Origin of the sequence: Rhodoferax fermentans (assembly GCF_002017865.1) — a bacterium.
Classification (GTDB): Bacteria; Pseudomonadota; Gammaproteobacteria; order Burkholderiales; family Burkholderiaceae_C; genus Rhodoferax; species Rhodoferax fermentans.
The window spans coordinates 3887272-4002614 of the sequence record NZ_MTJN01000002.1; the positions used below are offsets into that span (position 1 = coordinate 3887272).

106 protein-coding genes, 3 tRNA genes and 1 pseudogene (2 of these 110 only partly in view) are annotated in these 115343 nt (G+C 61.5%); 62 read left to right on the forward strand and 48 right to left on the reverse strand.

Going from position 1 to position 115343, the window contains the following annotated elements:
• A protein-coding gene (locus RF819_RS18045; RefSeq protein ID WP_078366247.1) for a phosphomannomutase/phosphoglucomutase crosses the window boundary here: on the reverse strand, positions 1-142 show its start. It extends 1241 nt beyond the left edge of the window; 142 of the gene's 1383 nt are visible here — the first part of the coding sequence; it begins with the start codon at positions 140-142; its stop codon lies off the left edge, out of view.
• Between the two features lie 133 nt (positions 143-275).
• Here RF819_RS18045 and RF819_RS18050 point away from each other — a divergent pair, with 133 nt between their 5' ends.
• The 12 genes from RF819_RS18050 to RF819_RS18105 all read left to right on the forward strand — a co-directional run bounded on the left by RF819_RS18050 (position 276) and on the right by RF819_RS18105 (position 10705).
• On the forward strand, positions 276-1823 hold the full coding sequence (locus tag RF819_RS18050; RefSeq protein WP_078366248.1) for a DNA-3-methyladenine glycosylase 2 family protein: 1548 nt from the start codon (positions 276-278) through the stop codon (positions 1821-1823).
• 44 nt (positions 1824-1867) lie between these two features.
• Positions 1868-2362 carry a methylated-DNA--[protein]-cysteine S-methyltransferase gene (locus tag RF819_RS18055; protein ID WP_078366249.1) on the forward strand — a complete coding sequence of 165 codons (495 nt, stop codon included), beginning with the start codon at positions 1868-1870 and terminating at the stop codon, positions 2360-2362.
• Positions 2359-3258: a DMT family transporter gene (locus RF819_RS18060; RefSeq protein ID WP_420853891.1), complete on the forward strand. Its 900-nt coding sequence runs from the start codon at positions 2359-2361 to the stop codon at positions 3256-3258. Before RF819_RS18055 ends, RF819_RS18060 begins: the two co-directional genes overlap by 4 nt.
• A 279-nt stretch (positions 3259-3537) precedes the next feature.
• Positions 3538-4158: a hypothetical protein gene (locus RF819_RS18065; protein ID WP_078366250.1), complete on the forward strand. Its 621-nt coding sequence runs from the start codon at positions 3538-3540 to the stop codon at positions 4156-4158.
• A 60-nt stretch (positions 4159-4218) separates the two neighbouring features.
• Positions 4219-4383, forward strand: coding sequence for a DUF1328 domain-containing protein (locus tag RF819_RS18070; RefSeq protein ID WP_078366251.1), 165 nt, complete (start codon positions 4219-4221; stop codon positions 4381-4383).
• 36 nt (positions 4384-4419) lie between these two features.
• Positions 4420-4800: a hypothetical protein gene (locus tag RF819_RS18075; protein WP_143541757.1), complete on the forward strand. Its 381-nt coding sequence runs from the start codon at positions 4420-4422 to the stop codon at positions 4798-4800.
• A 23-nt stretch (positions 4801-4823) separates the two neighbouring features.
• A complete protein-coding gene (locus RF819_RS18080) occupies positions 4824-5201 on the forward strand; it encodes a phage holin family protein (protein ID WP_078366253.1) in 378 nt (125 codons plus the stop codon).
• Positions 5198-5644, forward strand: coding sequence for a hypothetical protein (locus tag RF819_RS18085; RefSeq protein ID WP_078366254.1), 447 nt, complete (start codon positions 5198-5200; stop codon positions 5642-5644). The genes RF819_RS18080 and RF819_RS18085 overlap by 4 nt, the downstream gene beginning before the upstream one ends.
• A gap of 7 nt (positions 5645-5651) precedes the next feature.
• Positions 5652-6734 (forward strand): AI-2E family transporter, encoded by a 1083-nt coding sequence (locus tag RF819_RS18090; RefSeq protein ID WP_078366255.1) that lies wholly within the window; start codon positions 5652-5654, stop codon positions 6732-6734.
• A 71-nt stretch (positions 6735-6805) separates the two neighbouring features.
• Entirely contained in the window at positions 6806-7705 is a 900-nt protein-coding gene (locus RF819_RS18095) for a DnaJ C-terminal domain-containing protein (RefSeq protein WP_078366256.1), read from the forward strand.
• Positions 7702-8046: a chaperone modulator CbpM gene (locus tag RF819_RS18100; RefSeq protein WP_078366257.1), complete on the forward strand. Its 345-nt coding sequence runs from the start codon at positions 7702-7704 to the stop codon at positions 8044-8046. Before RF819_RS18095 ends, RF819_RS18100 begins: the two co-directional genes overlap by 4 nt.
• A 10-nt stretch (positions 8047-8056) precedes the next feature.
• On the forward strand, positions 8057-10705 hold the full coding sequence (locus tag RF819_RS18105) for a cation-translocating P-type ATPase (RefSeq protein ID WP_078366258.1): 2649 nt from the start codon (positions 8057-8059) through the stop codon (positions 10703-10705).
• A gap of 12 nt (positions 10706-10717) precedes the next feature.
• Here RF819_RS18105 and RF819_RS18110 read toward each other — a convergent pair whose 3' ends face one another.
• Positions 10718-11212, reverse strand: coding sequence for a GNAT family N-acetyltransferase (locus RF819_RS18110; protein ID WP_158081311.1), 495 nt, complete (start codon positions 11210-11212; stop codon positions 10718-10720).
• Positions 11213-11643: 431 nt separating this feature from the next.
• Positions 11644-12033 carry a RidA family protein gene (locus RF819_RS18115; protein ID WP_078366260.1) on the reverse strand — a complete coding sequence of 130 codons (390 nt, stop codon included), beginning with the start codon at positions 12031-12033 and terminating at the stop codon, positions 11644-11646.
• Positions 12034-12149: 116 nt separating this feature from the next.
• On the opposite strand from RF819_RS18115, the gene RF819_RS18120 reads away from it, so the two are divergent.
• From RF819_RS18120 to RF819_RS18170, 11 genes are all read left to right on the forward strand, one after another.
• Positions 12150-13745 (forward strand): ABC transporter substrate-binding protein, encoded by a 1596-nt coding sequence (locus RF819_RS18120; RefSeq protein ID WP_078366261.1) that lies wholly within the window; start codon positions 12150-12152, stop codon positions 13743-13745.
• 131 nt (positions 13746-13876) lie between these two features.
• Entirely contained in the window at positions 13877-14827 is a 951-nt protein-coding gene (locus tag RF819_RS18125; RefSeq protein ID WP_078366262.1) for an ABC transporter permease, read from the forward strand.
• On the forward strand, positions 14824-15687 hold the full coding sequence (locus tag RF819_RS18130) for an ABC transporter permease (protein ID WP_078366263.1): 864 nt from the start codon (positions 14824-14826) through the stop codon (positions 15685-15687). Before RF819_RS18125 ends, RF819_RS18130 begins: the two co-directional genes overlap by 4 nt.
• Positions 15684-16745: an ABC transporter ATP-binding protein gene (locus RF819_RS18135; RefSeq protein WP_078366264.1), complete on the forward strand. Its 1062-nt coding sequence runs from the start codon at positions 15684-15686 to the stop codon at positions 16743-16745. The genes RF819_RS18130 and RF819_RS18135 overlap by 4 nt, the downstream gene beginning before the upstream one ends.
• Positions 16742-17758, forward strand: coding sequence for an ABC transporter ATP-binding protein (locus tag RF819_RS18140; protein ID WP_078366265.1), 1017 nt, complete (start codon positions 16742-16744; stop codon positions 17756-17758). Before RF819_RS18135 ends, RF819_RS18140 begins: the two co-directional genes overlap by 4 nt.
• Positions 17755-19026, forward strand: a complete 1272-nt coding sequence (locus RF819_RS18145) for an amino acid deaminase (protein ID WP_078366266.1) — start codon at positions 17755-17757, stop codon at positions 19024-19026. The genes RF819_RS18140 and RF819_RS18145 overlap by 4 nt, the downstream gene beginning before the upstream one ends.
• Before the next feature lie 7 nt (positions 19027-19033).
• On the forward strand, positions 19034-19975 hold the full coding sequence (locus RF819_RS18150; protein ID WP_143541758.1) for a MurR/RpiR family transcriptional regulator: 942 nt from the start codon (positions 19034-19036) through the stop codon (positions 19973-19975).
• 1 nt (position 19976) lies between these two features.
• Positions 19977-21449 carry an N-acyl-D-amino-acid deacylase family protein gene (locus RF819_RS18155; protein ID WP_078366268.1) on the forward strand — a complete coding sequence of 491 codons (1473 nt, stop codon included), beginning with the start codon at positions 19977-19979 and terminating at the stop codon, positions 21447-21449.
• A gap of 206 nt (positions 21450-21655) precedes the next feature.
• On the forward strand, positions 21656-22969 hold the full coding sequence (nhaD, locus tag RF819_RS18160; protein WP_078366269.1) for a sodium:proton antiporter NhaD: 1314 nt from the start codon (positions 21656-21658) through the stop codon (positions 22967-22969).
• A 163-nt stretch (positions 22970-23132) separates the two neighbouring features.
• Positions 23133-24170: a sodium:calcium antiporter gene (locus tag RF819_RS18165; protein ID WP_078366270.1), complete on the forward strand. Its 1038-nt coding sequence runs from the start codon at positions 23133-23135 to the stop codon at positions 24168-24170.
• 240 nt (positions 24171-24410) lie between these two features.
• Complete coding sequence (locus RF819_RS18170; RefSeq protein ID WP_200224514.1) at positions 24411-25286, forward strand: DMT family transporter; 876 nt, start codon at positions 24411-24413, stop codon at positions 25284-25286.
• An 89-nt stretch (positions 25287-25375) separates the two neighbouring features.
• Here RF819_RS18170 and RF819_RS18175 read toward each other — a convergent pair whose 3' ends face one another.
• Genes RF819_RS18175 through RF819_RS18185 form a run of 3 tightly spaced genes read right to left on the reverse strand, consistent with a single transcriptional unit; the run spans position 25376 to position 31035 of the window.
• Entirely contained in the window at positions 25376-26857 is a 1482-nt protein-coding gene (locus RF819_RS18175; RefSeq protein WP_078366272.1) for a TolC family protein, read from the reverse strand.
• 8 nt (positions 26858-26865) lie between these two features.
• A complete protein-coding gene (locus RF819_RS18180) occupies positions 26866-29919 on the reverse strand; it encodes an efflux RND transporter permease subunit (protein WP_078366273.1) in 3054 nt (1017 codons plus the stop codon).
• 9 nt (positions 29920-29928) lie between these two features.
• Positions 29929-31035 (reverse strand): efflux RND transporter periplasmic adaptor subunit, encoded by a 1107-nt coding sequence (locus RF819_RS18185; protein WP_158081312.1) that lies wholly within the window; start codon positions 31033-31035, stop codon positions 29929-29931.
• Positions 31036-31296: 261 nt separating this feature from the next.
• Between RF819_RS18185 and RF819_RS18190 the strand changes: the two genes are divergently transcribed.
• The 6 genes from RF819_RS18190 to RF819_RS18215 all read left to right on the forward strand — a co-directional run bounded on the left by RF819_RS18190 (position 31297) and on the right by RF819_RS18215 (position 36332).
• Positions 31297-32355, forward strand: a complete 1059-nt coding sequence (locus tag RF819_RS18190) for an AraC family transcriptional regulator (protein ID WP_143541759.1) — start codon at positions 31297-31299, stop codon at positions 32353-32355.
• Positions 32356-32452: 97 nt separating this feature from the next.
• On the forward strand, positions 32453-34018 hold the full coding sequence (locus RF819_RS18195; RefSeq protein WP_078366276.1) for a methyl-accepting chemotaxis protein: 1566 nt from the start codon (positions 32453-32455) through the stop codon (positions 34016-34018).
• A 115-nt stretch (positions 34019-34133) separates the two neighbouring features.
• Entirely contained in the window at positions 34134-34625 is a 492-nt protein-coding gene (locus RF819_RS18200; protein ID WP_078367046.1) for a GNAT family N-acetyltransferase, read from the forward strand.
• The gene (locus RF819_RS18205) at positions 34594-35244 is read left to right on the forward strand and encodes a GNAT family N-acetyltransferase (protein WP_242473332.1); all 651 of its coding nucleotides are present in this window, start codon (positions 34594-34596) and stop codon (positions 35242-35244) included. Before RF819_RS18200 ends, RF819_RS18205 begins: the two co-directional genes overlap by 32 nt.
• A 160-nt stretch (positions 35245-35404) precedes the next feature.
• Positions 35405-35794, forward strand: coding sequence for a VOC family protein (locus RF819_RS18210; protein WP_078366278.1), 390 nt, complete (start codon positions 35405-35407; stop codon positions 35792-35794).
• Between the two features lie 103 nt (positions 35795-35897).
• The gene (locus RF819_RS18215; RefSeq protein ID WP_078366279.1) at positions 35898-36332 is read left to right on the forward strand and encodes a GNAT family N-acetyltransferase; all 435 of its coding nucleotides are present in this window, start codon (positions 35898-35900) and stop codon (positions 36330-36332) included.
• A 170-nt stretch (positions 36333-36502) separates the two neighbouring features.
• On the opposite strand, the gene RF819_RS18220 is transcribed toward RF819_RS18215, so the two are convergent.
• The gene (locus tag RF819_RS18220) at positions 36503-36931 is read right to left on the reverse strand and encodes a DUF2383 domain-containing protein (protein ID WP_078366280.1); all 429 of its coding nucleotides are present in this window, start codon (positions 36929-36931) and stop codon (positions 36503-36505) included.
• A 227-nt stretch (positions 36932-37158) separates the two neighbouring features.
• Here RF819_RS18220 and RF819_RS18225 point away from each other — a divergent pair, with 227 nt between their 5' ends.
• The 7 genes from RF819_RS18225 (at position 37159) to RF819_RS18255 (ending at position 44275) form a co-directional block, all read left to right on the forward strand.
• Positions 37159-38154 (forward strand): diacylglycerol/lipid kinase family protein, encoded by a 996-nt coding sequence (locus RF819_RS18225; protein WP_078366281.1) that lies wholly within the window; start codon positions 37159-37161, stop codon positions 38152-38154.
• Positions 38151-38969, forward strand: a complete 819-nt coding sequence (locus RF819_RS18230) for a metallophosphoesterase family protein (protein WP_078366282.1) — start codon at positions 38151-38153, stop codon at positions 38967-38969. Before RF819_RS18225 ends, RF819_RS18230 begins: the two co-directional genes overlap by 4 nt.
• Positions 38959-39753: a phosphatase PAP2 family protein gene (locus RF819_RS18235; RefSeq protein WP_078366283.1), complete on the forward strand. Its 795-nt coding sequence runs from the start codon at positions 38959-38961 to the stop codon at positions 39751-39753. Before RF819_RS18230 ends, RF819_RS18235 begins: the two co-directional genes overlap by 11 nt.
• Before the next feature lie 398 nt (positions 39754-40151).
• Complete coding sequence (locus RF819_RS18240; RefSeq protein ID WP_078366284.1) at positions 40152-40673, forward strand: chemotaxis protein CheW; 522 nt, start codon at positions 40152-40154, stop codon at positions 40671-40673.
• Positions 40674-40700: 27 nt separating this feature from the next.
• Positions 40701-42266 (forward strand): methyl-accepting chemotaxis protein, encoded by a 1566-nt coding sequence (locus tag RF819_RS18245; RefSeq protein ID WP_143541760.1) that lies wholly within the window; start codon positions 40701-40703, stop codon positions 42264-42266.
• Between the two features lie 315 nt (positions 42267-42581).
• A complete protein-coding gene (gene trhO / locus RF819_RS18250) occupies positions 42582-43586 on the forward strand; it encodes an oxygen-dependent tRNA uridine(34) hydroxylase TrhO (RefSeq protein ID WP_078366285.1) in 1005 nt (334 codons plus the stop codon).
• Positions 43586-44275 carry a glutathione S-transferase gene (locus RF819_RS18255; RefSeq protein ID WP_078366286.1) on the forward strand — a complete coding sequence of 230 codons (690 nt, stop codon included), beginning with the start codon at positions 43586-43588 and terminating at the stop codon, positions 44273-44275. Before trhO ends, RF819_RS18255 begins: the two co-directional genes overlap by 1 nt.
• A gap of 287 nt (positions 44276-44562) precedes the next feature.
• Here RF819_RS18255 and RF819_RS18260 read toward each other — a convergent pair whose 3' ends face one another.
• From RF819_RS18260 to RF819_RS18280, 5 genes are all read right to left on the reverse strand, one after another.
• The gene (locus RF819_RS18260) at positions 44563-45798 is read right to left on the reverse strand and encodes an L-lactate MFS transporter (protein ID WP_078366287.1); all 1236 of its coding nucleotides are present in this window, start codon (positions 45796-45798) and stop codon (positions 44563-44565) included.
• On the reverse strand, positions 45795-46262 hold the full coding sequence (locus tag RF819_RS18265; protein WP_078366288.1) for a CBS domain-containing protein: 468 nt from the start codon (positions 46260-46262) through the stop codon (positions 45795-45797). Before RF819_RS18265 ends, RF819_RS18260 begins: the two co-directional genes overlap by 4 nt.
• 10 nt (positions 46263-46272) lie before the next feature.
• Entirely contained in the window at positions 46273-47076 is an 804-nt protein-coding gene (gene pflA, locus RF819_RS18270; protein WP_200224421.1) for a pyruvate formate-lyase-activating protein, read from the reverse strand.
• A 12-nt stretch (positions 47077-47088) separates the two neighbouring features.
• A complete protein-coding gene (gene pflB, locus RF819_RS18275) occupies positions 47089-49332 on the reverse strand; it encodes a formate C-acetyltransferase (RefSeq protein ID WP_143541761.1) in 2244 nt (747 codons plus the stop codon).
• 414 nt (positions 49333-49746) lie between these two features.
• Entirely contained in the window at positions 49747-50271 is a 525-nt protein-coding gene (locus RF819_RS18280) for a hypothetical protein (RefSeq protein ID WP_078366290.1), read from the reverse strand.
• Positions 50272-50592: 321 nt separating this feature from the next.
• Here RF819_RS18280 and RF819_RS18285 point away from each other — a divergent pair, with 321 nt between their 5' ends.
• The 4 genes from RF819_RS18285 to cls all read left to right on the forward strand — a co-directional run bounded on the left by RF819_RS18285 (position 50593) and on the right by cls (position 61266).
• The gene (locus tag RF819_RS18285; RefSeq protein WP_078366291.1) at positions 50593-50835 is read left to right on the forward strand and encodes a hypothetical protein; all 243 of its coding nucleotides are present in this window, start codon (positions 50593-50595) and stop codon (positions 50833-50835) included.
• Between the two features lie 9 nt (positions 50836-50844).
• Positions 50845-59217, forward strand: coding sequence for a glycoside hydrolase family 94 protein (locus RF819_RS18290; RefSeq protein WP_143541762.1), 8373 nt, complete (start codon positions 50845-50847; stop codon positions 59215-59217).
• Positions 59218-59352: 135 nt separating this feature from the next.
• A complete protein-coding gene (locus RF819_RS18295) occupies positions 59353-59661 on the forward strand; it encodes a BON domain-containing protein (RefSeq protein ID WP_078367050.1) in 309 nt (102 codons plus the stop codon).
• Positions 59662-59865: 204 nt separating this feature from the next.
• Positions 59866-61266, forward strand: coding sequence for a cardiolipin synthase (gene cls, locus RF819_RS18300; protein ID WP_078367051.1), 1401 nt, complete (start codon positions 59866-59868; stop codon positions 61264-61266).
• Between the two features lie 64 nt (positions 61267-61330).
• Here the strand turns inward: cls and RF819_RS18305 are convergent, their stop codons facing one another.
• The 3 genes from RF819_RS18305 to RF819_RS18315 form a co-directional block, all read right to left on the reverse strand.
• Positions 61331-61759: a VOC family protein gene (locus tag RF819_RS18305; RefSeq protein ID WP_078366292.1), complete on the reverse strand. Its 429-nt coding sequence runs from the start codon at positions 61757-61759 to the stop codon at positions 61331-61333.
• A 62-nt stretch (positions 61760-61821) separates the two neighbouring features.
• Complete coding sequence (locus tag RF819_RS18310; RefSeq protein WP_078366293.1) at positions 61822-62334, reverse strand: GNAT family N-acetyltransferase; 513 nt, start codon at positions 62332-62334, stop codon at positions 61822-61824.
• A gap of 150 nt (positions 62335-62484) precedes the next feature.
• Entirely contained in the window at positions 62485-62703 is a 219-nt protein-coding gene (locus RF819_RS18315) for a hypothetical protein (protein ID WP_078366294.1), read from the reverse strand.
• Positions 62704-62856: 153 nt separating this feature from the next.
• Here RF819_RS18315 and RF819_RS18320 point away from each other — a divergent pair, with 153 nt between their 5' ends.
• Positions 62857-63435 carry a BON domain-containing protein gene (locus RF819_RS18320; protein WP_078366295.1) on the forward strand — a complete coding sequence of 193 codons (579 nt, stop codon included), beginning with the start codon at positions 62857-62859 and terminating at the stop codon, positions 63433-63435.
• Positions 63436-63446: 11 nt separating this feature from the next.
• On the forward strand, positions 63447-63920 hold the full coding sequence (locus RF819_RS18325; RefSeq protein ID WP_078366296.1) for an outer membrane lipoprotein: 474 nt from the start codon (positions 63447-63449) through the stop codon (positions 63918-63920).
• On the opposite strand, the gene RF819_RS18330 is transcribed toward RF819_RS18325, so the two are convergent.
• The 5 genes from RF819_RS18330 to RF819_RS18350 all read right to left on the reverse strand — a co-directional run bounded on the left by RF819_RS18330 (position 63914) and on the right by RF819_RS18350 (position 70082).
• A complete protein-coding gene (locus RF819_RS18330) occupies positions 63914-64636 on the reverse strand; it encodes a Crp/Fnr family transcriptional regulator (protein WP_078367052.1) in 723 nt (240 codons plus the stop codon). The two genes, RF819_RS18325 and RF819_RS18330, sit on opposite strands and share 7 nt — an antisense overlap.
• 29 nt (positions 64637-64665) lie before the next feature.
• Positions 64666-65484, reverse strand: a complete 819-nt coding sequence (locus tag RF819_RS18335; RefSeq protein WP_078367053.1) for a response regulator — start codon at positions 65482-65484, stop codon at positions 64666-64668.
• Between the two features lie 94 nt (positions 65485-65578).
• Positions 65579-66187, reverse strand: coding sequence for a chemotaxis protein CheB (locus RF819_RS18340; RefSeq protein WP_078366297.1), 609 nt, complete (start codon positions 66185-66187; stop codon positions 65579-65581).
• Positions 66184-67548 (reverse strand): PAS domain-containing sensor histidine kinase, encoded by a 1365-nt coding sequence (locus RF819_RS21930; RefSeq protein ID WP_078366298.1) that lies wholly within the window; start codon positions 67546-67548, stop codon positions 66184-66186. Before RF819_RS21930 ends, RF819_RS18340 begins: the two co-directional genes overlap by 4 nt.
• 74 nt (positions 67549-67622) lie before the next feature.
• A complete protein-coding gene (locus RF819_RS18350; RefSeq protein WP_338109577.1) occupies positions 67623-70082 on the reverse strand; it encodes a hybrid sensor histidine kinase/response regulator in 2460 nt (819 codons plus the stop codon).
• A 96-nt stretch (positions 70083-70178) separates the two neighbouring features.
• Between RF819_RS18350 and RF819_RS18355 the strand changes: the two genes are divergently transcribed.
• From RF819_RS18355 to RF819_RS18370, 4 genes are all read left to right on the forward strand, one after another.
• Positions 70179-73223, forward strand: coding sequence for a chemotaxis protein CheB (locus tag RF819_RS18355; RefSeq protein WP_078366299.1), 3045 nt, complete (start codon positions 70179-70181; stop codon positions 73221-73223).
• Between the two features lie 19 nt (positions 73224-73242).
• Positions 73243-75576 (forward strand): putative bifunctional diguanylate cyclase/phosphodiesterase, encoded by a 2334-nt coding sequence (locus tag RF819_RS18360; protein WP_078366300.1) that lies wholly within the window; start codon positions 73243-73245, stop codon positions 75574-75576.
• A 171-nt stretch (positions 75577-75747) separates the two neighbouring features.
• On the forward strand, positions 75748-75966 hold the full coding sequence (locus RF819_RS18365) for a glycine zipper 2TM domain-containing protein (protein WP_078366301.1): 219 nt from the start codon (positions 75748-75750) through the stop codon (positions 75964-75966).
• A gap of 6 nt (positions 75967-75972) precedes the next feature.
• Complete coding sequence (locus RF819_RS18370; protein ID WP_078366302.1) at positions 75973-76875, forward strand: hypothetical protein; 903 nt, start codon at positions 75973-75975, stop codon at positions 76873-76875.
• A 35-nt stretch (positions 76876-76910) separates the two neighbouring features.
• Here RF819_RS18370 and RF819_RS18375 read toward each other — a convergent pair whose 3' ends face one another.
• Positions 76911-77195 carry a sll1863 family stress response protein gene (locus RF819_RS18375; RefSeq protein WP_078366303.1) on the reverse strand — a complete coding sequence of 95 codons (285 nt, stop codon included), beginning with the start codon at positions 77193-77195 and terminating at the stop codon, positions 76911-76913.
• Between the two features lie 222 nt (positions 77196-77417).
• Between RF819_RS18375 and RF819_RS18380 the strand changes: the two genes are divergently transcribed.
• Together RF819_RS18380 and RF819_RS18385 are read left to right on the forward strand one after the other, a co-directional pair.
• A complete protein-coding gene (locus RF819_RS18380) occupies positions 77418-77627 on the forward strand; it encodes a CsbD family protein (RefSeq protein ID WP_078366304.1) in 210 nt (69 codons plus the stop codon).
• Between the two features lie 44 nt (positions 77628-77671).
• On the forward strand, positions 77672-78088 hold the full coding sequence (locus RF819_RS18385) for a PRC-barrel domain-containing protein (RefSeq protein ID WP_078366305.1): 417 nt from the start codon (positions 77672-77674) through the stop codon (positions 78086-78088).
• Between the two features lie 120 nt (positions 78089-78208).
• On the opposite strand, the gene RF819_RS18390 is transcribed toward RF819_RS18385, so the two are convergent.
• Together RF819_RS18390 and RF819_RS18395 are read right to left on the reverse strand one after the other, a co-directional pair.
• Complete coding sequence (locus RF819_RS18390; protein ID WP_078366306.1) at positions 78209-79546, reverse strand: PQQ-dependent sugar dehydrogenase; 1338 nt, start codon at positions 79544-79546, stop codon at positions 78209-78211.
• 137 nt (positions 79547-79683) lie between these two features.
• Positions 79684-81126, reverse strand: a pseudogene (locus RF819_RS18395) (class II fumarate hydratase).
• Positions 81127-81322: 196 nt separating this feature from the next.
• Here RF819_RS18395 and RF819_RS18400 point away from each other — a divergent pair.
• The 3 genes from RF819_RS18400 (at position 81323) to RF819_RS18410 (ending at position 83649) form a co-directional block, all read left to right on the forward strand.
• On the forward strand, positions 81323-81874 hold the full coding sequence (locus tag RF819_RS18400) for an NADPH-dependent FMN reductase (protein WP_078366307.1): 552 nt from the start codon (positions 81323-81325) through the stop codon (positions 81872-81874).
• A gap of 26 nt (positions 81875-81900) precedes the next feature.
• Positions 81901-82152: a DUF2789 family protein gene (locus tag RF819_RS18405; protein ID WP_078366308.1), complete on the forward strand. Its 252-nt coding sequence runs from the start codon at positions 81901-81903 to the stop codon at positions 82150-82152.
• A 156-nt stretch (positions 82153-82308) separates the two neighbouring features.
• Positions 82309-83649 carry a methyl-accepting chemotaxis protein gene (locus RF819_RS18410; RefSeq protein ID WP_078366309.1) on the forward strand — a complete coding sequence of 447 codons (1341 nt, stop codon included), beginning with the start codon at positions 82309-82311 and terminating at the stop codon, positions 83647-83649.
• Positions 83650-83770: 121 nt separating this feature from the next.
• On the opposite strand, the gene RF819_RS18415 is transcribed toward RF819_RS18410, so the two are convergent.
• The 12 genes from RF819_RS18415 to folC all read right to left on the reverse strand — a co-directional run bounded on the left by RF819_RS18415 (position 83771) and on the right by folC (position 93396).
• Positions 83771-84682 carry an OmpA family protein gene (locus tag RF819_RS18415; RefSeq protein ID WP_078366310.1) on the reverse strand — a complete coding sequence of 304 codons (912 nt, stop codon included), beginning with the start codon at positions 84680-84682 and terminating at the stop codon, positions 83771-83773.
• Between the two features lie 35 nt (positions 84683-84717).
• A complete protein-coding gene (locus RF819_RS18420) occupies positions 84718-85092 on the reverse strand; it encodes a DUF4398 domain-containing protein (protein WP_078366311.1) in 375 nt (124 codons plus the stop codon).
• Between the two features lie 217 nt (positions 85093-85309).
• Complete coding sequence (locus tag RF819_RS18425; protein WP_244899932.1) at positions 85310-85960, reverse strand: DUF3047 domain-containing protein; 651 nt, start codon at positions 85958-85960, stop codon at positions 85310-85312.
• Between the two features lie 211 nt (positions 85961-86171).
• Positions 86172-86248: transfer RNA gene (locus tag RF819_RS18430), tRNA-Asp, on the reverse strand.
• 89 nt (positions 86249-86337) lie between these two features.
• Positions 86338-86413: transfer RNA gene (locus RF819_RS18435), tRNA-Glu, on the reverse strand.
• A gap of 37 nt (positions 86414-86450) precedes the next feature.
• Positions 86451-86526: transfer RNA gene (locus tag RF819_RS18440), tRNA-Ala, on the reverse strand.
• A 65-nt stretch (positions 86527-86591) separates the two neighbouring features.
• Positions 86592-87989 carry a glutamate--tRNA ligase gene (gltX, locus tag RF819_RS18445; protein ID WP_078366312.1) on the reverse strand — a complete coding sequence of 466 codons (1398 nt, stop codon included), beginning with the start codon at positions 87987-87989 and terminating at the stop codon, positions 86592-86594.
• A 1-nt stretch (position 87990) separates the two neighbouring features.
• Entirely contained in the window at positions 87991-89199 is a 1209-nt protein-coding gene (locus tag RF819_RS18450) for an O-succinylhomoserine sulfhydrylase (protein ID WP_078366313.1), read from the reverse strand.
• A gap of 2 nt (positions 89200-89201) precedes the next feature.
• Positions 89202-90701: an amidophosphoribosyltransferase gene (purF, locus tag RF819_RS18455; protein ID WP_078366314.1), complete on the reverse strand. Its 1500-nt coding sequence runs from the start codon at positions 90699-90701 to the stop codon at positions 89202-89204.
• 27 nt (positions 90702-90728) lie between these two features.
• Positions 90729-91217 (reverse strand): CvpA family protein, encoded by a 489-nt coding sequence (locus RF819_RS18460; protein ID WP_078367056.1) that lies wholly within the window; start codon positions 91215-91217, stop codon positions 90729-90731.
• Positions 91218-91229: 12 nt separating this feature from the next.
• Positions 91230-92060, reverse strand: coding sequence for an SPOR domain-containing protein (locus tag RF819_RS18465; RefSeq protein WP_078366315.1), 831 nt, complete (start codon positions 92058-92060; stop codon positions 91230-91232).
• 19 nt (positions 92061-92079) lie between these two features.
• Positions 92080-93396, reverse strand: a complete 1317-nt coding sequence (folC, locus tag RF819_RS18470) for a bifunctional tetrahydrofolate synthase/dihydrofolate synthase (RefSeq protein ID WP_078366316.1) — start codon at positions 93394-93396, stop codon at positions 92080-92082.
• A 59-nt stretch (positions 93397-93455) separates the two neighbouring features.
• Here folC and RF819_RS18475 point away from each other — a divergent pair, with 59 nt between their 5' ends.
• The 3 genes from RF819_RS18475 (at position 93456) to argG (ending at position 96079) form a co-directional block, all read left to right on the forward strand.
• A complete protein-coding gene (locus RF819_RS18475; protein ID WP_078367057.1) occupies positions 93456-93839 on the forward strand; it encodes an ArsC family reductase in 384 nt (127 codons plus the stop codon).
• Positions 93840-94242: 403 nt separating this feature from the next.
• Positions 94243-94569, forward strand: coding sequence for a pyrimidine/purine nucleoside phosphorylase (ppnP, locus tag RF819_RS18480; protein ID WP_078366317.1), 327 nt, complete (start codon positions 94243-94245; stop codon positions 94567-94569).
• A 178-nt stretch (positions 94570-94747) separates the two neighbouring features.
• Positions 94748-96079, forward strand: coding sequence for an argininosuccinate synthase (gene argG / locus RF819_RS18485; RefSeq protein ID WP_078366318.1), 1332 nt, complete (start codon positions 94748-94750; stop codon positions 96077-96079).
• 71 nt (positions 96080-96150) lie between these two features.
• On the opposite strand, the gene RF819_RS18490 is transcribed toward argG, so the two are convergent.
• Positions 96151-97083: a BRO-N domain-containing protein gene (locus RF819_RS18490; RefSeq protein ID WP_078367058.1), complete on the reverse strand. Its 933-nt coding sequence runs from the start codon at positions 97081-97083 to the stop codon at positions 96151-96153.
• Positions 97084-97154: 71 nt separating this feature from the next.
• Positions 97155-97367: a DUF1016 N-terminal domain-containing protein gene (locus RF819_RS18495; protein WP_242473260.1), complete on the reverse strand. Its 213-nt coding sequence runs from the start codon at positions 97365-97367 to the stop codon at positions 97155-97157.
• Between the two features lie 56 nt (positions 97368-97423).
• Here RF819_RS18495 and RF819_RS21935 point away from each other — a divergent pair, with 56 nt between their 5' ends.
• Positions 97424-97546, forward strand: a complete 123-nt coding sequence (locus RF819_RS21935; protein WP_274610624.1) for a hypothetical protein — start codon at positions 97424-97426, stop codon at positions 97544-97546.
• Between the two features lie 94 nt (positions 97547-97640).
• Here the strand turns inward: RF819_RS21935 and RF819_RS18500 are convergent, their stop codons facing one another.
• The 7 genes from RF819_RS18500 to murB form a co-directional block, all read right to left on the reverse strand.
• On the reverse strand, positions 97641-98507 hold the full coding sequence (locus tag RF819_RS18500) for a type ISP restriction/modification enzyme (RefSeq protein WP_158081313.1): 867 nt from the start codon (positions 98505-98507) through the stop codon (positions 97641-97643).
• A 121-nt stretch (positions 98508-98628) separates the two neighbouring features.
• Complete coding sequence (locus RF819_RS18505; RefSeq protein WP_078366726.1) at positions 98629-99597, reverse strand: IS5 family transposase; 969 nt, start codon at positions 99595-99597, stop codon at positions 98629-98631.
• A 60-nt stretch (positions 99598-99657) separates the two neighbouring features.
• The gene (locus tag RF819_RS18510) at positions 99658-102186 is read right to left on the reverse strand and encodes a type ISP restriction/modification enzyme (RefSeq protein WP_200224396.1); all 2529 of its coding nucleotides are present in this window, start codon (positions 102184-102186) and stop codon (positions 99658-99660) included.
• Positions 102187-102202: 16 nt separating this feature from the next.
• Positions 102203-103156 (reverse strand): nuclease-related domain-containing protein, encoded by a 954-nt coding sequence (locus RF819_RS18515; protein WP_078366320.1) that lies wholly within the window; start codon positions 103154-103156, stop codon positions 102203-102205.
• 124 nt (positions 103157-103280) lie between these two features.
• A complete protein-coding gene (locus tag RF819_RS18520) occupies positions 103281-104306 on the reverse strand; it encodes a virulence RhuM family protein (RefSeq protein ID WP_078366321.1) in 1026 nt (341 codons plus the stop codon).
• A 321-nt stretch (positions 104307-104627) separates the two neighbouring features.
• Positions 104628-105590 (reverse strand): complex I NDUFA9 subunit family protein, encoded by a 963-nt coding sequence (locus RF819_RS18525; RefSeq protein ID WP_078366322.1) that lies wholly within the window; start codon positions 105588-105590, stop codon positions 104628-104630.
• 162 nt (positions 105591-105752) lie between these two features.
• Entirely contained in the window at positions 105753-106826 is a 1074-nt protein-coding gene (murB, locus tag RF819_RS18530) for a UDP-N-acetylmuramate dehydrogenase (protein WP_078366323.1), read from the reverse strand.
• 37 nt (positions 106827-106863) lie between these two features.
• On the opposite strand from murB, the gene RF819_RS18535 reads away from it, so the two are divergent.
• The 4 genes from RF819_RS18535 to RF819_RS18550 are packed head-to-tail and all read left to right on the forward strand — an operon-like array spanning position 106864 to position 109536.
• Positions 106864-107349: a YajQ family cyclic di-GMP-binding protein gene (locus RF819_RS18535; protein ID WP_078366324.1), complete on the forward strand. Its 486-nt coding sequence runs from the start codon at positions 106864-106866 to the stop codon at positions 107347-107349.
• Positions 107349-108011, forward strand: coding sequence for a TIGR02281 family clan AA aspartic protease (locus RF819_RS18540; RefSeq protein WP_143541764.1), 663 nt, complete (start codon positions 107349-107351; stop codon positions 108009-108011). The genes RF819_RS18535 and RF819_RS18540 overlap by 1 nt, the downstream gene beginning before the upstream one ends.
• A 2-nt stretch (positions 108012-108013) precedes the next feature.
• Positions 108014-108970 carry an HD-GYP domain-containing protein gene (locus tag RF819_RS18545; protein WP_242473212.1) on the forward strand — a complete coding sequence of 319 codons (957 nt, stop codon included), beginning with the start codon at positions 108014-108016 and terminating at the stop codon, positions 108968-108970.
• A gap of 56 nt (positions 108971-109026) precedes the next feature.
• Positions 109027-109536 (forward strand): HugZ family pyridoxamine 5'-phosphate oxidase, encoded by a 510-nt coding sequence (locus tag RF819_RS18550; RefSeq protein WP_078366325.1) that lies wholly within the window; start codon positions 109027-109029, stop codon positions 109534-109536.
• Here RF819_RS18550 and RF819_RS18555 read toward each other — a convergent pair.
• The 4 genes from RF819_RS18555 to RF819_RS18570 all read right to left on the reverse strand — a co-directional run bounded on the left by RF819_RS18555 (position 109533) and on the right by RF819_RS18570 (position 112640).
• Positions 109533-110249 carry an amidotransferase gene (locus RF819_RS18555; RefSeq protein ID WP_078366326.1) on the reverse strand — a complete coding sequence of 239 codons (717 nt, stop codon included), beginning with the start codon at positions 110247-110249 and terminating at the stop codon, positions 109533-109535. The genes RF819_RS18550 and RF819_RS18555 overlap by 4 nt on opposite strands.
• A gap of 2 nt (positions 110250-110251) precedes the next feature.
• Positions 110252-110968, reverse strand: coding sequence for a glycerol-3-phosphate 1-O-acyltransferase PlsY (plsY, locus tag RF819_RS18560; RefSeq protein ID WP_078366327.1), 717 nt, complete (start codon positions 110966-110968; stop codon positions 110252-110254).
• 91 nt (positions 110969-111059) lie between these two features.
• Positions 111060-111560, reverse strand: coding sequence for an aminoacyl-tRNA deacylase (locus tag RF819_RS18565; protein WP_078366328.1), 501 nt, complete (start codon positions 111558-111560; stop codon positions 111060-111062).
• A gap of 18 nt (positions 111561-111578) precedes the next feature.
• Positions 111579-112640: an aldo/keto reductase gene (locus RF819_RS18570; RefSeq protein ID WP_078366329.1), complete on the reverse strand. Its 1062-nt coding sequence runs from the start codon at positions 112638-112640 to the stop codon at positions 111579-111581.
• A gap of 117 nt (positions 112641-112757) precedes the next feature.
• Between RF819_RS18570 and RF819_RS18575 the strand changes: the two genes are divergently transcribed.
• From RF819_RS18575 to RF819_RS18580, 3 genes are all read left to right on the forward strand, one after another.
• Complete coding sequence (locus tag RF819_RS18575; RefSeq protein WP_078366330.1) at positions 112758-113654, forward strand: alpha/beta fold hydrolase; 897 nt, start codon at positions 112758-112760, stop codon at positions 113652-113654.
• Positions 113655-113713: 59 nt separating this feature from the next.
• A protein-coding gene (gene prfB, locus RF819_RS21150; protein ID WP_143541765.1) for a peptide chain release factor 2 occupies positions 113714-114818 on the forward strand; the annotation gives its coding sequence in 2 pieces (ribosomal slippage) (positions 113714-113794 and positions 113796-114818; 1104 coding nt in all).
• Between the two features lie 11 nt (positions 114819-114829).
• Positions 114830-115343, forward strand: partial view of an HAD family hydrolase gene (locus RF819_RS18580; protein ID WP_143541766.1) — the 5' portion only. Its footprint extends 200 nt past the window's final position; only the first 514 of its 714 coding nucleotides appear in the window; it begins with the start codon at positions 114830-114832; the stop codon falls past the right edge of the window.

The following is a 115343-nucleotide window of genomic DNA, read 5'->3' on the forward strand; positions in this document are numbered from 1 at the left end:
CGACCGCGACCACTTTTTGCCCCTCACGCAAGGCCACGGTGCCAAAGGCCCGGCCCAGGGCTTCGGCCATGGCCTCATTCACGGTGCTGGGCACCACACCACGGATGTCATAGGCTTTGAAAATCGTAGGAGATAACTGCATGAAGGTCCCTTGCTGGTTGGAGAAGTTCCGTTTTTGCGCTGGGCATTGTAGGCCGCCAACCAAGTCAGGGAGATGTCCGAAAACGGCCAGAACTGGCAGCACACAAGGCGCTGCGGCACCTATCATCCAACGCATGTTCCTGCAACCCACCACCGCCTACGACGATGCCTGTTACCTGGCCCTGAAAGCCCGGGACGCGCGGTTCGACGGCAATTTTTTCACCGGTGTCACCTCCACCGGTATTTATTGCCGACCGGTGTGTCGGGTGCGCACCCCCAAGCGTGACAACTGCCGTTTTTTCCCACACGCAGCGCTGGCGGAGCAAGCCGGGTTTCGCCCCTGCCTGCGTTGTCGCCCCGAATTGGCGCCCGCTGGCGGGGGAGCCCAGGTCTGGTCGATGCAGGACGCCTCCAGCATCCTGGCGCAGCAGGCCGCCCGGCTGATGGACGCCGCGCCTGGCAGCCCGAGCCAGGCTCTGGGTGTGGCCACACTGGCGCAGCGTCTGGGCATCAGCGACCGGCATTTGCGGCGCATTTTTGAGGCGCAGTTTGGTGTCTCGCCGCTGCAATACCTGCAAACCCGGCGCCTGTTGTGCGCCAAACAGCTGCTGACCGACACCCGACTACCTGCCACGCAGGTGGCGCAGATCAGCGGGTTTGCCAGCGTGCGGCGGTTTAACGCGGTGTTTGCCGAACACTATGGCCTGAACCCAACCCAGCTGCGGCGCAGCGGACCACCCAGCAGCGCCGCAGGCCAGAGCGGCATCCATCTCAAACTGGCCTACCGCCCGCCCTATGACGTGGCGGCCATGCTGCAGTTTTTGGCCAGACGCCAAGTCCAAGGCACCGAGCTGGTGAGCCTGGCACCCAAAAGCCCCGGTATCGCCAAAACCCTGTCCATCCACAACGGTTCACAGCGCACCACCGGCTGGGTGGTGGCGCAGTTTGATGACACCCGCTGCCGTGTCGACCTGACGGTGAGTGACTCTCTGGCTGAGGTGTTGCCCCAGGTGATGGCAAAGGTACGCGCCCTGCTCGACCTGGACGCTGACCCGAGCGCCATCAACCAGGTGTTGCACACCCATTTTCCGAACAGTGACGGCCTGCGTCTGCCCGGCGCATTCGACGGTTTTGAGCTGGCGGTGCGTGCGGTGCTGGGACAACAAATCACCGTGGCCGCGGCGCGCACCCTGTGCCAGCGGCTGGTGGTCCGCTTTGGTGAGACGATCCAGACACCGGTGGCCGGCCTGGACCGGCTGTTCCCGAGTGCCGAGACACTGGCCACAGCCAGCGGCGAGGTGCTGGGCCAACTCGGCATCGTGAAGCAACGCCAGAACGCCATCCTGGCCCTGGCACATGCGGTGGCCAGCGGCGCGCTGCAGTTGCAGCCCGGCGCCGACCCCGACCAGACCCGCGCGGTGTTACAAACCCTGCCGGGTATTGGTGACTGGACGGCGCAATACATCTGCATGCGCGCCCTGCACTGGCCCGATGCGTTTCCAGCGGGTGATGTGGCCTTGCACAACGCGCTGGGTGTGCGCCAGCAGCCCAACCCGGCGCAAGCCGCGTTGGCCGCTGCCACCGCCTGGCAACCGTGGCGCAGTTACGCGGTGATCCGCGCCTGGGCCAATCTGCCGCCGCCCACCAGTTCCGAGGAATCTCGCCCCATCACTATGACTTAAATAGCTAAAAGCCCTTTTGATACAAGGGCTAGAGGCCAAAACACATGAAACTCCCAAAACACACCCAAGTCACCCAGTTCACCAGCCCACTGGGCCAGATGCTGCTGGCGGCTTGCAACAAGCAGCTGGTCGGCATCTGGTTTGAGGGCCAGGCGCATCTGCCTGACCTGTCGGCTTGCGCCCCCGATGCCGGGCAGCCGGTGTTGCACCAGGCCAAGCTGCAGTTGCAGGACTACTTTGCCGGGCAGCGCCAACAGTTTGATTTACCTTTGAACCTGACCACCGGCACCGCGTTCCAGCAGGCCGTGTGGCAGGCGCTGCTGGATATCCCGTTCGGTGCCACCTGCAGTTACGGCCAGCTGGCCAGCCGCATTGGCCAACCCAGCGCGGTGCGTGCCGTGGGTGCGGCCGTGGGGCGCAACCCCTTGACTATCATCGTGCCCTGTCACCGGGTGATTGGCGCCAAGGGCAGCTTGACCGGCTACGCAGGTGGCCTGGACCGAAAAACCGCTCTGCTGCAACTTGAAGGTGTCCTGTGATTTCCCCCTCCTCCAAACAGCCCTGGCTGATCGAATTTGTCCTGCTGGGTGCCATCTGGGGTGCCTCGTTTTTGTTCATGCGCCTGGGCGCCGCCGAGTTTGGTGCGCTGCCCACGGCAGGCCTGCGGGTAGGGATTGCTGCCCTGTTTTTGCTACCGCTGTTGCTGGCACGTGGCCAGGGGGCGGCGTTGGGCCAGCACTGGAAGAAGATCTTCTTTCTGGGGCTGATCAATTCCGGCATCCCGTTTGCCTGTTACGCCTATGCGCTGATGAGCATCACCACCGGTTTGTCGGCGCTGCTCAACGCCACGGTGCCGCTGTTTGGCGCGCTGGTCGCCTGGGTCTGGTTGCGTGACCGGCCACACCGTCTGAAAATTCTGGGTCTGCTGATCGGGTTTGTGGGTGTGGCCATGCTGGCCTGGGGCAAAGCCAGCTTCAAGCCCGATGCCTCGGGCCTGTCCAGTGGCTGGGCGGTGGTGGCCTGTCTGGTGGCGTGTCTGTGTTACGGCATCGCCGCCAGTTTCACCAAACGTTACCTGGCCGGGGTGCCGTCGCTGGCGGTGGCCACTGGCAGCCAAATCGGCGCCACGCTGGGTCTGGCGCTGCCTGCGCTGTGGCTCTGGCCGACAGCGACGCCCAGCATGACGGCCTGGCTGGCGCTGTTGGCAGTGGGTGTGTTGTGCACCGGTGTGGCCTATGTGCTGTTTTTCCGGTTGATTGAAAAAGTGGGCGCGGCCAGCACGCTGACGGTGACCTTCCTGATCCCGGTGTTTGCGCTGATCTACGGCCTGGTGTTTCTGGGTGAGTTGGTCACACCCTGGATGCTGATCTGTGGCACGGCGATTTTGTGCGGCACCGCGTTGTCGCTGGACTTGTTCAAGCTGCGCCGGCATTAAAGCGCCACCTCAGAACTGACACAAAGCCATCTCGGCTCTTAGTGCGGCCCAATGTGCATTGGATTCCGCTCGGGCTGAGCCTGCCGACGGCCTTCGACAGGTCACGCAAACAGTTCATGCTCCAGCGGTTTTGTGCGCATGCGGCACGGCGCTGCCAGCGGATTTGCTCAGGTTTTCCACCTGTGTGCGCGAGCGAACAGACGTCTTGCTGGCCACCCCTTAACGTCAGGACTTCGGAGCGTTTGCTGCTCGCGAAAGTCTTAACTTTAAGGAATCAACATGAAGAACCCTCTCAATCTGCTCAGTGGTGTTGCTATGGCGACCTGTTTGCTGTTTGGCAGCAGTGCCATGGCGCAAACCATGTCTTCCAGCGATTTCAGCGCTGCCAAAACCCGCATCAAGGCCGACTACAAGGTCGACAAAAAAGCCTGTGACTCCCAGGCAGACAACGCCAAGGACGTCTGTGTCGCCGAAGCCAAAGGCAAAGAAGCTGTGGCCCTGGCCGAGCTGGACAACAGCTACAAACCGACCGCCAAAACCCACAACAAAGTCAGCATCGCCAAAGCCGAAGCTGCTTATGACGTGGCCAAAGAAAAATGTGATGACCTGGCTGGCAACCCCAAGGATGTCTGTGTGAAAGAAGCCAAGGCCGCGCTGACCGCCGCCAAAGCCGATGCCAAGGTGCAAATGAAGACCTCGGCCGCCAACACCACAGCCAAAGAAAAAACCACCGAAGCCAAAGCCCAGGCCAGCAGCGAGAACAAGGAAGTTCGCGCCGACGCAGCAGCCGACAAACGTGCAGCCCAGCTGAAGGTGGCTGAAGAAAAGTGTGATGCCCTGGCATCCACCGCCAAAGACAACTGTCTGAAAGACGCCAAAGTCACTTTTGGCAAGTTGTAAGCCCAATGGGCCGGCTTGCTGCCGGTCTGTTTCACCCCTTCACCTAACCGGAGACTCACCATGCTGCATTACGCCGTTGTATTTTTTGTCATCGCTCTGATTGCGGCCCTGTTCGGCTTTGGCGGCATCGCCGCTGGCGCTGTGGGCATTGCCAAGATTTTGTTTTTTGTTTTTATTGTGCTGGCCGTTGTCAGCTTCCTGTTCGGTGCGCTCAAAGGACGCTAGTCCACACCCCTCTTTAACCCATTTCAAGGAACCACCATGTCCATGACACCTACCACTGAAAAAACTGGCAACCTGATTGACCAGGCCTCCCAGTCTGCAGACCACGCCATCCGCGCCAGCCAGCAAGCGGCCAACCAAGCCGTTGACAGCGCTGGCAACGCATTACAAGGCTTGCGTCAACAGGCCACACCGGTGCTCGAGCGCGCCAGCGAACAGGTCAGCGCGATGGCCCACCGTGGCCTGGAGTCCGTGCGTGAAACCACCCACCAATTGCGTGTCAAGGCCGAACACGCCTCGGACAGCACCGTGGGCTACATCCGCCAGGAACCGGTCAAAGCGGTGCTGATTGCCGCTGCCACCGGCGCTGCACTGATGGCGCTGGTGAGCCTGGTGGCCCGCTCACGCGACCGCCATTAAACATCGCTGAGGCTCGGCTGCTGATGCACCCTTTATTGGCCCTCTTGGCCACCCGACCACAACTGCTGGTAGACCATGCGCAGGCTTACGCTGCGCTGTTTTCCGAGGAGTTGGGCCTGGCCCGCGCCACCTGGCAGCGCCAGCTGTTGTTGTACGCGGCGGCCTTGTGTGCCCTGGGTGTGGCAGCGGTGCTGGCAGGGGTGGCCACCATGCTGTGGTTTGCCACAGCGGCACCAGCACAGGCCTTGTGGGTGTTGCTGGCCGTGCCTGCCGTGCCACTGCTGGTCGCGGTGGTTTGTCTGCTGCTGGCACGCCAGCCAGCACCATCCGCCGCCTTTGCCAGCCTAGGCCGCCAGATCAACGAAGACATGGCGATGTTGCGCGAAGCAGGTGAGCCATGAGCCAGGACGTCAGCCCCTGCGAACGGCTTGCCGCCTCGCGTGAACGTTTGCGCCAGGCCATGCAACAGCCCCCCCGCACCGGTGTCGGCACCGGCAGCAACCCGGAGGGCCTGCTGGGTGGCCTGCTGGGCCATTTGCAAACCGGCCCGGGCTTGGGGCTGGTGGTGGATGTGTTGCAAGCCTGGTGGCAAAAACAACCGATGCGCATGGCCTTGCTGCTGGGCTCTGAAACCTCCAAGATGCTGTTGCAGCCGGTCGCCCAACGCCACCCCTACACGCTGGTGCTGGCCGCTGCGGCGCTGGGTGGCCTGACGGTGGTGCTGCGGCCCTGGCGCTGGATCTCCACCCCCGCCCTGCTTGCGGGTTTGATGCCACAGATCCTGTCCGAAGTCATGAAACACCTTGGCCCCAAGCCGCCAGCCAGCGGCACCGCCCCCAAATAACTGGTCCATGCTCCCAGAACCCACACCACACCTGCGTCGCGACAGCAAGCGCGCCCTGAACGTCCTGCTGTTGCTGGTCTCAGCGGCGCTGATCGTCATCCTGCTGCCCTTTTACGGCGCCCTCATGTGGGGGGTGATCATTGCACTGCTGTTCTCGCCGCTGTTTGCCTGGCTGATGCCCCGCGTGGGTCAACGGCCCAGCCTAGCCGCGCTGCTGACCCTGCTGGTGGTGTTGGTGATTGTGGTGCTGCCGCTGGGACTGATTGCCGCGTCCTTGGTGCAAGAGGCTGCGCTGCTGTACAGCCAGTTGCAAAGTGGTGAACTCAACCCGGCGCTGTACTTTCGCGGTGTGTTCAACAGTTTGCCTGACTGGATCACCAGCGTGCTGGATCGCTTCGGGCTGGTCAGCTTCAACACCCTGCAGCGCCGCCTCACCGCCGCGCTGACGCAGGGCGCACAGGTCATCGCCACGCAGACATTCAGCATCGGGCAAAACACCTTTGAGTTTGTGGCCAGTGTGTTCATCACCCTGTATCTGGCGTATTTCCTGATCCGCGACGGCCAAAGTGTGAGTCAGGCACTGCGCCGCGCCTTGCCACTGACCCCAGAACACAAAACGGTGCTGCTCGACACCTTCACCACCGTGGTGCGCGCCACCGTCAAAGGCAACCTGCTGGTGGCGGCCATCCAGGGGGCGCTGGGCGGCCTGGGGTTCTGGGCGTTAGGTGTCAGTGGCGCGGTGTTGTGGGCGGTGTTGATGGCCTTTTTGTCATTGTTGCCGTCGGTGGGTGCGGCCCTGGTCTGGGCGCCGGTGGCGGTGTATTTTTTGCTGGTGGGTGAGCTCGGCAAAAGTGTGGCGCTGCTGGCCTATGGCATGCTGGTGATCGGCCTGGTCGACAACCTGCTGCGCCCGATTCTGGTGGGCAAAGACACCCGCTTGCCCGACTATGTGGTGATGATCACCACGCTCGGCGGCATGGCGGTGTTTGGCATCAACGGCTTTGTGCTTGGGCCGGTGATTGCCGCGATGGCCATGGCGGTGTGGCAGATCCACATCAGCAACCAGAACGGCATACCGCCAGCGGCCTGAGCCCCCGAGCCTGACGGCTGGTGAAGTACCAGGTGCTTGTTGTCGGACCTTCCCAGGAACAGAATCACACCATGAAATACAAAGACTATTACGAGACGCTGGGGGTGCCGCGCGACGCCGATCTGGACCAGATCAAAAAGGCCTACCGCAAGCTGGCGCGCACCCACCACCCCGACATGTCCAAGGCGCCAGATGCCGAGGCCCGCTTCAAGGAAGCCGCCGAAGCCTACGCCACCCTCAAAGATCCGACCAAACGCGCCGCCTATGACGAGCTGGGCCACCCGCAGCCGGGCGCCGAGTTTTCACCACCGCCGCAATGGCAGCAAGACTTCTCAACCGGCGGGCAATCGTTTGAAGACATCGATCTAGCCGACCTGCTGGCGGCGATGGGGCGGGGGCGCGGTGCACGTGCGGCCATGCCGGTGAAAGGCCGCGACCTGGAAACCGGCATCACTATCACCCTGGCCGACGCGCGCCAGGGCAGCACCGTCAAACTCACGCTGCAAGACGGCACAGGTGAACGTGTGCTGGAGGTCACCGTACCACCCGGCGCGCGGCAGGACCAAAAACTGCGCCTGCGTGGCAAAGGCGGCAAGGGCCAAAACGGCGGACCCGATGGTGACATCTACCTGCACATCAGCCTGGCACCGCACCCGATCTTCCGGCCCGACGGGCTGGACCTGTACTTTGACCTGGCGCTGACCCCTTGGGAGGCCGCTTTGGGCGCCGGGGTGGAGGTGCCCACGCTCGATGGCCCGGTGCTGCTGACCATTCCGGCGGGCACCCGTTCGGGGCGCAAGCTGCGCCTGCGCGGGCGCGGGTTGCTGGCGGGCCAAAGTGACATTTACGCCCTGGTCCACATCGATGTGCCAGCCACCCTGAGTGAGGCAGAACGGGCGCTGTATCAGGAGCTGGCGCGTGTATCCACCTTCAACCCGCGCGTTGTCGCAACCAAGGAAAACCCACTATGAGCCACGAACAGAGCCTGTTATGGAGCTGGACCGACAGCCAGGACACCGTCAGCTTGCGTGAGTTGAGCCATTGCTGCGGTTTGACCGAAGACGAACTCGATGACCTGGTGGCCTACCGTGCGCTGAAGCCGGTCAGCCCGGCAACACCCGAGCGTGTCTTCAGTGCCCAATGGGTGATGCCGCTGCGCAACGCGGCCAGGTTACGCGTGGACTACGACCTGGACATGTTCACCGTGGCGATATTGCTGGACAAACTGACACGCATTGAAATGTTGCAGCGCCAGGTGCAATCGCTGCAGGCTCGGCTGCCGGCCCACCTGCAGTCGGACCTGGGTGCTTGACAGACTCCCTATGTCCAACCCGGCCCCATGGCACCAGCGCGAAACCCAAGAACTCCTGACTGAACAGGCGGTAGACCCGAGCCAGGGTCTGAGCCAGGACGAAGTCAGCCGTCGGTTAGAACGCTTTGGCGCGAATGCGCTGCAGAGCCAAACGCGCCGTGGCCCCTGGCGTTTGCTGCTGGCCCAGTTCAGCGACTTCATGGTGCTGGTGCTGCTGGTGGCCGCCGTGATCTCAGGCTTGATTGGCGATCTGGTGGACACCATCGCGATTCTGGTGATTGTGTTGCTCAACGCGGTGATTGGTTTTGTGCAAAGCTGGCGCGCCGACCGCGCCATGGCGGCGTTGCAAGTACTGGCCACCGCCCAGGCCCAAGTGCTGCGTGACGGCCAGTTGCAAACCGTGCCCTCACCCGCTCTGGTGCCCGGTGACATTGTGCTGCTGGAAGCGGGCAACCAGGTGCCGGCCGACATGCGCCTGATCGACATCGCACAACTGCAGGTGGACGAATCGGCACTCACTGGTGAATCCGTCACCGTGGCCAAACAAACCCATGTGCTGCCAAGCAACAGCAGCAAGGCGCTGGGTGACCAGCTCAACATGGTGTTCAAAGGCACCACCGTCAGCCTGGGGCGGGCGCGTGGGCTGGTGCTGGCCACCGGCATGGCCACCGAGCTCGGCAAAGTGGCGAAGTTGCTCGACCAGGACGACCGCAGCACCCCGCTGCAAAACCGGCTTGCAGCCTTTGGCAAGCGTCTAGCCCTGGTGGTGATTGGGATATGTGTCATTATTTTTGTAGCAGGTGTGTGGCGCGGTGAAGCCCCGCTGCTGATGGCCCTGACCGCCATCAGCCTGGCGGTGGCTGCCATTCCTGAAGCCTTGCCCGCCGTGGTCACGGTGCTGCTGGCGCTGGGGGCCAAACGCATGGTGGCGGTACATGCACTGGTGCGGCGGCTGCCGTCGGTGGAAACCTTGGGCTCGGTCACCACCATCTGCTCCGACAAAACCGGCACGCTGACCCAAAACAAGATGTTTGCCGAACAGCTCTGGGTCCAGGGCGCCGCATGGTTACCTGGCGCGCCTGACCCGACGCCGGAGGTTCTGGAAGCCTTGCGCGCCGCCGCCCTGTGTAACGACGCCCGCCACAACCCGAACGACAACAGCGCCGAAGCCTGGCAAGGCGACCCGACCGAAACCGCCTTGGTGCTGGTGGCACACGGCGCGGGTTTGGACAAAACACAGCTGGAGACCGAGCTGCCACGGGTACAGGAGTTACCGTTTGACTCTGACCGCAAACGCATGACCACGCTGCACCGCAGCGGCGAGCGTTTTGTCGGCTATACCAAAGGCGCGCCGGAGTCTGTGCTGGCCTGTTGTGACGCGCAGTGGGCCACAGACGGCGCCCAGCCGCTGGACAGCCAAGCGGTGATTCACCAGGCCAACACCCTGGCGGCACAAGGCCTGCGTGTGCTGGCCCTGGCGCGGCGCGATTTTGCAAGCCTGCCCGAGGGTGAAACCTTGGCAGGGGTTGAGAGCCAGCTGCAGTTTCTCGGACTGATTGCCCTGATTGACCCGCCCCGGGAAGAGGCCGCCGCCGCCGTGCGCGACTGCATCAGTGCAGGCATCACACCGGTGATGATCACCGGCGACCACCCGGCCACCGCACGGGCGATTGCCCAGCGGCTGGGCATCGTGACTGACGATCAGGCCGAGGTGTTGACCGGGCAAGATCTGGCCGACCTGGACGACGCAGCGCTCCTGGCCCGTGTGGCCAAGGTGCGGGTCTACGCCCGGGTCGACCCGGCGCAAAAAATCCGCATTGTGCAAGCGCTACAAGCCAGCGGCGAAATCGTGTCCATGACCGGCGACGGCGTCAACGACGCCCCGGCCCTGAAACGCGCCGACATTGGTGTGGCCATGGGTTTAGGCGGCACCGACGTGGCACGTGAAGCGTCCAGCATGGTGCTGCTGGACGACAACTTTGCAACCATCGTGGCGGCGGTGCGTGAGGGGCGGCGCATTTTTGACAACATCCGCAAGTTCATCCGTTATGCCATGACCGGCAACTCGGGCGAAATCTGGACCTTATTCCTGGCCCCGCTGCTGTTGCTGCCGATCCCGCTGCAGCCGATCCACATCCTGTGGGTCAATCTGGTGACCGACGGCCTGCCGGGTCTGGCACTGGCGACCGAACCGGCTGAGCGTGGTGTCATGCAGCGCCCACCCCGCGCACCAGACGAGAGCCTGTTTGCCAACGGCATGTGGCAACACATCCTGGGTGTCGGGCTGCTGATTGCTGCCTTGTGCCTGGGTGTGCAGTACTGGGCGCTATCGACAGGCCATGCCCACTGGCAAACCATGGTGTTTACCGTGCTGACCCTGTCACAAATGGTGCATGTGATGGCCATCCGCTCCGAGCGCGACGCGTTGTGGACACAAGGCCTGGGCAGCAACAAACCTTTACTGGGTGCGGTGTTGCTGACCTTCTTGCTGCAAATGGCGACGATTTATGTGCCGGTGCTCAACCCGATCTTCAAAACCCAGCCCCTGAGCCTGATGGAGCTGGGCATCTGCCTGGGCGCGGCAGCGGTGGTGGGGATAGTTGTGGAGCTGGAGAAAGCCTGGCGCAGGCGGTCGGCCAGGCGCCATGCCATAGCCTGAGGATGCGCCTGTTCAGACCGGCCCACGCAGCGGCTGTGTTCTCAAGGGGCGGTTGGACCGCTGGAGCGCCAGCGCCATGTCCACCCGATGCATGCCGGGGCCCCAGCCGTCCGGGAAAAATCCGTTGATGACCGCGCCAAACTTGGTGAAGAACGGCGCTGACTTGTGGCTCGCCGCAATCTCCACCAGCTCCAGCCCGAGCGAGACAGCGAGCCGGATCACGCGGGCCATCACCACCGAACCAATGCCCAGGTCTTGAGATGAGGGATGGATCAGGAGCCAGCTCAGGCTGCGGCGCAGACGCTCATGGCCAGTCAGTCCAAACGCACCCACCACCTGGCCCTGGACCAGGCACAGCTCGTAACAAGCCGAGCTGGTATCGAGAAAACTTGCATAGTCAGGACGTTCAACCGGTGCAAAAAAGTCCGGGCAGTTGGCGTCAAACAGACCGAGGCAGGTCTCCCGCTCATTGCGCGAATAGGGCCGGAAGTGAACTTGGATGTCCATAACTTGGTTGATGAAGTCGGGGGCAGGCCAACAGGCATCGGCCTGGGCATCCTGCAAACAATCTGCTTGCCGCCATGAGGTACTGGCTGGCATCGGCAGCCAGCCCATTCTCAGCGGCGCGGCCCGATTTGGGTATCCCCCGTTTGGGGGAGGTGTTGCAAAAATGCGCTTGTGTCTATCCGCCTTCGCGCCTGCCGTGAAGTTACTTCTTTGATAGCTACCCGCCCTTATCCTATAAGGGCTGGAGGCCAATTTGCCACATCGTTGTTTGGCCACAATCGGCCAGACGGACCGTCCCCGTTGACAAACCCCAATGCTTGAACAGCGCCACGTCGCGGTCCAACGCCGGAACTCAATGTGGGGTGGTGTTCACCCCACTGGCGCTGCTCAGACACGCCCTACGCCGCGCCAACGTATGCGGCCGTGGTGGCTCAGCCGCGCGGTTTGTACGCGGTCACATCCATCTCCACCTTGGCGTCAATCATCAGACGCGACTCCACGGTGGAACGCGCCGGGCGGTGTTCACCAAAACACTCCATGTAAACGCGGTTGAAACTGCCAAAGTCGCGGGCATCTGCCAGCCAGACGCTGACCTTGGCCACATCGGCCAGTGTGCAGTCTGCCAGCGTCAGGGCTTGCGTTAACCGCTGAAACACCTGGCGTGTCTGAGCCTCAATACCGCCCACCACCACCTCACCCTTGTCGTCGGTGGGGACCTGTCCAGAGACAAAAACGAAGTCGCCGGCGCGGGTGGCTGGCGACAGGGGACGCGCCTGACGGTCTGAAGCAATGGGAGACTGACCAAGGGTTTCTACTGTCATAAAAAAGACTCCTTCAGGTAAATAATTTACACAAGAACATTCTAAAAGCCAATAAGAAGGGCAAAACTGGCATCGAATGTGCTTATCAGTGTAACCCTATTACTTCGAGGTGCAAAATGCAAACTTCTGGAACCAATCTGGTGCAAAGACTCTCAGGCACAACCCGTCGACGCACCGTCCTGAGGGCCGCTGCGATGGTCACGGCGTGTTGCCTGGGCAGCAGTATCGGCTGGGCACAATCGGTGCCAGCGCCCAAAGGTGGTGCAGCCAATCTGGCCATGGTGGGGGAGCCCCAGGGGCTGGATCCGATGGTCAGTACAGCCGACCTGGTGGGCACCATCATGCAGCACGTGTATGAACCACTTTATACCTTCGATGCCAACTGGAACATTGCGCCCATGCTGGCAGAGGGCATGCCGAGCGTTTCCAAGGATGGACTGACCTACACCATCACTCTGCGCAAAGGGGTCAAACTGCACAACGATCGCGAGCTGAACTCTGACGACGTGGTCGCCTCGTTGCAGCGCTGGATGGAGCTCTCGCCCCGAGGCAAAGCGGTTGGCAAAGAAGTGGCATCACTCACAGCCAAGGGCCCCCTGAGTGTGGAGCTCAAACTCAAGACGCCTTACGCCCCGCTGCTGGCGCAGCTCGCACTGCCCAGCGGCATGGCGGCGATCATGGCCAAGGAAAGTATTGCGCCGCAGCTCAAGGAGTTCGTCGGCACCGGACCCTACAAATTCAAGGAGCGCCGCCCGGACCAGTTCACCGTGCTGGTGCGTTTTGATGCCTATACAAGCCGAAAAGAGGCTGCAAGTGGTTACGCTGGCAAGCGTGAGGCCTTGCTCGATGAGCTGCGTTTTGTGCCCGTACCCAGTGCCAACACACGCGTGGAAGGCGCCTTGTCGGGTCAGTTCCATTACGCCGACCTGCTGCCGGTGGAAGCCATCGGACGCATTGAGAAAGGTGCGCCCAATGTGGTGCCTATCGTCACCAAGAACTTCGGCTTCCCGTACATTGTGTTCAACACCAAAGAAGGTGTGCTGGCCACGCAGCCACTGCGCCGCGCGGTACAGACTGCGGTGGGCACCGGCGAGCTGATGGCCGCCGGTTTTGGCGACAACCGCTTCTTCCTGGTGGAGCCCAACTTCTTTCCCAAGGGCACACCGTATTACTCGGCTGCTGGCACCAACCTGTACAACGAGCGCAACCCTCAGTCCGCCAAGGAACAGGCCACCAAGGCCAGCTACAACGGTCAGCCAATCCGCATCATGGCCAGCCGACAGTACGAGTTCCACTACAACATGGCGCTGGTGATGTCTGAGCAGCTCAAAAAGGCTGGTTTCAAGACCGACCTGCAGGTTGTGGACTGGGCCACACTGGTGCAGCGCCGCAACGACGCCAAGCTGTGGGATGTGTACTTCACACACTCCGGCCTGTTCCCTGAGCCCATGCTCTCGCCTCCACAACTGGGTGATGGTGCACCAGGCTGGTGGGACTCTGCCGACAAGAAGGCCGCACTCTCTGCCTTCAACCAGGAAACCAACCCTGCCAAACGCGGCGCCCTGTGGGGCAAGGTGCAGCAAGTGGTGTACGACGAGGTGCCCTTTATTGAGGTCGGCAAGTTCAACGGCCTGTCGGCGCGTTCGGCCAAGCTGCAGGGTTACACCCCCGCCATCTGGCCCTTCTTCTGGAATACCGGCCTGAAGAACTAGATCACCCTCGAAGCGCCTGCGGCGCTTCCCCCTCAAGGGGGCGCCACCAGTGGCCCGGCAAAGCCGGTTCCACGGTGGCACTGGCCTAGGGTGGAGGTGTTGCTGCTGACGGGATTTTCGGAAAGACAAACATGATGCGATTCCTGTTGAGGCGCCTGGGTGGCGCGGTGGTGGTGCTGGCCCTGGTGGCCGTGCTGGTGTTCTGCCTCACGCGGCTGGCCTCGGGTGACCCGGTAGCCCTGCTGCTGGGCGACCAGGCCACCACCGCCGACATTGCCCAGGCACGCACCCAATACGGGCTGGACAAGCCGCTGCCGGTGCAGTTTGCACTGTGGATCGGTGAGCTGATGCAGGGCAACCTGGGGCAATCACTGTTCCTTCAACGGCCGGTGGCTCAGGCCCTGCTGGAGCGGGCTGAGCCCACACTGTTCCTGGCCCTGTTTGCGGTGAGTATTGCCGCGCTGGTGGGCATACCGAGCGGCATGGCAGCGGCCATCTGGCGTGGCAGCGCCGCCGACCAGGCCGTGAGCGGCGTGGCGATGCTGGGTGCCAGTGTGCCCAGCTTCTGGCTGGGCCTGATCCTGATCCAGCTCTTTGCGGTCAAGCTGGGTTGGTTCCCAGCCTCGGGTTATGGCGACCCCAGCGCCGGTCTGGGTGATCGGCTGCAGCACCTGCTGCTGCCCGCATTGGTGCTGGGTCTGCTCAATTCGGCGCTCATCATCCGTTTCACGCGGGCGTCCATGCTCGACATTCTGGGGGAGGACTACGTGCGCACCGCACGCGCCAAGGGCCTGCCCGAGGGCACCATCATGGTCAAACATGTGCTGCGCAACGCGTTGGTGCCAATCGTCACCGTCCTGGGGCTGACGATGGCACTCATGATTGGCGGCACAGTGGTGACCGAGACCGTTTTCAACCTGCCTGGTGTCGGCAACCTGGTGGTGCGGGCCGTGCTGCGGCGCGACTACCCTGTGATCCAGGGCACGCTGTTGGTGATCGCGGCCATCTACGTGTTCATCAACCTGGCCATCGACTTCCTCTACACGCTGGTGGACCCGCGCATTCGCCTGGAGACCCAATGAACTCGTCATCGTCTTTCTTGCACCGCCTGTTGGCTGTGCTACGCCGCCTGTTTGCCCGCAAGGTGGTGCTGGCATCGGCCGTCACGCTCGCGCTGGTGGTGGGTATTGCCGCCGTGTACCCCTGGGTATCAGACGCCGACCCCAATGCCCTGTCAATCAGCGAGCGATTGCACGCGCCCTCAGCCACCCACTGGGCGGGCACCGACGAGCTGGGCCGCGATGTGATGCTGCGCATCGTGCACGGTGCCCGTTACTCGCTGCTCATCGGCATCGTCACCGCGACCGGTGCGGTGCTGCTGGGTACGCTACTGGGCATGTTTGCCGGTTTCTTCCGGCGGCTTGATGCGCCGTTGATGCGCGTGGTGGACGCCATGATGTCCTTCCCCGACATCCTGCTGGGCATTGCGCTGGTGTCGATTCTGGGGGTCTCGCTGTGGAACGTGATGCTGGCGCTGGTCATTGTCTACACGCCGCGTGTGGCCCGCGTGGTGCGCGCCACCACCCTGGTGCTGCGCGAGCTGCTGTTTGTCGATGCCGCCCGCGCTCTGGGTGTACGTACCCCGAAGATTTTGCTCAAACACATCCTGCCCAACCTGATGTCGCCGATTCTGGTGCAGGTCACCTTCATCTTTGCCTACGCCATCTTGGCGGAGGCTGGGCTGTCCTTTCTGGGTGTGGGTGTACCGCCTGACATCCCGACCTGGGGCACCATGATTGCAGGCAGTCTGGACTATGCCGACAAGGCGTTCTGGACCATTTTTTCACCGGGTGTGGCCATTGTGCTCACCGTCCTGTCACTGCAAATGCTGGGCGATGGTGCGCGCGACTTGCTCGACCCCAAACTGAAGAAAACCGTATGACTTCCGAAGCCTCAACCACCACACCGCCATGCGACACCACCCCGGGCGCAGCGCGCCTGGAGGTCGGCGGCCTGTCCACCTCGTTTGCCACCGATGCGGGCCGCATCCAGAGCGTGGCCGATGTGTCCTTTGCCATCCATCCCGGCGAAACGCTGGCCCTGGTGGGTGAATCTGGCTCGGGCAAATCTGTCACCAGCCTCACACTGATGGGACTGCATGCGCGCACCTCGCAGGCCCAGGTCACCGGTCAGGCCTGGTTTGTTCGGCGCGACGGTCGCCGGGTTGACCTGCTGGCGATGCCGGAAGCCGAGAAACGCGCCCTGCGCGGCAATGAACTGGCCATGATCTTCCAGGAACCCATGACCAGCCTGAACCCGGTGCTCACTGTCGGTGAACAGATTGCCGAATCGGCCCGCCTGCACCTGAAGATGGACCGCAGCACCGCCCATGCCCACGCGCGACGCATGCTGGAGCTGGTAGAGATCCCGGCGGCTGCACAGCGTGTCAACGAGTACCCACACCAGCTCTCGGGCGGCATGCGCCAGCGTGTGATGATTGCACTGGCCATGGCCTGCAACCCGACGTTGCTGATTGCCGACGAACCCACCACCGCGCTCGACGTGACCATCCAGGCCCAAATCCTGGCGCTGATGGGGCGGCTCCAGAAGGAAACCGGCATGAGCATGCTGTTTGTCACCCACAACCTCGGTGTAGTGGCACAGTACGCCGACGCGGTGGCCGTGATGTACGCGGGCCGTATTGTTGAATCAGCCCGCGTGCATGACCTGTTTGCTCGCCCTGAACATCCCTACACACGCGGCCTGCTGGCCTGCCTGCCCGGTGTGGCAAGGCGCCAGCAAGGCGCCATCGGCGCGGGACGGCGCAAGTTGGTGGCCATTGCCGGGCAAGTGTCCAGCCCGATGGCACCCCCACCCGGCTGCGCGTTTTCGCCGCGATGTGCAAGCACACAGCCCGCCTGCGACAGCGCCATGCCGAGGCTGGAGGCCATCGGAGCACGTCGCATGCTGCGTTGCATCCAGCGCGAGGTGACAGCATGAGCAATGTGTTGCAAACCACACCGCATGCCCCAGCGGCCGAATCCCCCTTGCTGGATATCCAGCACCTGCGCAAGTACTTTGGCGGCAGCAGCCACCCGGTGCGCGCCGTGGATGACGTGAGTTTCACCATCCGCCAGGGCGAGACCCTCGGCCTGGTAGGTGAGTCGGGGTCGGGCAAAAGCACCATTGGCCGACTGTTGACAAGACTGGTGGACCCCACGGAGGGTCAAATGCTGTACCACGGCGCGGGCGCCCGACAAGATCTGGCGGCACTGTCGCAGGCGCAGTACCGACCGTTGCGTTCCAAAATCCAGATCATTTTCCAGGACCCGTACGCCAGCCTGAACCCACGCATGCGCATTCGCGAGGTGCTGGCCGAGGCATTGGACACACACGGCCTGGCCAAGGGCAAAGCGCGCCTGCCACGCATCCACGAGCTGCTGCAGCAGGTGGGCTTGCGACCCGAACACGCAGAACGCTTTCCACACGAGTTTTCGGGTGGACAGCGCCAACGCATCGGCATTGCCCGCGCACTGGCGGTGGAGCCAACATTCATCGTGGCAGACGAGCCTTTGTCAGCGCTGGATGTTTCGATCCAGGCCCAGGTCGTGAACTTGCTGGGCGAACTCAAAGAGCAATTGGGCCTCACGCTGCTGTTCATCTCACACGACCTGGATGTGGTGGAGTATTTGTGTGACCGCGTGGTGGTGCTGTATCTGGGCCGGGTGATGGAGATTGCGCCGACCGAGGCGCTCTACGCCCGCCCCCAGCATCCCTACACGCGTGCCCTGCTGGCGGCGGCGCCCATTCCCGACCCGGCGCAACGACGCAGCATTGCTTTGCTGCAAGGTGATCTGCCGAGCCCTTCCAACCCACCTTCGGGCTGTGTGTTCCGCACCCGCTGCCCGATGGCCGAAGAACGCTGTGCCAGCGCCGACATGCAACTGCGCGAGGTAAAGCCCGACCACTTTCATGCCTGCTGGAAAACAGCTCTAACACCTCTCTCACCATGACCAACGATCTCGCTCTGGACCCGCACTGCAAAAGTTACCCATTGACAGCCACACCTTGCCTAACCTCCGAGTTGGGCAGCAAAGGCTGGAACGTACTGGCGGATGATCTGCCCTACCCGCTGGCGGTGATCCGCAACACGGCGCTGACACACAACCTGGCCTGGATGCAGGACTACGCCAACCGCAAAGGCGTGATGCTGGCACCCCACGGTAAAACCACCATGTCGCCTGAACTGTTTGCCAGACAGTTGCAGGCCGGCGCCTGGGGCCTGACCTTTGCCACGGTGTACCAGCTCTCGGTAGGAGTAGGCGCCGGTGCACGCCGCGCCATCATTGCCAACCAAGTGGTGTGTGACGCCGACCTGGATGGGCTGCAGACCCTGCTGCAGCGCCACCCTGACCTGCGCGTGTGGTTCCTGGTGGACTCCATCGCGCAACTGCGTTGTATTGAAGACTGGGCAGCACGGCGTGCCAGTACGCAGTGCTTTGACACGCTGCTGGAGATTGGTGTGCCCGGCCAGCGGACTGGCTGCCGAACACTGGATGAGGCCATGGCGCTGGCGCAGGCGATGTCCCGTTCACCCGCCGTGCAGCTGGGTGGCATCGAATGTTACGAAGGCGGCGTGGCCCGCTGCGACAGTGCGCACGATGCCCAAGAGGTCACGGCGCTGCTGCGCCGTGTGACCGAGGCCGCCCGCCAGTGTGACCAGCAGAGACTTTTTGTCGGCGCCGACATCCTGATCACCGCCGGTGGTTCGGCCGTGTTCGACCTGGTGGTGCCCCTGTTGCGCACACAAGGGCTGTCCAAGCCAGTTCAGGGCATCTTGCGTTCAGGCTGCTACATCACACATGACCATGGCAACTACATGCGTTTTCTCAAGCATGTGGAACAACGCGAAGGACTCGATGCCTCGCTGCGCCCTGCCCTGGAAGTCTGGACCATGGTCCAGTCGGTGCCGGAGCCAGGATTGGCCCTGCTCACCGGCGGTCGACGCGACTTGTCTTACGACCTGGAAATGCCGGTACCAGTGCGGTGGGCGCGCCGTGCCGAGCGCACCGCGACCCATACGCCCGCAGGCTGGACGATCAGTGCACTCAATGACCACCACGCCTACCTGCGTTATGACCCGGCCAGCGCAGCCCCGGCAGTCGGCGACCGAGTGGCCCTGGGCATCTCCCATCCCTGCACCACGTTTGACAAATGGCGCTGGCTGCCGCTGGTTGACGACAATGAATCAGTCATTGAAGGCCTTCGCACCCATTTTTGAATTCACCATGTCTACCCCATTCTCAACCAGCTTGCTGCAACAACTGCGCGAGCGCCAACCTGACCTGCCAGAAGCACAACGCAACGTGGTACGCCTGATACTGGATAACCCGCGCACCGCCGTTGTGGCAACAGTAGAGCAACTGGCTCAGCAGGCGGGCGTGTCCATGCCCACCATCGTGCGCACCTGCCGCAGCTTTGGCCACGACTCTGTGCGGGGATTTATGGTCGCGCTGGCCCAGGACCTGGCTGTGACCGGGTCCCACCTGCACCGCAGCGTACAGGCCGACGACAGCGCCCGAGATGTCGCCAGCAAAATCGTCCACGCTGCGGTGTCATCCCTCACCGAACTGGGTCGTGCCATCAACACCGATCTGCTGGACCAGGTGGCAGATCGGCTGGCGCAGGCGCGCCGCATCGACTGCTATTCGGTTGGGGCCGCCTCCACGTTCATGGCCAACGAATTGCAAAGCCGTCTCTTTCGCCTGGGCCGCACGGCCAACGCCATCTTCGATGCACACCAACAACTGGTATCGGCCAGCACGCTCGGGCCAGACGGTGTGGCTTTTGTCATCTCGCATGTCGGCCGTATGCCCTACACCGTGGAAGCAGCACGTTTCGCCCGCACGCAGGGTGCCACCGTGGTCGCACTGACCCAGCCCGGGACACCCTTGGCCGAAGCAGCCGATCTGGTACTTGCGGTCTCTGTTCCCCAGGATGCAGTAATGCGTGTGGGCACAGAGGCCTATCTGGCGCATCTGGTCGTGATTGAGATCCTGATGGTTCGCCTGGCCCAGAGGCTCGGCCCGTTGGTCACGCGCGATCTGCAACAGTTCAAACAGTTGTTACACAAACATGGCTTTGACAGCGCCGAATACGCTGGTGCTGTTGGCAGCGTAACGGGCAATCCGCAAGGGGCTGCCTCGTGCGACCCAGCGACCAGGGAATGACATGGCACACGCAACACTTCTGAAAAACGGACTCATTGTGGACGGCTCGCTGGGGCCAGGCTGGGTCGGTGACCTGCTGATGGCCGGTGAACGCATCGTGGCACTGGCCGCGCCAGGGCAAATTACCCCGGCAACACTGGTTGCAATCGACCACCTCACCGAGGTTGACTGCACCGACCGCGTGATCGCACCCGGCTTCATCGACGTCCACACCCACGACGACGCCGCTGTACTGGACGCCCCCGCCATGTTGCCCAAGCTGTCACAAGGCATCACCACGGTGATTGTTGGCAACTGCGGCATCTCGCTGGCGCCGGTGGTGACACACACGCCTGCAGCTCCGCTGTCCCTGCTCGGCAATCGGCAGTTCTGCCACGCCAGCATGGCGCATTACGCCCAAGCGGTGGACGCTGCACGACCTGCCGTGAATGTGGCCGCGCTGATCGGTCATACCGCTCTGCGCATGCGCCACATGGCCGACTTGAGTCGTGCCGCCACGGCCGAGGAACGGGTCGCCATGGCCGCAGCCATGCAGGAAGCCATGGATGCGGGGGCACTCGGGCTGTCATCGGGCATCTTCTACAGCGAGGCCTATGCCGCCGACCAGGAGGAACTGGTGGCGGTGGCCACGGTGGCCGCGCGCAACGGTGGCGTGTATGCAACCCACATCCGCGACGAGTTGGCGGGCATCCTGCCAGCGCTCCAGGAGGCGGCACTCACAGCACGGCAGTCGGGCCTGCCCTTGGTCTTGTCACACCACAAATGCGCCGGCCCGGCCAACTGGGGCCGAACGCGCGAAACCCTGCCCTTGATCGACAGCCTGGCCCGCAACCAGGAAATCGGCATGGACGTGTACCCCTATACCGCGGGCTCCACGGTGCTGCGCGAGGATCTGGTGGACGGTGTCATCGACATTCTGATCACCAACAGCCAACCGCACCCGGAGATGGGCGGCCGTTACCTGGCCGATATCGCAAAACAATGGTGCGTGACGCAGCAAGAGGCCGCACTGCGACTCAAACCGGGCGGAGCCTGCTATTTCCAGATGCGTGAAGATGACGTGGCGCGTGTGATTGCACACCCCCTGTCCATGATCGGTTCAGACGGCCTACCCCATGACGAACGCCCGCACCCACGCTTATGGGGTGCCTTCCCGAGGGTGCTGGCCAGCTACTGGCGTGACAAGGGTGTATTGCGGCTCGAAGAGGCCGTGCACAAAATGACCGGCCTGTCGGCCCAGCGTTTCCGCTTGGGCGGACGAGGCCTGCTGCAGGCAGGTCACTATGCCGACGTGGTGGTCTTTGATCCGGTTCAGGTGCGGGACATGGCCACGTTCGAGCAACCCCAGCAGTTCAGCGAAGGCATCGAGCAGGTCTGGGTAAATGGTAGTTCCAGCTACACCAAGGCCGGGCGGGCCAGCGGCCTGCGCGCTGGACGCTTTGTGCATCGCGGCAGCCAGCCCGCTGCACGTTGAGCGCAACCTCCTGGCGACGGGTCGTGGCCCCGCCGCCAGGGAAGGTGCAATGCAAACTTGGTATGCGTGAGAGCAAGAACACCTCTCAAATGTTTGCTTTTGTGCGATCAAGTGCATATAGAATGCACCCCGGGTGTTTGCATTGCGTGTTGTGATGTAGCAGGTTTTTAGCGCTGGTCGGGCCGCCACGCGGAGCAACTTCGACCATGTCTCTTGTACCCCAAACCGTCGCCCTGGTGGCCCCGGCTCTGATTGCCGTTTTTGTGGTGGCCTACGCGGCCATTGCACTGGAACACCCTCTCAAAATCAACAAATCGGGCTCAGCCCTGGTCGGCGCCGGCCTGATGTGGACGCTGTATGCCCTGTCGATGGGTGACCACCATCTGGTGGGTGAACAGCTCAGTGAGTCGCTCATGAGCACGGCACAGATCGTGTTCTTTCTGATGGGGGCGATGACGATTGTGGAGGTGGTGGACGCCCACAACGGTTTTGAAGTGATCACCTCGCGCATCAAGACCGCCAAACTGTCCACCTTGATGTGGCTGGTGGGTTTTGTCACATTCTTTCTGAGCGCCATTCTTGACAACCTGACCACCACCATCGTGATGATTTCACTGATGCGCAAGCTGCTGGCCAAACGGGAAGACCGCCTGTTTTTCGCCGGCATCATCGTGATTGCGGCCAACTCTGGCGGCGCCTGGTCACCGATTGGTGACGTGACCACCACCATGCTGTGGATTGGCGGGCAGATCACCAGCCTGGCGATCATCCAGGGGGTATTGCTGCCCTCCTTGGTGAGCCTGCTGGTGCCACTGGCGATCGTCTCTTACGTGCTGCGTGGCCGCGCTGCAGTCGCACCGGCCAAGGTGGCTTCGGCGGCCGGCTTACACACCACACAGTTTGAACGCAACCTGATGTTTTTCCTGGGCCTGGGTATTCTGGTGGCGGTACCGGCGTTCAAGACACTCACCCATTTGCCACCGTTCCTGGGCATCTTGTTTGGCCTGGGGCTGTTGTGGGTGGTGGGTGACATCGTGCATCGCCGCAAGGAAGATGACGCCAAACACCATTTCACGCTGGTCCATGCCCTGAGCAAGATCGACATGGGCTCGCTGGTGTTTTTCATCGGCATTTTGCTGGCGGTGGCCACACTGGAACACACCCATGTGTTGACCTCGCTGGCTCAGTGGCTGGGCCAGGCCGTGGGGCGCCAGGACATCATTGTGATGATCATCGGCCTGGCCAGCGCCATTGTTGACAACGTGCCGCTGGTGGCCGCGTCCATGGGCATGTACAGCCTGGAGCAGTTCCCGCAGGACCACTTCTTCTGGGAGTTCCTGGCCTACTGCGCTGGCACCGGTGGCTCGATCCTGATCATTGGCTCAGCCGCTGGTGTCGCCGCCATGGGGCTAGAAAAGATCCAGTTTTTCTGGTATCTCAAGAAAATCGGTGCTCTGGCTCTGGTGGGTTATCTGGCCGGCGCCGGGGTCTATCTGTTGCAGTACCAACTGATGCATTGAGGCCAAAGGCATCGCTTGGCGGGTGCCACGCCCGCTGAGCTTGGGTCGTGTGCGGCCTGCAGCACAGACAAGGAGCTGGTGCACGGCCAACATATGTCATGACAACATCCCGAGCATCCATCACAAACAGGCGTGACGCAGTCGACTACGGGGCCAATCTGTGATGATGAGTCCGGTGAGCGTGATCTGGTTTCAGTTTGCGCTATGCGCCATTCTGATCGGTGTGGCAGGCTACCAACTGTCGCTCTACGGTGATGTCATCGCCCGACGCACAGGCATGTCTGGCAGTTGGGTGGGGTTGGCCTTGTTGGCGACCGTCACATCCCTGCCTGAACTGGCGACGGGCATCAGCAGCGTGACCGTGGCCAACGCACCCAACCTGGCAGTGGGAGACGCCTTGGGCAGCTGTGTGGTCAACCTGGTGTTTCTGGTGGTGATCGACACACTGTTTCGCAAAGAACCCCTCTGGCCTCGTGCCGGGCAAGGTCATGTGCTGGCCGCAGCCTTTGGTGTGCTGATGCTGGGTTTTACCCTGGTCAGCCTGTTGATGAGCCAGGTGACACCACCTCAAGCGTCTGTGCTCAGCTCAGTTCTCACCCCTTTGGGCTTTGGTTTGACCACGCTGGTGTTGCTCGGTCTGTACCTGGTGGCGATGCGCACCGTGTTTGCCTATGAGCGAGACCATGCGGTTCCAAAGACGGCCACTCTGGACGACCAACTGCCAACACTGCGCACGGCCTTGATACGCTTTGCCATCGCTGCCTTCGTGGTGGCCGGCGCGGGGGTGTGGTTGCCGTTTGTGGCCACCGACCTGGCCAACGTCATGGCCTGGAACAAGTCCTTTGTTGGCAGCTTGTTTGTTGCCCTGGCCACCTCTTTGCCGGAGCTGGCGGTGACCCTGTCTGCCCTGCGCCTCGGGGCGCTGGACATGGCGATTGGCAACTTGCTGGGCAGCAACTTGTTTAATGTGCTCATCATCGCGGTGGATGATCTGTTTTACCGCCCCGGTGTCTTGCTTGCCAATGTGTCCCCCGTGCATGCTGTCACCGCCGCCTCGGCCATCACCATGACCGGATTGGCCCTGGTGGGGCTGTTTTTCAAACCCGGAGGACGCGTGTTGCGCGCCATGAGCTGGATCAGCCTGGGCCTGGTGTGTATGTATTTGCTCAACACCTACGTGCTGTTCCTGTTTGGCGAGTAGGCCAGCAACCTCATAGGTAACATCACCTGCATGCGCGCAACAAGTTGCACCTGGTTGATGAAGTCCAAGGCAAAAAGGGCGTGCTAAAAACCAAGTCGCCGACACCAAATAGCGGTACGGGCCGCGCCAGGACAATCCGGCAACGGCAGGCCAACGCGCCTGACCTAAACTTGGCCAACGCCATGAATGGCTCACAGCTGAGCTGTTCAGCGCGAAAAGAGGTTTGTTGTGAATGTGGTGATGTATCTGGTTTGCTTGCTGGCTTGGGGTTTGAACTTCATTGCCATCAAGATTCAGGGCCAGAACGTCCCGCTGGAACAGTCTCTGCTGTACCGCTTGGCCTTCACCGCGATGGTTTTCATCGCACTGGTCACTTTCCTGAAACCGGGCGGCAAACCCGGGCGCAAGGACTGGAGTTATCTGGCGGCTTTTGGTGTGCTGAACCTGTCGATGAGTTACCTGCTGCTGTACTACGCCACCACCTGGATTTCGGCGGCGCTGGTCACGCTGGTGTTTTCGCTCAAAACCATCGGCACACCGCTGGCCTTGCGGCTATTCCTGAAACAGGACTTGCATCCCACGGTGCTGGTTGGCGGGCTGATCGGTGTCTGCGGTGTGGGCCTGGTGTTGTACCCCATGCTGGGGCAGACGATGACTGGCGCGGCATGGACTGGTCTCGGTTTTGCCGTGTTGGGGATGTTGCTGACCTCGGTCGGGGATGCCTGCTCGGCACGCAATGCACGCGTTGGCATCCACCCATTGCGCGCGAACGCCATCGGCTTTTGCGTGGCCACGGTGTTATTGGCGGTGCTGTGTGCCTTTCAGGGACAGCGTTGGCAATTCGACATGTCGGCACGCTACGTGGGTGCCCTGCTCTACCTGACGTTGGTGGCATCCTGCCTTGCCTGGTTGTTCTACCTCAAGCTGGTGGAGCGCATCGGCGCTGCCGCCAGCAGCTACATGGTGGCGCTGTTTCCAGCGGTGGGTGGCATTGGGTCGGTGGTCATTGGTGAATCGGAACCGACCCTTTATCTGGTTGTAGGTTGCCTGGTCAGTTGTATCGGGGCGACCATCGCCTTGGGCGGAGGTCACCTTCTCGCTTATGCGCGGCGGTAAATGACGAGAGATGTTTAACCCGAGAGAGATACCCTCTCGGGTCGTCTACACAGCTGCCGACTTTGACGGCCAACGTGGTCAACAAGCGCTCATGGCATGGCCGATGCATCTGGCTGCCAGGCACCAAGTGCCAGCTGTACTTGGGCAAAACTCTCTATCGCAGTCGCCTGCGCGGTCAAATTATTGCGCTGGGCACGCAGCTGCTGCACCTGATGGTCCAGCGCCAAAGTGCTGGGCTCCAGCCCGGAGCGGACTCGCACGCCGGTGTATTGGGCCGTGGCGCGGGCGGCTTGCTCGGCTTGTTGTGCGCGTTGCAGCAGCTGCTGGGCTGCGACCCAGCCTCGCAAGGCAGACTCACTGTCCTCCAGCGCTTTAAGCACGGTTTGCTCCAGGCCGTGCCAAGCGCGTTCGCTGCCTGCCTGCGCCGCGTTGGCCTGGGCTTGGATACGACCCATGTCGAGCCAGTCCCACTGCAGTACCGGCCCGGCGGCATACCGCAATGCGTTGGCACTGGACAAATCGCCTGCCAATGCGTTGGCGCCCACACCCAGGCTGAGGCTCAAGCGTGGCAGGTGCGCGCGCTCTGCCAACACCACGTTCCCCAGGCTGGCGCGCAACAAGGCATCGGCCCGGGCCACATCGGGTCGATTGGCCAACAGGTCATTGGGCTGCAACAAGCCCGTCGAACTGGGCACCAAGGGCAACTCCGCCGCTGCGATCAGCGTCTGCCAAGCGGCATCCGTCTGGGTGGGTGCGCGCCCTGTGAGGGTGGCCAATGCGGCCACGCTGACATGCACCAAGGCCTGGGCTTGGGCCTGCTGCGCCCGCACCTGGGCCAGTTCTGCCGCCACGGCCAGGGCTTCACGTCGATCCGCCAGACCGGCTTGCACACGCGCCTGCATTAGTGTCTGGCGCGGCTCCAAAGCCGCCTGCTCCTCGCCCAGTTGCAGGAGTTCCTGTTGGTGCAGGCGCAAGCGCACATACTGACGCACTACTTCGGCCTGCAGCAGCGCGGTGACCGCATGGGCCTCGGCACGTGCCGCATCTGCCTGGCGTTCGGCCTCCGCCGTGGCGGTGCCGATGCGGCCAAACAGGTCCACTTCCCACGACACCATCTGCCCCACCGTGGCCAGAGACTGCTCGGGCGGATGTGGCAAACCCTGCAGATAGGGGTCGACCTCTGCGGTGGATAGCTGCACACGCTGAACCTGGGCACTCAAACTGCCTTGCGGTAGGCTGGCCCGGTCGGCCAGACCGGCTAAAGCGCGCGCTTCCTTGACCGCAGCCAAGGCCGCCTGGCGCTCATGGTTTTGAGCCATGGCCTGCGCCATCAGCGTGTTCAGATGCGCGTCGCCCAAGTCTTGCCACCAGTTGCGCGCAGGTGTGCCCAGTCGCAACCCTGCAGCGGCGGCAGCTGGTGTCAGTTGCTGGGTGACACCGATTTGTTGAGAAACTGCAGGCAGTTGGCTGGCAGGCGCCACACTGGCACAACCGCTGATCAGGACGGACAAAGCGGTCAAGCCAAGCCCGGCGAAGGCGGGCAAATGAAACCCGTATGAGTAATGCAACATGGTTTTTCTCACGATACGTTGGCTGGCACGCGGTAAACGATGGCATACAGGGCGGGGATCAGGCCCAGTGTGATCAGCGTCCCCAGCGCCAGACCACCCATCATCACCACCGCCAAGCTGGTCCAGATCACACCACCGAACAAACCCAGTGGCAGCAAGCCCAAAATACACACCAAGCTGGTCATGACAATCGGACGCAGGCGTTTGGCAGCGGCTTCTTCGATGGCACGTGCGCCAGGCAAGCCGCTGCGCCGGGCTTCTTCAATCGCATCAAGCAACAACACCCCGTTGTTCACGATGATGCCAGCCAGGGCCAGCAAACCGAGCGTTCCCACAAAGGTCAGTGTGATGCCCGTGATGCTCAGCGCCAGCGCAGCACCAATACACACAAAGGGAATACTGGCCATGATGATCAAGCTCTTGCGCACGCTGTCAAACTGCAAGATGAACAGCAAGAACATCGCCACCACACAAACTGGCAACAGCGCCATGATGGTGGCGTTGGCATCGGCGTTTTCCTCAATCTCACCGGCCAAGGCCACCTCCACCCGGCCACTGGCACGGATGTCGTCCAGAACAGGCTTGAGCCGATCAACGATGCCTTGCGCGGTGAGTTGCGGGTGTCGGGCGCTCACGGTGACGGCGCGCTGTTGGTTGTAGCGCTCAACCACGGCCGGCTGGGTCACCAGCTTCAACTGAGCTACTTGGCCCAGCGGCACATGGCCACTGCCATCGGATGTCTGGACAGGCAATGCCGTCAGCTGTTCGATACGGGTACGTAGCTCCCCCGGACCGCGCAAGAGCACCGGCAACACGGTGTCACCGTCCCGATACTGCGCCACCGCCGAGCCGTCAAGCAGCATCTGCAAGCTGCTGGCAATGTCGGCCGTGCTGACATGGGCGGCCAATGCCTTGGCCTGGTCGACATGCACATCCAGCTGGCGAATATCGTGATCAGCATCGGTCTTGGCGTCCTCAATGCCGGGAATGAGCTGCAGCGCAGCCAACAGCTTGTCTGCTGCAGCGCGGTGGCTGGTGCCGTCCACACTGGTCAGGCGCATGACTGCCAGCCCAGCGTCAGAAGACCCCATCGAAAATCGTTTGGGCTCAAAATGCACATCGGGAAAACGGGCACTCAGGCCGCTTCGCAGCCGCGTTATCGCCGCCGCATGGGTGGCATTGGGATCCAGCGTGAGCACCGCATAAGCGCGGTGTGCCGCCGGCGTCGGTGGATTGAGCGCCAGGATAAAACGCGGGCCGCCATCCCCCATGTACAACGCATGGCTGATGACCTCTGGAAAGGCTTGTCTGTCACTCAGCGCCAGGCTGATCGCCTGGGCTGTCTCCAGGGTCTTGTTGCGGCTGGCATCAGGCGACAACTCGATCGCCAGTTGCAGCTGCTTGCGCGCGGATGCAGGCATCAGCTCGGAAGGAATGTGGCTGAAGAGCCAGAGCGACAGCCCCAGCAGCACAAGCATGCTGCCGACATACATCGCCTTGTGTTTCAGCACCCAACGCACCCGGCCACGGTACCAACCCGTCAGGGTTTCGACCGTCTGCGCAGTGCGGCTGAGCTTGACATGCTGGTGTGCAAACCGTTTGCACACCAGCGGCGTGACCGTCATGGCCAACAACAGCGACAACAGCAAGGACATCGACAGCACAACGCCCAGACTGCGCAGGTATTCGCCAATCTCGGTCTGGCTCAACACCAGCGGCATGAAGGTCAGGCTGATCGCCAGCGACGACACCAGCAACGGCACAAACATGCTGCGCCCGGCAGCCGCAGCGGCAGATTCAGCGGATTCGCCCAATCCGAGGCGGCGTTCCATGTCCTCTGCCACCACGATGGCGTTGTCCACAAACAGCCCCAAGGCAATGATGATCGCGCCAATCGAAATGATGTGCAGGTCAACGCCCAACAGGCGCATGAGCCCCAGCACACCCAGCACTGTGGTCGGAACAATTGCCCCCACGATCAGGCCGGTGCGCAAGCCCAAAAACACCACCACCACGGCCATCACGATCACGGTGGTTTCCATGAACACGTGCCCCACCTGGTCCAGTTGTTGGGTGACGATGTGGGCCTGATCGGTGATGGGCACAAACGACATGCCTGCGGGCAGTCCGGTCTCCAGGCTGTGGATCGTGTCACGCAAGGTCTGGGCAAAACTGACGACATTGAGCCCGGCATCCATCGACACGGCGATCACCACGGCCGGGGAGCTGTTGACGAAAGCGCCCGTTAATGGCGGGTCCATCGCCACCCGCTCGACTTTGGCGAGCTGGTGGAGCGGGATGGCACCGCCGCCAGGCAGAGGGATCGGGGTGCTGCGCAGGTCGTCCAGGTTGGAAGCATCCCCCGTGACATTGAGCGCGATGTCGGTCCCCGCCACGTCCATGGAGCCCGCAGGTGCAAACACATTGCGCCGCGCCACCGCCTGGGCAATCACACCTGGGCTGATGCCACGCGCGCCCAGCGCAGGCACGTCCAGCAGAATCTGCACCTGTTCGTCACGTACACCATGCAGCGAGACCCGCTCCACACCGTTGACGCGTTGCAACGCATCGCGCACGTATCGGGCATGTTCACGCAGCTCGCCTGCGCTGTAGCCCGGGCCAGTCAAGCCCATGGTCAAAACAGCCACACTGCCGTACTCGTCATCCACCAAGGGGCCGACGGTACCTGCGGGCAGCGTCGGGCGCAGGTCATTCATGCGAGAGCGTAGCTTTTGCCAGACCGAGGTCATCTCTCTGCCGGGCACCGTCGGGAACAATTCCACATAGGTGAACGCAAGACCAGGGCGCACCGTGGTTCTGACGCGTTTGACCTCAGACAAATGCTGGATGCTTTCTTCTGTAGGACGGGCAATGAGCTGCTCCATGCGCTCGACCGACGCCCCCGGCATCAAGCTCAAGACGGTGGCAGTTCGGATGGTGATTTGCGGCTCTTCGGTGGACGGGAAGTCCAGCGCCAGCCATAGGCCAGAGAGCACCAGCGCCAGGGCCGCAAGCAGGGTAAAGCGAGGACGGCGCAAGGCCGCCGCAGTCAGACTGAACATGGGCGGCTCCTAGGGCTTGGCCATCACGGGCTGAATCTTCATGCCCGCACGCAAGGCCAGCGCTCCCGCAACCACCACGCGGTCCCCCGGACGCAGGCTGTTTGACTCCTGCACATCCAGCCAATCACCTTGGATCTGCCCCAGTTTCAAGCTGAGCTTCTCGAGGGTTTGCCCGTCTTTGGCCAGCCGCAACGCGGTGCCGGTGTCGCCCCCCTGATCTGGCACCACGGCACGCAGGGGAATCTGCAAAACGGCCGACGCTTTACCCGGGTCGCTGATGTTCACAGAAACAGACCATGTAGAGCCGACCTGCGCATCATCAGGCACCGCCAGCCAGACCTGACGTACACCACCAGCGTCCAGTCGCTCGGCGCTGTGCAGGACCCGGCTTTGCAACGTGCCAGCCAGACCCTGCAGCTGAACCGTCTGCCCAGGTTTGAGACGCAGCTTGCCAGGAACATGGATCACCAGCTCGCGCCCTCTGCCATCAACCGCCATGACCGGTGCTCCCGGTCCTGCGGCTTGGCCACGCTCCAAATTTCGTAGCGCAACCACCCCATCAATCGGGGACCGCAGCTGGGTTTTATCCAATGCCCATGCCGCTTGTTCGCGCTGGGCTTGGGCTGCCTTGACCGCCGCCTGGGCACTGGCCAACTCGAGTTGGACGGCCCCCCATTCTGTGGAGCTGGCGGCATCTTGCTGATGTGCCGGGCGCATGCGCTCGACGCGCTGATACGCTTCTGCCGCTAGGGCTTGAGCCCGCTGCAACTCAGCGCTGGCCGCCGCCAACTGCGCTTGCTGCGGCTTGTTGTCCAGACTGGCCAACAGTTGCCCTTGGCGCACCGAATCACCCACTTGCACCGCCACGTCTGACACCAGGCCAGTCACACCAAATGACAGGTCGGCGCGGCGGGTGGCCCGCACATCACCCACGTAAGTTTGCGAGGCCTCGCTGGCACTGCGAACGGTCGCCACATACGCGGGGCGAGATACATCGGCGCCTGCAGTCGGCTCGTTTGGGGAACAGGCGGCCAAGGCTGCGGCCAAGGTCAATGCACCTGCAGCCCATGCTGCATGGCGCTCAACCCGTCGGGGGTTAAAAATGTGTGTGCTCAAAATGTGGTCCTGTCTGATCGGAGTACTACAGCCCATGGGCTGCAGCTGTCAGCCAGGCACTGTAGGTGCAAGCCTGCACTTTCATGGGGACAAAATCGGACAGATCTGGCACACTTCCGGCCGACTCGACTCAAGCCTGCTTAACTTGGGGTGCACACGGAATGCAATCGACATCATCGAGGGGCTATTTCAGTCAATACCATGGCTTATCTCCTCCATTCCGGCAGCATCGCAGCACGGCATCTCAGCTCTTTGGCAAGCATGAAACATCTCACTGAACGCAAACGTGTGGCGCCACCCGTCGTGTCACTGGCGTCCCTGGCACTGGCCAATATCGTCCCCTTTTCGGCACGCTCTCTGCTCGGTCTGGTCGAGGATCGAGGCCGCTCACCGGAGCGGCTGTGTCGTGGCCTAGGCTTTACCTACAAAGACCTTCAAAACCGGGAGATGTTGTTGTCCCACCTGCAGGTACGTCACCTGATCCTGCGCGCACAAAAGCTGCTCGATGAGCCCGCGCTGGGCTTGGCCAGCGGTGCCCGCCAAACACCGGTGTCCTGGGGTTTGCCTGGTTTGGCCATGTTGACTTGCGAGACCTTTGGGGAAGCCATCAGTTATGGACTGAGCCGGCAGATCGAGGCTGGCGCGATGATGCGGCACATCTTTGAGAGCCGTGCGAACGAAATGTATTTGGAGCTGGTGCCTCGCGTCTTTGATCTTGAGATTGAACCCTACCTGATTGAAGAGTCCTTTGCCGCTGCGCTGACGGTCAGCCGCTATCTGGTTGGCAGTGCGTTCAAGCCGGTGCGTGTGGAGCTGGCTTTTGATGGCCAAAAACACAAAGAGCTCTATGCACGCTTTTTCCGTTGTCCGGTGCGTTTCAACGCGGGCTACAACCGCATGACCATGGCGCCGCATTGGCTGGGTGTTCGGCTGCCCGGCTACGACCGCATCACCTGCGGCCTGATCCGCGAGCAGCTCAACTCCTTGCTCAAGCAGCCGCTGGGGCGTCACGATCTGGTGGAGTCCTTGTCCAACCGCATCCGCTTTGACATCGAAGATCGCCCAAGCCAGAGCGACCTGTCACGCCAGATGAACCTCAGCGAGCGCACCTTGCGCCGTCGTCTGGACAAACAGTCGGTCGGTTTTCGCAACTTGCGTGACGCCGCCCTGTTCGAACGTGCCCGCGACCTTTTGCAGAACTCGTCAAGCACCATCACCGAGGTCGCGCAGGCGGTCGGTTATTCGGACGCCCGTGCTTTCCGACGCGCTTTCAAGCGCTGGTCTGGTGAACTGCCAACGGCTTTTCGCGCCAGGTGTTGACGCCAAACCGTTTGCCCGCACAATAGCCGCGGTTTCCTCCCTTGCCACGGCGACTGCAAACGACTGGTCTGTTCTTCCCATCCTCAGGAGTCGGTTTATGAACATGGTGTCTTCGGCGAAAATTGGTGTGCGTCTGGCGCTGGGTTTTGCCCTGGTGTTGGCCCTGGTGGTGGTGATCACCGCCTTCAGTGTGGTTCAGCTCAACCGCCTGGCCCAGGCCAGCCAGGACATGATGCAGGAACCGCTGGCCAAAGAACGCTACATCTCGGACTGGAGCCGCAACATCAACGTGGCGGTGATCCGCACCACCGCAGTGGCCAAAAGCAGCGACGCCAGCCTGGTGCCTTTTTTTGCAGCCAATGCAGCCGAAATCACCAAAAGCACCAGTGAACTGCTGAAGAAGATCGAGCCACTGATCAACTCCCCGGAAGAAAAAGCCCTGTTCGCCAAAATCTCCGAGGTGCGCAAACTCTACTTGACCAGCCGCGACCAGGTCACCAAACTCAAAACGGACGGACAGGTCGAGGAAGCCTACAGCATCCTTGAGAAGGATTACCTGCCCGCCGCCGACGGTTACATGAAGCTGGTCGGTGAGTTTCTCGCGGTGCAACGCAAAAATCTGGACACCCGCGCTCAAGAGATGGCCGACATCGAGCGCAGCAGCCGCAACCTGCTGTTGGCTCTGGCGGTGAGTGCCCTGGCTTTGGGTGCACTGTGTGCCTGGCTGCTCACCGTGGGCATCACCGGGCCGCTGAAAAACTCGCTGGCGGTTGCCACCCGGGTGGCCGAGGGGGACCTGAGCGCCGACATCCAGGTGGTGGGCCAGGACGAAACAGCGCAGTTGCTGCAAGCCCTGTCCACCATGAAGAACCAGTTGGCGGGCATTGTGAGCCATGTGCGCCAAGGCTCCCAAGGTGTGTCGGTGGCCAGCGCCGAAATTGCCCAGGGCAACAACAACCTGAGTGAACGCACCGAACAACAAGCCAGCGCGCTCGAAGAAACCGCCGCATCGATGGAGGAACTCAGTGCCACGGTGCGACAAAACGCCGACAACGCCCGCCAGGCCAACCAGCTGGCGCAAAGTGCCAGCACGGTGGCGATCCAGGGCGGTGAGGTGGTCAACCAGGTGGTGGCCACCATGAAGGGCATCAATGACAGCTCGCGCAAGATTGCCGACATCATCGGTGTGATCGACGGCATTGCCTTCCAAACCAATATCCTGGCCCTGAACGCTGCGGTGGAAGCCGCGCGTGCTGGTGAACAGGGTCGCGGTTTTGCGGTGGTGGCCAGTGAGGTGCGCAGCCTGGCCGGGCGTTCCGCAGATGCGGCCAAGGAAATCAAAAGTCTGATCACCGACAGTGTGCAGCGTGTCGAGCAAGGCACCGCGCTGGTGGACCAGGCCGGTGTCACCATGGCCGAGGTGGTCAGCTCGATCCGGCGCGTGAACGACATCATGGGTGAGATCAGCGCCGCCAGCACCGAACAAAGCCAGGGCGTCGCCCAAATCAGCGAAGCCGTGACCCACATGGACCAAGCCACCCAGCAAAACGCCGCACTGGTGGAAGAAATGGCTGCCGCCGCCAGCAGCCTCAAATCTCAGGCGCAGGAGCTGGTGGAGGTGGTGTCGGTTTTTAAACTCTCGGCCAACTCCCAGATGGGCTGAGCTGAGCAATCGCGACGCCGTACGCTATTCCATGTGTAGCTATACCCCCTTTATTCATAAGGGCTAGAGGTATATTTCTTCATCATCCTGATTGACCTGGCAGGACCACACATCGATGGACATGCACCTCTACCCGGGTTATCTGCCTGGCACCATCGGCAGAATCGCCCAATTACACGCCTCGTTTTATGCCGAACACAGTGGGTTTGGCGTGGCGTTTGAGGCCAAGGTGGCCTCTGAACTGGCCGAGTTCTGCGTCAATATGGATCCCACCCGCGATGGGATGTGGCTGGCCGTGGCATCCGGTGAGATCCTGGGCTCCATCGTCATTGACGGTGCCAACGCCGAAGACAAAGGGGCACATCTGCGCTGGTTCATCGTCTCAGACAAGCTGCGCGGCTCAGGCGCGGGCAAGCAGCTGCTGAGCGCCGCCATGGATTTCTGTCGCAGCAAGTCATACCGCAAGGTGTACCTCTGGACGTTTGACCAACTCCACGCGGCGCGGCATCTTTACGAAAAGTACGGATTTGAACTGGCCAAGGAGCAGGTAGGCCATCAGTGGGGCAAGGAAGTGAATGAGCAACTGTTTATCAAAAGTGATGTCTGATGGCGTGGATGGCCTGATCACCGCAGGCTTATTCATCCTTCGCCCTTATGTTGAGGCTGACGCCTCCAGCATGAGCGCCGGTGTACGCGAATCCATGGAAACGCTGGGCCGTTGGATGCCATGGGCAAAACCTGATTTCAGCGATGACGATGCACGTTGCTGGTTCGCAGAGTGCAGCCGCGCTCGAGCCCTGGGTGAGGCACATGAGTTTGGCATCTTTTCCAAAGATGGCAGGTTCATCGGGGGCTGCGGCTTAAACCAGTTCTCCCAACGCGATAAGTTTTGCAACCTAGGATATTGGGTCAGGCAGTCCGAGCAGGGAAAAGGAGCCGCAACCGCCGCAACATTAGCCCTTCGGCGGCTGGCGTTTGAGTCTCTGGGCTTGGCTCGCCTGGAGATCGTTGTTGCGCAGGGCAATGAACCGAGCATCGCCGTCGCACGCAAGGCCGGTGCGGTGTACGAGTGTCTGGCACACAACAGGCTGCAGGTTCAGGGCCAGGCTACAGCTGCCCATATCTTCTCGTTCATTGCAGACACTGGCGCCGAATCTGTGAATGCATCTAGCAACACGCCTCTTGGGACGTCCGGCGTTGCGATGACCATAACTTCGCCACCGTAGGTGAGTTGATGACAATGAAGTCTCTGTGCATCAAAAGCCTGACTTCTCCATCCCAACACGTCACGAACGATCACTAACCATCGAACGGCACAGACAATCCCTGTGATTCACCAAGCGTCGCACAAGACTTTGCCAACCACCACCTCCCGCACATTCCATCATGCACATCGATCACATTGCCTTGTGGACCAACAACCTTGAACGCTGCAAGCAGTTTTACGTGTCTTACTTTGGCGCCACGGCGGGCAGCGGTTACACCAACCCGAACAAGGGTTTTGCATCTTGCTTTTTGAGCTTCTCCAGCGGTGCGCGGATCGAAGTGATGAGCACCAGCACGCTGCATCCGGTCGCCATCGAGCCAGGCGCCCAGCGCATGGGCTTGACACACTTTGCTATCTCGCTCGGTTCAGAGCAGCTGGTGGATGCGCTGACCCAGCGCCTGAAAAACGATGGCTACCCGGTGCTGGATGGCCCGCGCCGAACCGGCGACGGCTACTACGAAAGTGTGGTGCTGGACCCAGACGGCAACCGCATCGAGATCACGGCCTGAGTGGAGCCGCTGCACGGTGGAAACAAGCGACTGAACTGACTGCTGGCCACGGTAGGACGGTTGTGGCCGCCACAGACAAACCATCCCCCCACTGGTAGACGACATGACATACACACTCACCATCACCGATGTGGCAGACGAGAACATTCGACAAGCCATTCTGGCGCCACTGCGTGCTTACAACGACAGCCAGGCTGGCCCAAGCCAAGGCCGACCACTCGTCATCCAGGTGATAGACCCGATGGGTGCCACCCTGGGCGGCCTGTGGGGCTACACGGGGTATGGCTGGCTTTTCACCCAACTGCTGGTGGTTCCAGAAAGCTTGCGCGGCCAGGGCGTCGGCACCCAAGTCATGCAGCTTGCAGAAACCGAGGCCATCACGCGGGCTTGCCACAGCGCCTGGCTCGACACCTTCGAGTTCCAGGCGCGCGGCTTTTATGAACGTTTGGGTTACAGCTGTTTTGCCGAACTGCCCAACTACCCGGTGGGCTTCTCGCGCTTCTTCATGAAAAAGGGGCTCACTGCGCAGCCCACATGATCTTTGGCGCATGGTCAACCCAAGCGCTGTTGCCACCCTGGCTAGCCACAGAAACTACCATAAATATAGCTACCAGCCCTTTTATATCAAGGGCTAGAGGCCAAAATTGCTTGTAGTCGCGCCGCCACCAGGCCCGCTCTGGGCCGGTGGGCATTCAGCTTGGCAAGGCTTCAGTTTTTGGGCAAACGGGCAATTTCGGTGGTGATGGCGTCCATCTGTGCCCTGAGCATTTGCGCCACAGCGGCGTTGGCGGCCACCTGTTCGTTCTGGAGCGCCTTGCCGTATTCGTTGCGCAGTGCCTCCTCACCATCACGCACTGCTGGCAGCACATCGCGGTCCAGATCGGTCAGCCAGTCCCGCAATATCACCACCACTTTATTCACCGTGCCCTGGATGGAAGAATCGTCCTGGACCGACTCGCGCAACAGTTTGAGTTCAGCCACATGCTCGGCTGCATGCTTCTCGTGCATCGCGATGAGCCGAGCGAGCACCGTCTGGATTTCGGGCTCGGCCCGCGCCGACATCTCCCGGTAACCTTTTAAAACGTCGTTGGTGGCGGTGTGAACATCATGCAGTGCGTCGGTCATTCGTTGGCTCATGGTGGCTCCTGTGTGTAAAAGTGATTGCTTCCGTGTCTTGCCGCATGTGGTGCAACAAGCGGAAATGTCAGTGTCACGGCCCCAGGCAGGGAGGTCTGTTCGATGACGTACACAGGCCTGGACAGGCCAGATACATTGCCAAAATCAGTAGGGGTGCTTCAGCGCAGCCACCGACTTGCCAGCGCCGATCAGGCACACTGCGATGCCTACTCAGACCCTATCGCGCCATGCCCATCCCAGAATGCCCGCCCTTGCCTGTTCCCGACATAGATCCTGCGGCGGCGTTGCTGTTTGTCATCAACGCCGCTTCAGGCCGCCATGACGCGGATGTCACCCGCCAAGTCATTGAGACAGCGCTGCTGGCCGCCGGAAGAACCGGTGAGCTGTTGTTTGCCCCGCCCGATGACCTAGTTCGTGTCGCCCAGCGGGCCGCCCGGATGGCCACCGAGCGGCGCACGGCGGTGATTGCCGTGGGCGGTGATGGCACGATCAACACGGTGGCGCAGGCCGCACACGCCCAGGGCTGTGCTTTGGGGGTGATGCCGCAAGGTACTTTCAATTACTTCGCGAGGACACACGCTATCCCCACCGATCCTGCGGCGGCAGCGCAGGCTTTGCTGCGCGGCGCTCCCGTGGCGATACAGGTGGGCTTGATCAATGACCGGGTTTTCCTGGTCAACGCCAGCGTTGGCCTGTACCCCCAACTTCTGGAGGACCGAGAGGCTTACAAGGCCCGCTTTGGCCGCAGTCGGCTGGTGGCCTTCGGCGCCGGTCTGGTGACCTTGTTGGGTCGGCACCGCCAACTTCGGCTGCGCATTGAACTCGGCGCCAACGCGCGTGAGATCACCACCCCCACCCTGTTTGTTGGCAACAACCGGCTGCAGCTGGAACAAGTTGGTTTGTCGCAGGCAAGTGCACTGGACGAGGGCTGTATTGCGGCGGTGATGCTGCGCCCCATTGGTGCACTGGCCATGCTGGGGCTGATATGGCGTGGGGCCATGGGCACGCTCGGTGAGGCTGACACGGTGGAGAGTTTCAAATTCCAACGCATGCGCGTCAAACCCAGGCGGGCATGGGGGCGCCGCACGGTGAAAGTGGCGTTCGACGGCGAGGTGAGCCGCATGTCCATGCCGCTGCAGTTCCAGGTGTCGCCCCAACCGCTGTACCTGCTCAAGTCGAGAGCCGAACCGGCGGTCTCTGATGCCGAACAGGGTCACACATGAGTGTTCTGCTGCAGATCTCCGACGCCCATTTCGGCACCGAGCAGGCCTCTGTCGTTGAAGCGCTGGTGGCTTTGTCGCAGCAACAACGGCCCGATGTGCTGGTGCTCTCGGGCGACATCACCCAGCGTGCCCGTGCTAGCGAGTTCCACGCGGCACGCGCCTTGGTCAATCGGCTTGGCAAACCGGTGTTGGCCATTCCGGGCAACCACGATATCCCGCTGTTCAACCTGGGCTCGCGTCTGCTGCACCCCTACGCCCGTCACTGTGAGGCTTTCGGCGACGAGCTTGAGCCGGTGCACACCTCGCCGGAGTTGCTGGTGCTGTGTATCAACACAACACGCTGGTATCGGCACAAAAACGGGGAGGTCTCGCCCGCGCAGATAGAACGGGTGAGCAAGCGGTTGGCCAGTGCCGAACCAGGGCAGTTGCGTGTGGTGGTGGTGCATCACCCGGTGGCTGTGCTGCGCGCCGTTGATGTGCAAAACCTGCTGCGGGGCCACGCCGCCGCACTGCAACTCTGGGCCGCCGCTGGCGCTGACCTGGTTTTGGGGGGACACATCCATCTGCCGTACGTGATCGCCCTGCCCGACCTGGCGCGGCCCATGTGGGCGGTGCAGGCGGGCACCGCGGTGTCGTCACGGGTGCGCGACGGCGTGCCAAATTCTGTCAACCTGCTGCGCTGGGGCAGCGACGCACCTGCGGGGCGCTGCCTGATCGAACGCTGGGACTACACCGCTGCCAGCCAAGCCTTCGTTCGCACCGCCGTCACCGACGTTCAACCGGCACGCACCGGTACACCAGCCGATGTGGACTGACACCGAGTGGCTCGCACAAGCCGCGTTCTGGGCGGGCCAACACGCGCTGCCGCTCAGCCTGGTGCTGCTGACGCTGTTGCTGGCAAGCACCTGGGCGGGCTGGAGGCTGCTGTGGCCAGGCGCCCGGCTGGGCGGGCCAAGGGCACAAAAGACCCTGCTCACGGCACTTGGCATCACCACCCTCTTGCTGGGAGCGGGTGTTTTCACAATGCTGGCCAGAGCACTGCTGATGGGCCCAGAACTGGGCCGGGTCGACCAGCTGTTCACCGACACATTGCTCGCCCATGTGCCGCCGTCGGCACTGCCGGTGTTTGCCCTGCTGACCCACTTGGCCGACACGGCCGTGCTCACCGGCCTGGGGGTCGGTGTGGCCGTGGCGCTGGTCAGCTGGCGGCAACCCGGGCTGGCCCTCGCTTGGGTGGCTGCGGTGGGCGGCAACAGTTTGCTCAACGTCAGCCTCAAACAGGTGTTTGCCCGCACCCGGCCGCTGGATGCCGACGGGCTGGCGCTGGCACCAGGATTCAGCTTCCCCAGCGGACACAGCTCCGGCGCGGTGGTCGCCTATGGCATGTTGGCTTATCTGGCGCTCCGGTTACTGCCAGCCAGGTGGCATCTGCCAGCGCTGTTGACCGCCGTAGGCATCGCTTTTTCGGTCTGTGTCAGCCGCCTGTTTTTGCGCGTGCATTTTGCAAGTGACGTTATCGCGGGTTGGATGTCGGGCACCGTATGGCTTGCGCTGTGCATCATGGGTGTGGAGCTGCTGCGTCGCGCCGCCAAGGGCTGAGGCTACGCTGAGCCCCATCATCATGGCCAGCTGGATGCAGCTGCGGTGTTTACGACTTGGGCAATTGGGAACTCTGGCAAACGGTTTGGGGTGAAACGTGGACTTGTCTTGCAGCGGCTGCTGTGGTCAACGAGAAACCGTGATAGGCGGTTTGGGCCAAGAGCCGTCAATAGCGAATGACCGCTCAAACGCAGCCTGATACGCCGCGCCAACCCGTCAAGCTTCTACGGGTCAAAGCTTGATCAACGGCAAATTCTGCAATCCATTTCAGCATGTGGCTCCGTATGTCGATGGGCTGCAGAGGGGTCCGCACGTCTCGCGCCTGCAGAAAATTTTCAAAGAATATACAATATTGTTAAATATTGACATTTTGTTATTTTAAAAGGAGTGGCGTTTGTATGAATCAGACAGCGACAGCGCCTCGCAAAGCACTTGACCTAACCAGCGTGCAATCGAGTGCGCATGAACTGAACATCAGCGAGTTCCTTGCCTTCAAACTCGGAGATGAAGAGTACGGCATCGACATCCTGCGGGTGCAGGAAATTCGCTCCTTCGAGCGTCCCACCCGCATGGCCAATGCGCCTGAACACATTTTGGGGGTGGTCAACCTGCGCGGTGTGATCGTGCCGGTGGTGGACATGCGTATCAAGTTCAAGCTCAACCCGGTCAATTACGACCACTTCACTGTGGTGATTGTTCTCAACATCGGCAGCCGGGTGGTGGGCATGGTGGTCGATGGGGTCTCAGACGTCATCACCCTGAGCCCGGAGCAATTACGCCCGGTGCCCGAGCTGTCATCGGCCATTGGCAGCGACCACCTGCTGGCCATAGGCTCGCTGGAAAACCGCATGCTGATCCTGATCGACATCGGAAAACTCATGTCCAGTTCGGACATGGGCATAGATCCTTCAATGGCTTGAAACAGCTGCAACTACCTGGAATTTCCTATGAACAATTTGACGGTACGTACAAAGTTGGCTTGGTCGTTTGGTGGACTGGCCTTGATGGTTTTACTGGTATCTGGCTTTTCCGCGAAGATGCTCAACGATGCCCACGATCGTTTTGAAAACTACATCAATGGCATCAACGCACAGGCCCAGATGGCAGCTGGCGTGCGACAAGCGGTGGACAGTCGTGCCATAGCGGCGCGCAATCTGGTGTTGGTGACACAACCACAAGACTTGGCCATTGAGAAAAACAACGTCTTGCAAGCGCATAAAGATGTGGGGCAGCGCATGGCCAAACTCAAAGAGATGGCCAAAGAGGCTGATGTATCAGACGAAGCGCGTCGCTTGATTGCCGAGATCGACAAGATTGAACAATCATACGCACCAGTGGCCATGGGTATTGTTGAGTTGACCCTCAGTAACAAGCATGAAGAAGCCATTGCAAAAATGAATACGGAATGCCGCCCTCTTTTGGCGGCATTGGCTAAAGCTGAAACCAACTATGCGGATTTCACGGCAGCGCGTTCCGTCGAGTTGGTAGAAGAGTCGGAAGCCATCTACGTCACGCAGCGAGTTGTCTTGATCACTGTCTGCTTATTTGTGTTTGGAGTGGCCGTATTGGCGGGCGTACTCATTACCCGAAGCCTGACCCGTGCGCTGGGGGCCGAGCCAGCCGATTTGAGCCATGCAGCCAGCCTTGTGGCTGATGGCGATCTGACTGCCACTTTGCAGGTTCGCAGTGGAGATACGACCAGTGTGATGGCAGCCATGGCCCGCATGCAAACAGGCTTAGTGAGTGTGGTCTCCAAGGTACGCGCCGGCTCCGACTCGGTGGCCACCGCCAGCTCCGAGATCGCCCAGGGCAACAACGACCTGAGCCAACGCACCGAAGAACAGGCCAGCGCTCTGGAGGAAACAGCCGCTTCCATGGAAGAGCTCAGTTCCACCGTCAAACAAAACGCCGACAACGCCCGTCAGGCCAACCAGCTCGCCCAAAACGCCAGCTCGGTGGCCATCAAGGGCGGTGAAGTCGTCGCCCAGGTGGTGGACACCATGAAAGGCATCAATGAAGCTAGCCGCAAGATCAGCGACATCATCAGTGTGATCGACGGCATCGCCTTCCAGACCAACATCCTCGCGTTGAATGCGGCGGTCGAAGCCGCCCGTGCGGGTGAACAGGGTCGTGGTTTTGCGGTGGTGGCCAGTGAAGTGCGCAGCTTGGCAGGCCGCAGTGCTGAAGCCGCCAAAGAAATCAAGACCCTGATCAGCACCAGTGTCGAGCGGGTCGAACAAGGTACAGCCCTGGTGGACCAGGCCGGTACCACCATGACCGAAGTAGTGGCCTCCATTCGCCGGGTCAACGACATCATGGGTGAGATCAGTGCAGCCAGCACCGAGCAAAGCCAGGGTGTGGGCCAGATTGGGGAAGCCATCCAGCAGATGGACCAGGTCACCCAGCAAAACGCGGCTTTGGTGGAAGAAATGGCCGCAGCGGCCAGCAGCCTCAAGAGTCAGGCACAGGATCTGGTGCAAACAGTGGCGGTGTTCAAGCTCGCCGCCGGGTAAGGAGCCGAGCCTTCAACTCTCGCTACACATTGACCTAAGCGGCCAGTCACAGCCCCCCCTGGCCGCTGGCCTTCAGCAAAATGGCTGAGGTCTAGTCCACGTCCAAGTCTGCCGCCTCGGCCAACAACATGTAACTGTGATTCAATCCCGGCCATCCATTGTTGGGGAACGGGTCTGTTCAAGAACACACTGTGCTTCCTACACAGCATTCAGGTACTCGGAGTTTCATGCGCGTAAGGACACCTAGGGCATGGGCTTGTGACATCACATACGACAAGTCCCCATGCGCAAACCGCCATCTTTTAAAGTGCACCCATGCCGACCACCACTTACCTGACCGCTGCTTTCTACAAATTCGTCACGCTCTCGGACTACGCATCCCGCAAGGCTCCCCTGTTGGCGTTTTGCGAGCAGCGCAAGGTAAAGGGCACCATTCTTTTGGCACGTGAGGGCATCAACAGCACCATTGCTGGTGCGCCTGACGATGTGCACGCGGTGCTGGCCTATTTGCGCAGCGACCCGCTCTTGGCCGACCTGCAACACAAGGAATCGTTCGCTGAGACAGCGCCGTTTCACCGCATGAAGGTGCGTTTGAAACAAGAAATCGTGACCATGGGCGTGCCTGGCACAGACCCCACCCACATCGTTGGCACTTACGTCAAGCCGCAGGACTGGAATGCGCTGATTGCCGACCCCGATGTGGTGGTGGTCGACACGCGCAATGACTACGAGGTGGCTATTGGCAGCTTTCGTGGCGCGATAGACCCTCAGATCCGCACGTTTTCGGCCTTGCCCGCCTGGACCGAACAGGCGGAACAACTGCGCCCCACAGCCGATGGCAAAAAACCGAAAGTGGCCATGTTTTGCACCGGGGGTATCCGCTGCGAAAAGTCCACCGCATACCTGCGCTCCCAAGGTTATGACGAGGTCTACCACCTCGAAGGCGGCATCCTCAAATACCTGGAGACCGTGCCGCCAGAGGAAAGCCTATGGGAAGGTACTTGTTTTGTCTTTGATGAGCGCGTGTCGGTAGACCACGGCCTGACACCGGGCACCCACAAGCTGTGCCGGGGTTGCCGCATGCCACTGGCGGACGGCGCGCAGGAGTCGCCCTTGTTTGAGCTGGGTGTGAGCTGCCCGCGCTGCCATGCCAGCACAAGCGATGTCCAAAAGAGCCGGGCCCGGGAGCGCCAGCGCCAATGGGTTCTGGCCAAAGCACGCGGCGACACGCACATTGGCGAAACCACGCCACCGGTGCTCAGCAAACCCCTCCCATCCGACGTCGCCAGCGACTGTTCCCAGACCAGAGCCGCTGACTGATGGCAGCATCGGGGCCAACTGCGGCACAGCCGCTGCAGCCGCCACTGCCCGTTCTGTATTCGTTTCGGCGTTGCCCCTACGCCATGCGTGCCCGTTTGGCGCTGGTGGCCAGCGGCATGGTGTGCGAGCTGCGCGAGGTGGTGCTCGCACACAAGCCTGCCGCGCTGCTGCTGGCTTCGCCCAAAGGCACGGTGCCTGTTCTGGTGTTGCCAAACGGCACCGTGCTGGAGCAAAGCCTGGACATCATGCTGCATGCCCTGCACCAAAGTGATCCGTGGCAGTGGCTACCCTCATCCGTACAGGATCTCAGCGCCACGCTCGCCCTCATTGCCCAGTGCGACGGCAGTTTCAAAGTGCATCTCGACCGCTACAAATACCCCAACCGCTACGCTCTGCCTGATGGCCTAGGTGATCGCGCCGAGGGCGCAGTGTTTTTGCAAAAGCTCAATGATCTGCTGGCGACCCAGCGTTTTCTGCACGGCGGACACTTCGGTCTGGCCGATGCTGCCATCGCGCCTTTTGTGCGCCAATTTGCGCACACCGATGTCTCCTGGTTTGCCAGCCAGCCGTGGTCCGCGCTTGGCGCCTGGCTGACGGCGTTTGAAACGTCCAAGGCGTATTTGCAGGTGATGGACAAGGTGCCAACTTGGTGTGAAGGCCAATCGCCGTGGCGATTTCCAGCCCTGTAAACGATATTTGTTCGATCACCAGGCGTGCAGGCCTGACGCGTCACACAGTGAAGAAGCACCTGCAGACCGTTGAGACTGAGCCCATTTGAAACAGATCGGACGTCCGCTTTAGGATGGGTCATTCAAATGTATGGAGGGCCGCTTTGGGTCGGCGTCAACAGGCAAAGGTCTGAGACCGGCTTTCGCTCTGAGGTGTTTACCCCCAACAGTAGCTACAACTAAAATAGCTACCAGCCCTTTTCTCAAAAGGGCTACAAGCCAAAAAGGCTTGTAACCCCCGGCAAAGTTCAGCCCTTCTTGACCGAGTTGCGCAGACCCAAGGACACCAGGAAACCGGCCAGCAAAAACGCGGCGCCCACGTAGAAGGCGTAGGTGGAGGCGTTGTCCGGGTAGTTGTCGCGCAGCCAGGCCACCAGTTGCGGGCCCACAATACCGGCCGAACCCCAGGTGGTCAGAATGGCGCCGTAGGCGGTGGCCATTTTTTTGGCGCCAAAAGTGTCCGACACAAAGGCCGGGATGGTGCCAAAACCGCCGCCGTAACACAGCAGGATGTAACACACCAGCACCCCAAACACCCAGGGGCTTTGCACAAAACCCAGCGTCAGGAACGCGGCAAACTGGCTCAGCAGCATGATGCGAAACGCGGTGACACGGCCCAGCTTGTCAGACAGGCTGCCCCAGGCAAAACGCCCGACACCGTTGAACAACGCGCTGAACGCAATCAAGGTGGCGCCATAACTGGCCAGCTGTTCGGGTGTCAAGCTGGCGTCCTGGCGTTGCCACAACTCCTGCACCATGGGCGACTGAAAACCGATGAACATGATGCCCGCCACGGTGTTGCAGAACATCAGCAACCACATGGTGGCAAACCGGCGCGAGGTCAACAAAGCGCGGGTGCTGGCAAACTGCACCTCACCCTCGCCCGAGCCGTAACCACCGCCCTGGGTGCTGCCACTCGGTGGGTCTTGCAAGGCCCAGGCAATCGGTGTGGCCAGCAGCAAAAAGGCCACACCCAGCACCGCAAACACCAGCGGAAAGCTGTGGTCCAACAGTTGCAGCAACATGGGTGCGATCAGTTTGGACATGATCATGGCACCCAGGCCAAAACCCATGATCACCATGCCGGTGGCCAATCCCTTTTTGTCCGGGAACCATTTGGCCACGGTGGCCACCGGGGGCACATAGGCCAGCCCGATGCCAGTGCCGCCAATCACGCCATAACCCAGGTACAAAAACGGCAAGGACTTGAAGTACAGCGCCAGCGCCCCCAACAGGTAACCGCTGCCAAACAACACAATGCCCAGCACCGCCAGTTTGCGCGGGCCATAAACGGGCAACTTGTTGCCACCCACTGCGGCGCCCAGGCTCAAGAACAGGATGGTGGTGCTGAACACCCAGGCCACCTGGGTGTTGCTCCAGCCATAGGCCTCGATCAGCGGGTTTTGGAAATAACTCCAGGCGTAGACCGTGCCAATACACATCTGCAAAGCCGTGCCGAGCACGGCCATCCACCAACGGTTCATGCCATATCCTTGTTTTTTTGCGGTCCCAGGATGTCGGCCAAGTTGCCTTCCTGGTGAAAAGAGTCTTCGATCAGGTTCAGGATGTGTTGCAACAGGTCACGTGAATAAATCACGCCCAACGGGTGGCGGTAACCATTGATCACCGGCAGATGGCGAAAGCCACGTGTGCGGATGATCTGGATACATTCCTCCAACGGGGTGTCTTCGGTCACAGCCACCGGGTTGGGGGTCAGCACCATGCTCACTGTGGTGCTTTCGGGGTCGCGACGGCGTGCGACCACACGCTGCAAGATGTCGCGCTCCGACAAGATGCCGACCAGGCGGTCGTTGTCCACCACCAACAGCGCACCCAGATTGGCCTGCACCATGCGGTCAGCCGCTGTGAGCACGGTTTCATACGGTGTGACGGTGGTCAACCGCCGTTTCATCAATGCCGCAGCGGGCCCCAGCTTCATCGTCGTCATGGCTATCTTTCTAGACGTCCACCGTCAAGTTGTACTTGCGAAAAGTCTCCACCACCTCTTGCACCTGCGCGACGCTGGGTGATGGTGTGTCCTTGAGTTCATAGTTAAAACCCATGCGCTCCCATTTGTACTCGCCCATCTTGTGGAACGGCAGGATTTCCACCTTTTCGATGTTGGTCATGGGCGCCAAAAACTGGGCCAGACCTTCCACATTGGCGGCCGAGTCGGTGACACCGGGCACCAGCACAAAACGGATCCAGGTCTTCTTGTTGATGCTGTTCAAGTACTCGGCAAAACGCAGCGAGGGTTCCCGCGGCACACCGGTCAGCCGGGTGTGGGTGTCGGGATCAAAGGCTTTGATACACAGCATCACCAGGTCCACATGTTGCACCACGTCGGCGGCCACACTCTGGTGGGCAAAGCCCGAGGTATCGAGCGTGGTGTGGATGCCCAGCTCCTGGCAGCGGCGGAACACCTCGCGGGTGAAGTCACGCTGGATCAGCGGTTCACCCCCGGTGAGGGTGACCCCACCGCCGGTGAACTTCATGTAAGACCTGTACTTGGTGATCTCTGACATCAGCGCGTCCACACTGATCTCACGCCCGTCACGCAGGGCCTGGGTGTCCGGGTTGTGGCAGTACAGGCAGCGCAGCGGGCAGCCCTGCGTGAACACCACAAATCGGATGCCCGGGCCGTCCACCATGCCACCACTCTCCAAAGAGTGGATTCGGCCGGTGAGCGGCGTGGATTCGGATGGCGCCAAGACGTTGGTCGCCATCCTGGCCCGCATATCGGCCAGATGGTGCGTCGACATCAACCGCCCCGCTTAAATGCGCTCGTGCAGGGTGCGGTTGATCACATCCAACTGCTGTTCACGCGTGAGCTTGATGAAGTTGACCGCGTAGCCCGAGATACGGATCGTGAGCTGCGGATACTTCTCAGGGTGCTCCATCGCGTCTTTGAGTGTCTCCACATTGAACACGTTGACATTGATGTGGTGGCCGCCGTCGGTGAAGTAGGCGTCCAAAATGCCACACAGGTTGTCCACGCGCTCCTTGTCGAGCTTGCCCAGGGCCTTGGGCACGATCGAGAAGGTGTACGAGATGCCGTCAGCGGCGTACTCGTAGGGCAGCTTGGCCACCGAGGCCATCGACGCCACCGCGCCGTTGTGATCCCGCCCGTGCATCGGGTTGGCACCCGGTGCAAACGGTTCACCGGCCTTGCGACCGTCCGGCGTGTTGCCGGTGGCCTTGCCGTACACCACGTTGGAGGTGATGGTCAGGATCGACTGGGTCGGCTTGGCGTTGCGGTAGCAATCGTGTTTGCGGATTTCGGTCATGAAACGGGTCATGATGTCCACCGCAATCTGGTCCACACGGTCGTCGTTGTTGCCGTACTGCGGGTATTCACCCTCAATCTCGTAGTCCACCGCCAAGCCCGCTTCGTTGCGGATGATCTTGACCTTGGCGTATTTCATCGCCGAGAACGAGTCCGCCACCACCGACAAACCAGCCATGCCGCAGGCCATGGTGCGCAAGATGTCGCGGTCGTGCAGCGCCATCTCCAGACGCTCGTAGCAATACTTGTCATGCATGTAGTGGATGACGTTGAGCGTGTTGACGTACAGGCGAGCCAGCCATTTCATGAACTGCTCGTAGCGGTACATCACCTCGTCGTAGTCCAGGTAGTCACCGGTGATCGGTGAGAACGGTGGGCCAACTTGTTCGCCAGATTTTTCGTCGATACCGCCGTTGATCGCGTACAACATGCACTTGGCCAGGTTGGCGCGCGCACCAAAGAACTGCATCTGTTTGCCAATGGTCATGGCCGAGACGCAGCAGGCAATGCCGTAGTCGTCGGTGTAGAGCGGGCGCATCAGATCGTCGTTTTCGTACTGCAGCGAGCTGGTGTCGATCGACACCTTGGCGCAGTACTTCTTGAAGTTGGCCGGCAGACGCTCGGACCACAACACGGTCAGGTTTGGCTCCGGCGCGGCACCCAGGTTGTACAGGGTGTGCAGGAAGCGGTAGCTGGTCTTGGTGACCATCGGCACACCGGCTTGCGACATACCGCCCAGGGCTTCGGTGACCCAGGTCGGGTCGCCCGAGAACAGCGCGTTGTATGCTGGCGGACGCAGGAAACGCACCATCCGCAATTTCATGACGAAATGGTCGATCAGCTCCTGAGCTGCGGACTCGGTGAGTTCACCCTTGACCAGATCGCGCTGGATGTAGATGTCCAGGAAGGTCGAGACCCGGCCCAGCGACATGGCGGCACCGTCTTGTTCCTTGATCGCGCCCAGGTAGGCGAAATAGGTCCACTGAATGGCTTCACGGCCATTGCTTGCAGGCTCGCTGATGTCAAAACCGTAGCTCTTGGCCATGGTGATGAGTTCTTTGAGCGCGCGGATCTGTTCCGAGGTTTCTTCACGCTTCTGGATGGTGTCGCTGTCCATCACGTCAAAATCGAGCGAGGTCAGCTGCGCTTGTTTGTCTTCAATCAGGCGGTTCACCCCGTACAGGGCCACACGACGGTAGTCACCGATGATGCGGCCACGGCCATAAGCGTCGGGCAGGCCGGTGATGATGCCGGAGCTGCGCACCGCCATCATCTTCTTGGTGTAAGCATCAAACACGCCGTCGTTGTGGGTCTTGCGGTATTTGAAGACACGTGCGGTTTCAGGATCCATCTCGCGGCCATAGGCCTTGAGGGCACTTTGCACCGTGCGGATGCCGCCAAACGGCATGATGGCGCGTTTCAAAGGCGCATCGGTCTGCAGCCCAACAATCTGCTCCAGACCTTTGTTGATGTAACCGGGACCGGAGGCATCAATGCCTGCGATCACCTTGGTTTCCACGTCCAGAATACCCTTCTGGATCTCTTCCTTCATGAGTTCCTTGACCTGACCCCAGAGTTCGTCGGTGCGAGGTGTGGTGGGAGCCAGGAAAGCGCTGTCGCCGGTGTAGGGCGTGAAATTGTCCTGAATGAAGTCGCGCACATTGATCTCGCGCGTCCATTTGCCCTGTTTGAAGCCGTCCCACGCAGACAATTTATTGTCCGGAGCGCTCATTGCCAACTCTTTATCCACTGAACCCATCGTTAACTCCTTTTCAAGAAATTGAAGGTGTGAGATATCTGCCCGGCCACAAGAGCCCTGGGTGCTCCGCCTGAGCTGGCTGCTCGGCACGCGGAAAAAGACTGTGTCACCGGGAGATCCAACGGCGTTTTTATTTCACCGTATGAAGTTTATTGTCGCTTAATGGAAGTTTTACACAAGCCACCCCAAGCCGCCAAACCCAATTTCGCTTGATCAGGATCAATAATGATTAAAAAATAATGAACGAATAATGAATAACTTGGCCGCCGACCCTGTCCCCGCCTGCCAAGTCAGGCCCGCCGCCCTGCACCCGCCCCCCTATGCTGTCATAGATAGGAGGCATTTTGGCCTCAATCCCTTATAAAGCATGGGTGTATTTCTATCGATTCAGTAGCGCGCCAGGCGTTGCACGGTGGGCATGAACTGCTCGGCACGGGCGGCGGTGAGCACCTCGGCCGGGGCATTGGACAGCCGGTCTGCGGGCATGGTGTTTGCCAGCCAATGGTTGGGCAGGGCAAACCAGTTGGCCACCTGCCAGTTGTCATACACGCTGGCCAGCTCCGACAGCACCTCGGCCAGACCCTGCAGGCGGCCCATGTCGGCTCGCTGGAACTGGAACACCGGCAACCAGATGCGCGACAGCCACTCAAAACTCACCACCTGGCGGTCCAGCACCCAGCCCGCCAGGGTGTGTACATCGGTGCCGCTGTGCGGTTTGCAACGGGCAGCCACATCCGGCGCACGCCACAAACCACCGCTGTGGCGGTAGGCTTTGAGCATGTCCATGAACTGCTGGTCAGACGCGGTTGGCAAGGCCAGCGGCGGTGCCAGAGGCCTGCCAACTGAAACCAGCCGAGGTACTTTGCGGTAACCCATCGGTGCCTGGGTTGTGAGCTTGTCCAGTTCAGCCATGCTGCTCTCCCGTAGAAGAGCCTGACCTTAGATATCTGGTGTTGGGAGGTCTGTGCGCTGGGCAACACAGTCGCAACAGCATCCCGAACAGCTTCAATAAAGATAGCAACAAGCCCTTTTTCCAAAAGGGCCATCTGCCAGTCTGTTACATACCTTCTGGACAACCTCCAGTGGCATACGGCACCCCGGTGCAGCAGTGTTCGGCAGCGCACAGACCCCAGCCGCAGCGCTGGGCACACTCCAGCCCAAGACCTCCCAAGCCCTTGACAGCGCACCCCAGCGGCGCGAGGTCATCCGTCCAACACAACCCAGGGCCAGACCATGATCCATTTCACTTACCCAGCCCAAGGCTGGAGCACCGCCTCCAATGGCCTCGTTGCCGACACCTCACCGGGTGAACTGGAGGCGCTGGGTCAACACCTGGACAGCTGCCAGAACAAACATCGGCACTTGCTCAGCCTGCACTGTGCCGCGCAGAAGTTGCGCAGCTTCATGGCCGCACGTTTTGTGACTACCGTGGTGGTGGCGGTCGTTTTTCTGGGCATGAACATCTGGTTGTTCTAGGGCCGCGCCATGGTGCGCAACACCTTGCCCACACTGCTGCCGGGCGCGCCAGCGGCGTTGTGCCAATTGCTCGACAGCGCCCGCGGCCCGATCCAGGTCCCGATCCGCTCCGAGATCTTTGGCCCGCAGCGCTTTGCCCAGCATGGCCGCAGCTTGGCCGAGACCCACCGGGCGGCACGCCCCACGGCAGGCTCGGCACGGTTTTTCCCGCGTATCCAGGACAACGTCAGAGCGCTGCGCGAAGCCCACCAGTACCTGGGAGAGTTGGCCAGCACCGGGTATGACATCAGCCCGGCCGCCGAATGGCTGCTGGACAACTTTCACCTGGTCGAGGCCCAGATCAAGGAGATCCGCGAAGGTCTGCCACGCAGCTACTACCGCGAGCTGCCGCTGCTGCAGGACGAGCCGCTGGCCGGCCTGCCCCGCATCTACGGCGTGGCCTGGGCCTTTGTGGCCCACACCGACGGCGCCTTTGACGAGTCCCTGCTGGTCGAGTACCTGTGTGCCTACGAAGAGGTGCGCCAGCTCAACCTCAGCGAGATGTGGGCGCTGCCCACCACCTTGCGCGTGGTGTTGCTGGAGAACCTGCGCCGCCTGGCCGAAAGCATTGCCACCCACAAGGCCGCACGCGAAGCCGCCAACCTGTGTTTTGATGCCATCGACACCCTGTCTGTGGAGGCACTCAACGACCTGCTGGCCCAGCTCAACACACGCGGTGTGGGCCGGGTGTTTCTGCTGCAGATGGCGCAGCGCCTGCAAGACCAGCGCATTGGCCGCCTCGGCAACGAGCAGACCGCCATCCATGCCTGGCTCAACAACGCCCTGCCCGAGCTGGCCAGCCTGCAAGCCCAGCAAGGTGCCGACCAGGCTGCCGACAACCTGAGTGTCAGCAACGCCATCACCTCGCTGCGCGCCATTGGTGACGCCGACTGGCCCGACATCATTGCCCGCACCAGCGCACTCATGCGCCTGATGCTGACGCAGCCGGTGTTTGCCCTGGAGGACAACACCACCCGCGACCAGAGCCTGCACGCGGTGGAGAAGCTGGCGCGGCGCAGCGGCAAGAGCGAAGTGCAGGTGGCGCAACAGCTGCTGGCCCAGATGGCTGGCGCGGGTGACCTGCACCAACCCGGCGCGGTGGCCATGCATTGGCTGGTTGACGCTGGCCAACCCCAACTGCTGCAAGCCCTGGGGCTGGGCGACTGGCGGGCCCGGGCCTGGTTGTTGGTGACGCGCCACCTGGCGCTGCCGCTGTACCTGGGCACCCTGCTGCTGGTGCTGGGCGGGTTGCTGTGGCTGCTGTTGCGCCACCACCTGAGCACCCCCGACTGGGGCCTGCTGCCGCTGGCACTGCTGGCGCTGTTTCCGGCGTCCGAGGCGGTGGTGGCGGTCATCAACCGGCTGATCAGCGAGCTGGTGCGTCCGCAGCACCTGCCGCGTCTGGCGCTCGCCGACGGCATACCGGCGGCACACCGGGTGTTGGTGGTGATTCCGGGCATGCTCAGCGGCCCGGCTGCAGCCCAGGAGCTGGCACACCGGCTGCACCTGCACTACCTGGCCAACCCCGAGCCACAGGCGCAGTTTGCGCTGCTGACCGACTGGCTTGATGCCGACAACGTGCACACCGCCGCAGATGGCGACAACCTGGCCAGCGCGCTGGCGCAGATCCAGGCGCTCAACACCCGCCACCCGCCCGATGCGAATGGCACTGGTGCGCCGCGTTTTATCCTGTTACACCGCGAACGCCACTACAGCCAGACCGAACAGCGCTGGATTGGCTGGGAGCGCAAACGTGGCAAGCTGGAGCTGCTGATCAGCGCGCTGGCCACCGGCAATAGCAACGCCTTTCTGGACCTGGGCGAGACCTCGCGCCTGGCCACCGGTGTGGCCTATGTGCTCACCCTAGACAGCGACACCCAGCTGCCACCGGGTCGCCTGCGCGAGCTGGTTGGGGTGGCAGCGCACCCGCACAACCAGCCGCAGCTCGATGCCAGCGGTCAACGTGTCGTCGCGGGCTACGGCATCCTGCAGCCGCGTGTGGCCACACCGCTGCCCGATTTGAGCGAGTTCACGCGTTACCACTGGTTATTTGCCGGCCAGTGTGGTCTGGACCCGTACAGCGCGGCCAGCTCCGAGGTCTACCAGGATGTGTTTTCCGAGGGCACCTTCACCGGCAAGGGCCTGCTGCATGTCCACGCGGTGCATGCGGTGCTGGCGGGCCGCCTGCCCGAGGGCCAGGTGCTCAGCCACGACCTGATCGAGGGCTCGATCGCCCGCTGCGCGGCGGTGACCGACATCTCGGTGATTGAAGAGGCCCCCTTCCATGCCGACGTGGCGGCCTCGCGTGTGAACCGCTGGACGCGTGGCGACTGGCAGCTGCTGCCGATCATGCTGCACCCCGGGCGCTATGGCCTGCGGCCGATCCACCTCTGGAAAATGACCGACAACCTGCGCCGCTCTCTGGTGGCGCCGATGTCGCTCGGGCTGCTGCTGCTCTCGATCGCGGGTGCGGGTGCGGGCCTGTCACCCTGGGTGGCACTGCTGCTGGTGCTGGCGGCGTTTTCCGCCGGGCCACTGATGGGCGCCCTGGCCGGTCTGTCTCCCAGCCGCGACGACATTGCCAAACGGCACTTTTACCGCGAGGCCCTGATTGACCTGGCGCGTGCGCTGCTCAGCGGCCTGTGGCTGCTGGCCGAACTGTTGCAGCAGTCGCTGGCCAGCCTGGACGCGATAACCCGGGCGCTGTATCGCACCCTGGTGAGCCGGCGCCACCTGCTGCAGTGGACCACCGCCGCCTCAGCGCAAGCCCAGGCCAAGTCGTCCCTGGTCGATGTGACACGCCAGCATTGGCGCGAGCCGCTGGTCGCGGCTTTGCTGCTGTTGATGCTTCTTTTAAGCCCCCAGCCCTTATCTGTATTGGGCATCGTGCTATGCATTTTGTGGGGCGCTGCGCCGTTATGGACCTGGTGGGTGAGCCGCGTGAGCCCACTGCTCAAAGAAGAACAGCTGCCACTGGCCGACCAGGCCTACCTGCACGGTGTGGCGCGCGACACCTGGCGCTTGTTTGAGCGCTGTGTTGGCCCGGACGACCACCACCTGCCGCCCGACAACCTGCAGGTGCTGCCACACGATATGGTGGCACACCGCACCTCACCGACCAACATCGGCATGTACCTGCTCAGTACCGCCTGCGCCCGCCAATTTGGCTGGATCGGCACCCAGGAGCTGCTGAGCCGACTGGACGCCACCCTGGCCACCCTGCAAGGCATGGAGCGTTACCAAGGCCATTTCATGAACTGGTACGACACCCAGACCGCCTTGCCGATGTTGCCGATGTACGTCTCCACGGTGGACAGTGGCAACCTCTGCGGCCACCTGCTGGCGGTGGCACAGGCGTGCCTGGAATTTGCCGAGGCGCCCGACGACGCCACCGCCAGCCAGGTGGCCTTACAAGCCGCCCGGGCCCGGATCAAACCGCTGATAAAACAGCGCATGCAGTTGTCGACCAGCGCACGTGACGAACTCAAATGGTTGCTGGCTGACCACCGGGCCACCCGAAACTCGGCCCAGCTCGACGCCCTGGCGCCAGATACCGAACACACGCGCCAACGTCTGCTGGCCATGGCCCACAGCCTCAAAACCCTGGCGTGGCAGGCGGACTTCCGCTTTTTGTACTCCAGCAAACGCCACCTGCTGCACATTGGTTACCGCGTGGCCGAGCACCAGCTTGACACCAGTTTTTACGACCTGCTGGCGTCCGAGTCACGCCTGACGAGCCTGCTCGGTGTGGCCCGGGGCGATCTGCCGGTGCGACATTGGGCGCACCTGGGGCGCACCTTTTTCGCCCGTGGCGCCAACGCAGGCCTGCGCTCCTGGACCGGCTCGATGTTCGAGTACCTGATGCCCAGCCTGGTACTCAAGGAACCGCGTGGCAGTGTGCTGTTGGCCGCATGCCACACCGCGCTGCATGAACAAATGGCTTTTGCCAAAACGCTGGGGCTGCCCTGGGGTGTGTCCGAGTCGGCTTATGCCGCCAGCGACTACACCCTGGCCTACCAGTACGCACCACAAGGTGTGCCCCGGCTGGCGCTGCGCCGCACCCCGCCTGACGAGCTGGTGGTGGCACCTTATGCCACCGCGCTGGCGACCATGCTCGCACCCCATCTGGCGCGCAAAAATTTCGCCACGCTGGAGCAGCTCGGTGCCCGTGGCCGTTACGGCTTCATCGAGGCGCTGGACTACACGGTGGCGCGGCGCGTGGGTGACGAGCCCTTTGTGCCGGTGGCCACCTTCATGGCACACCACCAGGGCATGAGCATCGTGGCGCTGGCCAATGTCTTGTTGCAGGGAACCGCGCAGCGCTGGGGCATGGCCAACGCCCACCTGCAGGCGGTGTCTTCGCTCTTGCACGAGCGTATTCCGCGTGAAATCTCGGGCCTGTACGCGCCACCAGCCAACCTGCGCCGCCAGGCGCAACGTCGCCTCAGCCAGGGCCTGCTGCGCGAGGTCTTGCCCGGCAGCAGCGCAGTGGAGCCGACCCAGCTGTTGTCCAACGGGCGCTACAGCGTGTTGCTGCGCGCCAATGGTGCGGGCAGCAGCCGCTTTGAACAGATTGGCATCAACCGCAGCCGCGATGACGCGCTGCGCGACGACCGGGGCAGTTTCTTTTACCTGCGCCGGGGGCCCAAAACACCGCTGTATTCACTGACACAGCATCCGGCACCCGACCCGGCGGCGCACTACAGCAGCGCCTTCCATGCCGACCGCATGTGTTTTGACAGCGACTGGGACGACCTGCAGGCCCACATGACGGTCTGGGTCAGCCCGGAGGACGACATCGAGTTCCGCCAGGTGGAGTTGCACAACCTCGGTGATGCGCCGCTGGACATCGAGTTGCTGTCGGCGTTTGAGGTGGCGCTCTCAGACGCGCGTGCCGACGAGGCGCACCCGGCCTTCAGCAACCTGTTTGTCAGCGCCCAATGGGTGGCCTCGCACCAGGCACTGCTGCTGGAGCGCAAACCACGCCTGGCCACCGAGCAAGGCCTGCGTTTGGCGCACTTCCTCACCGACAGCAGCACCCCGCTGCGCCAGGTGCGTTTCAGCACCAGCCGCCAGAGCTGGCAGGGCCGCAACCGCGCCAGTTGCCAGCCACTGGCCCAGCTGGCGCTGGCACCTGGGGGCGCGACCGAGCAGGCAATGGTTCTGGACACCGGCCTGGACCCGGTGTGTGCACTGTCGGCCCGCTTGTTCATAGCGCCGGGGGCCAAGGTGCGGCTGACCTTTGCCACGGCCGTCTCCAACAACCCCGACACCCTGCGTGCGGTGATCGACAAATACCGCCAGAGCAGCAATGTGCAACGTGCCTCGCTGATGTCGGCCACGCTGACGGGCATCCGGCTGCGCAGCCTGCGCATCAGTGCCGAAAATTTCAGCACGCTGCAGACCCTGACCAGCCTGCTGGTGCTGAGCCAGCGCCGACCCCACGCCCGCGCCGTGCGCCCGCTCAGCGCCACCACCGAGGTGTGTGACCGCCGACTGCTGTGGCGCTTTGAGGTCTCGGGTGACCGCCCGATTTTCTTGGTGCTGGTCAGCGTGGTGCCAGGTTTGGGCCTGATCCGCTCCCTGGTGCAGTTGCTGAACCTGTGGCTGTGGGGCAATGTGGCCTGCGACCTGGTGGTGATCAACGCCGAACCGGCCTCCTACCTGATGCCGCTGGACCATGAGTTGGCTGCGCTGCGTGACCGCTTTGCCGCCGATGCTGGTGCCAAGCCTGGGCCGGTCAGCACCCGGCTGCACCTGTTGCGCGCCGACGACCTGAGCCATGCCGAACTCAACACTCTGCACAGCCTGGCCCGCTGGGTGGTACGTGCCGATGGCCGCCCGCTGACCCACCACATGCAAGACTGGCTGGCGCTGCAAGAGGCCGCCCTGACGCACCGGCAACACACCGCCACCACCGCGCTGGCGCTGAGCCCACCCGTCGGCACCGAGCCCAGCAGCGGCGTCTTTGCGCCGGACTCGGGCGAGTTCAGCTTTGCCGTGTCGGCACACCTGCGCCCGCCCAAACCCTGGATCAATGTGCTGGCCAACCCCGACTTTGGTGCCCACCTGTCCGAGGCCGGTGGGGGTTACACCTGGGCCCTCAACAGCCGGCTCAACCAGCTCACCGGCTGGTCCAACGACGCCTTGTCGGACCCGCCCTCAGAGTGGTTTTTGCTGCAGAACAGCCAGACCTGCGAACTCTGGTCGGTGTCACCCGGCGCCGGTGTGAACCCGGGCTTGAGTTACCGCGTTTGTCACGGCCAAGGTTTCACCCGCATAGAGCACCAACACGGTGAGCTCAAAGTCACCGCGACCTGGTGTGTGGATGCCCTCAGCTCGGTCAAACAGGTGCAGATCAGCCTGCACAACCACGGCCACAAAACCCTGCAGCTGCGCCTGATTGGCCTGGTCGAATGGCTGATGGGCGCCAACCGCAGCGACCGCAGCACCGTGCGCAGCAGCCTGCTGCGCCACCACGGCCACACCGCCCTGCTGGCCACACAACGCGAATGCTCGGCCGGGTTTGGCCAGGGCACCGCCTTTTTGAGCCTGGGCCACAGCGCTGCCGCCAGCGAGGACTGGACCTGTGACCGCAGCGAATTTTTTGACGCCCGTGGTCGCCTGGTGGTGCCCGACTTTCTGGGCCAGGGTTGCGGCGACGGGCTGGACCCGTGTGCGGCCTTGTCCACCCATGTCAGCCTGCAAGCCGGGCAGTCCACCCAGTGCAGTTTTCTGCTCGGTTTTGCGCCCAGCGCCGAGCAGATCGGCCCGCTGCTGGACCAGGCGCTGGCCACACCGGCCCATGAGCGGCTGGAGCAAGTGCGCGCGGGCTGGGACAGCCTGCTGGATGCCACCACCGTCAAGACGCCTGACCCGTTGCTCGATGCGCTGGTGAACCGCTGGCTGCTGTACCAGGCGGTGTCGTGTCGCTTGTGGGCCAAATCGGGCTTTTACCAGGCCGGTGGCGCCACCGGTTTTCGTGACCAGTTGCAAGACGCCATGGCGCTGGCCTGGGCCGCGCCGAAGATGCTGCGGGCGCAAATTGTGTTGCATGCCTCGCGCCAGTTTGTGCAGGGTGACGTGCAGCACTGGTGGCACGCACCCACCGGGGTGGGTGTGCGCACCCATTTCTCGGACGACCGGCTGTGGCTGGTGCTGGCCTGTGGCCACTACATACAAGCCACAGGCGACAACACTTTGCTCGATGAGCAGGTGCCGTTTCTGGAAGGTATGGCCATCCCGGCCGGGGCCGAGGATGCGTATTACCAACCCACGGTGAGCGGCCAGACCGCCTCGGTGTATGAACACGCGGCACGCGCGATTGACCGCAGCCTGACGCTGGGTAGCCACGGCCTGCCGCTGATGGGCAGCGGTGACTGGAACGACGGCATGAACCGGGTGGGTATCGAGGGCCGGGGTGAGTCGGTCTGGCTGGGCTGGTTTGTCTGCCGCCTGATCAGCGATTTTGCACCGCTGGCGCAGGCACGTGGTGACACCCAGCGGGCCGCACGCTGGCTGGTGGTGGCGCAGACCATCCAGACGGCGCTGACCAGCACCGCCTGGGACGGTGCCTGGTTCAAACGTGCCTTCTTTGACGACGGTCAACCGCTGGGTTCACAGGTCAACAGCCAGGGCCGTATCGACCTGATTGCCCAGGCCTGGTCGGTGCTGTCGCACGCCGCACCCGCAGCTTTGGCCGAGCAGGCCATGGCTGCGCTGGAAACCCATCTGGTGGACCCGGACGCCGGTCTGATCAAGCTGCTGGACCCACCGCTCACCGACGCACAACCGAGTGCGGGTTACATCCAGGCCTACCCTGCGGGCGTGCGTGAAAACGGTGGCCAGTACAACCACGCCGGCATCTGGGCGCTGATGGCGCAAGCACAAAGTGAGGCTGGGGGTGATGCCGCCTACCGCTATTTCACCTACCTGAGCCCGGCCCACCGCGCCAGCCACCCGACACGCGGGCCGGTCTATGGGCTGGAGCCCTATGTGATGGCCGCCGATGTCTACAGCCAGCCGCCCTATGTAGGCCAAGGCGGCTGGAGCTGGTACACCGGGGCTGCGGCCTGGATGCACCGCGCCGTGATCGAGTCGATATTTGGCCTGAGCCAAGGCGCCCGCACACTGAGCCTGACACCACAGTTGCCCAGCCACTGGCCGCAGGCCGAGATCACGCTGGTGCGCGACGCGCGCAGCATGCGTTTTGTGCTGATGCGGGCCACACCAGAGGCTGCCCAACAGGCGGCCACAGCGTGGGGAGCGAGCCTGCTGGCGCCCGGCCAAAACGTGTTTTGGCAGGAGCTACCGGCCCAGTCCTGCTTTGTTTTGGTCTTGTGAGGCTATGGGTGCGCCAGCGCACAGACGTACCCCACACCAGACTTTTACAGTTCAGACATCAACTGGGGGGAACCCGGTTTGTCGCCCAAAGATGGTGGGGCATGCACCATCAAACTGCTGGAGTTCTTTATGAATATGAAACTTGCCCTTGCCGCCGTCATGACCGCTGCCGCTTTGCTCACTGCCACCGGCTGCGCCGTCAGCCGTGGCCAACAAACTGTTGGCGCTTACGTCGATGACGCAGGCATCACGACCCTGGTGAAGTCCCGCATGGCCGAGAGCAAGGTGGTCGCTGCCTCTTCCATCAGCGTCGAGACGCTCAATGGTGTGGTGATGTTGTCCGGCTTTGCCAAGAACACACTTGAAAAGACCGAAGCCGAACGCATTGCGCGCGGCGTCAACAACGTCAAGTCGGTGCGCAACGAGATTGCCATCCGTCCGTAAGGACAACTCGCAACGTTCAGGAAAGGGGGTTCATACCAATCAGTGCCCTTTGACCTGTGCCTGAGCTTGGCCTAAACAGCTTGTCGCCCCGGATTCGCCTATCGGATCACGGGGCGTCTTCACGTGGGTCTTGCCACTTGCCAGCCACTTCTGGGCAAGAACAAAGACCGCATTCATGGACACCACAGCCCCACTGCCCACACCATGCCAAGCCCTCTTTGCCAACGTTTTTACCTTGCTGTTTGTTTGTTGGTGGGTGCCCTGGGCGCCACCGGCTGCGCCAGCCTGCCCGATACCCAAGCCATTTTGGCGCGCCACAGCGAACAGGCAGCCCAGTTTGAGAGCGCCAAAGGCCCGGTGTCAGAGCGCAGAAGTGCCGCCATCGTGGCGGCCCTCAAACGCAGCGCGGGTGACATCGACATCCTGGACAAACAGATTGCGCTGGAGCAGGCCATCAATGACAGCCCGCTGGTGCTGGGCAACAAGGTCACCCTGCTGCAAGACGGCCCGGCCACCTACGCTGCGATGCTGGACGCCATCGCCGGAGCGCAGGACCACATCAACATGGAGACCTACATCATCGAAGACGATGCCATGGGCCAGACCTTTGCACAGGCCTTGATCAACAAACAGCGCCAGGGTGTGCAGGTGAACCTGATCTACGACAGTGTGGGCAGCCTGGGCACGCCCAAAGCCTTTTTTGACGTGCTGACCGAGGCCGGTGTGGCGGTGCTGGAGTTCAACCCGGTCAACCCGCTGGCCACGCGCGGCAACACCTGGTTGCTCAACAACCGCGACCACCGCAAACTGCTGATTGTGGACGGGCGCACCGTGTTTCTGGGTGGCATCAACATCAGCAGTGTCTACACCTCGGGCTCTGTGCTGCGGCGCAGCCCCAAGGCCAGCCAGGGCGCCAACGCCTGGCGCGACACCGACCTGCGGATCGACGGCCCGGTGGTGGCCGACTTCCAGAAACTGTTCCTGCAGACCTGGGACAAACAAAAAGGCAAAGCCCTCATGGCCAAAAACTACACCCCGGCACCGGTGGCGGTTGGCAAAGACATTGTGCGAGCCATCGGCAGCACCCCAGACGATCCCTACAGCCTGGTCTACCTGACGCTGGTCTCGGCCATCAGCAACGCTGAAAAACAGGTCTACCTGACCAACGCCTACTTTGTGCCCGACCCGCAGCTCATTCAAGCGCTGATTGACGCCGCCGCGCGGGGTGTGGATGTGCGGCTGATTCTGCCCAGCTACAGCGACTCGGCCCTGGTGTTCCACGCCGGGCGCGCGCAATACGGCCCGTTGCTGGAAGGTGGGGTCAAGATTTACGAGCGCCAGGGTGCGCTGTTACACGCCAAAACCGCGATAGTCGACGGTGTCTGGTCCACCGTGGGCTCCAGCAACCTGGACTGGCGCAGCTTCATGGACAACGACGAGGTCAACGCGGTGGTGCTGGGGCGCGACTTTGCGGCGCAGATGGCCGCCGCCTTTGCCATCGACCAGGCCGCATCTCAAGCCATCGACGCCCAAACCTGGGCCAAACGTCCGCTGGGTGTCAAGCTCAAGGAGTGGTTGGCACGGCTGTGGGAGCGCTGGCTGTAAGACGCACTGCAACACAGCAGAGCAAGCCCTCGCGATGCCATCAACACCGCGATGGCCACCGTGGTCAGAACGTGATCACCACAGAGGCTGAGCTTCGCGTTGCTTCACCGTGATAAACCGCTTCGATGTTGTTGCCGTCTGGATCCAAAACGAAGGCAGCGTAGTAGCCAGGATGGTAAGCACGCTCGCCGGGCGCACCATTGTCCTGACCGCCATGCGCGAGCGCGGCTTGGTAAAAACGGTCGACCATCGCCCGGTCTTGCGCTTGGAACGCCAGGTGATGACGACCCGTCAGCACCCCCAGCGCCGCCGGGCTATCGAAGGCGGTCACAAACAACTCGTCTGCCCAGAAATAGCCCTCACCCGTGCCTCCCATAGGAACATGGAGCGCAGCCAAAATGGCCGCGTAAAAAGTTTGGCTCTTCGAGAGGTCTCGCACCACCAGCTGGATGTGATCAATCAGACGACCCCGATGTAGTTCTTGCGTTTCCATCAAATACTCCTAGTGAACATGCCAGTGCCCGGTGCGATGGACGTGCCTGTCGCAGCGCGCCTTCAAGCCTCTGCCAAGATCGCCCAACGTTCATGGTCTCGCCACGCGCCATCGAGTTTTAGATAGCGGGGTGAGTACCCCTCTCGGGCGAAGCCTGTCCGTTTGACGAGGGCAATGGACTTCTCATTTTCAGGGCGGATGTTGGCTTCCAGGCGGTGCAGGTGCAACTCGGTAAACGCATGCTCAACAAGCAGCCGCAAGCCCGAGGCCATGAAACCTTGACCTTCATGCGGTGAGACGGAGAAGTACGACAGATAACCACTTTGAAAAACACCACGCACGATGTTCGTGATGTCGATAAAGCCAACCAATGTATCGTCTGAAGTGCGACGGACCAGGAAACCCAGATCGTTTGGACCCAGGCGCCTTTGCATGAACTCGCGCCAGGACTCAACTGTTTGGGGTGTTGAATACCACGGCACCAGACGGTCCTGGCTTTTGTTGGCCGCCTCCTGAAGCGCTTCGAGATCGGTGATTTGAAGGGGATGAAGGCTGACGGTGTTGTTACTGGTCATCGCGGGAAAAACACGCCGGGGTGAGTACGTCTGAAGGTGTCAGATCATACTGAGCCAGCTGCACCGCCCTCTCGGCAGGGCCGATGAGATTGAGGTGGATGGTCAACAGCGAAGTGCTGTGTGCCCCCATCCACCCGCACGCCAAATCACCTATTTGCTGCGGCCAAACACCAGCAAAGCGGCGCCCACCACGATGCCTGCGGCGCTCAGGATCAGCGGCACGTTGACGGTTTTGGTTTCTTGCACCTTGAGCTCCATGGTGCCGAGTTTGAGCGCGGTGGTCTCTGCGGGGTAGCTGAAGCCACCGTACACCAGGCCCAGGGCGCCAGCGGCAATCAGGACGATACCAATCAGTTTGATGGGGTTCATGGGTCTACTTTCTGTCAAATGGGGCGAGTGTGCCGACCGCCCTGCGCCCGGTCTGTGCGCCCGCACACACAGGCGCTGGGTTCGCTATCGCACCGACAGACGCGCCGGCGCAGGCCACAGTCGGGCCTGTCTTATCACTTTCGGAGAATGTTTATGAAAAACCCCTTGGGCCTGCGCCTCGTGACCACCACCCTCGCCGGTGTGATGACCCTTTCGATGGTCGCTTGCAGCAAACCGGTGGATGGCACCGGTGCCGCTGCACCAGCCACCACGGTGGGCACCGAGGTGGACGACAGTGTCGTCACCACCCGCGTCAAGACCGCCTTGCTCGACAACATCGATGTCAAAGGTTTTGACATCCAGGTCGAAACCCGCAAGGGTGAGGTCATGCTCAGCGGTTTTGTCAGCAACCAGACCCAGATCGACCAGGCGGTGAACGTCGCCAAGGCGGTTGAGGGTGTCACCAACATCAACAACAAACTCAGCATCAAAGACGGTGTGGCCACGGTGGGCAACAAGATCGATGACAGCGTGATCACCACCGAGGTCAAGGCCGCCTTGCTGGCAGACGCCAACATCAAAAGCCTGGACATCACGGTGGTAACCCACAAGGGCGAGGTTCAGCTCAGCGGTTTTGTCAACAACCAGGGCCAGATTGACCGCGCCCTCGAAATTGCCCACGGCGTGAGTGGTGTGACCGAGGTCGGCAACCAGATGAGCATCAAGAAGTAAGCGAGGTCCCCATGAACATTCAAAAGAACTTCCAAACCGTCCTTGGCGTGAGCACATTGCTGTTGTTAGGCGCCTGCGCCACCAGCATGGCACCCGCCAACCCCACCGGCAACGCCTTGCCGCAGACCAGCAACGCCGCCACCCAATACGGTGTGGTGCAGTCGATTGAGTTGGTGAAGCAGCCCGTGGCGACAGGCGGCATCGGTGCGGGCACCATTGCTGGCGCGGTGGTTGGCGGTATCCTGGGCCACCAAGTAGGTGGTGGCAGCGGCAACACCGCTGCGACTGTTCTAGGCGCTGCCGGTGGCGCCTATGCTGGGCATACGCTCGAGAAGAACCAGCAGGCGGCACAAAGCACCAGCGTCTACAAATTCACCCTGCGCATGAGCGACGGCAACAACCAGGTCTTCACCCAAAGCACCAACGTCGACATCCGCGTAGGTGATCGGGTGCAGGTCGACAACGGTGTGCTGCGGCGCTACTGACGCGGCTGAACGTCGCTGAGCAGGCGGTCCAGCTCTTTTTTGACCACGCCATAACACTCACACACGCTGGACTCCAAGCCTGCGCGGTTGAGCACCCCGATGTGGCCACGTCGGTAGCGGATGTAACCGGCGGTCTGCAGACGACCAGCGGCGTCGGTGACACTTTCGCGGCGCACACCGAGCATGCTGGCCACCAGCTCCTGCGTCATCACCAGCTCGCGGTCCGGCAGCCGGTCGAGTGTGAGCAATAACCAGCGGCACAGTTGCTGCTCCACCGAGTGGTGTCGATTACACACCGCCGTCTGCGCCATCTGGGTCATCAAAGCCTGGGTGTAACGCAGCAGCAGGCGCTGCAAGGCGCCACCGCGGTTGAACTCGGCCTTGAGGGTGTGGCGGTCCAGCCGCCAGGCCTGGCCAGCGGTCTGCACCACCGCCGAGCTGGAGGTGCTCTCACCGCCCATGAACAGCGAGACACCGACCACCCCTTCATTGCCGACACCGGCGGTCTCGGCCGAGGCGCCGGACTCGGTGACGTAGTGCAGCGACACGATCGAGGTGGTGGGAAAGTAGGCATGGCGCATCTGGCTGCCGGGCTCAAACAACATCTGGCCCAGCGGCATCGGCACCAGTTCCAGGTGCGGGGCCAAAGTCTCGAAATCAGCCGCAGACAAAGCCGCCAGCAAATGGTTCTGGTTCGGGGTGTGAGGTAAAGACATGCTGTTCTTTGCTAGGTTTGCTTGGCTCATCACTTGGAGGTCAACTCCACACCAATCCCGCGGTAACCGATAAAACGGCTGGCGCGGTCAAACATCGGCTCACCACTGACCTGAAAGGTCTGCTGGCTGCCGTCGGCGCCCACACGGCGAAACACATAGTCCAGAAACGGCTGGCGCTCGGTGATCGTGCGGCGCAATTTCTCGCGCTCGGCCTCCACCCAGCCGTCCAGCTCGGCCGGGCCGCTGTCCCCGGCCAGGGGCTCGACCTGCATGCCCAGCATCTCAAGCACCGGACCCGAGACTTTGGTGAAATTGCCGTTTTCGTCCTGCTCCCAGTACCAGTCCGAGGCCAGCTCGGTCAGGCTGCGGTAGCGTGCTTCACTCTCGCGCAACTCGGCGGTGCGTTCGGCCACGGTGGCCTCCAACTCGCGGTTGTAGTTGGCGAGTTTTTTGTAGAGCAGGCGCACCTCCAGCATGTTGTGGATGCGGGTTTTCACCTCCACCAGGTCAAACGGTTTGCTGATGAAGTCCTTGGCACCCATTTGCAGCGCACGCAGCTTGTGGCCGGGTTGGGCGGTCAGCACAATCACCGGCAGGTAGCTGTCGGCCGTGTTGGTTTTGAGCCCCTCCATCACCTGAAAACCGTCCATCACCGGCATCTGCAGGTCCAACAGGATCAGGTCGTAGTGGTTTTTGCGGTGCAGCGCACACACTTCCTCAGGTTTCATGCAGGCGCTGACCTGGCTGTAACCGGCCTCGCCCAGCAGTTGTTCGAGCAGCTGCACATTGGCCATCTGGTCATCAACGATCAGGATGTTGGCCTGGAGAATTTCGGCGGAGAGTGGCATGGCAGGTTCCTCTTGGTGCGTGGAATGGGCAGCAGAGCGCTTCATTTTGTATAGCTTTTGGTTGAATTGATATAAGGGCTAGAGGCCAATTTGTCTATGTTTCTGGCACAACATCGGGCGGTGCTGGCAAAACATCGGACTGCATCTGTGCAATGCCGACAATTTCCTTGGCGATGTCTTCGGGGGAGAGCACAAAGTCAATACAACCAGTCTCGATGGCACTTTGTGGCATGTCGGGCTGGCGGGCGGTGCTGGGTTTCTGGGCGATGGTGATGCCACCCACAGCGCGAATGCCACACAGCGCCGCCGCACCATCACCGTCATACCCCGACACAATCACCGCAATCAGCTTGCCGCGCCACTGCTGCGACAAGGAGCGCAAAAACACCGTGATCACATCGGGCCAGCCTCGGGGTTTGGAGATCGGTTTGAGCACAAACGCACCGTCTTGCACATGCAAATCGCGGTTGGACGGGATGATGAACACACAGTTGGGCAGCACCGGCTGGCCGTCGGTGATCAGCACCACCGGCATGCTCGAAAAACGCAGCAGCACCTCGTGCAACTGGGTTGCGGCAATGGTGATGTGGTTGACGATGACCACCGCCACCCCCATGTCGGGCGGCAGGTGCTGCAGCAGCCTGATGTAGGCGTCCAGCCCACCGGCCGAGCCACCCACACAGACCATCGGAAAGCCCTTCATACGGCCCCTTCGGCCAGCGCCAGCTCGAACCAGAACACACTGCCCACACCGACCCGGCTGCTCACCCCTATGCTGCCGCCCATCATCTCCACCAGGCGTTTGCTCACGGCCAGGCCAATGCCGGTGCCCTCTTGCGCCCCACCCTCCTGGCCGAGCCGGTTAAACGGCTGGAACAGGTTGGTCAGCTGCTCTGGCGACAGGCCCAGCCCGTCGTCCTGCACACTCAGGCGCACCCGCCCGGGTGCGGGCTGGCTCAGGCTCACCGTCACCGTGCCATGCGGGCGGTTGTATTTGATGGCGTTGGACAGCAGGTTGATCACCACCTGCTTGAGCCGACGCCGGTCTGAGAACACCAGGCAGGGCTGGGCAAAGCTCGGGAAATTCACCACCAAACCCCGGGCCGTGGCCTGGGGTTCGATCATGGTCTGGCAATCCGCCAGAACGTCCTCAAGCGACTCACGCGCCAAAGCCAGTGCCAGCTGGCCCGACTCGATGCTGGCCAGGTCCAGTATCTCGTTGACCAGGTCCAGCAGGTACCAGCCGCCGTGCAGGATCTGGTCGATCGACGACTTTTGTGCCGGGGTGGGCGGTGGGCTGCTGGCCTGCATCAGCTGGGCAAAACCCAGGATGGCGTTGAGCGGTGAGCGCAGCTCGTGGCTCATGCTGGTCAAAAAGTCTGACTTGGCGCTGTTGGCCTTGTCGGCCAGCTGGCGCGCGCGCTCCAGCTCGGTGTTTTTGACCTGCAAAACCGCATCCAGCCGCACCCGCTCTGACACGTCCCTGAACATCACCCGCAGGGTGACGGCACCACTGGCGGCGCGCGCCATGTTGACCACCAGGGTGACCCAGATCGGCTGCCCCACACCGGTGATCATCTGCAACTCGCAGGTCTGGGTTGTGCCAAAGGTGTCAAGCAAGGCGCAGCACTGCTGGTAAATTTTGCGCTGGACCATCGGCATGAAGTGGGTGATGCGCAGCTTGACCAGCGCACTGCGTGTCACCCCCAGCAGCGTGGCAGCGGTCAGGTTGGCCTCCTGAATCTGGCCCTCGCCATCGACCGTGCAGTAACCCACCGGGGCCATGTCGTACAGGTCAAAGTAGCGCTCGCGCGCCTGCTCCAGCTCCAGCTGGACACGGCGCAGCTCTTCGTTTTGCAACTCCAGCTCAATCTGGTGCACCCGCAGCTCGTGGTAGAGCAGTTGCGCGTCTTCGGGCTGCATCTCCTTGAGCATCTCCAGCGGCAGCGGCGCCTTGAGCTGGTGGCTGTCCTGCGCCCGCCGCCGCAAAGATTGCAGCGCCACCACCAGGCCCGCGGTGTCGTCAAGCGCGCCGGGCGGAGGGATTGTGTGGCTGTCAGACATCAAGGATAGCTCCCATAGTGATAGCTATATGCCCTTATTGGAAAAGGGCTTGAGGCCAATGTCTTGCAAAAACATCAAAGCTCTTGCAACGCGGCACGCTGGGTCTGTGCCAAGGCCAGCCCGGCATCGAGCGCGTCCATGAACTCGGTGACCCGGATCGGCTTGGTCAGGTAACGCAAGAAACCCGCCGCCAAACCACGTTCAATGTCGCGCGGCATGGCGTTGGCACTGAGCGCCAGCACCGGGATGTGCCGGGTGTCTTCGTCTTCTTGCAGGATCTTGAGCGCCTGCAAACCGTTGATGACGGGCAGGTTGATGTCCAGCAGAATCACATCAGGCTGGTGCTCCCGCGCCAGCGCCATGCCACGGGTCGCGTCTTCTGCGCCAAACATGCGCAGGTCCGGGCGCCGGGCAATCAGCTGGCGCACCAGCTCCATGTTGGCACGGTTGTCTTCCACATACAGCAGGGTGCGCACCCGCTCACCGCTGGCCAGCGGGGCAGCCTGGACCAGCTGCATCTCGTTGACCTCGTCGTTGAACTGGGGTGCACCCACCAGCGCCAGTTCGACCCAGAACACACTGCCCGCGCCGACACTGCTGACCACGCCCATCTCACCGCCCATCTGCTCGACCAGGCGTTTGCTCACCACCAGACCGATGCCGGTGCCCTCCTCCTCGCTGTCTTCCTTGCCGAGCCGGTTGAAAGGCTGGAACAACTGCGCCAGTTTGTCGGCGGGCAGGCCCTCACCGGTGTCTTGCACACTCAGACGGATGCGCCCTTTGGCGCCCTCGTGGCAGCTCACCGTCACGTTGCCGCCTTGGCGGTTGTACTTGATGGCGTTGGACAGCAGGTTGATCACCACCTGTTTCAGGCGGGTGTGGTCGGCGCTGACAAAACACGGCAGCGTCAGTGGTACAAACTGCAGGCTGACCGATTTTTTGAGTGCGGCGGGCGCCATCAGGGTCTGGCAGTCCTGCAGCACCTCAGACAGCGACACCGGCTCACGCGAGAGCGAGAGCTGGCCGGACTCGATCAGTGCCAGGTCCAGCACCTCGTTGATCAGCTCCAGCAAATACCAGCCCGCACGCAGAATCTGGTCGATGCTGGCTTTTTGGGACGGTGTGGGCAGCGGTGTGCCCGACTCCATCAACTGCGCAAACCCCAGAATCGCGTTGAGCGGTGAGCGCAACTCGTGGCTCATGCCTGACAAAAACTCGGACTTGGCCAGGTTGGCCTTGTCGGCAGCGGCGCGGGCGGCCTCGAGCTCGGCATTTTTGTCGCGCAGCACCCGGTCGAGCCGCTCACGCTCGACCTCGGCGGCACGGCGGGCGGTGTTGTCGGTGCCAATCAGCAGGTAACCAATGATGGCCTCGTTCTCGTCACGCAAGGCGGTCACCGACACCATGGCGGGCAGGCGACGGCCATCCTTGCGGATGTAAGTGCGCTCGTCAATGTCTTCGATGCCACGCGAGGCCTTGAACACCAGGGACTCAAAACCCGGTGCAATCTCGGTCCCCAGCTCCGTGCTGAGTGATGCGGCCCGCGTCGTCATCTCCTGCGGGTCGGACAGGTCGGCCGGGGTGATGCGGTTCACCACCTCGGCGGCGGTGTAGCCCAGCATGCGCTCGGCCCCCACGTTGAAGATCTGGATCACGCCCTGGGCGTCGGTGGCAATGCTGGAGAAGTTGGCGCTGTTGAAAATGGCTTTTTGCAAGGCGCTGACCTGGCGCAGTGCCTGTTGCGCCGCGTATTCCTCGGTGACGTTGCGAAACACCAGCACCGCGCCCACCACCAGGCCATCGGCATCGCGGATAGGCGCACAGCTATCGGCAATGTCGTAGTGCGGGCCATCGCGCGACAGCAGCACCGTGTGGTTGGCCAGGCCCTGCACCGTGCCGTGTGCCAGCGTTTCCAGCACCGGCACCGAGACCGGCTCGCGGCTGACCTTGTTGATGATCTTGAACACCTCGTCCACCGGCTGCCCGATGGCCTGCGCCAGTGTCCAGCCGGTGAGCTTCTGCGCCACCGGGTTGAGCAAGGTGATGCGTGCCTGGGCGTCGGTGGCAATCACCGCGTCCCCAATCGAGTCCAGCGTCACCGCCAGCTTTTGGGCGTCCTCCTGGGCTTTGGCGTTGGCCGCCAACAACTGGCGATTGCTTTCCTCTTGTGCGGCCAGCAGGCGCAGGGTGTCCAGATGGGCCAGGTTTTTCTCAGCCTGCTGTGTTTTCTGGATGCCCCAGAACACCAGGAAGGCGGCCATCAGCAGAGCCAGCAGAACCAGCGCTTCAAGCCTGGGGTAAACCGACCCATAGGTGAAATAAGCGCCCGCACCCAACAACAGCAACGCCGCCGCCAGCCAGGTGAATGGTTTGGAGATATTTTTCAAGACAGAACCCGAGGAAACCAGGCCACAACAGCCCTTGGTGGAGGTGGTCCAGCATAACGGGTGCACGTCCATGGCCTGCGTGCGCTGGCGCACATAAGCCCCACTTTGAGAACAATCGGCCTCTAGCCCTTGTCTATCAAGGGACAACAGCTACATATTTGGTAACACTGCGTAAGGCCTACACTCCAGCCAGATGCTGGCGCCAAGTGCCCGCACACCCACCGGTTTGACCAGGAGCCCCGCATGACACAACGATCCACGGGCGCCCTTGCCACCTTGCCGACCCCAAGCACCCCTGACCCGGGCACAGCCCCCCACGACGCAGCCGCAGCAGCGCCCGACAACCCTGGCCCGTTTCCGATTGTGGGCATTGGCGCCTCGGCCGGTGGGCTGGCGGCGTTTGAGGCGTTTTTCTCGGGCATGCCCGAGGGGGTGGCCAGCGGCATGGCCTTTGTGCTGGTGCAACACCTGGCGCCGGACCACAAAAGCCTGCTGGCCGAGTTGATCCGCCGCTTCACCCCGATGCCGGTGTTGGAGGTCGAAGACAGCATGACGGTGGCGCCCAACTGCGTCTACATCATCACCCCCAACCACGACATGGCCTTGATCAACGGCAGCCTGCAGTTGCTGGCACCCGGCGCACCACGCGGGCAACGCCTGCCCATCGACTTTTTCTTCAAGTCCCTCGCCGCTGACCAGCGTGAACGGGCCATTGGTGTGGTGCTGTCGGGCACCGGCAGCGACGGCACACTGGGCCTGCGCGCCATCAAGGATGCCGGGGGCATGGTGATGGTGCAAAACCCCGAGAACGCCGAGTTTGACGGCATGCCACGCAGCGCCATGGCCACCGGCCTGGTGGACTACCAGCTCGACGCCAAGCAGATGCCCGCGCGCCTGAGCAGTTATGTGAGTTACGCCTTTGGCAAATTGGCGATGCGTGCTGACAAGTCGGTGCTCATCAACGAAAGCGCTTTGAAGCGCATTTTTGTGCTGCTGCGCACCCAGACCAAACACGATTTTTCACAGTACAAACCCAGCACCATCCAGCGCCGGATCGAGCGGCGCATGTCGGTGCACCAGATCAGCCAGATTGACGACTATGTGCGTTACCTGCAGCACAACAGCGAAGAGACCCAGGCGCTGTTTCGTGACCTGCTGATTGGGGTGACCAACTTTTTCCGCGATCCCGAGGTGTTTGAGGTGTTTGAAAAGCAGGTGGTGCCGATGCTGTTTGCGGGCAAATCCGCCGCCAATGACACGGTGCGCATCTGGGTGGCGGGTTGCTCCACCGGAGAGGAGGCGTATTCGATCGCGATCCTGCTGCAAGAGCACATGGCAACGCTGCAGCAAAGCTACACCGTGCAGCTGTTTGCCACCGACATCGACAGCCGCGCCATCACCTTTGCCCGCGCCGGGCTGTACCCGGCGGGTATTGCGGCCGACATCACGCCGCTGCGGCTGGCGCGTTATTTCACGGCCGAACCCGATGGCGGCGGTTACCGCATCCACAAAAGCATCCGCGACATGCTGGTGTTCTCCGAGCAGGACCTGACGCGCGACCCGCCGTTTTCGAGGCTCGACCTGATCACCTGCCGCAACCTGCTGATTTACCTGGGGGCCGACCTGCAAAAGCGCCTGATGCCACTGTTCCACTACGCCTTGAACCCGCACGGCCTGCTGTTTCTGGGCACCTCCGAAGGCGTGGGTGATGCGTTGACGCTGTTTGCCTCACTCGACCGCAAGGCCAAGATCTACCAACGCAAAGCCACCGAGGCTGGTCTGTTGCGCTCACCCGGGCGTTTTTTGCCCGCACCCCACACCGGGCAGGCCACGCAGCTGCGGGGCGCGGGCCGGGACGTGTTCTCGGCCAAACTGCCCTTGCGTGAGCTGACCGAGCAAGCGCTGCTGGCGCAAGTGGTGCCCGCCGGGGCGCTGATCAACAGCTTGGGTGACATCCTGTACCTGCACGGGCGTACCGGCATGTACCTGGAGCCGCCACCGGGCGAGGTCGGGGTGGCCAACATCCTCAAGATGGCGCGTGAAGGCCTGCGCCCGGCGCTGACCAATGCCTTGCACCGCTGTGTGGCGCAGCAGGAGCCGGTGCACATCCCGGGCCTGCGGGTCAAGACCAATGGCCACTTCAGCCGCGTCAACCTGTGTGTGCGAGCAGTGGCCACCGGCCCGGCGCTGGCCGGGCCCGAGAGCGAGAGTGATGCACCGCTGTACCTGGTGCTTCTGGAAGAGGCGCAACAGCCGCTGCAAGAACCCGCCGTGCCCAGCGCTCAGACCGGTGAGGCCACAGACGGCAGCGCCGCCCAAATGCGCACCCTGCGCGAGGAGCTGCGCGCCAAGGACGAGTACCTGCAAAGCACCCTCGAAGAACTGGAAAGCTCGAACGAGGAGCTCAAGTCCAGCAACGAGGAGATGCAGTCGGTCAATGAAGAGCTGCAGAGCACCAACGAGGAGCTGGAGACCTCCAAGGAGGAGCTGCAGTCGGTCAACGAAGAGTTGTCCACCGTCAACAACGAGCTCAACCTCAAGGTCGACGACCTGTCCCGCCTGAACAACGACATGAACAACCTGCTGGCGGGCACCGGCATTGCCACCGTGTTTGTGGACCACCAGCTGCGCATCCTGCGCTTTACCCCGACCGCCTCCCAGCTCATCAACCTGATCAGCAGTGACGTGGGGCGCCCGGTCGGGCACATTGTGTCGAACCTGGTGGGTTACACCAGCCTGGTGAGTGACGCACAAGCCGTGCTTGACACCCTGGTGGCCAAAGACGTGCAGGTGCAGACCACCGACGGTGCCTGGTTCACGCTGCGCATCCGGCCCTACCGCACGCTCGACAATGTGATCGAGGGCGCGGTGATCACCTTCAGCGACATCAGCGAGCTCAAACGCACCGAGGCGACACTGGCGCAGGCCAACCAGCTGGCGCGGCTGGCGGTGGTGGTGCGCGACGCTTTTGACGCGATCACCATGACCGACCTGGAAGGCCGTATCCTGGCCTGGAACCCGGCGGCTGAGCGCCTGTACGGCTGGACCGAGGCGCAGGCCCTGCAGATGACCCTGCGTGAACGCATTCCACCGGCCTTGGTGGACGAGGCCATGCAACGACTGCAACAGCTCAGCGCAGGCCAGGTGCTGGCGCTGTACCCGACCCAGAGGCTGACCCGCAGCGGCCAGACGGTGGAGGTGTCTCTGTTGGCTACCGCACTGATTGATACCAACGGCAAGGTCTATGCTGTGACCACGACGGAGCGATTGCGAACGTCAGACACCTAAACACCACGGAGGCTCTGCCATGCCAGGTCAGATCCCCGACCCAGCGCCAACCCAGGCCGCGCGCCTGCTGACAAGTTATGCACCTACCGGGGCAAAGGCCTTGCGCCAGCATGCAGAAGCCACACTGAAGCGGCAGTTGGCCACGGGCCAACACACACAGGACGACTCGGCAGAGGGCATCTTGCGCACCCTGCATGAGCTGCGTGTGCACCAGATTGAGCTGGAGATGCAAAACGACGAACTGCGCCACATGCAGGACACGCTGGAGACCTCGCGTGCCGACTACACAGACCTCTACGACCAGGCCCCGGTGGGTTATGTCACCCTCAATGACACGGGCCAGATGCTGCGGGCCAACCAAACGGCAACCAGCCTGCTCGGTCTGACCAACCAGGCCATGGTGGGGGCGCCACTGAGCCAGTTCATCCACCGGGACGACCAGGACAGCTACTACTTGCTGCGCCAACGGCGCCAAACCCAGCAGGAGCTGTCGGCAGAGTTGCGCCTGAAACGCGCTGATGGCAGTTATTTCTGGGCCAGACTGATGGCCACCCTGGCGCAGGATGAAGCGGGCGCCCCCCTGTTGCGGGTGGTGTTGTTCGACATCAGTGCGCGCATCGCCGCACAAGAGCAGCTGTATCTGGCCGCCAGTGTGTTCAGCCAGGCGCGCGAGGGCATCATGATCACCAACACCCAAGGGCAGATCGTGAATGTGAATGCTGCGTTCACCCACATCACCGGCTACAGCCGCGACGAGGTGCTGCACAAAAACCCCAGCATGCTGTCCTCTGGACGGCAGAACGCCACCTTCTATGCAGCGATGTGGCACGACATCCTCAGCAAAGGCCACTGGTACGGCGAGATCTGGAACCGCCGCAAAAATGGTGAGGTGTATGCCGAGTTACAAACCATCACCACAGTGCGTGACGCCAAGGGCACAGCCACCCATTACGTGGCGTTGTTTTCCGACATCACCAGCTTCAAGGCGAGCCAGACCCAACTGGAACACATTGCCCACTACGACCTGCTGACCAACCTGCCCAACCGCGCGCTGCTGGCTGACAGGCTGCGCCAGGACATGGCACAGGTGCAGCGGCACGGTGCGCTGCTGGCGGTGGCCTACATTGACATCGACAGCTTCAAAGCGGTGAATGACCAATATGGCCATGAAACCGGCGACCATCTGCTGGTGGCACTGGCCAAATGCATGAAAGAGGCCCTGCGTGAGGGTGACACCCTGGCCCGTGTGGGTGGCGATGAGTTTGTGGCGGTGTTGACCGACCTGGCCGACACCTCCGGCTGCGTGCCGATGCTCAAACGCCTGATCACAGCGGCCAGCCGGTGTTTTCAGATGGGCGAGGTGGTACTGCAGGTCTCAGCCAGCGTGGGCGTCACCTTTTACCCGCAAGCCGAAACCATTGAGCCCGACCAACTGCTGCGACAGGCCGACCAGGCCATGTACCAGGCCAAACAGACTGGCAAAAACCGCTACCACCTGTTTGACGCGGTGCATGACCGCAGCGTGCGCGGCCACCACGAGGGCCTGGAGCGCATCCGTCTGGCCCTGGCCAGCCATGAACTGGTGCGGTATTACCAGCCCAAGGTCAATATGCGCAGTGGCCAGGTGGTGGGTGCCGAGGCACTGATCCGCTGGCAACACCCAGACCGTGGCCTGCTGTTACCGCTGACCTTTTTGCCGCTGATGGAAACCGACCCGCTGGCCATTGAGGTCGGCGAATGGGTGATTGCCACCGCGCTGACACAAATCGCCCTGTGGCAGGCCCAGGGGCTGGACCTGCAGGTCAGCGTGAATGTGGGGGCGCAACAGTTGCAGCAACCCAATTTTGTGGACCGCCTGCGCACGCTGCTGCAAACACACCCCAGCTTGGACCCCGCCAAACTGACCCTGGAAATGATCGAAACCAGTGCGCTGCAAGACATTGCTTATGCCTCACAGGTGATTGAAGATTGCCAGAAGATGGGGGTGGCGTTTGCGCTGGACGACTTTGGCACCGGTTACTCCTCACTGACCTACCTGAAGCGCCTGCGGGTGTCGACGATCAAGATCGACCAGAGTTTTGTGCGCAACATGCTCGACGATCCGCAAGACCGAAGCATCCTGGAAGGGGTGATCGGCCTGGCGCGCGCCTTCAACCGCGAGGTGATTGCCGAGGGGGTGGAAACCATTGCGCACGGCAGCCTGCTGTTGCAATTGGGCTGCGATCTGGCGCAGGGTTACGGCATTGCCCGGCCGATGCCTGCCGACACCTTGCCGGCTTGGGTCAGCAGCTGGCAGCCGGATGCGGCCTGGCGTAACGACACGGTCATGGTTCACGATTCCGATTGGAAATGAACTCTTTCTGCTGATCAGCAAGGGCCGGTAGCTCTGCCATTCATAACAATCTAAGCCAATGTTCGTTGCCGCACAGACACCTGGCTCGCCAAAACCAACAATGGGTTTCGCCCGTGAAAGTGAACGCACTTTCATGACTGGATACATCTTTGTTTGTCTGGAGAAATTGCCATGAAATTGAATACCCGTTTTTGCACTGGCCTGTCTGCCCTGCTGTTGGTCTCGTCCCTGGGTCTGGCTGGCTGCGCTGGCATGACTCATCAGGAAAAAGGCACAGCCACCGGCGCCGTGATTGGTGGTGTGGCTGGCAATGTGCTGTGTGGCGGCTTGGCCTGCACCGGCGTCGGCGCTGCTGTGGGTGGTGTGATTGGCCACGAAGCCACTAAATAGTAAGCTGTGAGTTCACCCGCGCCGGTGGGTCGCCTCTGGCGCTGCCTGCTGGTGTTGGGCTTGGTCAGTTACCTGGGCGCTGCGCTGGCGCAAGACAGCTCGGAAGCCGCGCAGCGGCTTCGAACACAGCGCAGCACGTTGGACGAGTCCCTCCAGCACAACGTGTTTGCGCGCCCCCTGGTGTTGGTGTCCAAGGAAACGACACAGGGTTTGCGGGGCGACATGTATGCGCTGGTGGCCTTTCCGTTTGCCAACGTCAGCCGCGCACTGCAAGACCCACAACAATGGTGCGAGGTGATGATCCTGCACCTGAACACCAAGTATTGCCACGCCGTCGACAGCGCTCAGGGCCAGCAGATCCAGCTCAACATCGGCAGCAAATCACCCCAGACACTGAGCCAGTCCTCACGTGTGACCCTGGCCTACACCCTGACCACCAGCCAACCCGACTACTTTGAGGTGCAACTGAGCGCCAGAGAAGGCCCGATGGGCACCCGTGACTACAAGATCCACCTGGAAGCGGTGGCGCTGGCCACGGGGCAAACCTTTTTGCATTTGACCTACGCCTACAGCGCCAATCTGGCCGCCCGGTTCGCGATGCAGACCTATCTGGCCACCGTGGGCAGCGACAAAGTTGGCTTTACTGTGCTAAGCCCGGCTGGACAGACGCCACCAGTCTGGATCAAAGGTATGCGAGCGTTGCTTGAGCGCAACACCATGCGGTATTACCTGGCGATCAACAGCTACCTGGCAACCCGCCAGCAGCCACCTACCCAGCGTTTTGAGGCCAGCCTGCAACACTGGTTCAGCGCCTCTGAAGCCTACCCCGAACAGTTGCATGAAATTGAACGGCCCGCTTACCTCACGATGAAGCGGGCCGAACACCTGCGCCAGCAAACGGCGCAATAAGCTGCCGTCTGGCTCAGCCACACCGGCAACTCACCTCAAATCTGTGACTTGAAGTAGCGAAACGAGTGCACAAAAGCGTCGCGCACCTTGTCCATCTCAGCCACCATGCTGTCCCAGGCCGACTCGGTGCTGGCTTGCATCTCAGCAAGTTTGGCCTTGGCCAGTTCGGACTGCTGGTGCAACTTGGCCATTTCGGCCTTGTAGGTGTCTCGCACGTCTTCACGCGCTTCCTGGGCGCGGGCTTCGAGTTTGGCCATTTGCAAATTCAGCTCGTCGAGTTGCAGTTTCATTTTGGTGATGTACATGTCACGTGTGGTCATGGTGTGTCCTCCTGGTGAAAAGAGCTTGGGCCTGCGCAAACCGCAGCCTGCCTGTTGCAGCGTAGGCCGACGACAAGCCGTTGTCGGTGTGTTGGCGCACCCAAACACGCGCGCTGTGTGTATGCAAGCGCACCGACACAAGCGCTTGCCCTGGCTAATCTTGGACCTGAGTCTGCATTGGGCTCGTGTATGCATTTATCCACTTTTTCACAAGGAATCATCATGAACAAAGACCAAGTCAAGGGCCAAGTTAAAGACATCGCCGGCAAGGTGCAGGAAGGTGCTGGCAAACTGGTGGACAGCAAAGAGCAGCAGGCCAAAGGCGCCAAGTTGCAGGTCGAAGGCAAGATTCAAAAAGGTTTTGGCGATCTCAAAGAAGTGGCCAAAGACGCCCGCGACGCGGTGACAAAAGCCGCCAAGTCCAAGGCCTGAACCTGGCGCCTTGCGCTTCACGCCACCCAAGAAAGGACAACACCATGAACGAACTGCAAAGCGACGGTTTTGGCGCATTCGCTGTCTCTGACAGCCATGGTCCCGGCCCCCGACTGATGGGGGCAGACACCTTGATCGGCAACAGCGTGGTCAACCACCAGGATGAAGACCTGGGCACCATCCTGGACATCATGATGGATGTGCGCGCTGGCACCATCAGTTACGCGGTGTTGTCGTATGGCGGCATTTTGGGCATCGGCGACAAGCTGTTTGCCGTGCCTTGGGACGCGCTGACCCTGGACACCAAAAATGAGCGCTTTACCCTGGATGTGGCCAAAGAGCGTCTGGAGGCCAGCGCCGGTTTTGACAAAGACAACTGGCCCCACGTGGCAGACCAGACCTGGGGCAAGGATGCCCGCGGCGGCAACGGCACACAAGCAAGCGCCCTGCCCGTCTCTTAAACACCTCGTTGACAGCGCCCTCTTTACGAGGGCACTGTCGGCAGGTGTTTAACCGTTTGTTGGAAACTACAAAAAGATAGCTGCCAGCCCTTACATTAAAAGGGCCAGAAGCCAATTTCGCTATAAAGCTTTGGCACTGACGCGCCACACCACATTGCCCACATCGTCGGCCACCAGCAGGGCGCCTTGTTTGTCCAGGACAACACCCACGGGCCGCCCTTGCGCCTTGCCCTCCGGGTTGAGAAAACCGGTCAACACATCCACCGGGTCACCCGCGGGCTGACCTGATTTGAAGGGCACAAAAACCACCTTGTAGCCACTGTGAGGACGGCGGTTCCAGGAGCCGTGCTGGCCAATGAACATGCCGTTGGCAAAGGTCTGCCCCAGGGTGTTGCCGGTGGCTGCAGCCAGCCCGAGTGAAGCCGTGTGGGCGCCCAGCGCGTAGTCTGGCGCTTTGGCCTTGGCCACCAGATCAGGTCGCTGCGGCTCTACCCGCGAGTCCACATGCTGGCCAAAGTAGCTGTACGGCCAGCCGTAAAAACCACCGTCAGACACCGAGGTCAAAAAATCAGGCACCAGGTCGTCACCCAGCTCATCGCGCTCATTCACCACCGTCCACAAAGCCCCGGTGCTGGGCTCCCAGGCCAGGCCGTTGGGGTTGCGCAAGCCGGTGGCAAACAGGCGTTGTTTGGCACTGGCGATGTCCACCTCCCAGATGGCGGCGCGCCCGGCCTCTGCCTCCATCCCTCGCTCAGCCACATTGCTGTTGGAACCCACGGTCACATACAGCTTGCTGCCGTCCTGGCTGGCGATCAGGTTTTTGGTCCAGTGGTGGTTGATCGGGCCGGCCGGCAAATCCACCAGCTTGGTGCCCGCTGCCAGGATCTGTGTGGCGCCATCCGTGTACGGGAAACCCAGCACCGCGTCAGAGTTGGCCACATACAGGGTGCGCCCCACCAGAGCCATGCCAAACGGAGAGTTCAGCCCCTCGATCAACACCGAGCGCAAATCGGCGACACCGTCACCGTTGGTGTCGCGCAGCAACGTAATGCGGTTGGCGCTGGGCACGGCGGCCCCCGCGCGCTGCATCACCTTGCCCATGACCCAGCCTTTGATGCCTTTGCCATCGTCGGGCTTGGGTGGTGCGTTGGTTTCGGCCACCAACACGTCACCATTGGGTAACACATACAACCAGCGCGGGTGGTCCAGGCCGCTGGCAAACGCTGCCACCTGGGTCCCGGGCGCCGGGGTGGGTGCCGCGCCAGCGGGCCAGCCAATGGCGGGCGCGATGTTCACGGTGGGCACCAGGGCATGTTCGGGCGCTGGCAGCGTGGGCTGCGGGCCAAAACCCAGCTCAGCGCCAAACGCCGCCGCTGGACCGAAAACAGTGAGCGCTACCACCAGCAAGCCGACGGGACTGTTGCGCCACGGCGCGTGGGAAACTGTGAGGGATGTCATCAACAAGCTCCTTGAGCAGATGAGGGTTGTGTCCCTTGGCAAGAGCAAGTGCCAAAGGTGTCGCAATGCTAGGTTGGGCGTATGACCCGGTCAGTGGGCTGGCGAACACAGCAGCCATCCAGTGGGTGGCGCCGGACTCACAGACCAGGCGCGGATGGACCCACCATCTGCCGCGCATCCACCCAGGCGTCAAACTGCTCGGCCGTCACCGTGCCCAACACCAGCGCGGCCTCGCGCAGCGTGGTGCCGTGGGCCTGCGCATGTTTGGCAATGGCGGCGGCACGGTCATACCCAATGTGTGGCTCCAGCGCCGTCACCAGCATCAACGAGCTGTGCAACAGCGCATCCACCCGTGCCTGGTTGACCTCAATACCCACCACACAAAACCTGGCGAAACTGCGCATCGCGTCTGCCAGCAGGCGCAGGCTATCCAGCGTGTTCAGGGCAATCAGCGGTTTGTAGACGTTGAGCTCAAACTGTCCCTGACTTGCTGCAAAGCTGATAGCTACATCATGGCCCAGCACCTGGGCGCAGACCATGGTCAGCGCCTCGACCTGGGTCGGGTTCACCTTGCCGGGCATGATCGAGCTGCCGGGCTCGTTTTGCGGCAGCGTCAGTTCACCGAGTCCGGCGCGTGGCCCGCTGCCCATCAGGCGGATGTCGTTGGCCATTTTGATCAAGGCCATGGCCAGCATCTTGAGGCCGGCATGCAGGGCCACCAGCGCCTCATGGCCGGCCAAAGCGGCAAACAGGTTGTTGGCCTAGCGCAAAGGCAGGTCCAGCCGCTTGGCCAACACCGCACAGGCACGCGCGCCAAATTCAGGATGGGTGTTGAGGCCAGTCCCCACCGCTGTGCCACCCAGGGCCAATGCGTGCACCGCCCCCAGCGCGAACTGCAGACTGTCCTGGCACAGCGCCAACTGCGCGGCGTAGCCCCCCAGTTCCTGGCCGAACGTGAGCGGGGTGGCGTCTTGCAGGTGGGTGCGGCCAAGTTTGACCACAGCAGCCAAGGCCTCGGCTTTGGTCTCCAGCGCGGCGCGCAACTCGTCCAGCGCAGGCAACAACAGGTTTTGGGCAGACAAAGCCACGGCGATGTGCATGGCGCTGGGGAACACATCGTTGGACGACTGCCCCAGGTTGACATCGTCATTGGGGTGCACCACAGCCGTGGCGGCGCCCTGCCCGAGCGCACGGCTGGCCAGTGTGGCAATCACTTCATTGACATTCATGTTGCTCTGCGTACCCGAACCGGTTTGCCAGACCAACAGCGGAAACTGTTCATCCAACTCACCGCTGGCCACGGACTCTGCCGCATCGGCAATGGCTTGCGCCTTGAGCGGGTCTTGCAGTTGCAAATCGCGGTTGACGTGGGCCGCAGCCCACTTGATCCAGGCCAGGGCGTGAATGATGCCCAGCGGCATGCGCTGCTCACCAATGGCAAAAAAATGCAGGCTGCGGGCGGTTTGTGCCCCCCACAACACACCAGCAGGCACGGTGACGGTGCCAAAGCTGTCTGTCACGGTACGGGCCTGGGCGGTATCAGAGGTGGCAGACGCTGGTGATGGGCTGGCTGGCAACATGGCAAAACCCCTTTCGTAGGACCACCCGATCCTAAGGACCGGGCCAAAGATGACATGTTCGCCAGCACACGCAGACACCGATGACGCCTTCATGAAGCCCCTGGCCCGTTGATGGTCATCAACCCGGCCAAGGTGCGTTAACGCACTGTCAAACCGTATGGTTGTGGCGCAAACTCATCTTTTTTTGGAGAACGACATGACCCAATATCACATCGCCGTTGTTGTGGGCAGCCTGCGCAAGGACTCATTCAACAAGCAACTCGCAACCGCGCTGGCCCGGCTGGCGCCGGTTGATTTCACTTTGAAACAGGTCCCGATTGGTGAACTGCCGCTGTACAACCAGGACGACGATACCCATCAGGCTGCCTCGGTGCTGCAACTCAAGTCGGACATCAAAGCAGCGCACGGCTTGCTGTTTGTCACGCCGGAATACAACCGCTCGATTCCGGGTGTGCTCAAAAACGCGCTGGACCATGGCTCTCGCCCTTATGGCGACAACGCCTGGTCGGGCAAACCGGCAGGGGTGATAGGGGTGTCGGTCGGAGCCATCGGCACCGCTTTGGCGCAGCAGCACCTGCGCAACATTCTGGCTTACCTGAATGTGCCTACCCTGGGCCAGCCCGAAGCGTTCATCCAGGCCAAGGACGGGCTGTTCGCCCCAGACGGCGGTATTGGCGAAGGCAGCAAACAATTCCTGCAAGGCTGGATGGACCAGTATGTGGCCTGGGTCCGGCAACACACAGCCTGACCAGAACATACTCTGGAGACCGCCCAATGAACACCACCCAACCCCACTTTGCGGCCTTGTTTGCGCAACTTGGCCTGCCCGATGACGACCAGAGCATTGCCGAGTTCCTGCACAAACACCGGTCCATGGCTCAAGACATGCGACTCGCCGAGGCACCCTACTGGTCTGCCTCCCAAGCTGCTTTTTTGCGCGAAGCCCTGAGCCAGGACGCCGAATGGGCGCTTGTGGTGGACCAGCTCAGCAAGGCACTGGAAGCGCCAGAAGCATCCCGCCCCTAAGCGCACACACACGCGGGCCACGGGCCTCCCAACAGCCCCTCAATCCGCTTTGATATCCATAGCTTCTAGCCCTTATGCGTTAAGGGCTAGAAGCTTTTTTTATTCAAGATCATCAATGACAACAACGACAACTACAACGCCGAACTTGATCGTGCCATGGCTTTGGGCGAATCAGGCGACAAGGCGCAGGCCAGTGAGGTGCTGGCCAGCGACGTGCGCACGCTGCAAAATGTGGTGTTCAAAGCGGTCGAGGCCTCACGTGCGATACAAAAAGACATTGCAGACAATTTGGCCAAAGATGCCAGTGCTGCCGTGACCCTCTATTCCAATCTCATGATGGGCATGGGTGTCCTGATGCTGTTGCTGGGGTCCAGCATCGCATGGCTCATCACCCGCTCCATCACACGCCCGCTGAACCAGGCGGTTGCAGTAGCCGACCGTGTCGCAGCCGGAGACTTGTCGGGCACGATCAACATCCAGTCTCACGATGAAACCGGGCAGGTGCTGCAGGCGCTCGACAGCATGCAAACCGCCCTCATCGAAGTGGTCGCCAAAGTGCGCCAGAGCTCCGAGAGCCTGGCTACCGCCAGCGCCGAAATCGCCCAGGGCAACCATGACTTGTCTTCACGCACCGAGTCCCAGGCCAGCGCCCTGGAACAAACCGCCGCCTCCATGGAAGAGCTCAGTTCCACCGTCAAACAAAACGCCGACAACGCCCGTCAGGCCAACCAACTGGCCCAAAACGCCAGCTCTGCGGCCATCAAGGGCGGTGAAGTCGTCGCCCAGGTGGTGGACACCATGAAAGGCATCAATGAAGCTAGCCGCAAGATCAGCGACATCATCAGCGTGATCGACGGCATCGCCTTCCAGACCAACATCCTGGCATTAAACGCTGCGGTGGAAGCCGCAAGAGCAGGCGAACAAGGCCGGGGCTTTGCCGTGGTGGCCAGCGAGGTGCGTAGCTTGGCAGGCCGCAGTGCTGAGGCCGCCAAAGAAATCAAGACCCTGATCAGCACCAGTGTCGAGCGGGTTGAACAAGGTACAGCCCTGGTCGACCAGGCCGGTACCACCATGACCGAGGTGGTGGCCTCCATTCGCCGGGTCAACGACATCATGGGCGAGATCAGTGCCGCCAGCACCGAACAAAGCCAGGGTGTGGGCCAAGTGGGTGAAGCCATCCAACAAATGGACCAGGCCACCCAACAAAACGCAGCCCTGGTCGAAGAGATGGCGGCGGCTGCATCCAGCCTCAAGAGCCAAGCGCAAGACCTGGTAGGTACCGTGGCGGTGTTCAAACTGGCAGCGGGGCAGGACAGCGGGTACGCAACCGCAACACCCACGCCACCACCCAGTCTGGCCACCCCAGTCAGCCACAACACCCCCAAACAGCTGGCCAGCAGCCGACAAGCGGCCACCAAGGCAGTACCCCAAGCGGCCGCCTTGACCCATGATAGCGACAACAAAGCGGGTGGTTCTCAGGAGTGGGAGAGCTTCTGATTCGGGTGGCTGAGCCTCAGCCGCACCAGCGCAGACATCGGCCACCCGATGTTGCACCTGCAGTTTGAGGGAAACTGGTCTCCGGCGGGAGGCCAAGGGAACGCCTTGGCCCAGTTACGTCTCAGCGCGCCATCACCCGGCCACTTTCGTCAGACAACACAATTTCCACCCGGCGGTTGAGTTGGCGGTTGTTGGCGCTGTCATTGGCCACCACCGGGAAAGACTCCCCATAACCCCGCATGGCCACACGCTCCGAGGCAATGCCCATCTGTTGCAAGGCGGCCTGCACCGCACCCGCACGGCGCTCTGACAGAGCTTGGTTGTACTCAGCCGCACCGGTGCTGTCGGCAAACCCCTCCACCAACACATTGCGCTGGGGGTTGTTCTGCAGCAAGGTGGCCAATTTTTGCGCAGTGGCGATGCCGGTGGCTGTGAGACGCGACTGGTCGGTCGCAAACAACACGTCACCCATGGTGATGACCATGCCGCGTGCGGTCTTTTTGGCTGCCAGATCGGCCAACTGGGTTTCCAGTTGGGCGTTACGCAGCTGTGCATTGGCGGCATCATCCTGGGCCTGCTGGGTTTGCAGCTGGGCGCGGGCAGCGTCGTTCTGGGCCATCAAAGCGGCCTGGTTGGCGGTGTTGGCGCGAATCTGGGCGGCATTGGCTTCGTTGGTGCGCTGGTCCAGCATCAGCTGGGTCCGCTGCTTGCCAGCGTTGGCCACATCGGCCTCGGCCATACGGCGTTTGGTCACCTCTTGTGTCAAGGCAATTTTCTGCCGAGCCAAATAGGCCAGTTGATCCACCTCGTCTTTGCTGCCACGCTCAGCTGCCACAGTTTCGGTTTTGGCCATGGCATCGCTGGCGAGTTTCATCTCTTGTGGCGCATAGGTGGCCACGTTCGGGCTGGCCTGGGCTGAGCGATATTCAACGCGGGTTTGCTCCAGCAAGGAGGTGGATTGTGGCGTCGAGCCGCAAGCGGCCAGCAACGCTGCCACGGCCAGAACAACCGGGGTCAGATAGGTATTTTTCATATTGGATTCCAATGGGTGAAAGGGGTGAGCGAGGCTCAGAGATTGCGTTCAAGCTCGGCGCGCAACACACGAATGTCTTCTTGCAGAGCATCCGAGGCGGCCTGGGCTTTGGCTGAGTTGGCCTTGCTTTGGGCCAGTTTGGCATCCACCTCAGCCTGGGCAGCCAATTCACGTGCCAGTTTGTAGTCTTTGGCGGCCATGGCCTGGTTGGCCAGTACCATCTTGTCGCGCGCGGCGGTCATTTCGACCGGCGCGTATTGCACACCTCCGGCACCGGCAGCGTTGTCCACGGCGGCTTTAGACACCGCCACATCAGCGGTCGCCGGGGTTTTCAAACTGCTGCAACCGATCACCAGCACCGCAGTGGCACCGAGCAAGGCCGTAACCCAGCGTCTTGAGTGTGTTTTCATCATCTCTCTCCTTAAATGTCCATCAAGCGCAGGATCACTCTTGATAAGGAGGGTTATAGGCCGATGGGTCACCGAGGTCTGTTCGCTGGCACACGATGCTCTGACCAACACCTCAGAACGGTACGCACCAACAATTGGGCAGTTCGCTTCAACTGCCGCCTGGCCTATGGCGCGTTAAACGAACCATGTAGAGAACGGCGGTAGCCGCGTCGGCGGCTTAACGCGCTGGTGTCAGGTCGAGTTGCCCGTACAAAACGCGGGCGTTGGAGCGGGTGTTGTCGGTATCGGTCATGATGCCGACCCCCACCAGGGCGCCAGGCGGCTCGTCAAAAGCGCGCTCAAAGTCGGCGCGAATGTTTCGCTCATAGAAATGCCAGCGGCTGAGCCCACGCGCACCGGACTCCACCACCATCTGGCGAATGCGGTCGGTACGCGGATTCACAATCACGGTGTCAGATGGCCGGGTGTTGCACCAGACGTACATCAAGGTCGCGTAAGGCAAAGGTTCACCGGTGATGGCATGGGAAAGCTCCGACATCATCGCGTTTTTCATGGAAAACCGCGACCGATCACCGTCAAAGGCCAAGATGATCCGCACGGGTGAGTCATCGGCCTCGGGCAAGGCCATGTCGGCAGCTTCGATCAACTGGGGAACGTTCCACGAAAACCGGATGCGCCCCAGCTCAGCCGGCTCAATACGCATGCGGTGCCGCAACATGCTGGCCGAGGACTTGGCTTGTGCCGCCACCGCCGGTCTGCCGTCTACCCGCTGGAATGAAAACTCGGTCGCTTGTTTGCCAGGCAGTTGATAGTGCTGCCAGGTGTCAAAGGCAGGCAACACCAGCGTCGAATTGGTCAGACTTGACACTTGGACACCTGGCGTTTCACCACTTGCCAATGTTGAGGGGGTCTCGGACACCGTTGCGCAGCCCGCCAGCACAGCCAAAGCCAGGACACACACAAGCTGTCAGACAACGGCTCTTGGGAATCGGCAGGTGGAACATGCTTTTGCTGCAGTCAGTGTCACGACAAGAAAAAAGGGTTTGCTACTACTTTCGTAGCGGCAAACCCTTTGATACTGGCGGAGCGGACGGGACTCGAACCCGCGACCCCCGGCGTGACAGGCCGGTATTCTAACCAACTGAACTACCACTCCTGGTAGCTAACGTTTGCTCTTTCGAGCCAAGTCATTTGCTTTTGACAGCAAACCGTTACCGACTTGCGCCGTGCTATCCGAAGATAACTTGGCGACCCCACGGGGATTCGAACCCCGGTACTCACCGTGAAAGGGTGATGTCCTAGGCCTCTAGACGATGGGGTCAAAACCTTTGGACTAACCAGTCAACACTTTGGAACTTTGGTGGAGGTAAGCGGGATCGAACCGCTGACCTCTTGCATGCCATGCAAGCGCTCTCCCAGCTGAGCTATACCCCCAAAAACCACTTTGCAACTTTTTCAAATTGCTCGTAACTTCCAAGCCTCAAATTATAGCGCGTAAATTACGATTGTTGCAAGCGTTGCAAAACTTTTTGTCGATCGAACAAAGAAAGCATCGCATCGACCGATGGTGTATGGGCTGTGCCAGCCACCAAAACACGCACTGGCATCGCCAGATGCGGCATCTTCAGGCTGCAAGCCGTCAGCACTTCTTTGATGGCAGCAGCGATACCTGCCTTGTCCCACACACAGACGCCAAGCTTCTCGGACAACAACGCAAGTGCCGGTTTGACGGCCTCGGTGACATGTTGTGCACGTTCTGCTTCGGACGGTGTGACATCGGCATAAAACACCGCAGCCCAGTCGGCCAAGGCCACCGTGGTGTCACAGCGATCTTTGAACAAGGCGCAGATGCCCACCAGCCGCTCATCAGCGGTGATGCCACGTTTTTGCAATTGGGTTTGCACCAGCGGTGCCAACACCTCGTCTGCCGTGGTCTTGATGTGTTGTGCATTCACCCAGCGCAACTTGGCCTCGTCAAACTGCGCTGCGCTCTTGCCCAGGTGGTCCAGGTTGAACCACTGCAGGAACTGCTCGCGGCTGAAAATCTCGTCGTCACCATGGCTCCAGCCCAGACGCGCCAGGTAATTCACCATGGCGTCGGGCAGGTAACCTTCGTCACGGTACTGGGTGACCGGTTTGGCACCGTTGCGCTTGCTCATCTTTTCACCCTGCTCATTGAGCACGGTCGGCAGATGGGCATACACCGGGTGATCTTTGCCCAAGGCCTTGAAGATGTTGATCTGGCGCGGTGTGTTGTTGACATGGTCGTCACCCCGGATCACATGGGTGATGGCCATGTCCATGTCGTCCACCACCACACAGAAGTTGTAGGTAGGGGTGCCGTCCGGACGGGCAATCACCAGGTCATCGAGTTCGTCGTTGCTGATCTCGATGCGGCCTTTGACCTTGTCCTCCCACACGACTGAGCCACTCTGCGGATTCTTGAAGCGCAGCACCGGCGCCACACCTTCGGGAATGGGTGGCAAGACCTTGCCCTCAACCGGGCGCCAGGTGCCGTCGTAACGCGGCTTCTCTTTGGCGGCGGTCTGGCGCTCACGCAACGCGTCGAGTTCAGCCATGCTCATGTAGCAGGGATACACATGGCCAGCAGCGACCAGTTCCGCCAGCACTTCCTTGTAGCGGTCCATGCGCTGCATCTGGTAGAACGGACCTTCGTCGTGGTCCAGGCCGAGCCAGGCCATGCCTTCAATGATCACATCCACCGCAGCCTGGCTTGAGCGCTCCAGGTCGGTGTCTTCAATACGCAAAACAAAATCACCACCGGTGGAGCGGGCAAAGGCCCAGGGGTACAAGGCCGAACGGATGTTACCCAGGTGAATAAAACCGGTGGGAGACGGTGCAAAACGGGTGCGGGTACGCATAGTAGGTGTGTTCATATCAGAAAGAAGTGAGGCCACGGTCAAGGTCAGCCTGAATGTCGTTGATGTTTTCCAGACCCACGGCCACGCGGATCATGCCCTGGCTGACACCCGCGAGCTGCCGCTGCGCCGGGGTCAAGCGGCCATGCGAGGTGCTCGCCGGGTGCGCCAGCAAAGTTTTGGTGTCACCCAGGTTGGTGCACAGCGACAGCGTTGCCAGCGAATCGAGCACATGGAAAGCGCGCTGGCGTGCCTGTTCGTCGTCAGAGGATTTGACCTCGAACGACAACACCGCGCCGCCGCAGTTGGACTGCTGCGTCATCGCCAATTCATGCTGCGGGTGGCTGGCCAGGCCAGGGTAAAACACCTTGGCCACCGCCGGATGGGCCTGCAGCCACTGCGCCAGAGCCAGGGCACGTTCGGACTGGGCTTGCATCCGGATCGACAAGGTCTCCAGCCCCTTGAGCACCACCCAGGCGTTGAACGGCGCCAGCGTCATGCCACCACTCTTGAGGATCGGCAAAAAACTCTCGCTCACCAGCTCTTCACTGGCGCACAAAGCCCCGGCCATGACGCGGCCCTGGCCGTCTAGGTATTTGGTGCCCGAATGCACCACGATGTCGGCGCCCAGGGTCATGGGCCGCTGCAGGGCCGGTGTGGCAAAACAGTTGTCCACCGCCAGCAGCGCGCCCGCCTCATGGGCGATGTCGGCCAGCGCCCGGATGTCACAGACATCGGTCAGCGGGTTGGTGGGGGTTTCGGCAAACAGCAGTTTGGTGTTGGGCTGGATGGCCGCTTTCCAGGCGGCTGCATCGGTCTGCGGCACAAAGGTCGAGTTCACCCCAAACTTGGCCAGGTCCGAGCCAATGAGTTTGATGGTGGAACCAAACATCGAGTGCGAGCAGATCACATGGTCGCCCGCCTGCAGCAGCCCCAGGCACATCATCAAAATCGCCGACATGCCCGACGCGGTGGAAATACAGGCCTGCGCACCTTCGAGTGCGGCCAGGCGTTGCTCAAAACTGCTCACCGTCGGGTTGCCGTAACGGCCATAGGTGTAGCCGTCTTCTTCACCGGAAAAACGGCGTGCAGCGGCCTCGGCACCGGGCTGCACATAACCACTGGTGAGAAACAGCGCCTCGGAGTTTTCACCATACTGGCTGCGCGCCACGGCGGTGCGCACCGCCAGTGTGTCGCGGTGCAGGGGTTCAAAGAGAGGGGTTGTCATGCTCAGTCCTCGGAATTGGGTAGGGCCAGGCGCGAGTTGTCGTCCTGGTTGTCGTCGGTGCCGACCCGGCTGGCATTCAGGCGAACAATGTCTTCCACCGTGATGTCGCCGGTGACGTACACACCGTCAAAACACGAGGCATCAAAACCATGGATGGCCGGGTTGAGTGAACCGATGGCTTTTTTCATGGCCTCCACGTCCTGGTAAATCAGGGCGTCGCAGCCAATCAGTTCGCGGATTTCCTCGACCGTGCGGTTGTGCGCCACCAGCTCCTGCGGTGTCGGCATGTCGATGCCATACACATTGGGGTAACGCACCGGCGGCGCGGCACTGGCCATGTAGACCTTGCGGGCACCGGCGTCACGCGCCATCTGCACAATTTCTTTGGAGGTGGTGCCACGCACGATGGAGTCGTCCACCAGCAGCACATTGCGACCCTTGAACTCGCTGGCAATCACATTGAGCTTCTGGCGCACCGACTTTTTGCGCACCGACTGGCCCGGCATGATGAAGGTGCGACCGACATAGCGGTTTTTCACAAAACCTTCGCGGTACGGCAGGCCCAGCAACTGCGCCAGTTGCGCGGCGCTCGGGCGGCTCGACTCGGGAATCGGGATGACCACATCGATCTCATTGGGCGGCACGGTCGAGATCACCCGCTTGGCCAGGGTTTCGCCCAGGTTCAGGCGCGCCTGGTAAACCGAGATGCCGTCCAGCACCGAGTCAGGCCGCGCCAGGTAAACAAACTCGAAGATGCAGGGGTTGAGCACCGGCGCGTCAGCGCACTGTTTGGTGTGCATCTGGCCTTGCAGGTCGATGAACACCGCCTCGCCAGGCGCCACATTGCGCTCGAACTTGTGCGAGGTGCCCTCCAGCGCCACCGATTCACTGGCCAGCATCCAGGTGTCATCGGTGCGGCCCACACACAGCGGGCGGATGCCGTGCGGGTCACGGAAGGCCAGCACACCGTGGCCGGCAATCATCGCAATCACTGCGTACGAGCCCCGGATACGGCGGTGCACCCGGCGCACCGCCTCGAACACGTCGCTGGGGGTCAGCGGCAGGCCACGGGTGGTGGCCTCGATCTCGTGCGCCAGCACGTTGAGCAACACTTCAGAATCGCTCTCGGTGTTGATGTGGCGGTGGTCGGCGTTGAACAACTCGGCCTTGAGGGCATGGGCGTTGGTCAGGTTGCCGTTGTGCACCAACACAATGCCAAATGGGGCGTTCACATAAAAGGGCTGGGCCTCTTCTTCGCTGAAGGCGTTGCCCGCCGTCGGGTAACGCACCTGGCCCAGGCCACAGTTGCCGGGCAATGAACGCATGTTGCGGGTGCGAAACACGTCGCGCACCATGCCCTTGGCTTTGTGCATGAAAAACTTGCGGTTGAGCTGGGTGACGATACCCGCCGCATCCTGACCACGGTGCTGCAACAGCAGCAACGCGTCATAAATCAGCTGGTTGACCGGCGACTGGCTGACAACACCTACGATTCCACACATTTAGATTTCCTGGTTATTCATAAAGAGTCAGACTGGCAAGAACCGATTGAGTTCATGCGGTAAAACAGGTTTCAGCTGGGTGATCAAAGCCTCGGCCATCGCGGCCCCCACCGATTCACGCCAGGCGCTGCTGTCTTTCATGGGCGTCATGTGCACCACCACGGTGGCCAGCAGCAGCAACAAGACCCCGCGCAACACACCAAACAACGCACCCAGCGCCCGGTCCAGCGGGTTCAGGCCCACGGCAGCGGTCAGTTTCTTGATCAGCACCACCACCAGACCACCCAACAGGATCACCAGCACAAACACCAGCAAGAAACCTGCCGCGTAACGCATCGGTGCACTGGCGCCGCTCATCGGCAGCTGCTGCGCGGCATCCAGCGCCAGCCACTGCGCCAGCACAAAAGCCAGCACCCAGTTCACCAGCGACAGCACCTCGTACACCAGGCCGCGCCAGGCCCCGAGCACCATCGAGAACAGCAACACCGCAGCAAAAATCCAGTCCAACGCAGGCATGGTCACCAACAACTACAGCGTCAACAAGGCAGCGGGCAAATTGAGTTTTTTGATTTTGTCAGCCACCTTATCGGCCTCGGCCTTGCTGGTGAAGGGGCCGGCACGCACCCGGATGCGCCGCCCTTCCTTGGTGTCGGCGGTCTGGGCATAGGTTTTCACGCCGGCGCGCTCCAACTTGACCCGCACCTCATGTGCGCGGGCATTGTCAGAAAAAGCGCCCACCTGCACCACATAGCGCTCGGCGGTGGCACTCGCGGCTTTGGCGGGTGCGGCTGCCGAGCTGGCGGCCTTGGGTGCCTTGACAGCGGTTTCTGCCGGTTTGTCGACGGGCTTGGGCTCAGGCTTGCCTTCCAACAGCGCCAGCGCCCGGTTGGCATCGGCCGGGGTGGCCGCCGGTTTGGGGCTGGCAGGCGCCTCTTTGACTACGGTATTTGTAGCTACCTGCCCTTTATCTACCTGGGCTGGAGGCTGTTTTGATTCTGCAATTTTGTCCGCAGCCGGTTTGGGTGCGGTGGCAGCAGCGGCTTGTGCAGCCGGTTCAGCCGCCACCGGGCTGGTTGGCGCAGCGGTGTCCGCACTGGCTTGGGTTGGTTTGGCTGGGCTGGCCGGGATCACCAGGGGCAGCACCTTGTTTTTGTCGGGAATCACAATCGGGGTGTCCACCGCAATCGGGCGCGGCTGCTTGTCAAACAGCAGCGGCAGGCCAATCACGGCCACCAGCACAAGCACCGTGGCACCAGCCAGCCGGTATTTGGCGCGCTGGCGGATGGCTTCGATGCTGGGCGGCTGCCCGGATGCTCTCGGAGAGTCATCGGCGCCCTTGCGAAACTTGAAAAAAGCCATGCTGGTGTGTGGAGGTGGTTCAGGAGGTGGGCAGATGCCTGGCGGCCAGTCGGGGCACGCCGTCTTTCAAGACGCCGCCCACGGTGTAAAACGACCCGAAGACAACAATTCTATCAGCGGGGTCGGCGCCAGCCAGGGCCGCCTGCAGAGCCGCCTCGGGGTCGGAGTGCACGCTGGCACTGGCGTCTTTGCGGGTGTTCTGGGCTTGCCAGCGCTGCAACAGCTCGGCCCCAGACAGCGCACGTTCGGTCGGCAAGTCGGTGAAATACCACTTGTCGATGACCGGGCCAATACGTGCCAGCATGGTGGCCAGGTCCTTGTCGGCCATCGCGCCAAAGACCGCATGGGTGGTCGGGAAATACCCCATGGCGTCCAGGTTGGCAGTGAGCGCTGCCACCGCATGCGGGTTGTGCGCCACGTCCAGCACCAGGGTGGGCTGGCCCGGCACAATCTGAAAACGCCCGGGCAAATCGGCCATCAACAAACCGGCGCGCACCGACTGTGCACTCACTGGCAAACGCTCCCGCAACGCGGTCAGCGCCGACAACACACCAGCGGCGTTGAGCAGCTGGTTGGCACCACGCAGCGCCGGGTAGGCCAGCCCGGCAAAACGCCGCCCACGCCCAGCCCAGCCCCATTGTTGTTTGTCGCCGGACACATTGAAGTCCACGCCAACACGCCACAGATCCGCCTCGACCTCCAGCGCGCGGTCCAACACACTTTGCGGCGGCACCGGATCACTCACAATCACCGGTTTGCCGGTGCGCATGATGCCGGCCTTCTCGTAACCAATGGCCTCGCGGTCGTCACCCAGCAAGGCCATGTGGTCCAGGTCGACGCTGGTGATGATGGCGCAGTCGGGCTCGATGATGTTGACGGCATCCAGGCGCCCACCCAGGCCCACTTCCAGAACCACCACATCCAGCGGGTGCTGCCGCATCACATGCAGGATGGCCAGGGTGGAAAACTCGAAGTAGGTCAGCGACACTTCATCGCCTTTTTTGCACCTAGCCCTTTCCACATCAGCAAAAGCCGCTACCAATTCTGCAGCTTTGACGGGCTCGCCATTGAGCCGCAGGCGCTCTTCAAAGTGCACCAGGTGGGGCGAGGTGTAGACGCCGGTGCGGTAACCGGCCTGCCGCAAAATGGCCTCCAGCATGGCACAGGTCGAGCCCTTGCCGTTGGTGCCGGCCACAGTGATCACCGGGCAGTTCAGGCGGATGGTCATGCGCTCGGCCACCGTGCGAACACGCTCCAGAGTCATGTCGATGGCGGTCGGGTGGAGTTGCTCGCAGTACGCAAGCCAGTCATTGAGGGTGTCAAAGGAATGTGTCATAGCGGCGCCAATTGTCGCGCAGGCCGGAGCACCTGCAGCCGGGCCCGGTCAATGGCATCATGGCGGGCATGAAAAACACCGCCCCCTCCTCCTCGACCGTCAACGTGTACGGCATTCCCAACTGCGACACCGTCAAAAAAGCCCGCACCTGGCTCACCGACCAGGGTGTGGAGGTCCAGTTCCACGACTTCAAGAAGCAAGGTGTGCCTGCAGACCTGTTGCCAGGCTGGCTCGCGGCCATTGGCTGGGAAACCCTGGTCAACCGCAAAGGCACCACCTGGCGCAAGCTCGATGAAACCACGCGCGCTGCCGTGGTGGACGATGCGTCGGCTACGGCGCTGATGCTGGCGAATCCGAGTGTGATCAAACGCCCTGTGGTGGTGTGGGCCGATGGCGCGGTCAGCGTGGGATTTACGGCGGAAGCGTTTGCTGGGCGGGTGTGAGGGAGGATAGTTGCCTGTCATGCGGATGATGCTTGCAAGGCACGCGTGAGACGACCCGCAAGGCAGGCCCTTGGGGGCAGCTTCCTCATACTGGGGTACCAGAAATCGTCAGCCGCCCCCAAGGGCCTGCCTCGCTGGCGACTTTGGCAAGTTCGTGGATCGTGGTTTTCTATCGCCAAGGCTCGAACCGGATTTCGGTATCTCAAAGAACGCGCAACCGTCAACGCTATCGGCGTAGTAGCCAGACAGGGTGCCCCCCGATTTCTGGTACCCCAGTATGAGGGGGGCGCCCTGTCTGGCTGCTGCGCAGCGATCACTCACAAAGCAACGCTTGGCCCGGAAGTGACGTTGTGCAAGCTCCCCTAAAATCCCAAGCTTTCACCGCCCGGAAAACAGCAGCACCATGACCACCACCCATATCGACAACGTGAACGTCGCCACCAAAGCCAATGTGTACTTTGACGGCAAATGTGTCAGCCACAGTTTCACCGAGGCCGACGGCAGCAAAAAGTCGATCGGCGTGATCCTACCGGCCACCCTCACCTTCAACACTGGCGCGCCCGAGATCATGGAATGTGTGGCGGGCAGCTGTGAGTACAAACTCGACGGCACCAATGTCTGGGTCAAGTCGTCCGAGGGCGAGAAGTTCAGCGTGCCTGGCAACAGCAAGTTCCAGATCCGGGTGACCGAAGGGTTTGAGGCGTACCACTACATCTGCAGCTTCGTCTAATTGTTGATGATCGACGAAGAAAACGCCCTGGCGTCGTTGCGCCGCCTTGCCGTACAAAGGCGTACTGTCTGCGGCGTCGCGCCTAGCCAGGCCGCTTTTTCGCCGATCCGAGACGACTTGTTGAGTTTATTTTTTATAGCTACCCACCCATATTCCAAAAGGGCTAGAGGCCAAAATCATGTCTAACACCATTCTGCAGAACATCCCCGTCGGCCAAAAGGTTGGTATCGCTTTTTCGGGCGGACTCGACACCAGCGCCGCCTTGCACTGGATGAAGCTCAAGGGCGCCCTGCCCTACGCCTACACCGCCAACCTGGGCCAGCCCGACGAGTCGGACTACGACGAGATCCCACGCAAGGCGATGACCTACGGCGCTGAAAAAGCCCGCCTGATCGACTGCCGCCAGCAGCTCGCTGCCGAAGGCCTGGCCGCCCTGCAAAGCGGTGCCTTCCACATCAGCACCGCTGGTGTGACCTACTTCAACACCACCCCGCTGGGCCGCGCGGTGACCGGCACCATGCTGGTGGCGGCCATGAAAGAGGACGACGTCAACATCTGGGGCGACGGCAGCACCTTCAAAGGCAACGACATCGAGCGCTTCTACCGCTACGGCCTGCTGACCAACCCGGCACTCAAAATCTACAAACCCTGGCTGGACCAGGCCTTCATCGACGAACTAGGTGGCCGCGCTGAAATGTCAGCCTTCATGACCGCGCACGGTTTTGGTTACAAGATGAGTGCCGAAAAGGCCTACAGCACCGACTCCAACATGCTCGGCGCCACCCACGAAGCCAAAGACCTGGAAAACCTCAACAGCGGCATCCGCATCGTCAACCCGATCATGGGTGTGCCGTTCTGGAAAGACGACTGCGTGGTCAAAGCCGAAGAAGTGAGCGTGACCTTTGAAGAAGGCCGCCCGGTGGCGCTTAACGGTGTGGAATACCCCGATCTGGTCAGCCTGTTCCTGGAAGCCAACCGCATTGGTGGCCGCCACGGCCTGGGCATGAGCGACCAGATCGAGAACCGCATCATCGAAGCCAAGAGCCGCGGCATCTACGAAGCCCCCGGCCTGGCCCTGCTGTTCATCGCCTACGAGCGCCTGGTCACCGGCATCCACAACGAAGACACCATCGAACAATACCGCAAGAGTGGCCGCAAACTCGGCCGCCTGCTGTACCAAGGCCGCTGGTTCGACAGCCAGGCCATCATGCTGCGCGAAACCGCCCAACGCTGGGTGGCCAGCGCCATCACCGGCACCGTCACACTCGAACTGCGCCGTGGCAACGACTACAGCCTGCTCAACACCGAAAGCCCCAACCTGACCTACGCACCCGAGCGCCTGAGCATGGAAAAGGTCGAAGACGCACCTTTCAGCCCGCTCGACCGAATTGGTCAACTGACCATGCGCAACCTGGACATCACCGACACCCGCGCCAAACTCGGCATTTATGCCAAGGCCGGGTTGCTGGAGCTGGGCAAGGGGGAGGACTTTTTGAAGTTGGGCAAATAAGCCACTTCAGGTCTGCCCAAAAACAAAGCCCGCTTGGCGACCTGCTTAGCGGGCTTTGTTGTTTTTGAGCTTTACGCTGCGCTGCCTTTGGGTGGCTTGATACGGACACGGGGCTTTGACTTTGTGGGCTCGGTGGGCAATGCGTGCTCCAGCAAATCGGACGCACCAGGCACCGAAAGGTAGTTGGCTTTGCTCACCACCTTTTTACCCGTTTTGGCCTCCAACGCTTTGCGGGCGTTGCCAGCAATCTTTCCGCCTTCTTTGGCAGAAGTGCGGTTCTCATCAAAGCCCATGGCATCGCTGCGTCGGGCAATCTCGGTGGTGCTGGCCTCGCCCAACATGGTAAAGATCAGCTCCAGATCGGTCATATGGTCGCGCAGGTTGTTGCCGGTCTTGACCGAATCCAGTCCTTTAAGCTGGCTGTGTTCGGTCGGTGTCACGCCAAAAGTAGCACGGGCGATTTCAGCGGTCAGGATCGAATACTCTCTGCCTTCAGCCACGCCACGCGCCTTCCACTCGTCGGTCAACTCACCACGCACCGAGATGGAGCGCAGCCTCTTCTCAATCCACGCCTGTGGGTAGCCCTTGGCCTGGTACAGCTCGCGGGCACGGGCACTGGCCAGCTCGGGGTTTTCGATCTCTTTGACTCGCTCGTAACCCACTTGCGCCAGCCAGCGCTTGAACGGCTCTGCCTTGGGTGACGGGATAGACTGGATGATCCGAAACAGACCTTCGGTGTTGGCGCAGTTGGTTTCGCGCATCTTGCCATCCGATGCCTTTAGCGCAAGGGGGGTACAAGTTGTACCCCAGTTGGCATCCAGTGATGGGTCGCGGCTGCGCATCTTCTTCATGTACTGCCGTGGGTCCGCCGAGTCGGTCAACACCCCCACCACATCCACAACCGAAAACCACCATTCCGAGTTGTGCCAAACACGGCGAATGGTGGTTTCTTGAAAAACCGCGACATGGTTCGCTGGCTCGGCAGGAAATGTGGCTTTCTTCATAGAGTATCCAAAGAAAACTGTTATTTTATACAGTATTTCAACATTCAACAACGAGTCATACCAAGGGCCTTTCAGCCACTCAGGAGCCAGAACCGACTGAGGCTTGGGGAAACTGGCTTCGACGTTGGTACCCAGTTGTACTCAATAGCCTGTGCCACATACCAGCGGCAATCTTCGGATGCGGACAACTTGTCCAGCAGTGCCAACTGGCGGTACCAAGGCCATTGTGCAAGCACCGCTTGTACAAATTCCGCATCCGGCCACGCATCGCCAAAAGCATGCATGTACTTCAGTTTGCGCGGTGAAAAACCATCATCTCGGTTAATGCCGTGCGCAAATCATGCGCCAACTGACCATGCGCAACCTAGACATCACCGACACCCGCGCCAAACTCGGCGTGTACGCCAAGGCCGGCATGCTGGAGCTGGGCAAGGGTGAGGACTTATTGAAGCTGGGTAAATAGGCCGCTTCAGGTCATCCAAATACAAAGCCCGCCAGGTGAAAGCTTGGCGGGCTTTTCTAACTTTCCCTCTTACCCCTCGTACTTGTGGCGTATATCAGCCCTCGGGCAAATCGAATCCAGGTAGCGTAACCTGCTCGATCGCGCCAGCCGGAGAATGCCCAGCAGGAAAAAAGGCACCAGCCGACGCCAACGTTTGCTGCGTCACAAGTGCACCAGCACAGATGCGTGTGAGTAAGTCCTCTGCCTGGGGTTCCAGATCCACCAACAAGCCCAGGACGTTGAGCACGTTCAGCAATTCGGTCGTGTATTCGGGCAACCAGTGGTCTGGCTGGATATCGCCCAACGGCGATGGCGAGCGGCGGTCACCAATCTGGGGGCGCTCACGCGTCTTGCGCCGATAGCTGAACCACTGCACCAGCACCTGCTTGCCGGAGACCTCGTAGTCCCACACGGCTTTCGGCACCGGCTCGATGTAGCCCTGGCCCACAGTCAGGCGCTGCTGGTCCGGGGAATAGGTCATCTCATCCGGCATGCCTTCGGGTGTGTTCGGGATGGCGCCCCCCGCGGGCACCTGCGGTCGGCGTCCATCAGGCAGGCGAGGCGGGCCGGCGGGGCACTGCTGGGTAGCGTCCACGAAGCGCTCGCCAAAGGTGTGCAACCAGATGACGCGCCGCCCCAGGGTCACCGCTTCAGTGAACAGCGCCGGGTCGGCGGTGAGCGGGATGCGCAGGCCAGGCGTGGCTAGATCCGTCGCGAACCGTCGTATGTACCCGGGATGGGCCGCGATGGCGGCGATGTAGGCGAACAGATCTTCGGCGCTCACTGGTTGGCCAATTTGATCCTGAAGGCGCGCCAACACCGTGGCACTGATGTTGGAGACACTTCCGTGGTTGTCCGCCCAAAGAGGGAACACTCGTCCACCAAACGACCCCCTGTAATGGTCTAAGGCAACGCTGAACAAGTAGAGTCAAAGCAGGCCCCAGCGGTATCGAGAAACCGAAGTTGTCGAAATTGCGACCAGCTGAGCTCGCTTTTGCCCCCTTTGAGGCTGTTTCAGGGGGAATTCACCCCCTATTGCGCCCTCATGGACGCACCTGTGCCATCAGCCTTTGTCGGCAGAGATAGATGTTGGCCAGCGCCAAAGCAGTAAACGCCCGCGTGGCGTTCTTCTGCAACCCACGGTAACGCACCTTGCCAAAGCCCCACAGGCGCTTGACCACAGCAAATACATGCTCCACGCGTGAGCGGATCTTGGATTTGTTGCGGTTCTTGGCGCGAATGCCTTCATCGACCACACCAGAGCGGCGACTGCGCTGGTTGGTGAAGTCTTTGGCCTTGGGTGCTGCACTGCGGATCAGCTCCTTCTGGCTGGCGTAGGCACTGTCGCCATAGACGCGTTGCTCCTTGCCATGCAACAAACTGGGCAGTGGGTGTTTGTCATGCACGTTGGCTGCTGTGACCACCGCATGGTGGGCCAGACCACTTTGGCTGTCCACACCGATGTGCAACTTCATGCCAAAGTACCACTGTTGGCCCTTGCGGGTTTGGTGCATGTCCGGGTCGCGCGCCTTATTCGCATTCTTGGTGGAACTCGGTGCACCAATGATGGTGGCGTCCACAATGGTGCCGGTGTTGAGCTTGAAGCCCTTGCTTTGCAAGACAGCGCCTACTTGGGCAAACAGGGCTTGGCCAAGTTTGTGCTTGTTGAGGAGTTTGCGAAAGTTCAACACCGTGGTGGCGTCCGGCACAGATTCACGCCCCAGGTCAATGCCCACGAAGCGACGCAGGCTCACGCTGTCGTACAGAGCTTCTTCACAGGCCAGGTCTGCCAGGTTGAACCAGTGCTGGATGAAGTGGATGCGCAGCATACGCTCAAGCCCGATGGGGGGACGCCCATTACCGGCCTTGGGGTAAAACGGCTCGATGACTTCGCACAGAGCGGCCCAGGGAACGATGACTTCCATGGTCTTCAAGAACTCATCGCGCCGCGTGGGCTTGCGGTAGGTCTCAAAGCTTTGTTGTTCGGCCATGGCCAGAGTTTGTTGTTTCATCTGCATCTCCTGCTTGGGATGCCACGAACCATGCAAGTCATGGGCCAACTGGGGACTTGATCAGTGTTGCCCTAAGTCAGAGATCGCAGATGTGATAGTGAGCGCCGGTCCGTTGGTTGGCGATTTGACCATCAATGCAGTGAAGGAGATTTGCTTATCAGATCGCCACAGCCAGAGTTTGGGGTTCGCCTGATTGATAAGCCTGGAGTCCGGCAGGATCCATTGCCTGTCAAACGAACGGTAACCGTAACGAATAGGTGTAAGCGGGGCGCTGTTGTCATCCGCCACGCTGACCAGTTTCGGCGGCATACCTGCAAGCGGCTTTTCAACGATTTTTCCTACATGCTTGTCGCCAAGCTTGCCTCCACGCATATGCGGGTGGAACAATCTCTCCTTGTCTTCTGGTTTAGCTGCCTGCAGCACCTTCCACCGCCGGACCAACGAGTCGGCATCTGGGGCGATCACCCAGGTGCGCCCCGGCATGACACCCGATCCGTCGTAGTCAAATAACTTCTCAAGCGATACAAAGTCAGCCCACGCTCCGGCGGCAGTTGGTAGAAACGGCGCGCGATCATCTTGCGGACATTGCTGCCAGTCCGGCCCGTCCAGCCGCAGCTGCTGCAAAGCGGCCAGCTTGTCTTTGCGGTGGCCGGCAGGTAGGGCGCGCCAGCGCACCTGGGCCAGCGGTTTTTCAGCCTGCCCAGTTTCGCGCCAACGCGTCGCCATAACGATGCAGATGGGTTGCTGAACGCCCTGAAAGATACGAGTCGACACTTCGGGTTGATACCCTTCGGGTGAACAGTCGATGACCCAAATCTGATGGCAGGTCTGGCGCAACGATTGACGCATGCGCTCAAAACCCGGGCCGCTGAGAAAACCCGCCGCGGTGATGAAGGACACGATGCCACTGCCGCCGCCCGGCTGCTGGCCCGGCAGTTCCTCAAACACTTTGCGGGCTGCCCAGCGCCAGAAATAGATATAGAGGTTACGAAGATGTTTAGAGTGAACGCCCAGACCCCAAGCTTTCGGTGGTTGCCAATCGTCTAGAGGTGCATAGGCACCTTTCGCGCGCTCGTCGCCTTCAACCCAGCCGCCCAAACCCTTGGCTTTGTCTTTGTAAGGAGGATTGCCGATGATCACCGTAATGGGCTGTTCGCGCTTAACCCGATTCGCGGCTTTGCGTTGCTGTCCGATAGCGGCGGTGAATCCGGGGAAAGCACCGCCATCGTCGTTCGGGTTGCCTAAGGTGTCAGTCACGTACATCTGCGGCGCAGTTCTCGGTGGCGCGCCGGTAAGGGTCTGGACCTCGGCGAGCACGCGCAGTTGGGCCACAGCGAATGGACCTAGTTGTAATTCAAACGCGATCAGCCGGCGCAACGCCGCCTCGACGGCGCCCGGCACGGCACCAGCGCCTTCGTCGTTCTCCACTTGTTGCGCCAGGTGGCGCAACACGCCGAGCAGGTAGGTGCCGGTGCCGGTAGCTGGGTCAGCCACGGTGACGCTTTCGGTGCCTAAGCCCCGTGGCAAATCGAAGCCTGGTCCCCGCAAGGCCTGGTCCACCAGGGACACCATAGCCGTGACGACTTGCGGCGGCGTGTAGTAAGAGCCGGTCGCCTTACGGAGGTCGTTGTCGTAGGTTTCTAGAAAGTCTTCATAGAAGTACAGCCAAGCGTCGGACTTGCCTTTGCTGATCTTGGCCCAATTGACGGCATCGAGCACTCGCTCCAGCGTTTGCAGGGCGGTTTGTAGTTCTTGCCGAGTTTCCTTGCTGTCGGTAAGCAGTTGCAGAGCGGCGCCGATTAGCGAGGCGCTGTCTTTCAACTCGTCGGCGACCTTGTGCAGATCGTTTCCAATGGTGATTCCACGGGCGCGAGCCATCAGCAAACCGAAGGTGACGGCTTGGGCATAACCATCGGCAAACTGTTTGTCGCTCGCATGCGGGAAAAGCAAGCCCCGCCAGTCCGTAGCCAGCGAAGTTAGCGCCTCGAATTTTCTACCTAAGGCCTCTGTAACTTCATCGCGTAAAAGACGACAAAGTCGCGCGCTGACCTCGGCCAATTCCTTCGCGCTTGACGGTGGCTTCGGTTGCCATCGCAGGAACAACTCGAACAACTCCACCAGACCCTTGTCGGGCAACAGCTCGTCGCCAGAGGTTTCGATATCGCCATCCAGGCGCACGATGGGATGCGACAGTTCGCCGTTGCGCCAAAGGCTGAAGCTGTTGCCATCGCAGAAGATTAGATTGGGCAGTGATGACAGTTTGGCCCACTGCGCTTTGTCATGAGCCCCTTTGAACTTGCGGGGGTCGGCGCCCTTGCCCGGCGCTTTGAGTTCGACGAATCCGGCCAGCGCTCCGTGCACCGTGACGGCGTAGTCAGGTCGGGTGCGGATTTCTGAAAGTGATGTTTCGCCCACCGCCACCACATTGGTGACCTTGAAGCCGGCCAATACAGCTAGGCGAGATAAGAGCAGCTCAAATGGCGCACGTAATTGATCTTCCGGCTCACCAGTCGCGGACGGGTTGTCCAGCTTGGCTTTGGCCATCGCTCCAAATTCGGCGACAGCATGCTCAACAGTCAAGTCTTTCAAAGGATTTCCCCCATAGTCATGCAAACAAGCCCTGATGCTCCCTGCAATACTGCAATCCGCCGAAGCGCTCGGCTTTGGCCCAGCAGAATTTGCCTTCGGGGAAGCTGATCTTCGCACGGCAATGGGCGCAGATTAGCTTTTTGGCCAATGAGGCATCGGCATCAACGGGCGCAGCTGCTGCAGGGGCGGCAATTGGCGCCGGCGCCGCGGGCTTGGGTATCTGCGCCACCTGCGCCAAATGCGGCTTGGGCTGCATGAAGTCTGGCAGCGCCAGCAAGTCCGCAGGGCGGTGCTGGCGCTTGAGCTTTTCGCCCCATTCCTTGATGGTGTCTGGGCTGCGCACATTGAACAGCGCTTTGAAGATACCGCCCGTGCCAATGCCATCTACCAGCTTTTCATGCCAGGAGGGGAACTGGTCTGCCTTGATGAGAAAGCTGGTGTCAAAGGCCTTGGGATCAGGGCGCTCAAAGATGGCTTGGGGGTGCATCATGACCACGTTGTGAAACTCGGGCAGCTTGTCGGTGCGGGTGCTGATCTCCAGCCGCTCCAGCAGCTTACCCAGGATGCGCGCGTGGCGGCGGCTTTGCTCGTAGGGGGATGGGATGCCGTAACGGTCGCGCCCATAGCGCACGGTGAATTCGCCATGGGCGTTGACTTCCAGGTCGCCCGAGTAGTTCTTGGTCTCGATCAGCACCATGTAGCCGGTGCGGTTGATGACCAGGTGGTCTATCTGGGCCACTTCGCCATCAACAAGAAACCGCAGGTCGTGCAACAACACATTGTTTTGGCCGTCTTTGTAATGCCCATCAAGGTAAAAGGCGGCTGCGCGTTCACCTTCCATTCCAGCTTTGCAGCGGCGCAGTTCGTCGCGTAGCCAGTCTTTTTGGCGGGTGTCCAGCAGGCTGGACTGTTGCAGGTCTTCCAGCAGCGCAAGGCGCTTGCTTTTGTCGTCGGCTGATTTGATCAGCATGGTGTTTATTTCTCCCGTTTGGGAGCAACTATACCGCCACACATGGAGCCCAAGCCGCCCCCGGTTGGACTGTTGTGCCGCAGAGCGTTGTGGGTAAAACCCCAGTGCAGCGGGGCTCACATCGCTACGAGGGCAGTTGCTTGAGCAGCCGGTCAAAGTCGCTTTCAAACAGCTGATCTTGGACGATGCGGTACTTTTCAAACTCGCTTTCCGCATGCGCTTTGGCGATTTCTGCGGACACCTTGCCAGCGTCTTGCAACACACCACGGTCAGTTGCTTCGATGAAGCGGTTTAAACGGGTTTCCCAGTCCTGCATGGTCATCGGTATTTTGCGCAGCGCCATGCTCTCAGCCACGTCCAAATAGGCAGACACCAGCCGCTGCAGCTGAGCAAGTTCGTCGTCTGTGAGGTAGTTCTTGGCAACGGCAACGTCGAATCTCTGGATCTTGCCCGCTGGTGCATCGGTCCAGCTGGTCAGCCCCATGTGTGTCTTGGTGGCATCGGCGCGGTGATAAACCACCTCGGCCGCCGTTTGCCCGTGAATGGCCCAATGCAGCTTGTTTTGCACTGTGGCAAAAAAACGCTTGGTAGCCAGCGCTGTCACGTCATAGTCGATGGAAGTGGCGTAGATGTCGGTGATCTTTTGGTAGAACTTGCGCTCCGAGAGCCGAATCTCACGCACACGGGCAAGCTGCTCTTCGAAGTATTGCTGGGTCAGGACGGAACCGCCGCGCTTGAGGCGCTCGTCGTCCATCGCAAAACCCTTGACAGTGAACGACTCGATGATGCCGGTGGCCCATTTGCGGAACTGCACCGCCCGCTCGGAATTGACCTTGTAGCCCACGGCAATGATGGCGGCGAGGTTGTAGTGCTGTGTGTTGTAGGTTTTGCCGTCGGCGGCAGTTATCCGAAAATTTTGGATAACTGAAGTTGCCTCCAACTCGCTATCGGCAAACACCTTCTTCAGGTGGTAATTGATGGTTCGAACATCCACGTCATAGAGCTGCGCCAGCATCTTCTGCGTGAGCCACACGTTTTCATCGGCATAAACCGCCTCCACGCCCCCCTGGCCACTGGCGGCCACGAAAGTGAGGTATTCAGCCGCTGACGAGCGGATGCGAGAGGCAGCAATAACGGATTTCTTGTTCATGTCGCCTCCTGGCGGTGTGGCTCGTTTCGGGCGGTGAGATGGCAGGCATGGCGCAACAAAAGCTGAAATCCCCCTGCGTCATAGCTTTGCGTGGTGTGCAGAAGTCATCTGACCAAGATGATAACTGTTGTTCTATACAGCACCCAAAGTATCCGTGCAAAACCGCCTTTCAGCCCACTCGACCCAATCGGCCAGACTCAACAGCTTGAGCGCATGTCACCCACAACGACATGTCAACAAAACATGTCCTCGTTTTTGCAATATGGCGACACGAATAAAGCTCATGTCGTTTCTGACGACATGAGCGCGTTCGCCTACCCCCTACCTCCCCTGCAAATACCCCTGCGCAATCGGCTGCAAGGCCGAGGCGGTGATGCCCAGCGAGTCCAGGCCAGGAAACTTGCCAGTGGCCACGTTGGGCACTTTCATCGAGTCGAGGTTGTCGGTGCTCATCACCGGCTCACCCGGCGCCAGCCCCATCAGCTTGGCTTGTATGCGGGCGGCCCAGTCGGGCAGGCCCAACACGGGGCGGCCAAAACCACCGCCCAGGCCCGCCAGCTGGCCGGACAGCTGCACCAGCTGTTTCAGGGTGAACACCTCGGGGCCGACCACTTCGATGGTGCGTGGTGAGGCCGCTTGACTGGCGCCAGCCAGGCAGCGCACCACCGCGCTGGCCACGTCCTGCACCCAGACCGGCTGAAACTGCGCGTTGGCCCCGGCCAGGGGCAGCACCGGGAAGATTTTCTGCAACTTGGCAAACACGTTGAGGAACTTGTCCTGGGCGCCAAAAATCACGCTCGGGCGCAGGATGCTCAGGTCAAACCCGTTGCGGCCCGAGGCATCAGCGCCTGCGCCCACCGCAGCCTGGATCAGCACCGCCTCACCCTCACCTTTGGAACGCAGGTACATCGACGGCAGGGTTTGGGGCTGCAATGCGTCGGTGCCCAGGGCGCTGACATGCACCAGCTGTTTCACACCGTGGGCCAGGCAAGCCTTGGCGATCTTGCGTGGCAGGGTCACATGGGTGCGCTCAAAAGCCGCCTGGTTGCCGTGCAGGATGGCCACCAGGTTGACCACGGCGTCCTGCCCAGCCACCACCTGGGCCAGGGCGGCCTCGTCGTGCACATCACATTCCAGCACGGTCAGGCCAGGCAGGTGCTGGAGTGCGTTGGCATTGCTGCGCCGCCGGGTCGGCAGGGTCACGGCCCAGCCCTCACGCACCAGTTTTTCACACACATGGGCACCTACAAAGCCGGTACCCCCAAGCACAAGGATTTTTTTCATGGCGCGATCATGCGGCAAATACGCGGCTGATTGCGCCCCGGCGCCCAGATAACCCGAAGCGGCGCGTGGGTGCCAGCCGTCTGCCCAGGCTGCGCACCAGAAATGCTCTGCTAAAAATAGCTACTCACCCTGATGACATAAGGGCCAGAGGCCAAAAAGGCGTTAAACCACCACCGGCTCGGGTTCAAGCCAGATGCCAAAGCGCTCGTACACACTGGTCTGGATCGCCTTGGCCAGGGTCATGACCTCGCCACCGGTGGCGCCATCCGGGCCGTCGACCGAGCCACGGTTCACCAGCACCAGCGCCTGTTTCTCGTAGACGCCCGCTTTGCCGACCGACTTGCCGCGCCAGCCGCAGGCGTCGATCAGCCAGCCCGCGGCCAGTTTGAAGCTGCCATCGGCCAGCGGGTAAAACACCACCTTGGGGTCGCGGCCAATGATGTCGGCACATTGCTCGGGTGTCACCGTCGGGTTCTTGAAAAAGCTGCCCGCATTGCCTATCACGGCCGGGTCGGGCAGTTTGGCGCGGCGGATCTCACAAACCCAGTCAAACAGCTGCTGGGCTGTGGGCTGATCCACACCGTGCTCGGCCATTTTTTTCTCGAGGTCCAGGTAACCCAGCACCGGTTTCCAGGGTTTGGGCAGGGCAAAACGCACACGCAGGATCAGCGCTCGGTCTTTGAGGCCAATGGCCTGCTGGCCCGCATCTGGATTGGCTGCACTGCTATGTTTAAAAACAGAGTCACGGTAACCGAAGGCGCATTGGGCGGCATTCAGGGTGAACACCTGACCAGTCACCAGGTCAATCGCGTCGAGCGAGTCAAAGCGGTCCTGCAACTCCACGCCGTAGGCTCCGATGTTCTGCACCGGCGCGGCGCCCACGGTGCCTGGGATCAGCGCCATGTTCTCCAGGCCGGGCCAGCCCTGCGCCAGTGTCCAGGCCACAAAGTCGTGCCAGCTTTCACCGGCACCGGCTTCGACGATGACAGCTTTGTCGGTCTCGGCCACCAGTCGGCGGCCCAAAATCTCGACCTTGAGCACCAGTGGTTTGACATCGCCGGTGAGGATCACATTGCTGCCGCCGCCCAACACAAATTTGGGCTCGCTGGCCCAGAAGGGGTCGGCCAGCAGGGTGCTGATGTCGGCCTGGGTGGTGATGTGGGCCAGCGCGTTGGCTTTGGCCAGGATGTGAAAGCTGTTGTAGGCCTGTAGCGGCACATTGTTCTGAACTAACATGGCGGAATTGTCGAACATTTATTTAGCGAGAACTCCTATGCCCTCTTTTGACACCGTTTGTGAAGCCAAGATGGTGGACGTGAAACACGCCGTGGAAAACACCTCCAAGGAAATTGCCACCCGTTTTGACTTCAAAGGCACGCCCGCCGCTGTTGAACTCAAAGACAAAGAAATCACCCTGATTGGGGACGCCGACTTCCAGCTCACCCAGATCGAGGACATCCTGCGCAACAAACTCACCAAACGCGAGGTGGATGTGCGTTTTCTGGACAAGGGCGACGTCCAGAAAATCGGCGGTGACAAGGTCAAGCAGGTCATCAAGATCCGTGATGGCATCGAGACCGAGCTGGCCAAAAAAATCCAGCGCCTGATCAAGGACAGCAAGATCAAGGTCCAGGCCGCCATCCAGGACGGCAAATTGCGCGTCACTGGCAAAGACCGCGACGACCTGCAGGCCGCCCAAGCCCTGATGAAAAAAGAAGTCACCGACATCCCGCTGAGTTTTGACAACTACCGCGACTGATGAACCCGCTGCTGCACGCCCTGCCCGCCCTGGCCACAGCCTCGCTGCTGTGTGCCGTGGCCTTGCCGGCCGCCGCCCAAAGTGTGGCGCTGGCCGGGCTGCTGGGCAGCAAGGCGCTGCTGGTGATTGACGGCGGCCAGCCGCGCAGCCTGGGTGTGGGTGACACCGTGCAAGGTGTCAAGCTGGTCAGCCTCTCGGGTGACCAGGCCCAGGTGGAAGTGGGTGGCAAACGCCAGACGCTGCGCCTGGGTGGTGCCCCGGCCAGTGTCGGCAGCAGCGGCACTGGGACCGGTGGCAGCCGCATTGTGCTCAGTGCCGACTCGCGCGGCCACTTCATGACGCAGGGTCAGATCAACGGCCACAGCGCCACCATGATGGTCGACACCGGCGCGACCAACGTGGGCATCTCGGTTGCGCAGGCCCAGCAGTTCGGGCTGGACTACAAAAAAGGCCGGCCCCAGGGCATCAGCACCGCCAACGGCGTGATTGCGGCCTGGCGCATCAAACTCGACCGGCTGCGTGTGGGTGATGTGACGCTGTACGACATCGACGCGGTGGTGTCCGACGGCGCCATGCCTTATGTGCTGCTGGGCAACAACTTTTTGGGCCGTTTCCAGATGAACCGCAACAACGACCAGATGGTGCTGGACAAGCGTTTTTGAGCATGGGCCTGATTGTCAAGAACGAGGGTGAATACGAAGACCTGCTGGGCCTGTGGTCGGACCTGGAGTCCGGCCTGGCGGTGGTGTTGACCCACCCCGACAGCGTGCAGGAATTTGCCCAGCGCATCCACCAGTACGACCGCTGGTTACAAGACCTGCTGCAGCAGGACACCGATGTGAGCCTGTACCTGCTGTTTCAGCTGGCCACCAAGTCGCCAGTGGGTTACAGCGCGTCCCACGCGCTGGTGTGTGCGGTCTTGTGTGACCTGATCGCCGCCCACCTGGCACTGCCACGCGCCCAACGCGACAGCCTGGTGCGCGCCGCCCTCACCATGAACGTGGCGATGACGGTGCTGCAGGACGAGATGGCCACCCAGCGCGGCCGCCCGACACGTGAGCAGCAGATCACCATCAACGAACACCCGACCAAAGGCGCCCAGATCCTTGAAAGCAAGGGCATCAGCGACACGTTATGGCTGGAGGTGGTGCGGCAACACCACCAAGAGGACAACTCAGCCCAGACCCTGAGCCAATTGCCACCACAGCGGCGGCTGGCGCACATCCTGCAAGTGGTCGACCGTTACGCCGCGATGATCAGCCCGCGCGAATCGCGCGAGGGCCAAAGCGCCGCCGACTCGGCCCGTAACCTGATCCAAGGGGCCTCGGAGCACAGCGGTGCGGTGGGGCAGGCGCTGGTGCAGATGGTGGGTTTTTGCCCGCCGGGCACCTTTGTCCAGCTCGAAGATGGCCGGGTAGCGATCGTGACCCGGCGCACCCCGCAGGCCAACCAGCCCGATGTGGTGGTGGTGATCGACGCACAGGGCCGGCTGCTGCGCACACCGGTGCGCCATGCCACCTCGGGCCCGGGCGCAGGCATTGCCTCGGCACTGCTGGCCTCGGCCGTGCGTGAACGCATCAACCACCACCTGGTGCTGCAGCTGGGCAGCACCGAGCCTTGACCTGTTTTTGATAGCTAGATGCCCTTTATAAATAAGGGCCAGAGGCCCATTTAACCATGAATACCGCGCCTGCCACCCCACCCTTTCATGAGCCCCGGCTGACCCGTGAGTTACGGGCCCTGCTGGCCAACCAGCGGGCGGCGTCGCTGGGCACCCTCAACAGCGAGGGCAAACCCTTTGTCTCGATGGTGCCGTTTGCGGTGGAGCCCGACAGTGCCAGCCTGGTGATCCATGTCAGCCAGTTGGCGCCCCACACCGGTTTTCTGCTGCGCAACCCGGCGGTCTCGGTGATGGTGATGCAGGCCGAAGTGGCTGGCGAACCGGTGCATGCCTTGCCCCGGATCTCGCTCGACGGTGTGGCCACCCGGCTGGAACCCGGCACCAGCGCCTGGCAAGCCGCCCGCAGCGCCTACCTGGCGCGTTTCCCCGAGGCCGAGCCGATGACCCAGCTCGGTGACTTCAGTTTTGTGGGCATCCGCGTGACGCAGGCGCGTCAGGTCGCGGGTTTTGGTGCGGCCAGGTCGCTGGCCAGCGACGAGATCAGCAGCGTGCTCAGGCCGCTTTAGGCGGGCAAGGCCTGGCCTTCGATGAAGGCCACCATCAAACGCGCCACAGCAGCACCGTCGTGACCCTTGGCCAGGCTCTGGGTGCAGGACTGGTACTTGTCTTCACCCAGCGAGCTGCGGCGTTTGTTGAGCAGGTAAGCGCTGTAATCCACCACAAACTCGGGGTGCGGCTGCACACAGAACACCCGGTCTTCCACCGCAAACGCGGCCACCGGGCAAAACTCACTGGTGGCCAGCAGCCGGGCACCGTCGGGCAGGTCAAACACCTGGTCCTGGTGGCTGGCCAGCAGGGCAATCTGCTCGCGGCCCTGCGCCTGTGGCAGATCAGGCGCCAGCCACTGGTAATCCATGCGCCCGGCACCCCAGCCCTGCGGCGCCCGACCCACACGGGCACCCAGGCACAGCGCAATCAGTTGGTGGCCAAAACAGATGCCAATGAGTTTTTTCTTGGCCTGCAGCAGCTGCTCGACCTTCTGGCGCAGCGCCAGCACCCAGGGCTCTTGTGAGAACGAGTCGGCCTTGCTGCCTGTCAGCAGCACCGCGTCATAAGCATCAAACGACGCGGGGTAGTGCCCCTGCATGGTGTTGAACAGGTCGATCTGGCCCGTGGCACCGGCGTCGCGCAGCAGGCGCTCGGTCATCGCGCCATAACTTTTGTAGGTCGGCTCAACCGCCGGGTCGAGGGTGTCGTTGTCGAGGATGCAGAGTTTCATACTCAGTGTTTTCCGGTGTGTTTGGCCGATGATCCATGCCGGTGATGCGGGTGGCCGCGGTGGGCACCGTGGTCTGGCACAGCGGCAGGTGGCGCGGCTTTTTTGCCCAGCTTCGACTCGGTGCCCTTGATCAGCCGGTTGATGTTTTCAGCATGGCGATAGAGCAGGAACAATGCCATCACCGTGATGCCCACGGTCACGCTGGTGTTCTTGATCCAGAAGGTGTCACCGGCCAACACATACACCACCGGCGCCAGCACCGCAGCGGTGAGCGAGGCCAGCGACGAATACCGGAACCCCAGCGCCATCAGCACCCAGATCAGCAAGGTGGCCAGGCCCAACCAGCCACTCACGCCAAGCAACACACCCAGTGCGGTGGCCACACCCTTGCCCCCCACAAACTTGAAGAACACCGGGTACAGATGCCCCAGAAAAGCCGCCAGCCCGACCATGGCCAGGGTGCCATCGCGCAGGCCATACTGGGGGCCGTAAATGCCCACCAGGAACACCGGCAGCCAGCCCTTGGCAGCATCGAGCAGCAGGGTGATCACTGCTGCTGCCTTGGAGCCAGAGCGCAGCACATTGGTGGCGCCCGGGTTTTTGCTGCCAAAAGTGCGCGGGTCACTCAGGCCCATGACCCGGCTGACAATCACCGCAAACGACAACGAGCCCACCAAGTAGGCAGCCACCACAGCCAAAACTGGCAAAAAGCTTTGCATGGATTCCAAAAAACACTCCTGCTGCCCGCGGGTGCGGGTGTAAATCAGCTATTTTGCCAGCCAGCGCCGGGCTCTGGCCACGCAGCGCAGCTCAGCCCAGCACCTCGGCCAGTGCACACAACACCGGTTTGGCACCCAGCAGGTCCACACACACCTGGGGTGACAGGCCCACCAGATAACCCCGTCGGCCTCCGTTGATCAGGATCTTGGGCAGCGCCAGGATGGTCGACTCGATGAACACCGGCATCTGTTTGCGTGTGCCAAACGGCGAGGTGCCACCCACCAGGTAACCGCTGTGGCGGTTGGCCACCTCGGGTGCACAGGGCTCCACCGTCTTGGCGCCAATCTGACGCGCCAGGTTTTTGGTCGAGACCTTGCGGTTGCCATGCATCAGCACCACCAGGGGTTTGGCGTCCTGGTCTTGCATGATCAGGGTTTTGACCACCGCATAGGGGTCCCAGCCCAGCTCAGACGCGCTGTGCAGGGCACCGCCATGCTCCAGGTAGTCATACGCGTGCTCGGTGAAGGCCACCTTGCTGGCTTTGAGCAGCTGGGTGGCAGGGGTTTCAGAAACGTGGTCTTTTTTGGCCATACAAAAATCGTTGTGTGTTCACATGGCCGGGTCGCGCATCTCCCAGCGGATATCGTCCACCTGGCGCAACACGGTCTCCGACAGCTGCGTGCCCCAGACGGCCACGTTTTCCTCCAGTTGGGCCACCGAGGTCACCCCCAGAATGGTGCTGGCCACTCGCCACTGCTTGTAACAGAAGGCCAGCGCCAGCTGGGTGGGTGTCAGGCCGTGTTCACGCGCCAGCGCGTTGTAACGCAGGGCTGCAGCCTGTGCTGCGGCCCGGCCCCAGCGCTGTTTGCGCATGGACTCAAACTTGGTCAGACGCGCTTCTGCCGGGGCACCCGGGCCGGTCAGGCCGGTGGTGTCGTATTTGCCAGTGAGCAGACCAAACGACAGCGGCGAGTAGGCCAGCAGCGAGACATTCAGGCGGTAAAGGGTTTCGTCCAGCGCGTTTTCCACACTGCGGTTGAGCAGGTGGTAGGCATTTTGCACGGTGGCAATGCGCGGCAGGCCGTGTTGTTCGGCCAGGCGCACAAACTCGTGCACGCCATACGGTGTTTCGTTGGACAAGCCCACCGCACGCACCTTGCCCGCTTTCACCAAGGTGCCCAGCGCCTCCAGCTGGGCGTGGATGGACGTACCCTCGTTCTCGCTCGGGTTGAAATACAGGCCACCAAACATGGGCACACTGCGCACCGGCCAATGGATCTGGTAGAGGTCGATCACATCGGTCTGCAAGCGCTTGAGGCTGGCGTCGCAGGCGGCAATGATGTCGGCACCGGTCAGGTCAGCGCTGCCACCACGCACCCAGGGCATGGAGCGGCTGGGCCCGGCCACCTTGGTCGCCAGCACCAGCCGTTGGCGCACACCGGGGCGCTGGCTGAGCCAGTGGCCAATGATTGTTTCGGTCGCGGTGTAGGTTTCGGCACGCGCGGGCACCGCGTACATCTCGGCGGTGTCGATGAAGTTGATGCCCAGCTCAAGCGCGCGGTCCAGGATGGCAAAAGCGGTAGCTTGATCGACCTGTTCACCAAAGGTCATGGTGCCCAGACAGATGGGCGAGACAGACAGGTCGCTAGAGCCAAGTTGCACAGATTTCATAGGTAACACAGAGGGTAGAGAGCCAAAACGAAAAGTGTAAGCTCAAGCCATGGCACACACCGGTCATCGGGTTGTTGACGCCCAAAAGAACCGACCTGACTCCCTATCATCCACCCCATGTACGCTATCCAGAACATCCCCCGAAGCCACTTTGTCCCGATCCGCACCCTGAGCTATCACGTGCGTCTGTGGGGCCAGCCACAGCCTGGCCAGACGCCGCTGGTGTTGTTACACGGCTGGATGGACGTAGGCGCGAGTTTCCAGTTTGTGGTGGACGCGCTGGCGCAGGACCACTTCATCATCGCGCCCGACTGGCGTGGTTTTGGGCTGACCGCCTCCAACGGTGCCGACAGCTTCTGGTACCCCGACTACCTGGCCGATCTGGACGCGCTGCTGGATCACTTTTCGCCCAACGACCCGGTGCATCTGGTGGGCCACAGCATGGGCGCCAACATTGCGATGTTGTACGCCGGCATTCGCCCGGCGCGGGTGCGCCGCCTGGTCAATCTGGAGGGTTTTGGCCTGCCTGCCACCCAGCCGGAGCAGGCCACCGAACGTTTCACCCAGTGGCTGGACCAGCTCAAGGTACCGCACGCCACACAGCTCAAGACCTACCCCTCGCTGGACGCTGTGGCGGCCCGCCTGATCAAAAACAACCCGCGCCTGAGCCCCGACAAGGCGCAGTGGCTGGCTGGCCACTGGTCGGTGGAGGCCACGCCGGGCCACTGGCAAATCCTGGCCGAGGCCGCCCACAAGCTGACCAACCCGCAGCTCTACCGGGTGGACGAGGTGGCCAGCGTGCACCGCCAGATCACGGCGCCCACCCTGATGGTCGAGGCCGAGGACGATGGCATTGCCCTGTTCTGGAAGGGCAAATTCACCCTGGCCGAGCACCGCCAGCGCCTGCAAGCCGTGCCCGACATCCGCGTGCAGGTGTTGCCCGACTGTGGCCACATGCTGCACCATGACCAGCCCCAAGCGGTGGCCGCTTTGATCGAAGCGTTCCTCAGGTAGCCCGGCGTGAGAAAATAGCGGGTTATTCGCCGAACAGACACACACAGGACACCTCAATCATGGAAGCAGAACGCATCAACGCCATTGGCAACCTCCTCGCTGACCTCAGCGCCCGTGCCCTTGATTTACGGGGGTATCTTTGACTTCGATGCCAAATTCGAACGTCTGAGAACCGTCAACGCCAGCCTGGAAGACCCCACGGTCTGGAATGACCCCAAACGCGCCCAGGAGCTGGGCAAAGAGAAAAAACTGCTCGACGGTGTGGTCGTCACCCTGACCGACCTGCAAAGCAACCTGGCCGACAACACTGAGTTGTTCGAGATGAGCCGCGACGACAACGACGAAGCCGGTCTGATCACCATCGAAGAAGACGCAGCGCGCCTGGAAGAGATCGTCAAGGGTCTGGAATTCCGCCGTATGTTCAACAACCCGGCCGACCCGCTGAACTGTTTTGTCGACATCCAGGCCGGCGCCGGTGGCACCGAAGCCTGCGACTGGGCCAGCATGTTGCTGCGCCAGTACCTGCGTTATTGCGAACGCAAGGGCTTCAAGACCGAGATCGAAGACGAAACCGCAGGCGACACCGCAGGCATCAAGGGCGCCTCGTTCAAGGTTGAGGGGGAATACGCCTTTGGCCTGCTGCGCACCGAAACCGGTGTGCACCGCCTGGTGCGCAAGAGCCCGTTTGACTCCTCAGGTGGCCGCCACACCAGCTTTGCCAGCGTGTTTGTTTACCCCGAGATCGACGACTCGATCGAGATCGAGATCAATCCGAGCGACGTGCGCGTGGACACCTTCCGCGCCAGCGGCGCCGGTGGTCAGCACATCAACAAGACCGACTCGGCGGTGCGCCTGACGCACATCCCGACCGGCATCGTGGTGCAGTGCCAGGACGGGCGCAGCCAGCACAGCAACCGCGACGTGGCCTGGAAACGCCTGCGTAGCCGCCTGTATGACTTTGAGCTGCGCAAACAGCAGGAAGCCCAGCAAAAGCTCGAAGACACCAAGACCGACGTGGGCTGGGGCCACCAGATCCGTTCTTATGTGCTGGACAACAGCCGCATCAAGGACCTGCGCACCAACTTTGAGACCTCGGCCACCCAGAAGGTGCTCGACGGTGACCTGGACCCCTTCATCGAAGCCTCTTTGAAGCAAGGCGTGTGATGCAGGACGCTATGACTTGCGAAGCTGCCAGCCCAATATCCAAAAGGGCTGGCGTGGTTTCTGGCTTGATCTTCGACATGGACGGCACGATGATCAACTCGATGCCCAGCCATGCCCAGAGCTGGGTCGAGTTCTGCCGCCGCCACGATATCCAGATCGATCTGGCCGACCTGATGCGCCGCACCACCGGGCGCACCGGTGCCGAATGTATGCGTGAGCTGTTCCAGCGCGAGATGTCCGACGACGAGGCCTGGGCCTACATCGCCATCAAAGAGCAGCTCTACCGCGACCTGTTTGGCCCGGTATTTGAGGAAATTCCTGGCTTCACACAGTTTGCCGCGCTGGCCCTGCATCACGGCCTCAAATTGGGTGTGGGCACCGCCGGTGATCGCCACAACATCGCTTTTGCAATGCAGCGCCTGCAGCTGCCAGTGCCACCCCACGCGATGGTGGGCGGTGACGAGGGCTTGCCAGGCAAACCGCAACCCGCTATATTTTTAGAAGCTGCCAGGCGAATGGGTATCA

Bases quoted from the DNA above. Each gene is read 5' to 3' on its own strand.
- RF819_RS18410 (WP_078366309.1), top strand. From the start codon at position 82,309: ATGGCTTTGGGCGAATCAGGCGACAAGGCGCAGGCCAGTGAGGTGCTG.
- RF819_RS18385 (WP_078366305.1), top strand. From the start codon at position 77,672: ATGAACGAACTGCAAAGCGACGGTTTTGGCGCATTCGCTGTCTCTGAC.
- RF819_RS18565 (WP_078366328.1), bottom strand. From the start codon at position 111,560: ATGGCCAAAAAAGACCACGTTTCTGAAACCCCTGCCACCCAGCTGCTC.
- RF819_RS18295 (WP_078367050.1), top strand. From the start codon at position 59,353: ATGAAACTTGCCCTTGCCGCCGTCATGACCGCTGCCGCTTTGCTCACT.
- RF819_RS18515 (WP_078366320.1), bottom strand. From the start codon at position 103,156: ATGCTGATCAAATCAGCCGACGACAAAAGCAAGCGCCTTGCGCTGCTG.
- RF819_RS18290 (WP_143541762.1), top strand. From the start codon at position 50,845: ATGGTGCGCAACACCTTGCCCACACTGCTGCCGGGCGCGCCAGCGGCG.
- RF819_RS18135 (WP_078366264.1), top strand. From the start codon at position 15,684: ATGACTTCCGAAGCCTCAACCACCACACCGCCATGCGACACCACCCCG.
- RF819_RS18115 (WP_078366260.1), bottom strand. From the start codon at position 12,033: ATGACAGTAGAAACCCTTGGTCAGTCTCCCATTGCTTCAGACCGTCAG.
- RF819_RS18375 (WP_078366303.1), bottom strand. From the start codon at position 77,195: ATGACCACACGTGACATGTACATCACCAAAATGAAACTGCAACTCGAC.
- nhaD (WP_078366269.1), top strand. From the start codon at position 21,656: ATGTCTCTTGTACCCCAAACCGTCGCCCTGGTGGCCCCGGCTCTGATT.
- RF819_RS18390 (WP_078366306.1), bottom strand. From the start codon at position 79,546: ATGACATCCCTCACAGTTTCCCACGCGCCGTGGCGCAACAGTCCCGTC.
- RF819_RS18330 (WP_078367052.1), bottom strand. From the start codon at position 64,636: ATGTCTTTACCTCACACCCCGAACCAGAACCATTTGCTGGCGGCTTTG.
- RF819_RS18100 (WP_078366257.1), top strand. From the start codon at position 7,702: ATGAGCCACGAACAGAGCCTGTTATGGAGCTGGACCGACAGCCAGGAC.
- RF819_RS21930 (WP_078366298.1), bottom strand. From the start codon at position 67,548: ATGTCTGACAGCCACACAATCCCTCCGCCCGGCGCGCTTGACGACACC.
- pflA (WP_200224421.1), bottom strand. From the start codon at position 47,076: ATGTCGACGCACCATCTGGCCGATATGCGGGCCAGGATGGCGACCAAC.
- argG (WP_078366318.1), top strand. From the start codon at position 94,748: ATGTCTAACACCATTCTGCAGAACATCCCCGTCGGCCAAAAGGTTGGT.
- RF819_RS18540 (WP_143541764.1), top strand. From the start codon at position 107,349: ATGAACCCGCTGCTGCACGCCCTGCCCGCCCTGGCCACAGCCTCGCTG.
- RF819_RS18575 (WP_078366330.1), top strand. From the start codon at position 112,758: ATGTACGCTATCCAGAACATCCCCCGAAGCCACTTTGTCCCGATCCGC.
- RF819_RS18075 (WP_143541757.1), top strand. From the start codon at position 4,420: ATGTCCATGACACCTACCACTGAAAAAACTGGCAACCTGATTGACCAG.
- RF819_RS18190 (WP_143541759.1), top strand. From the start codon at position 31,297: ATGAAACATCTCACTGAACGCAAACGTGTGGCGCCACCCGTCGTGTCA.
- RF819_RS18400 (WP_078366307.1), top strand. From the start codon at position 81,323: ATGACCCAATATCACATCGCCGTTGTTGTGGGCAGCCTGCGCAAGGAC.
- RF819_RS18355 (WP_078366299.1), top strand. From the start codon at position 70,179: ATGACACAACGATCCACGGGCGCCCTTGCCACCTTGCCGACCCCAAGC.
- RF819_RS18220 (WP_078366280.1), bottom strand. From the start codon at position 36,931: ATGAGCCAACGAATGACCGACGCACTGCATGATGTTCACACCGCCACC.
- RF819_RS18110 (WP_158081311.1), bottom strand. From the start codon at position 11,212: ATGGACATCCAAGTTCACTTCCGGCCCTATTCGCGCAATGAGCGGGAG.
- RF819_RS18155 (WP_078366268.1), top strand. From the start codon at position 19,977: ATGGCACACGCAACACTTCTGAAAAACGGACTCATTGTGGACGGCTCG.
- RF819_RS18335 (WP_078367053.1), bottom strand. From the start codon at position 65,484: ATGCCACTCTCCGCCGAAATTCTCCAGGCCAACATCCTGATCGTTGAT.
- RF819_RS18055 (WP_078366249.1), top strand. From the start codon at position 1,868: ATGAAACTCCCAAAACACACCCAAGTCACCCAGTTCACCAGCCCACTG.
- RF819_RS18175 (WP_078366272.1), bottom strand. From the start codon at position 26,857: ATGTTGCATTACTCATACGGGTTTCATTTGCCCGCCTTCGCCGGGCTT.
- RF819_RS18320 (WP_078366295.1), top strand. From the start codon at position 62,857: ATGAAAAACCCCTTGGGCCTGCGCCTCGTGACCACCACCCTCGCCGGT.
- RF819_RS18050 (WP_078366248.1), top strand. From the start codon at position 276: ATGTTCCTGCAACCCACCACCGCCTACGACGATGCCTGTTACCTGGCC.
- RF819_RS18130 (WP_078366263.1), top strand. From the start codon at position 14,824: ATGAACTCGTCATCGTCTTTCTTGCACCGCCTGTTGGCTGTGCTACGC.
- RF819_RS18105 (WP_078366258.1), top strand. From the start codon at position 8,057: ATGTCCAACCCGGCCCCATGGCACCAGCGCGAAACCCAAGAACTCCTG.
- RF819_RS18550 (WP_078366325.1), top strand. From the start codon at position 109,027: ATGAATACCGCGCCTGCCACCCCACCCTTTCATGAGCCCCGGCTGACC.
- trhO (WP_078366285.1), top strand. From the start codon at position 42,582: ATGCCGACCACCACTTACCTGACCGCTGCTTTCTACAAATTCGTCACG.
- RF819_RS18305 (WP_078366292.1), bottom strand. From the start codon at position 61,759: ATGGAAACGCAAGAACTACATCGGGGTCGTCTGATTGATCACATCCAG.
- RF819_RS18310 (WP_078366293.1), bottom strand. From the start codon at position 62,334: ATGACCAGTAACAACACCGTCAGCCTTCATCCCCTTCAAATCACCGAT.
- pflB (WP_143541761.1), bottom strand. From the start codon at position 49,332: ATGAGCGCTCCGGACAATAAATTGTCTGCGTGGGACGGCTTCAAACAG.
- RF819_RS18325 (WP_078366296.1), top strand. From the start codon at position 63,447: ATGAACATTCAAAAGAACTTCCAAACCGTCCTTGGCGTGAGCACATTG.
- RF819_RS18405 (WP_078366308.1), top strand. From the start codon at position 81,901: ATGAACACCACCCAACCCCACTTTGCGGCCTTGTTTGCGCAACTTGGC.
- RF819_RS18505 (WP_078366726.1), bottom strand. From the start codon at position 99,597: ATGAAACAACAAACTCTGGCCATGGCCGAACAACAAAGCTTTGAGACC.
- RF819_RS18195 (WP_078366276.1), top strand. From the start codon at position 32,453: ATGAACATGGTGTCTTCGGCGAAAATTGGTGTGCGTCTGGCGCTGGGT.
- RF819_RS18460 (WP_078367056.1), bottom strand. From the start codon at position 91,217: ATGCCTGCGTTGGACTGGATTTTTGCTGCGGTGTTGCTGTTCTCGATG.
- plsY (WP_078366327.1), bottom strand. From the start codon at position 110,968: ATGCAAAGCTTTTTGCCAGTTTTGGCTGTGGTGGCTGCCTACTTGGTG.
- murB (WP_078366323.1), bottom strand. From the start codon at position 106,826: ATGTTAGTTCAGAACAATGTGCCGCTACAGGCCTACAACAGCTTTCAC.
- RF819_RS18090 (WP_078366255.1), top strand. From the start codon at position 5,652: ATGCTCCCAGAACCCACACCACACCTGCGTCGCGACAGCAAGCGCGCC.
- RF819_RS18080 (WP_078366253.1), top strand. From the start codon at position 4,824: ATGCACCCTTTATTGGCCCTCTTGGCCACCCGACCACAACTGCTGGTA.
- RF819_RS18235 (WP_078366283.1), top strand. From the start codon at position 38,959: ATGTGGACTGACACCGAGTGGCTCGCACAAGCCGCGTTCTGGGCGGGC.
- RF819_RS18225 (WP_078366281.1), top strand. From the start codon at position 37,159: ATGCCCATCCCAGAATGCCCGCCCTTGCCTGTTCCCGACATAGATCCT.
- RF819_RS18495 (WP_242473260.1), bottom strand. From the start codon at position 97,367: ATGCATGCTTTTGGCGATGCGTGGCCGGATGCGGAATTTGTACAAGCG.
- RF819_RS18260 (WP_078366287.1), bottom strand. From the start codon at position 45,798: ATGAACCGTTGGTGGATGGCCGTGCTCGGCACGGCTTTGCAGATGTGT.
- RF819_RS18420 (WP_078366311.1), bottom strand. From the start codon at position 85,092: ATGAAAACACACTCAAGACGCTGGGTTACGGCCTTGCTCGGTGCCACT.
- RF819_RS18360 (WP_078366300.1), top strand. From the start codon at position 73,243: ATGCCAGGTCAGATCCCCGACCCAGCGCCAACCCAGGCCGCGCGCCTG.
- RF819_RS18475 (WP_078367057.1), top strand. From the start codon at position 93,456: ATGGCGGGCATGAAAAACACCGCCCCCTCCTCCTCGACCGTCAACGTG.
- RF819_RS18280 (WP_078366290.1), bottom strand. From the start codon at position 50,271: ATGGCTGAACTGGACAAGCTCACAACCCAGGCACCGATGGGTTACCGC.
- RF819_RS18525 (WP_078366322.1), bottom strand. From the start codon at position 105,590: ATGAAAAAAATCCTTGTGCTTGGGGGTACCGGCTTTGTAGGTGCCCAT.
- RF819_RS18545 (WP_242473212.1), top strand. From the start codon at position 108,014: ATGGGCCTGATTGTCAAGAACGAGGGTGAATACGAAGACCTGCTGGGC.
- RF819_RS18365 (WP_078366301.1), top strand. From the start codon at position 75,748: ATGAAATTGAATACCCGTTTTTGCACTGGCCTGTCTGCCCTGCTGTTG.
- RF819_RS18520 (WP_078366321.1), bottom strand. From the start codon at position 104,306: ATGAACAAGAAATCCGTTATTGCTGCCTCTCGCATCCGCTCGTCAGCG.
- RF819_RS18570 (WP_078366329.1), bottom strand. From the start codon at position 112,640: ATGAAATCTGTGCAACTTGGCTCTAGCGACCTGTCTGTCTCGCCCATC.
- RF819_RS18315 (WP_078366294.1), bottom strand. From the start codon at position 62,703: ATGAACCCCATCAAACTGATTGGTATCGTCCTGATTGCCGCTGGCGCC.
- gltX (WP_078366312.1), bottom strand. From the start codon at position 87,989: ATGAACACACCTACTATGCGTACCCGCACCCGTTTTGCACCGTCTCCC.
- RF819_RS18465 (WP_078366315.1), bottom strand. From the start codon at position 92,060: ATGGCTTTTTTCAAGTTTCGCAAGGGCGCCGATGACTCTCCGAGAGCA.
- RF819_RS18170 (WP_200224514.1), top strand. From the start codon at position 24,411: ATGTATCTGGTTTGCTTGCTGGCTTGGGGTTTGAACTTCATTGCCATC.
- purF (WP_078366314.1), bottom strand. From the start codon at position 90,701: ATGTGTGGAATCGTAGGTGTTGTCAGCCAGTCGCCGGTCAACCAGCTG.
- RF819_RS18065 (WP_078366250.1), top strand. From the start codon at position 3,538: ATGAAGAACCCTCTCAATCTGCTCAGTGGTGTTGCTATGGCGACCTGT.
- RF819_RS18140 (WP_078366265.1), top strand. From the start codon at position 16,742: ATGAGCAATGTGTTGCAAACCACACCGCATGCCCCAGCGGCCGAATCC.
- RF819_RS18535 (WP_078366324.1), top strand. From the start codon at position 106,864: ATGCCCTCTTTTGACACCGTTTGTGAAGCCAAGATGGTGGACGTGAAA.
- RF819_RS18165 (WP_078366270.1), top strand. From the start codon at position 23,133: ATGATGAGTCCGGTGAGCGTGATCTGGTTTCAGTTTGCGCTATGCGCC.
- RF819_RS18490 (WP_078367058.1), bottom strand. From the start codon at position 97,083: ATGAAGAAAGCCACATTTCCTGCCGAGCCAGCGAACCATGTCGCGGTT.
- RF819_RS18255 (WP_078366286.1), top strand. From the start codon at position 43,586: ATGGCAGCATCGGGGCCAACTGCGGCACAGCCGCTGCAGCCGCCACTG.
- RF819_RS18095 (WP_078366256.1), top strand. From the start codon at position 6,806: ATGAAATACAAAGACTATTACGAGACGCTGGGGGTGCCGCGCGACGCC.
- RF819_RS18240 (WP_078366284.1), top strand. From the start codon at position 40,152: ATGAATCAGACAGCGACAGCGCCTCGCAAAGCACTTGACCTAACCAGC.
- RF819_RS18205 (WP_242473332.1), top strand. From the start codon at position 34,594: ATGAGCAACTGTTTATCAAAAGTGATGTCTGATGGCGTGGATGGCCTG.
- RF819_RS18450 (WP_078366313.1), bottom strand. From the start codon at position 89,199: ATGACAACCCCTCTCTTTGAACCCCTGCACCGCGACACACTGGCGGTG.
- RF819_RS18210 (WP_078366278.1), top strand. From the start codon at position 35,405: ATGCACATCGATCACATTGCCTTGTGGACCAACAACCTTGAACGCTGC.
- folC (WP_078366316.1), bottom strand. From the start codon at position 93,396: ATGACACATTCCTTTGACACCCTCAATGACTGGCTTGCGTACTGCGAG.
- RF819_RS18415 (WP_078366310.1), bottom strand. From the start codon at position 84,682: ATGAAAAATACCTATCTGACCCCGGTTGTTCTGGCCGTGGCAGCGTTG.
- RF819_RS18120 (WP_078366261.1), top strand. From the start codon at position 12,150: ATGCAAACTTCTGGAACCAATCTGGTGCAAAGACTCTCAGGCACAACC.
- RF819_RS18070 (WP_078366251.1), top strand. From the start codon at position 4,219: ATGCTGCATTACGCCGTTGTATTTTTTGTCATCGCTCTGATTGCGGCC.
- RF819_RS18085 (WP_078366254.1), top strand. From the start codon at position 5,198: ATGAGCCAGGACGTCAGCCCCTGCGAACGGCTTGCCGCCTCGCGTGAA.
- cls (WP_078367051.1), top strand. From the start codon at position 59,866: ATGCCAAGCCCTCTTTGCCAACGTTTTTACCTTGCTGTTTGTTTGTTG.
- RF819_RS18285 (WP_078366291.1), top strand. From the start codon at position 50,593: ATGATCCATTTCACTTACCCAGCCCAAGGCTGGAGCACCGCCTCCAAT.
- RF819_RS18180 (WP_078366273.1), bottom strand. From the start codon at position 29,919: ATGTTCAGTCTGACTGCGGCGGCCTTGCGCCGTCCTCGCTTTACCCTG.
- ppnP (WP_078366317.1), top strand. From the start codon at position 94,243: ATGACCACCACCCATATCGACAACGTGAACGTCGCCACCAAAGCCAAT.
- RF819_RS18150 (WP_143541758.1), top strand. From the start codon at position 19,034: ATGTCTACCCCATTCTCAACCAGCTTGCTGCAACAACTGCGCGAGCGC.
- RF819_RS18145 (WP_078366266.1), top strand. From the start codon at position 17,755: ATGACCAACGATCTCGCTCTGGACCCGCACTGCAAAAGTTACCCATTG.
- RF819_RS18245 (WP_143541760.1), top strand. From the start codon at position 40,701: ATGAACAATTTGACGGTACGTACAAAGTTGGCTTGGTCGTTTGGTGGA.
- RF819_RS18340 (WP_078366297.1), bottom strand. From the start codon at position 66,187: ATGAAGGGCTTTCCGATGGTCTGTGTGGGTGGCTCGGCCGGTGGGCTG.
- RF819_RS18265 (WP_078366288.1), bottom strand. From the start codon at position 46,262: ATGACGACGATGAAGCTGGGGCCCGCTGCGGCATTGATGAAACGGCGG.
- RF819_RS18230 (WP_078366282.1), top strand. From the start codon at position 38,151: ATGAGTGTTCTGCTGCAGATCTCCGACGCCCATTTCGGCACCGAGCAG.
- RF819_RS18215 (WP_078366279.1), top strand. From the start codon at position 35,898: ATGACATACACACTCACCATCACCGATGTGGCAGACGAGAACATTCGA.
- RF819_RS18555 (WP_078366326.1), bottom strand. From the start codon at position 110,249: ATGAAACTCTGCATCCTCGACAACGACACCCTCGACCCGGCGGTTGAG.
- RF819_RS18200 (WP_078367046.1), top strand. From the start codon at position 34,134: ATGGACATGCACCTCTACCCGGGTTATCTGCCTGGCACCATCGGCAGA.
- RF819_RS18125 (WP_078366262.1), top strand. From the start codon at position 13,877: ATGATGCGATTCCTGTTGAGGCGCCTGGGTGGCGCGGTGGTGGTGCTG.
- RF819_RS21935 (WP_274610624.1), top strand. From the start codon at position 97,424: ATGCGCCAACTGACCATGCGCAACCTAGACATCACCGACACCCGCGCC.
- RF819_RS18380 (WP_078366304.1), top strand. From the start codon at position 77,418: ATGAACAAAGACCAAGTCAAGGGCCAAGTTAAAGACATCGCCGGCAAG.